The organism is Nocardia sp. AB354, assembly GCF_049538315.1.
Classification (GTDB): Bacteria; Actinomycetota; Actinomycetes; order Mycobacteriales; family Mycobacteriaceae; genus Nocardia; species Nocardia nova.
This window is the reverse complement of sequence record NZ_JBMVFU010000006.1, coordinates 56,375-171,717: the sequence shown is the minus strand read 5'-3', so window position 1 is coordinate 171,717 and position 115,343 is coordinate 56,375. Positions and strand designations below refer to the sequence as shown.

Here is a 115,343-nt window from a genome sequence, read left to right as displayed (position 1 = left end):
GACCGCATCGCCGGAACCCCGATCGCCTTCTCCGCGCTGATCACGGTGATCACGCTCGGATGCGGTTTCGCCATCCAGTCGGTGGCGCGGCGGATCGACCTGCCGGGTACCGCGCGGATCGCGGCACTGTCGCTGATCCTCACCACGGCAGGCATGGCCGCATCCGTCTACGCGGCGGCATCGCTACAGCTGTGGGCCGTCGTCGCGACCGCTGCCGTGCTCGGCTTCGGATTCGGCATCGGGATGGTCGCGGGACTGCAGGAGATCGAGCGGATCGCCCGGCCGGACGATCTGGCCGGGCTGACCGCGGTGTTCTATTCGGTGAGCTACCTCGGATTCGGTTCACCGGCGCTGCTGTCGCTGCTGCACAACGCCTTGCGCATCGGCTATCCGGTGATGTTCGCGGCCGGCGCGGTCATCGCCCTCGGATGTCTCGCGGTGGTACTCAACAACTATCGCGATCCGGAGAGCCCGAGCGCCGTCGAGCGACGAATCAGCCGATAAGCCGAGTCGGAAGGGCGTTGTCGGCCCCGCGCCACCTGTGGCGGCACGCCGTCAGTGCTGAACGTGCACGAGTCCCGCGCCCATGGATTGCGCTCCCGCTTCGTCCCCCACCACGGCAGTCGCCGCGAACAGCGCGCCACCGGCCGCGACCGCGACGGTGACCGCGACCCGCGTCAGCCGGCGGCGCAGCACGCGCGGCGGCTCGGGTGGCTCGGGCGCCTCGGCGACCTCGCTCTCCCGGATCGATTCGGCGGCGCGGCGCGCGAACACGGCCGCACCCTCGGCGATCGTGCGCTCCGGATCCGGGGCGACAATCACCGGCCGCGCCAGCGCCGCGGCCAGGACCGCGGCGACTTCGGGCGGACGGGCGGCGCCGCCGACGACGAGCACACAGTCGACATCGGCCATCGTGACGCGGGCTCGGCCGAGGCATTCGTACACCACATCGAGCGACTCGCGGATGTGCGCGGTGCGCAAAGCCGTGATCGCGGCGTCGGAGTCGGCGGCCGAGGAAGCACCGGCGCGCCAGTTGTCCTGCGCGGCCATCTTCGCACCGAAGGCGCGGCCACCGAAGGCGGTGGAGCGCAACGGTTCCCCGAACACCGGCCGGTCCGGAGTACCGGGGCCGATGCGCACCAGGGTGACGGTCAGCCCCGATCCGCCGAGGTCGTAGACCAGCGCCAGGCCCGGCAGCAGCGGACCGTGCGCCACCGACAGCCACGCCGCGGCCGCCACCGGTTCGGCCACCAGGGCGGCATGGGACAGTCCGATCGAATCGAGGGCCTCGCGCAGTTCGAGCACCCGCTCCTCGCCGTAACTCACCGGATGTGTCACCGCGACAGCGGTTTCCGGATTGCGGCCCTCGGCGGTGGCCACCACGTGGGCGGACACGTCCGCGACCACGGTGCGCGCGACGGTCGCCACCAGATCGGCCGCGGACAGCGACCGATGACGTACGCGCGCGGTCCGGCCAGGCCCGGTCAGATCGGCGAAGTCGGTCACGGCGCGGCCGTGGCGCGGAATCCGGCCGACCCGCGCGGTGCCGCTGCTGTCGAAAGTGAGTGTCGTGCGCCAGGTTCCCGGCGCGGTGCGCTGCTGCGACAGCGCGGATTTCGGGCCCGAGCCCCGCTTGCGCCGGCCGGTCGCCGCACGCCCACCGGATTCGCCGGCCGCGCTGCGCCCGCGGCCACGCGCGTTCTTCCCGCTCTCAGCAGTATCGATGGCGCACACCGTGTTGACCGTGCCGATACTCACTCCGAGCCCAACCGTCATCACAATTCCCCTCGATCGACGAGCGTACGTTCGCTGACATGTCTCGATCCGGCATCAGGCAACCACTGTGCTGAGAACTTGCCAAGCACCGGACAATCGGTTGTCCGCTCAACCGCCGCACTCCGCGACGATGCCGCCGATACCGCAGATATACCCCTTCACCTGCGGTAACAAATCAGGCAATTCATACGCGCAGTGGACATTTCGCGACACCGACCGACCGGTACGGGTTTGCCAGCAATCGTCCGAATATCCTCGGACACCGTATACCGGCGATCCGGCAACGGTGGCGCATCCGGCGAAACACCCACTCCCCCAACGCCGCACGAGCGCCCGGCTCCGCCGACAGGGAAGATCAGGCCGCGGGCAGTTCCGGGATGCGGGTGGCGCGGGCGAAGACGGTCTCACCCTCCGCCAACCGCAAAGCCTCCGCGTCACCGCGAGTGACCTGCGCGGTGAACAGGTCGCCGGTGGCCGCATTGCGCAATTCGAGGCGAACCTCGAAACCCAGTCGGACGACGCGCTCGACGGTCGCGCGGGTGACCCCCGCCGACTCCGCGGTGCCCTCGTGTTCGGCCAGGGCCATACCGGGATCGCGGCCGATGCGAATGTCGTGCGGGCGCACCAGATGTCCGTTCAACTTGGCCACCGCACCGAGGAAGGACATGACGAATTCGTTGGCGGGACGGTCATATACGTCTTCGGGCGTTCCGACCTGTTCGATGCGACCGGCATTCATCACCGCGATCCGGTCGGCGACGTCGAGCGCCTCCTCCTGATCGTGGGTGACCAGCACGGTGGTCACGTGCACTTCCTCGTGCAGGCGACGCAACCACGTGCGCAGGTCGTGACGCACCTTGGCGTCGAGGGCGCCGAAGGGTTCGTCGAGCAAGAGCACCTGCGGGTCGACGGCCAGCGCCCGGGCCAGCGCCATGCGCTGCCGCTGACCACCCGACAGTTGCGCCGGATAGCGATGCTGGAACCCGTCCAGGCCCACGATGCCGAGCAATTCGTCGACGCGCTTGCGGATTTCGTTCTTCGGGCGCTTGCGGATCTTCAACCCGAACGCCACGTTGTCGCGCACGGTCATATGTTTAAACGCCGCGTAGTGCTGGAAGACGAAGCCGATATCGCGCTTCTGCGGCGAGACCCGGGTGACGTCGCGGTCGGCGATGGTCACGATGCCCGAATCCAACGATTCCAAGCCGGCGATCGAACGCAGCAGCGTCGATTTCCCGGAACCGGAGGGCCCCAGCAGCGCGGTCAGCTCACCGGAGGGGATGTCCAGGCTGACGTTGTCGAGGGCGGCGAACGAACCATAGCGCTTGTTCGCGTCGGTGACGGTAATCATTTGGCAGTGCCCCGCTTGCGTTCGAGAAGGGTCATCAGGACGAGGGTGACGAGCGCCATGGCCATGAGCAGGGTCGCCGCGCAGTAGGCGCCGAAGGTGTTGTGGTCGTTGATATAACGACCGTGCACCAGCAGCGTCAGGGTCTGAGAAATGCCGGGCAGTCCGGACGACACCATGATCACGGCGCCGAATTCGCCGAGGGCGCGGGCGACGGTGAGCACGATGCCGTAGGTCAGGCCCCACCGAATGGCCGGCAGGGTGATACGCCAGAAGGTCTGCCACCGGCTGGCGCCCAGGGTCGCCGCGGCCTGCTCCTGATCGTCGCCGATCTCGTGCAGGACCGGGACGACCTCGCTGACCACGAAGGGCAGCGTGACGAAGAGCGTGGCGATCACCATGCCCGGCAGGCCGAAGATCACCCGGAAGCCGAAGCTGTCGAGGCCACCGAACCAGCCCCCGACACCCCACAGCATGATCAGCGATACGCCGACCACCACCGGCGAGACCGCGAACGGCAGATCCACCACACCCTGAATCAGAGTGCGCCCCCGGAAGTTTCCGCGCACCAGGGCGATGGCGGTGATGACTCCGAAGACCACATTGAGCGGCACCACGATCACGACGATCAACAGCGACAGATTGAACGCCGAGATCGCGGCGGGTGTGGTGATGGAATCGAGGAACGCACCGATCCCGTGCTCGAAGCTGCGCCAGAGAATGATCACCAGCGGAGCCACCAGCAACACGATCAGATACGCGAGCGCGATCACGCGCAGCGAAATCCGGGACGGGGCGGACAGTTTCATCGGCTCGCCTGTTCCTTGCGGGCGGTGCGTTCGGAGAAGATGCGCAGGATCAGCAGGGTGGCGAAGGAAATCGCCAGCAGCGCCACCGACACCGCCGCCGCGTTCACCGGACGGTCCACCTCGATCTGCTGCTGGATGTACTGCGACGCGACCTGAGTGCGGCGCGGAATGTTGCCGCCGATCAGGACCACCGACCCGTATTCGCCGATGGCGCGCGCGAAGGCGAGGCCACCGCCGGAGATGATGGCCGGCGCGAGCGACGGCAGCACCACGCGCCGGAAGATGGTCAGGTTGTTCGCGCCCAGTGAGGCCGCGGCCTGCTCGACCTCTTTATCCGCTTCGATCAGCACCGGCTGCACCGAGCGCACGACGAACGGCAGCGTCACGAATGCCAGCGCCACCACGAGTCCCGGCTGGGTGGCGTTGAGGTGGATACCGACCGGGCTCTGCGGCCCGTACAGCGACAGCAGCACGATGCTCGCCACGATCGTCGGAAGCGCGAACGGCAGATCGATCAGGGCGTTGACGAAGCTCTTGCCCGGGAAATCGTCGCGCACCAGCACCCACGCCACCACGGTGCCCATGACGACGTTGATCACGGCGACGACCACCGATACGAGAACCGTCACCCGCAACGCGTCCAGTGCCGCGGGCGCGGTGACCGCACCCCAGAAGCCGGACCACCCGTCGTCGAAGGAATGGACCGTCAACGCGGCCAGCGGCAGCAAGACGATGATGCTCAGCCACAGCACCGTGATCGCCAGACCGAGCGAGCCGGCCGATCCGGTGAGGCGCGACCGCCACGCCGGTCCGGCGGACCGCTGCCGGACGACGCCGGGACCGGTGGTGGTCCCGGCGTCGGTACTCCCGCCGGTGTCGGCCTTCGTACGGGTGTCAGTCACAGTTGCCCAGTATTCCGTGCGCTCCGAGCCACCGGCTTACTTGGTGGCTTTGTCGTAGAGCACCGCGACGCTGCCGGTGTCGGGGGTGAACAGATCCTTGTCGACCTGCTTCCACCCACCCAGATCGGCGATCGTCCACAGCTTCTGCGGCGCCGGGAAATCCTTGGTGTACTGCGCGGCGACCTGCGGATCGACCGGACGGAAACCGGCCTCCGCCCATGCCTTCTGGCCGGCCTGCGAATACAGGAAGTCCTTGAACGCCACGGCGGTGGTGGGATTCTTGGCGTTCTTCGTCACCGCCACCGGGTTCTCGATCTTGAAGGTGGTCGGCGGGATGACGTGCTCGATCGGATCCCCGCTGCGCTCGGAGAAGATCGCCTCGTTCTCGTAGCTGAGCAGTACGTCCCCGGTGCCCTGCAGGAAGGTCTCGGTCGCCTCCCGGCCCGACTTCGGCTGCACCTTGATGTGCTCCTTGGAGATCAGCTTGCCCAGGTAGTCCAGGCCCGCCTGCGGATTCTTGCCGCCGTCGCTCTCCGCGGCGTAGGGCGCCAGCAGGTTCCACTTGGCCGAGCCGGAGCTGAACGGATTCGGCGTCACCACCTCGACGCCGGGCTTCAGCAGATCGTTCCAGTCGTGGATGCCCTTCGGGTTGCCCTTGCGGACGGCGATCACGACGACCGAACCGAACGGCACCCCCTTGTTGGCGTCGGCATTCCAGGTCGAGTCGACCAGCCCGGCATCCACCAGCCGGGTGATGTCGGGTTCGACCGAGAAGCTGACGACGTCGGCCTGGGCTCCGTCCTTGACCTTGCGGGACTGGTCGCCCGAGGCGCCGTAGGACTGCTGGATCTGCGCGCCCTTGCCGGCCTCGGTCTTGTTGAATTCGCCGATCACCTTGTCGTAGCCCGGCTTGGCGACCGAGTAGGCGAACAGCGTCAACTGCCCGCCACCACTGTGGGCGTCGCCGCCGACGGTGTCGCTCGAGCCACCACTGCAGGCGGCGGTCAGTCCCACGGCCGCCAGCGCGGTGAGCGCGACGGCGATGCGTCCTCGGCGCACCGAGAACCAGGATCTGCTGGACGATCTGCGAGACATGGAACTGACCTTTCCTGCCGCCCGCCCCCGGCGCACACTGCTGCCGGGTCGGAAGTAACTGTGATTGAGCGGTAGATCTGCCCGGTGAATACCGGAGACAGGCGCGGGCGGCTGAGCCGCGAGAGGCGGAGACGCTGCGGAAAGATGTGCGCCGGTCCCGTGGAAAGGGCGCAGCGTGTCCGATCAGCTATCGACGACAGTGAATGTCCGCGACGACGAGACAGCCGACCGCGATCAACGCCAACTCATGGCGGACCTGCGGAACAACGCTCGATGACACGGGCAGACTCTAACAGAGCACCCGGAACCGCGCGAATCGGTCGAAGCGGAATCCGCCGAAGATCCCGATGTTCGAGAAAACCGCCCATGACCGGCGGGAAGTATTCATATTTCGGATTCCCGACCGCCACCGCGCCGACACCGCAACGACCACCGGGGCCCGGGCGAACCGTGGTGAAGACCACAGTCGCCCGGACCCCGGTGCGTGCGTTCCGGCACCAGCCGATCGGTGGCCGGTCTACTCCTCGTCGGCGGACTCGGGCGGGCTTTCGTAGAGGTCGAGCACCCACTCCTCGACGGCGGTGTCCTCACCGTCCTCGTCGGGCTCGTCGGCGCGCAGCCGGTTCTGCAGCCGCACGCCCAGGCCGAGCATTTGCGCGGCGCGCACCATCTCGATCGCCTCGTCGGCGGTGGTGTAGTGGGTCGCGATCAGTCGGGGGCCGTCCTCGATCTCCAGAAGCTGCTCGAGGTCGACGAATTCCTCATCGGTTGGCATGGGCTGCACAGTACCTGCAACCTCCGACAGCGGGGGATTATCGCGTCAGCAACCAGGCGACGACGATCAGCACGAGCAGTGCGATCAGCGCCAACTGGACCCGTGAGCGTGGCATCAGATCGCTTCCTTCGGCATCGGACCCGGAACATGCATCGAGGCGCCGGCCAGCACCGGTTCGGGCGGTGCGATGGTCGCCGCATCGGGCGCGATCTCGGAGGCCGCGTCGCCGGCGACGATGTCGGTCTCGGCGACGGCCGAGCGGTCGCGGCCGAGCAGCCGCAGCACGATCCGCAATCCACGATCGAGCAGGTAGGCGATCAGGAAACTGACCGGCACCGCCCCGACCAGAACCACGACGAACTGCGGGAGGAACGGTAATCCGGCCACCCACAACTCGAAGCCGTCCCACCAGCCCGCGACATGATGCACAACCACCAGCCTAGTAGGTCACGGGTGCGCCGGCCGCAGGGCATGCCGACCGGCTGTCGCGAGGTGCCGACAGTCCCGGCGAACGGGACCGGAATCCACCATGATGGCTGTATGGCGTCCTACGACGAACCGATCACCGAACAACCCCTCATCGAGACGCTCGACGACATGTCGCCGCCGCGCGATGCCCTGGCCGACGTCTCCGATGCCGAGATCTCGGCGAACTACCTGCCCATTTCGGCGGGCGTCGTGCACAAGTCGTCGTATCCGCCGATCGACGACTACGCCTTCCTCTCCGATTGCGAGACCTGCTGCCTCATCGCGCGCAACGGTGCGGTGGAGTGGATGTGCCTGCCGCGGCCGGATTCGCCCAGTGTGTTCGGCGCCATGCTGGACCGCAGCGCCGGACACTTCCGGCTCGGCCCCTACGGCGTGAACGTGCCCGCGGCGCGGCGCTATCTGCCCGGGGGCATGATCGTGGAGACGACCTGGCAGACCGACACCGGCTGGATCATCGTCCGCGATGCGCTGGTCCTGGGCCCCTGGCACAACACCGACCGGCGCAGCCGGACCTACCGCCGCACCCCGGAGGACTGGGACGCCGAGCACATCCTGCTGCGCACGGTGAAATGCGTCAGCGGCGTGGTCGAAGTGGAGATGAGCTGCGAACCGGCCTTCGACTATCACCGGGCGCCCGTGAATTGGGAATACACCGGCGAGGTCTACGAACGCGCCACCGCCACCGCGACCTGCGCCCACGACGAATTGCCCTGCGGCGAACTGGTTCTCACCACGGATATGCGCCTGGGGCTGGAGGGGCGCGAGGCCCGCGCCCGCACCCGCATGCGCGAGGGCGACGAATTGTTCGTGGCCCTGTCCTGGTCGCCGCTGCCGGCCCCGCGCACCTTCGCCGAAGCGGCGCAGAAGATGTGGCAGACCACCGAATGCTGGCGGCAGTGGATCACTCTAGGCAAGTTCCCGGATCATCCGTGGCGCGGCTATCTGCAGCGCAGCGCGCTCACGCTCAAGGGCCTGATCTACTCCCCGACCGGCGCCCTGATGGCGGCAGCCACCACCTCGCTGCCGGAAACGCCGGGCGGCGAACGCAACTGGGACTACCGCTACAGCTGGGTGCGCGACTCCACCTTCGCCCTGTGGGGCCTCTACACGCTGGGCCTCAACCGGGAGGCCGACGACTTCTTCGCCTTCCTGCACGATGTCGCGACCGCGAAAGACGGTGAGGCGCAACCGCTTCAGGTGATGTACGGCATCGGCGGGGAACGCGATCTGGACGAGTCCGAGATCCCGCACCTGCACGGTTACGACGGCGCCAAGCCGGTCCGCATCGGCAACGGCGCGTTCCAGCAACAGCAGCACGACATCTGGGGCACCATTCTGGATTCGGTTTATCTGCACGTGAAATCACGCCAGCAAGTCCCGGAAACGTTGTGGCCGATGTTGAAGCGGCAGGTCGAGGCGGCGATCGAGAACTGGCGCAAACCCGACCGCGGCATCTGGGAGGTGCGCGGCGAACCGCAGCATTTCACCTCGTCCAAAGTGATGTGCTGGGTCGCGCTGGACCGCGGCGCGAAACTCGCCGAATTGCACGGCGAGACCGACTACGCCGAGAAGTGGGCCGCGCTGGCCGAAGAGATCCGCGCCGATGTACTCACCCACGGGGTGAACGACAAGGGCGTCTTCACCCAGACCTACGGTGGCGACAGCCTCGACGCCTCACTGCTGCTGGTCGTACTCCTGCGCTTCCTGCCGCCGACCGATCCGCGGGTGCGCGCCACGGTCCTGGCCATCGCTTCCGATCTGACCCAGCACGGCTTGGTGCTGCGCTACCGCACCGACACCACCGACGACGGATTGTCCGGTGCGGAGGGCACATTCACCATCTGCTCGTTCTGGCTGGTATCGGCGCTGGTGGAGATCGGCGAGGTGCGCCGGGCGCGGCATCTGCTGGAACGGCTGCTCGGATACGCCAGCCCGCTCAAGCTCTACGCCGAGGAGATCGACCCCTACACCGGACGGCATCTCGGTAACTTCCCGCAGGCGTTCACCCACCTGGCATTGATCAACGCGGTGATGCATGTGATCCGGGCCGAACACTCCACCGGGGCCGGTGAATTCCATCCGGCTCATCCCGCGGGCTGACGAAGCAGCGGGTGGTCCGGTATGCCCCGGACCACCCGCCCCGAATGCGCACAGCACGAACGCTAAGGCACGTCGGCGTTTTCGCGGATCTCCCGCAATCGCACCATCGATCGCTCGATTTCGGTGAGACGCCGTTCACGACTCTCCGGCGAGTTGATCGCCGCCGCCTCCTCGGCCGCGCGCAGCGATTCGTCCACCGATCGCAGCGTCTGATCGGCCAGATCGGTGAAGTGGTCGCGCAACATGCGCTGCATGGCCCGCAGCCGATGCCGTGACTCCTTGCCGACCTGGAAGATCACATCGTCCATCAGGCGAGCCACCGCCACCTTGGCCTCGGACTGGCGGCGCTCACGGCGCAGCTTGCGGTCCTCCCACAGGGCGTTGATACCCAGCAGGGCGGCCGCCGCACCCGAATACCAGTTCACCAGCGGCATTTTCAGCAAACTGGTGAGCAACCCGACCATGAGCAGGCCACCGTAGGAGCCGCGCATCACGTTCAGCAGCGACGAGGTGAAGCTCACCTTCGCGGTATCCAGCGGCTCCAGCGACGACACCGGTTCGAGGACGTCGCCCGGATCCTCGAGCCGCAGATCGGGCAGCGGCACATCGCGCGAGTCGGCGGGGAACTTCGCGGTGACCTGCTCGGCCAGTTCCACCGCCCGATAGTGGGCGACGACGAAGTTCTCCTCGACCGCCTCGCAGATCCGGGAATCCAGATCGGCGCCGAATTCGTCCCAGCTGCGAGCCGGATCGCGCTTGGCGATCTCCGATTCGGCGTGGCGGACCAGTACGCGCAGCCGGTGCCGCAGATCGTGTTCGATATCGGCCATCAGTTCCGAACAGCCGTCGGCGAGGGTGACCTGCCAGTTGGCGCTGCGGTGGCGCAGATCGTCGGCCTCGGCCCGCGCGGTGCGCAGTTGATCGGTGATCGCGGTGTAGCGCTGCGGATCGCGCAGGGTTTCGGCCTCACTGCGCAGGGCCAGCCCCAGATGATCGGTGATGGTGCGGATGTCGCGCAGCGCCGCTTCCCGGGCGACGGCGTCGGCGCGGGCGAGGACGTATCCGCGCAGATGGTCGATCAGTTGCGGCACACCGGATTCGATATCGCGGCGGTGATCGTCACCGGCACGCAGATGCAGATCGGCGGAGATCGGGGCCACCGCGAAACCCAGGCCGGCGGCGTCGAGCAGCTCGCGATTGCGCTGCTGCACCCGGCTCCAGTGGCTGTAGCGATCGATTTTGTTCAGCACACAGACGACCGTCGGGCACACCTGCCGGATGCGCTGCAGCAGGGCGATCTGCTCGGGAGTGTATTCCGCCGCCGCGTCGCTGACGTAGAGCACGGCGTCGGCGGCGGCGATCAGCGACCAGGTAGTCGGCGCGTCGGCGGGTGCGCCGGGCGCGTCCATCACCACGAATCCCTCGGCCAGCAGCGGGCTCGGGTCGGTGAATTCGGCTCGGATCACGCCGGCCGCGCTCAGCGCCGGACCGGGGTTCAGCGGGTCGACGGGCTGGCGTTCGGTGCGGCCGCCGGGCAGCGAGCGCACCAGCGTGGCGGTCGCCTCCGGACCGTATTCGGCGATCACCGGAACGCTGACCGGACTGCCGGTCGCGCTCACCGCGCTGCCGACCAGGCCGTTGACCAGCGTGCTCATCCCGTTCTTGGGTTCGCCGACGACCACCAGCCGCACGCGCGGATCGGCCACCCGAGCCCGCGACATCCCCAGTCGTGCGGTGAGATCGGCCCGGCCCGCGGCGCGGGTCAGGTCGAGCAATTCGTCGAGCTGCGCGAGCAACGGGGCCATCTCGTCGGGGTGTTTGGCACCCGGCGACTCCACCGCCGTCACAGCGGAAGCACGTGGAAATCGACGACAGGGTGGTCCACCGGATGGTGCATCTCGGCAAAGGTGGTTTCGTGCAGACCGCCGGACAGTCCGGCGGCGGACACACTCGTCAGGCCGTGGCCGGGATCGGTCCACAGCGAGGTGTCGTACGAATCGTTTACGGCCGCAACAGGTTTCACCGGAACGTGCGCATTCGGCACGGGATCGATGGTGGTCGGCGGTTTGATCACGGTCGGCGGCTCCACGGGTGCGGTGTGCTGCGCGGTCGGCACGGTCGGTTCGTGTGTCGGGACGGTCTGGTCGTGGCTCGGCGGCGTCGCATGCTGGGTCGGTACCTGCTGGTTAGGAACCTGCTGCGTCGGTACGGAATCCGGATCGTGGGTCGGCACCTGGGAACCGCGTGACGGCACGGTCGGATCGTCGGCGTTGCCGGTGGCGGAGGTGTCCGCCCCCGAGGAGGTGCCCGGTGTATGCGTCGCGGTATGGCCCGGCGTCGACGCGTCCGCGCCGGCGGAGGTCGACGGCCCGGAGTCGCTGTCGGTATCCGACGGCGTCGTACCGGGAGTGCGGGTGGGATGGCCGGAATCGGTGTCGCGAGGCACCGTCACGGTCGGCGTGGGCCGGTCGACGGAATCGTGATCGGCCGAGGTACCCGGACGGGTGGTGGTGTGCTCGCCGCCGGGCGTGGTCCCCGGCGCGTGCGAGGTGCTCGGCGCGGTCGGCGTCTTCGTCGCATCGGCGTCGTGGGTCGTGGTGGTGCCGTGCGATGTGGTGGTCGGCGCGTGGGTGGTGGTCCGCCCGGCGCCCGATTCCGACGGATCATCGGCACCGCCCGGCAGTCCGGTGTCCGTACCGGCATGGCGGGGCCGATCGTCGAACAGCGCCGGAACGGCCACCGCGGGCGCGGTCAGCGGGGACGGTCCAGCATGCGTGGTGATCACGTTCGCGATCGGGTGGGTAGCGGCCTCGGGCTGAATCGTGGTCTGCAGTGGCGTCGCCGAGACCGGTTGGACGAGCGCGGGCGCCGGAGCGGGTGCGACCGGCGCCGGCGCGGCGACGACCGGTGCGGTCGAAACCGGTTGCGGCGCCGCGACATTCGTCACCGGCGCGGACGCTTGAGCGGTAGCGAACGGCGTCGAGCCGGGGGCGGCCGATGTGGCGATCGGCCCGGATTGCGGCGCGAACGCCGACGAGCCCGGCACCGCGGCGCCGGGTCCGTTCGCGGCGGCGCCGGCGGGTCCGTTCACCGCTGCGCCCGCAGGACCGTTCGCGGCCCCGGCATGCGTCGCCGCGGCCGTGGCCGCACCGGGGGGCGCCACCGCCGCACCCGGGGCCACACCGTCGGCCGCACTACCGGACGCGTGGGCGCTCGAGGTCGGGCCACCGAATTGGCCGGCCCAGCCGGAGGCGTCCGATGCGCTTGCGCCGGCGGGGATCTGGTGGGTGCCGCTGCCGAGCCACTGCCCGTAGTCGTCGAGCTGGTGCCCGACGTCGCCGACGGCGAAATCGACCTTGGTTTCGGTCGTCACCCAGATTCCGTCGAATCCGACGTGCGCGTCGATCTTCATCTCGGTGCCGACGAAGATGCCGGGATTACCGCCGTCACCGATGCCGTCGAAGGCACCGGGATGCGGATCCGACAGACCGTCGTGCGGATCCGACAGACCGCCGAACCCGCCGGGGCCGAACCCGTTCATCCCGGGCAGATGGAGTCCGTTGGTGCCGGGCAGGCCCAGTCCGTGCCCGGGCAGCGGTGCGGTCGGGTAGGGATCGGCGCCGGCCGTGTCGGCATCGGCCTGCCGCTGATCCACCGCGTCCTCGGCACCGGGCAGCCCGAAGGCCCCCGACGCGTGGGACTGACCCGGCAAACCGAAGCCTCCCGAGGTCTCCGATTCCGGCGCACCGGGCAGGCCGAAACCGGCCGGGGCACTGGCATGGTGCGTCCCGGGAATCGCAAAGCCTTGTCCCCCACCGAATCCCGGATTACTGAAACCACCGTGGCCCGAATGCGGATTGCCCGGGTGCGAGGGAGAACCGGGAATCGAGAAGGGCGGTGCGGTCGACTCGCCGTCGGGCGAGCCGGGCAGGCCGCCGATACCGGGCGCGGGCTGACCACCGTCGGCGAAGGGCAATTGCAGCCCCGGATAGGCATCCGTGCCGTGCTGTTCCGGCAGCGCCAGTCCCGGCGCGGGTGCGGCCGGGGCGTGCGACGCGGAGTTCCCGAGGGTCGGCGGAACGGAGTCCGGTGACGGATCCGGATAGGTCACCACCGGACTCGGCACATCGGGATGCGGATCGGCGGTGGACCAGCCGGTGATGTGGCTGTTGTGCGATTCGTTCTCCGGTGCGGGCGACCCGTTGGAGGCGATCAGCGCGCCGCCGGTGACGTACGCACCGGCCCGAGCCACCCGCGCGACACCGGTCGCGACGCGATATGCGGCATCGTTCGCATGATCGCCCGCGTCCGCATCATCGTCGAAGGGCAGCTCACGCGTCATACAAACTCCGCTCTCAGCGTTCGGCTGGCTAAACCGAACGGGGTGTTACCGAATTTGGGTCTTTTTACACCTTATTTCCGGAAAACTTGCCTGTCACATCCTTCAGGTTTCTTTCAGGCGGACAGATGACAGGCCACAGCGGTACTTTCTGAGCTTGCCACCGGCGGTCGTGACCGGAAAGCCCCAAGATCAACCGGCAGTCGACTCGGTCAACGGTCCAACTGATCTCACGGAACCTTGGAGACTACCTCTTCGGCTTGTCCGATGACGAATCGGTCGAGAGCGCGGCGACGAAGGCCTCCTGCGGAACGTCGACCCGGCCGATGGTCTTCATCCGCTTCTTGCCCTCCTTCTGCTTCTCGAGCAGCTTGCGCTTACGCGAAATGTCGCCGCCGTAGCACTTGGCCAGCACGTCCTTACGGATCGCGCGAATGTTCTCGCGGGCGATGACCTTCGAGCCGATGGCCGCCTGGATCGGCACCTCGAACTGCTGCCTCGGAATGAGCTCGCGCAGTTTGGTGGTCATCTTGTGGCCGTAGGCTTGGGCGGCGTCCTTGTGCACGATGGCCGAGAAGGCGTCCACGGCCTCGCCCTGCAACAGGATGTCGACCTTGACCAGCGCGGCCTCCTGCTCGCCCGCCTCCTCGTAGTCCAGCGAGGCGTAACCGCGCGTGCGCGACTTCAGCGAATCGAAGAAGTCGAAGATGATCTCCGCCATCGGCAGGGTGTACCGCATCTCCACGCGCGTCTCGGACAGATAGTCCATGCCGAGCAGTTCACCGCGGCGCGACTGGCACAGCTCCATGATGGTGCCGACGAACTCGCTCGGCGCGATGATCGTGCACTTGGTCACCGGTTCGAAGATCTGGCGCACCTTGCCCTCTGGCCAGAACGACGGGTTGGTGACGACCTGTTCGGTGCCGTCCTCCATGATCACGCGATAGATCACGTTGGGCGCGGTGGAGATGAGATCCAGGTTGAATTCGCGCTGCAACCGCTCCCGGGTGATCTCCATATGCAGCAGTCCGAGGAAGCCGCAGCGGAAACCGAAGCCGAGCGCGACCGAGGTCTCCGGCACGTAGGTGAGCGCGGCATCGTTGAGCTGCAGTTTGTCCAGCGCGTCACGCAGGTCCGGATAGTCCGAACCGTCGACCGGGTAGAGACCGGAGTAGACCATCGGACGCGGCTCGCGATAGCCGGTCAGCGCCTCGGTGGCGCCGTCGCGCGCGGTGGTGACGGTGTCACCGACCTTCGACTGCCGGACGTCCTTCACACCGGTGATGAGATAGCCCACCTCACCGACGCCGAGGCCCTGGGTGGGCTTGGGCTCGGGCGAGACGATGCCGATCTCCAGCAGTTCGTGGGTGGCGCCGGTGGACATCATCTTGATCTTCTGGCGCGGGGTGAGCTTGCCGTCCACCACACGCACGTAGGTGACGACACCGCGGTAGGTGTCGTAGACCGAGTCGAAGATCAGCGCGCGGGCCGGGGCATCGGCCTCGCCGACCGGCGGCGGGACCGTCTCGATCACCTTGTTGAGCAGTTCGGGCACGCCGACGCCGGTCTTGCCGGAAACGCGCAGCACGTCCTCCGGTTCGCAGCCGACGATATGGGCCAGCTCGGCGGCGTAACGGTCCGGATCGGCCGCGGGCAGGTCGATCTTGTTCAGCACCGGGATGACCTCGAGATCCTTGTCCAGTGCCAGATACAGGTTGGCCAGCGTCTGCGCCTCGATGCCCTGGGCCGCGTCGACCAGCAGGATCGCACCCTCACACGCCTCGAGTGCCCGCGAGACCTCGTAGGTGAAGTCGACGTGGCCGGGGGTGTCGATCAAGTGCAGGACGTAGTCGGTGCCATCGACGTTCCAGGGCAGCCGCACATTCTGGGCCTTGATGGTGATCCCGCGCTCGCGCTCGATATCCATCCGGTCCAGATACTGCGCACGCATCTGCCGTTCCTCGACCACCCCGGTCAACTGCAGCATGCGGTCGGCCAGCGTGGACTTGCCGTGGTCGATATGCGCGATGATGCAGAAGTTCCGGATCCGCGAGGGATCGGTGAACGTCGTGTCGGCAAACGTGCTGATGGGACACTCCTACCCGTGAACAAGTCGATAAGTCGCCATGCGGCAGTCTACGTGCGCATACCGCGTGGTCGTGCACGCACCGGCGGGCCGGCATCGGCGGCAACGGCGCAGTTCCCGGGGCCGGCGACCCGGATGTGAGCGGCGGCACACTCGATTCCCCGCCCGGCACAGGCGAATCCGGTAGGGATGAGCCGAGCGCGGTTCGCCGTTAAGCTCTGCCGATATGGCCAGCACATGGAGCTCTCTGGGCAAGCAGTTGGGGACCATTGCCAAGGAGCAGGGGCCCCGGATCGTCAAGAAGCAGGCGCCGAAACTCGTCGACCGGATGCAACGTTCCTCGATGTGGGACCGCGCTCTCGGCGGCCGCCGCAAGGACACGGTCGCGGTGCGGCCGGCGGCCTCGACTCCGGTGCCCACCCGGGAACGTGCCCGCCAGATCGTCTACTGCCCCCAGCTCGACGGCCGCGCCGATCCGGGCGAGATCGTGTGGACCTGGGTGCCGTACGAGGAGGATCCGGCCAACGGCAAGGACCGCCCCGTGCTGGTCGTGGGCCGGGAGCGCAAGACTCTGCTGGGGCTGATGCTCTCCTCGAATCCGGCACGCGGCGCCGAGCACAATTGGATCGGAATCGGTTCGGGCCCTTGGGATTACGAGGGGCGCGACAGCTGGGTCCGGCTGGACCGGGTGCTCGACGTGCCCGAAGCGGGCATCCGGCGTGAAGGGGCGATTCTCCCGCGGAAAACCTTCGATCACGTCGCGCACCGGCTGTGTGCGGAATACAACTGGGGTTGAGCAGGCCGGCCGAACCAGTGAATCCGGCCGCACGTGGCGCGACCGGATTCACCATCGGCGTCGCCGGATCAGTCGGCGAGATGCCGGGTGCGGCCGAACAGGGCGCTGTAGACCAGCGCGCCCAACAAGCCGCCGAGCAGCGGGAAGACTACGAAGACCCAGACCTGTGGCAGTGCCCCGTTCTGATACGGAGCGACCGCGAGACTGCGTGCCGGATTCGCCGAGGCGTTGTCGATCGGGATAGCGATCAGGTTGATCACCGCGAGAGTGATACCGATACCGAGCCCGGCCATCCCGACATGCGAGATCCGGTCGGTCGACGCCAAGACCACGAAAACCAGCAGCGCGGTCAGGATTACCTCGACGGTGACGGCCGCGGCCAAGCCGTAACCGTCCTGCGTGAGCGTTGCCATGGGGCCACGCACATGCACAGCCGACGGGCTGTGCGCACCCCAGCCGTTTGCGGCCAGACCGTCGGAGGCGCGGTTGTAGGACGGCAGATTCCTGGCGATGCCGAAGATCACCGCACCGGCGATGAACCCGCCGGCCAGTTGCGCGACCCAGTAGTAGACGGCGGTGAGCCAGCTGATCCTGCCCATCGCCAGCTGACCGATGGTCACCGCCGGATTGACGTGCGCTCCTGAGATCGGGCCGATCGCGTAGACCAGCAACGAGAGGCTGAAACCGAAGGCGAGCGCGATTCCGAGCACCCCCACCCGGCTTCCGGCGAAGACGGCCGTACCCACCCCGCCGAAGACCAGTACGAATGTGCCGATCACCTCGGCCACCAATTTTCGAGCCAACGGCACTTCACGCTGCTCGACTACATTTTCGAGCACTTCCTGAGCAGTCGGAGACATCTGCCACCTCCCTTTTCGAGCGTGTGCTTCGAGTCGGTACCACGTGGAGATTCAGGAAACTCGCTGAACGACCCGTACGGCCGTCCAAGTCGGACGCTACGGGACCGGATAACGGTGCACAATGACGGCGATTCGCATATCGGGAACAGACCGCGGATACTCGGACCGGATTGTGCGATGACCGGGCGCAGGCACGGCGATTTCGCTTCGCACCGCCTCAACTGGTAACCTCGATCGTCGGCGCGGCGCTACCCGTTTCGGTGTAGTGCGCCCAGAGACTTTTCACGAACATCTAGAGCACATCAACTGACGAGAAGGAATCAGAGGAACAGGCGTGGCCAACATCAAGTCCCAGATGAAGCGGATCCGCACCAACGAGGCGGCGCGGGTGCGCAACCAGTCGGTGAAGTCCGCGCTGCGCACCTCGATCCGCAAGTTCCGCGAGGCCGCCGCGGCGGGCGAGAAGGACAAGGCGCTCGAGCTGATGCGTTCGGCGAGCCGCAGCCTGGACAAGGCCGCCTCGAAGGGCGTCATCCACGCCAACCAGGCCGCCAACAAGAAGTCGGCCCTCTCGCTGGCCTTCAACAAGCTGGGCTGATTTCCCGGGTTCCGGCCGCGGCCGGAACCGACGCGGCTGATTTTGCCGCACAACAGCATTCGCAACGCCGCCGTGGCAGAGGATCTGCATCGCAGATGACCACGGCGGCTTTTGTCGTTGATTCGCGTCCGCTAGCGTGGTGCGGGTGTGGGGTGGGGAAATTCGCAGAAGCACGGGACTTTTCCTCGTGGTGGCGGCGGTGTCGAGCGCGCTGCTGACCGGGTGTGATCAATCGGTGCCGACCGCACGATCCGCCGCCGCGACGCGGTCGGCATCGGCCGCGCCGGGCACCGAGGCCGCCGGGATGCCCCGGGCAGCCACCGCCGGCGCGATCGATCACCTCGACTCCGCGAGCAATCCGGACTGGATGGGCGCACTGCCCGACAGCACCTCGCTCGGCGAGATGTCCGTTCCCGGCACCCACGACACCCTGTCGATCCACGGCGGTAAGGCCGGACCGGCCGTGGTCACCCAGGAGAAGTTCGATACCGGTTGCACCGAGCCGACCTGCGCCTCGCAACGAACCCTGAGCACCCAGCTCGAGGCCGGCATCCGGGCGCTCGATATCCGGGTCCGGCGCGACGAGGCCGGCAACCTCGGCGTACAGCACGGCAGCTTCTATCAGCAGGCCGGTCTCGACGACGTGCTGCGGGCGGGCGAACGATTCCTGAATCGGCATCCGCGCGAAACGCTCCTGATGCGGGTGAAGGCCGAATGCACGAACGAGGACAAGACGTTTCAGTGCGAGGACGCGGGTGGGCGACCGCCCGACCCACCGCTGCTGGATCGGTACCTGAACGCGCAGCCACGGGTGTGGCGACCGGCGGCGACCGGACCGGTCGCGCTTCCCCGGCTGGGTGAGGTGCGCGGCGCCATCGTCGTGATCCGGGCCGACGGAATCGACGACCGTGGTCTGCCGATCGACGCACAGGATCTGTGGGACAAACCCACGCGCGAGGACAAATGGGCGGCCGTCGCCGCCCACCTCGCGCAGGCCCCGGCCATCGGCGCCCACGCCCTGTCGATGGACTTCCTGTCGGCCTCCGGGGTGCCCGACCCGGCGAAATTTCCCCACCGCTACGCCGAATACGAGAATCAGCGCGCACTCGACTATCTCCGCTCCCGTCCCGGCACGGCGACCGGCGTCGTGATGACCGACTTCCCGGGGCCCGCACTGGTCGGCGAGATCATCGCGCACAACCACCGCTAGATCCGGACACATTGCACGAGCGCAGCGGCCGCGGCTCAGTGCGAGGCGGCGTGCAGATCCAAAATCGCGGCCAAGGCGTGTTCGAGCGCGTAATCCGTATCGGCCGCACCGCCTTTGACGTCGGCATTGAGGGCGGCCACCACGTGCAGGGCGTTGCCGATGGTGGCGGCGGTCCAGCCGCGCGCCTGGGTCTGTGCCTTCTTCACCTTCCAGGGCGGCATGCCGAGTTGCGAGGCCAGCGCGAACGGATCGCCACGTCCAGCGGATCCGACCCTCGCGATGGTGTGTACGGAATCGGCGAGCGCGTCGGCGAGTAGAACGGCGGGAACGCCACGGTCGGTCGCCCAGCGCAATGCCTCCATGGCCGCGGGGCGGTCACCGGCGACGGCAAGATCGGCGACCTCGAAGCCAGTGACCTCGGCACGACCGGAGTAGTACCGGCGCACCGCGTCGACATCCACCTTGCCGCCGGTATCGGCGGCCAGCTGGGAACAGGCCGCGGCCAGCTCTCGCAGATCCGATCCGATCGCCTCCACCACGGCCTGCACCACGTCACTCGAAACTCGCACGCCGGCGGTGCGAAATTCGTTGCGCACGAATTCGTTTCGCTCGTTCGCCTTACCGATCTTGGCGCAGTTGTGCACGTCGGCGCCCTGTTTCTGCAAAGCCGGCGCCAGCGTCTTGGCCCGGCCGCCGCCGGAATGCAGAACCACGAGCACAACTCCCTCGGGCAGATCACCGGCGGCCGCGGTGACCAGCGCCACCGCGTCCTTACCGGCCTCCGCGGCGGCCTCGAGCACGATCACCCGATCCTCGGCGAACAGCGAGGGGCTCAGCAGTTCGGCCAGTTCGGCGGCACTCGCATCCCCCGCCCGCAGCCGATCCACCGGCATCGCGCTTGGATCGTTGGTCGCGGCCCGCGCCTGCGCCACGATCGAGGCGACCGCCCGTTCGATGAGCAGTTCCTCCTCACCGAGTACCAGATGTAAGGCAGCCAGGTGATCGGTCACGGCACGATCCTACGGGTGGCCGGTGACAGGTTCACCGACCCGTCGCCGGGTCCGGGTGGCGGCGCCGGGCCCGCATGGGTGCGAGTGCGGCGCGAGCCGAGCCGGGCGAGCACGGCGACACCACAGCCGATGAGCGCTCCGGCCAGTGCCGCGCCCGTCGCGCCCGCGGGCATCGGCAGCGAAATCCCCAGCGCCGCACCGCGTTCGGCGACGAAGAGCAACCACCACAGCGGCGGCCCGGCCAGGTTCAGCACCACGATCGCCGCCGGTTGCCAGCAGCAGGACAGCGCGGCCGCGCCGACACCGAGCAGCGTGATCGGCGCGACGACGGGTTCGACCAGCACATTCGCCACGATCGCCACACCGCTGACATGGCCGGTGAGCGCGGTGATGATCGGCGTGGTGACCGCGAAGGCCGCCGCCGCGACACCGAACGCCTCGGCCACCAGCGGGGGCCAGCCGCGCTGTTCGAGCCACTCCGACCAGATCGGCGCCAGCAGGATCAGACCCGCGGTCGCCAGCACCGACAGGGCGAAGCCGAGGTCGACCGCCAGCTGGGGCGAGAACGCGATCAACACGATCACCGCGGCGCACAGCGCGGGGAGCGCCTGTTTCCGGCGTCCCGTCACCATTGCCAGCACCGCGATCGCGCCCATCACCGCCGCCCGCAATACCGACGGCGACGGGCGCGCCAGAATGACGAATCCGATGAGGGCCAGGCCGGCGAGTACCGCGCCCCAGCGCGGGTCGAGTGTCAGAGCGCGGGTCGCGAGCAGCACGGCGGCCAGGACGATCGACACATTGGTTCCGGACACGGCGACCAGATGGGTGAGATCGACCGCCCGGAAGTTTTCTCGCACGTGATCCGGCAGCCGGGAGATATCGCCGTCGATCAGCCCCGGCAGCACTCCGGCCGCATCCGGTGGCAGTGCACGCCGGGCCGCCTCGGACAGATTCTCCCGCACCGTCGCGGCCGCCGACTGCCACCACGGGCGCGGGCCGACGCGGCTCGGCGGACCCTGGGCCCGGAGTACGGCGACCGTCAGCTCCCGCCGCCACGGGCGATCGAGACGTGCCCGGAACGTGACGTGCTGCCCCGGCACCAGATCCGACCAGATCCGCTCCGGCATGATCACCGTCACCGCCGCATCGCCGTGCACCGATGTTGCGCCGTAACGGAATTCGCGCACCGTCGCGCGCATCGACCATTGCCGTCCACCGAAGGAACGGGCCGGGAGGGGTTTCGGATCCCCCGCCACCATCTCGGCCGTCACCACACTGCCCGCCGCCAGCCGCCCAAGGGGGTGCGCACTCACCCGATACGCGTCCCACGACGCCGCCACCCCGAACCCGGCGGACGCCAGCAACGCGGCCAGCACCACCCACCACACCGCTTGATGCGGCACCCGAAAACGGCTACGTGCCAAGAGGATTCCGAGACCGGCCGCCGAGATTGCGAGCCCGGCGCACACCCACACACCGGCTCGCCACCCCAGCGATATGCCCGCAATGGTCACGCCCCAGCACCCCAGCGCCGCGGGAAGCAGCCGCGCGTCCACTGCATCGCCACCGGGACCGGCCATCCCCCGTTCCGCACCGTCGCGGGCGGAGTCCGAGGCCCGCTCGGGCCGGACTCGACCGCCGCTCGATCCACCGCGGTTCACAGGGTGACCTGATCGCGGAGACGGTTGAGCTTGGCGGGACCGATGCCGGTGACTTCGCCGAGCTGGTCGATGCTGGTGAAGCGGCCGTGCTGAGTGCGCCAGCCGATGATGGCGGCGGCGGTGGTGGGGCCCACCCCGGTGAGAGAGTCGAGATCCTGTTCCGTCGCCGTGTTGAGGTTGACCTTGTGTCCCGGTGGCGCGACGGCGCCCGATGTCGAGGCCGGATGCGGTCCACCCGGAACGACCATGCTGCCGAGGCGCGGGCCGCTCGCGGGAGCGGGCGCGCCGACGACGATCTGGTCTCCGTCGGCGAGCCGCTGGGCGAGATTCAGTCCCGCGAGGTCCGCACCGTCTCGCGCGACGGCCACCGCGACAGCGTCGGCGACCCGTGTTCCCGGTGCGAGGTGCAACAGTCCCGGATGTTCGACCAGACCGATGACGCTGACCACCAGATCGCCGCCGGGAGCCGACGACGGCGTCGCCCGGCCGGGCAGATCGGACCGCACGGCCAGTCCGGGGCCGTCCACCGGTGCGGGGGCCATCGAGGTTTCGGCGGCGTCGGTGCGCACTGCCGGTAGCGGCGCCACGGGCGCTGCCACCGGATCGTCTCGATGCGCGGCGGCCGCCGCCACGATGACCGCCGCCACGCCGGCACCGGCCAGCACCCACACTCCTTTGCGCCCGGGATCCACGCGAACTCCCCGGAATCGCTCCGGAACCAGCCGCTGCCAGATCGTCACCGATCCCACCGGTTCGCTGAGCCACTGCGGAATTCGCGGACTCTCCGGCGCCTCGGAAAAGGTCACCGCCGCGCCGGTCGCCGCGGGACCTTTCTCCCCGTCCCGGCCGTCACCGTCGCGTCGGTCGAGGGCTCCCGCACTACCAGGACGCGCCGCGGCATCGTCGCGACTCTGCCGGATACGGCTCGGCGAATACGGCCGCCTCGGCCAAGTCCCGCCGTGTACGCCGGTCCGCCCACCGGCGGCGTACTCGTCCCGGCCGGCGTCCACACCCGGTCGCGTTGCGACCATGGTTCGGCCGTCGGAGCCGCTCACCGGTTCGGCGGGCGGACCCGGTTCGCTACCGCGCGAGCCGAAATCCCGGCTCCCAGAGGGACCGCCCGAGGGATCACGGCGCTGTTCGGGCGAGTCCGCGGGTGATCGGGCGAGGTCCCACAGCCCGTCGTGGGTCGGGTCATCCGGACCGGGGGCCAGGGTGCCGAGCGTTGCCGGCCTGGGTGATACGTCGTGCAGTCGCTGCCGCAGTAGGGTCCGATCCTCGTGTCGCGCCATGACGGTGACCGTATGTGCGCGGCGGGCCGTGACTCGGTGCGCGAACTGGGGTTTCGGAATGTCTGGGGACAGCGTCCGAGCTGTGGACAACCCCCCGTGCGGGGGCGGAACTCGTCGGCCGGCGGTGGTAGGCGCTCAGCCGCAGCCGCCGGGGACCACCAGGACGCCGACCGCACCGGTGCCCACGTGCACGCCGAGTGTCGGGCCGAATTCGGCGGTCACGAGCTCCCGCATACCGGGAATGAGTTCGCCGAGCTGTCCGGCGATCGTGGCCGCCGCCGCAGCGGCACCGAGATGCTGAACCGCCACCGCCGCTCCGTCGTCACCGGCCGCATCGACCGCTGCGGCAACGAGTTTCGCGAAGGCCTTGGATCGCGTCCGCGCCTTCTCCCGCAGCTCCAGTTTGCCGTCGACGATCTGCAGTATCGGCTTGGTCACCAGTTCGGTGCCGAAGAACATGGCCGCGGTGCTGAGCCGCCCGCCGCGACGCAGCTGCTCGGTCCGATTGACGACGATGAACGTGCGAGATCGCCCGGCGGCGGCGACCGCGGTGTCGTAGACGACATCCAGCGCCGCACCCGACTTCGCGCGACGGGCCGCGGCGAGTACGGGCAGCCCGGTGCCCAGGCCCGCGCTCAGCGAATCCACCAGTCGCACCCGGGCGGCGGCATCCATATCCTGCACGGCTTGGCGCCCGGCTTCCCACGTCGCCGAGAGCTGACGCGAAATATGCACGGCCACGACACCGTCACCCTCGCTGAGCTCCAGGGCGCGCTCATAGGCGGCGCGCAATTCACCCGGGGAGGCGGACGAGGTCGTCACCGTGGACGCGCCGTAGTCGATCTCGCATTCGTCGACACCCTCGGCGATCGCACGATCGTCGACCAGCACATGCAGCGGCACCACCACGATGCCCAATTCCGCTACCAGTTCGGCGGGAACGCTCGCCGCCGAATCCGTGACCACCACGACGGTCATCGGCTATCCGCACCGATTCATGCACCGGCCTCGACCGAACGCACCTCCGACAGCACCTTCACCATGGCCCGTGCCACCGCGGCATGTCCCTCCCAGCCCCAGTGGATCCCGTCCGGATTCGCCTCGCCCGAAAAAATGTCGTCGCGCACGGCTTCGCCCAGATCCACCAGCGGCACACCGGATTTCGCCGACCATTCTCGCAGCGCACGCACCGCGGGCGCACGCCCGGTGTGGACCCGGCCGTAGGCCTCGCAATCGTGCACCGAGGGCAGTACCGAGACCACCGGCAGATCCGGCCGCAACTGGGCCAGCGCATGCCGTGACTGTTCCAGGTAGTCGATGCTCACATGCGGCGGAAGTGCCACGGGGCGACCGAGTTTCGACAGCCGCGGTTGCAGCCACTGGTAGCCGGTACGCACCTGCCGGCGCAGCACCGGGGGGCGCAGATACCGGATCAATTCGCGCAGCGCCGTCGGTAGCGGCGACGGCAGCGTGTCCATCCCGCCCGTGGCCAGGACGACCGCTCCCGCGCGCGGCACCGCGGCCCACACGCGCGGATCGCCGATGAGTGCCCAATAGGCGTCGCGGCAGGTCCAGCCGATGCGCGCCACCAATTCGACGTCCCAATCGAGTTCCGCGGCAACCAGATTCGGCCAGATGCGCGGATGGTCGGCGGGCAGGCCGCCCTTCGGCCCGAAGTACGACAGCGAATCCGCGATCACGACCAGCACGGGCCGCGCCGAATCCTCGGGTGTGCCGGCCGCGTCGCCGATGCTCGGCCGCGCATCCGCGGAGACCGCGTCGTCGATTCCCGATACGGCGTCGACGGCCGCGCTCGACACGGTCCGCTCGCCGGGAGTTGCCGCGCCGGAACCGGTGTCGGACTTCCCGTGGGCATCGAGCGCCGCGTCGGCGTCATCGGCTACCGCCGCGTCGCCGGATACGGCGTGCGTAGTCGCCGCCTCGGTGGACGGCGTCGTCTCGGAACCGCCGGGCACGCTGTCTTCCCGCGCGTCCGCGGCCGGTTCCGCATTCTCCTCTGCCTCGGTGGGCACATCCGCGAGAACGGCCGGCGGACCGGTCGATCCGCCGTCGTCGTCCGCGTCGCCCGATTCGGAAGCCGCATCGGATTCCCCGGCCGGTTCCACCGGCGCGACAGGACCGCCGAACAGCGCGTCGGGCAGCCGCCGGACGGGCCCTTCGGAGGCCTTGCGCAACAGTTCGTCGGATACCTGCCGGACCGGTTCGTCCCGGTCGTCGGAGGAGCGTTCAGAGGACATCAGGAGCTACCTTCGCCGCCGCATTCCACACATCCAGCCGCCAACCCGGCTGCTCGATGCCCGGACCGTGGCTGCTCAGCTGCACCCAGCTGGTATTGGCCAATCCGCCCAGGATCGGCCATTTGTGCTCGGGCAGCTCCAGCAGCGCGGCGGTCAGGGCCGCGATCAGCCCGCCGTGCGCGACCAGGATGATGGTACGGCCGGGCCAGTCCGCACGCTCGGCGAACAGCTCGCGAACCACCGGCAGCGCCCGCGCGCCGACCTCGAGTTTGCTCTCCCCGCCCGGCGGGGTCACGGTGGGATCCAGCCGCCACGCCTTGCGCGCACCCGGATACCGCGCATCCACCTCGAGATGGTCGAGACCTTCCCAGTCGCCGAGGCTGGTCTCCCGCAGCCGCGCATCCCGCACGACCTCGAGTCCGCTGTGTTCGGCCAAGGCGAGTGCGGTGTCGTAGGCGCGGCGCAGATCCGAGGAGACGATCGCGACGGCGTCCTGGGAAACGAGATCGCGCGCAGCGTCTTTCGCCTGGCGCCGGCCCAATTCGCTGAGCTCGGTGTCGATCTGGCCCTGCATCCGGTCGGCGGCGTTCCATTCCGTCTGTCCGTGTCGCAGCAGGATCAGCCGGCGCACCCCCGGATACTTCGTCGCCCGCGAGCCGGCCGCCGCCGCAACACCTTCGGCCGCGTCGCTCCCACCGGATTCGATGCCGCGCTCCCCGGCCTCTTCGGGTTCACGCGCGGTGTCGCCTTCGGGCCTGCGGTTCACGCGGGGTCCCCGCTACCACTCGCCGGAGCCTGCGCGGGAGCCGCCAGACCCGGCACCTCGACCTGCGGGCAGTCCTTCCACAACCGTTCCAGCGCATAGAAATTGCGCTCGTCGCTGTGCTGGATGTGCACTACGACGTCGACGTAGTCCAGCAGCACCCAGCGACCTTCACGAGTGCCCTCGCGGCGGACCGGCTTGTGCCCGGCGAGACGCAACTTCTCCTCGACGTTGTCGACGATCGCGTTGACCTGACGCTCGTTCGGCGCGGAGGCGATGACGAAGCAGTCGGTGATCACCAGCTGATCGGAGACATCGAGGACGACGACGTCGGTCGCCAGCTTCTCGTCGGCGGCCCGCGCGGCGACCTGCGCCATCTCCACCGCCTGTGCCGATGCCGTCATTGGCTCACCTTCCCGTTCCCTCCCGGCACGTACAGGTGCCGTTTCGATATGTACTGCACGACGCCGTCGGGAACGAGGTACCACACCGGACGCCCCTCGGCGGCGCGGCGACGGCATTCGCTCGACGAGATCGCCAGGGCCGGGATCTCGATGACGGTGACCGCATCGGCCGGCTGATTTCGCAGATGTTCCTCGAGGTGGTCGACATTCAATTCGTACCCCGGACGGCTCACCCCGACGAACTTCGCCAGCTCGAACAGTTCCGCCCAATCCTGCCATGTCAGGATGCTGGCCAGCGCGTCCGCACCCGTGATGAAGTACAGATCGGCGTCCGGATGCTGATTCTGCAGGTCACGAAGGGTGTCGACGGTGTAGGTGGCCTTCTCCCGGTCGATGTCGGCGCGACTGACCGTGAACCGCGGATTGGATGCGGTGGCGATGACCGTCATCAGATAGCGGTCCTCCGCCGGAGAGACCTGCCGTGAGGATTTCTGCCACGGCTGCCCGGTGGGTACGAAGATCACTTCATCGAGGTCGAACCGGTTGGCGACCTCACTGGCGGCAACCAGATGCCCGTGATGGATCGGATCGAACGTACCGCCCATCACGCCCAGTTTGCGCCGGCCTGTGTTTTGCACGAATGCCGAGCTTACTGGGCGGGCCCGGGCGGGGGTGGGTCTCGTCGGTGATCGGGTGCTATGAGCTCATCGCGCCCACCGCGCCGACAGATACGCCCGCACCATCGCGGCCGGGTTGCGCGCCGCGCGCCGGGCCCGGGTCGCGGCCTCGATCAGGTCGCGGTGCAGTTCGTCCCACTGGGGCCGGCCGGCGACGGCGGCCGCACCCGCTGTGTAGGCCCGTGCCGCGGCACGGTGGCGGTGGCACTGTTCCAAGCAGCGTCCGAGCTGCTCGTACAGCACCGCGACTTCTTCCGGCGGATAGGGCAGCGCATCGCAGCCGAGGGCCTCGGCGTACAGGGTGGCCGCGCGGCGGTGGTGACCGCGGCGGTAGTGGACGCGGGCGGCGAGCAGCGTGTGATGGGCCACGTCGGCAGCGGAGATACCGGTCCAGCTCGCGGCCGCGGCGGCCGCCGCGGCCGCCAGGTCGTGCTCACGGCCCGGCTGGTTGGCGACCGCGGTCACCACCAGCGAGTACAGCCGCGCGCGTTGTTCACCGGAGAGAACGCCCGTGCCACAGTGCAGAGCCTGCAACAACATTCGTTCGGCGATGGCAGGGCTGGTGCCGAGCAGGGCGGTCGCGGCCTCGGTCAGTTCCCGTGCCCGCAGCCGGAGATCTCCCGGCGCCGGTTCGTCCGATGCGGGTGCCGGGCATTCGGACGCAGCCGGCACGGAGCCGGATCGCTCACGATCGGGAGGCCCGCCATCGGGAAACTCGGCGGGCTCGGCATCCCGATCGTGGGGATCTCGTTGCGCCGCAGGGGCGCTCGGCTGGTCGACGGGGATTTCGTCGGCGAACTCCCCCGATGGGCACGGCACGCGCGAATGATCGACGGCCCGCCTTGGAAAGCGCTTAACAGCCGCTGATGGTTCCGGGCAAACGGCTCGCTATCCCTCCTCGCGACCTAGACCGGAAGCAGCCTGCTCACCACACCGGTCAGCTGGCGCGCCGACCGGCATTCGTGCATCTCGACGACCTCGGCGTAGCGGTTGGCCGCCGAATCGCCGGTGCCCCACATCTTTTCGGCCTCCGGATTCAGCCAGTGCGCGTGCTTGGCCACCTGGACGAGTTCCCGCAGCGTATTCAGCGCCGGATCGCGATAGTTGGTGCGGGCGTCGCCGAGGATCAGCAGGGAGGTACGGCTGGTCACCACATCCGGCCAGTCCTCGGCGAAACCGCGCAGCGCCGCACCGTAATCCGAATGCCCCTCGAATCCGACCACCTTCGTCTCGGTGAAGATGCGCCGGGTCACCTGATCCAGCGGTGTGACCTGATCGAAGATGTGGGTCACCTCGTCCACCTGGTCGACGAAGGCGAAGATCCGCACCCGCGAGAACTGCTCACGCAGCGAATCCACCAGCAGCATGGTGAAACTGGAGAATCCGGCGACCGACCCCGAGATATCGCACAGCAGCACCAGATCCGGGCGACCGGGCCGGGGCTTCCGGGTCTGCAGCGTGATCGGCACCCCACCGGTCGACATGGATTTGCGCAGCGTCTTGCGCAGGTCGATCTCGCCGCGCCGGGACCGTCTGCGCCGGGCGGCGAGCCGGGAGGCCAGCACCCGGGCCAGCCGCTGCGAACCGCGCCGCAGTTCGGCCAGTTCGTTCTCCGAGATCCGCAGGAAGTCGGCATCCTCGGCCTGGCGCCGAACACCGTAGGTCGCCACCCGCTCGCGGCCCAGCCGCTCGGCTACGCGCCGCCGGGTCTCGGCCTCGACCGTGCCGCGAAACGCCTTGACCCGTTCCCGGGCGGCGCGGCGGGCGACCTCGGTGTCGAACTCCGAATTGTTCTGCCCGGCGGCCAATCCCGCGAGGATCTTGCTGATCAGCACCTCGGGCTGCACATCCTTCAGCGTTTGATACGCCGAGAACGACGGCCCGTTCGCCGACTGGTACTGCCCCATCTGCTCGACCATCTGCGCGGCCAGATTCTGCAGCTGCCGGGTCTGGTCCCCGGTCGGCTCGGCGGCCAGCATCTCGGCCAGCATGCGCCGCAATTCGAACAGGTCGATTTCACCGTCGTCGCGCCGCGGGAGCTCGATGTCCTCGGCGCCCGCGCGCTCCCCCAGTGCGGCGGGGAACCACAGCTCGAACAAGCCGTCGAAGGTGGCGCGCTGGGTGGGCCGGCGCAGCAGCGCACAGGCCAGGCCCTCGCGCAGCATCTCGCGATCCATCAGATCGACCACGGTGAGCACTCGGCCGGCGTCTACCGTTTCCGACGGGCCGACCGGAATTCCCCTGGCGCGCAAGGCTTCCACGAAGCCGACCACATGCCCGGACAGTCCGTGCGGCGCGGTCTCGCCGGGTTGCGGAGCACCCTGCGCCGCGGTCGCGGACCCACCCCGCAGCGCCGCGGACATCAGCGCGCGGGGGGTGGTGCGCTTACCGGACACGGCTCAGGCCAATTTCAGCTCGGCCAGGGCGCGCTGATGGTCGCTCTGGTGTTTGAGCACCACGCCGAGCGTCGCGCGCACGGTCTTGTCGTCGAGATCCTTCAGTCCCAGCGCGAGCAGCGTGCGGGCCCAGTCGATGGATTCGGCGACCGACGGCAACTTCTTCAACTGCATCCCGCGCAGCACGTGCACCACGCGAACAAGTTGTGCGGCCACCGCCGGTTTCAGCTCCGGCACCCGGCTCGCGAGGATGCGGCGCTCGAGTTCCTCGTCCGGGAAGTCGATGTGCAGGTAGAGGCAGCGGCGCTTCAGCGCCTCCGACAGTTCGCGGGTCGCGTTGGAGGTGAGCACCACGAACGGGCGGCGGGTCGCGGTGATCGTGCCGAGTTCGGGGACGGTGACGGCGAAGTCGCTCAGCACCTCCAGCATCAGGCCCTCGATCTCGACATCGGCCTTGTCCGCCTCGTCGATCAGCAGCACGGTGGGGTCGGTGCGCCGGATAGCGGTCAGCAGCGGGCGCTGCAGCAGGAATTCCTCGCTGAACACATCGGCTTTGGTGTCGGCCCAGGCGTTCCCCGAATCCGACCCACCGGAGGTCGCGGACTGGATGCGCAGAATCTGCTTGGCGTGGTTCCACTCGTAGAGGGCCCGCGCCTCGTCGATCCCCTCGTAGCACTGCAGGCGGACCAGTTCGGCATCGGCGACCTGGGCCACCGCGCGCGACAGTTCGGTCTTACCGACGCCGGCGGGTCCCTCGATCAGCAGCGGCTTGGCGAGCCGGTCGGCCAGGAACACCGAGGTGGCGGTGGCCTTGTCGGCAAGGTAGCCGGTGGTGGCCAGACGGTCGATCACATCGTCGACCGAGGCGAAAATCGGCTCGTGCACGGTCGTCTGCACAGTTGGGCCCTCCTTCGGGAACAGCGCAGCCCACTGCAGGTATGCACCGTAAAGTCCAGCTGCTCACGACGGTACACACCCGCGGGCCGGGTTCGATACTGCGGTGCCGGCGAGACCACAGGCCCGACCGGCACCGACGGTCACGGCCGGGGACGGGTTCAGCTCGGCCGAATCTGGCCGTCGCCCCACACGATCCACTTGGTGGAGGTCAGCTCCGGCAGCGCCATCGGACCGCGGGCGTGCAGCTTCTGAGTGGAGATGCCGATCTCCGCGCCGAATCCGAACTGCTCGCCGTCGGTGAAGGCGGTGGAGGCGTTGACCATCACCGCGGCCGCGTCCACCCGGGCGGTGAACTCGCGGGCTGCCTTCAGATCGGCGGTCACGATGGCCTCGGTGTGGCCGGTACCCCACTCGTTGATGTGGTCGACCGCGGCGTCGAGACCGTCGACGACCTTGAGCGCGATATCCAGCGACAGATATTCGTCGGCCCAATCCTCCTCCGTCGCGGGAACCAGGCCGGGCAGATCGCCGTGGATGGTGACCTGAGCCCGTTCCAGCGCGTCGATCAGGCGCGGGACCGCGGTCTCGGCGATCGCGCGGTCGATGAGCACCGTCTCGGCGGTATTGCAGACGCTGGGCCGGCGGGTCTTGGAGTTCAGCAGAATCGATTCCGCCATCTCGAGATCGGCGGCGGCGTGCACGTAGACGTGGCAGTTGCCGGTGCCGGTTTCGATGGTGGGGACCCGCGCGTCGCGCACCACCGCGTTGATCAGCCCGGCGCCGCCGCGCGGGATGACCACATCCACCAGGCCGCGGGCCTGAATCAAATGAGTGACGCTCGAGCGATCCTCACTCGGCAGCAGTTGGACCGCGTCGGCCGGAAGCCCCTGGGCGACAAGGGCTTCGCGCATGACCTCGACCAGGGCGGCATTCGATCGGGCCGCCGAGGACGAGCCGCGCAGCAGGGCCGCGTTACCGGATTTCGACGCCAGGCCGAAGGCGTCGACGGTGACGTTCGGGCGGGCCTCGTAGACCATGCCGACCACGCCCAGCGGCACGCGCACCTGCCGGATCTCCAGGCCGTTGGCCAGCGTCGAACCGCGCAGCACCTCGCCGACCGGATCCGGCAGGCCGGCGACCTGACGCAACCCGGAGGCGATGCCGTCGATGCGCGGCTCGGTCAGCCGCAGGCGATCCAGCAGCGAGGCCGCGGTGCCGCCCGCCTCCGCGATCGCGATGTCTTCGGCATTGGCGGCCAGGACGGCATCCTTCGCCGCGAGCAGCGCATCCGCCGCGGCGTGCAGGGCCGCATCCTTCTGCGCGGTCGTCAGCTGTGCCAGCGTCCGCGACGCCACCCGAGCCCGCCGCGCCGCCTCGCGCACCGCCTCGCGCACGGTATCCACTTCGCCGACAGTTCCAGCAGTCATGGTGAACAGCCTACTGACCGGGACGCGGACGCCGCCGCCGGATAACCACCGAACGCCCGCTGTGCGTCGGTGCCCGCCGCTACCGTGTCCTCATGGTCGCCACCATCCGGTTGTCGTCGGGTTCGGGTCGCTGGGTTCTGCTGGCCACGGTGCTGGGCTCGGGAATGGCGATGCTGGACGCGACCGTGGTCAATGTGGCCCTCCCCCGCATCGGCGAGGAATTCGGCGCCTCGATGGCGGGTCTGCAGTGGACGGTCAACGCCTACACGCTCACGCTGGCCGGGCTGATTCTGCTCGGCGGCTCACTGGGCGACCGATTCGGACGGCGGCGGATCTTCGTCGTCGGCGTGGTGTGGTTCGCGCTGGCCTCGGCGATCTGCGGTGCGGCCCAGGATATTCCGATGCTCATCGCCGCCCGCGCGCTGCAGGGCGTGGGCGGCGCGCTGCTGACGCCCGGCTCACTGGCGATCATCCAGGCCTCTTTCGCGAAATCGGATCGCGCCCGCGCGGTGGGCGCGTGGTCCGGCCTCGGCGGAGTCGCCGGCGCGATCGGCCCCTTCCTGGGCGGATGGCTGGTCGGCGCGGCCGGATGGCGCTGGGTGTTCCTGCTGAACATTCCGCTGGCCGCGGTGGTGGTGCTGGTCGCGGTGCGGCATGTGCCGGAGACCTACGGTTCCGGCACGTCCGACGGCTCGGCGACCACCCGCCCGGCTCCCGAATCCGGCGGCCGGGCACACGAGGGCTTCGATGTGCTGGGGGCGTTCCTCGCGGCACTGTGCCTGGCAGGCATCACCTACGCACTGACCATGGCACCCGAACACGGGAGCAGCCGGGCGGCCGTGGTGGCGACGGCGGTGATCGGCGTGCTCGCCGGAGTGGCCTTCGTCGTCGTCGAGCGGCGGCGCTCGGCGGGGCACGACGCGCCCGGACACCACGGGCCGCCGCCGATGCTGCCGGTCGAGATCTTCGCCTCGCGGCAGTTCAGCGCGATCAACGCGGTCACCTTCGTGATGTACGGCGCGATGGGCGTGGTGTTCTTCCTGCTGGTGCTGACCCTGCAGGTGGTGGCCGGTTTCAGTCCGATGGCGGCCGGGACCGCGATGCTGCCCGCCACCGTGCTGATGCTGTTGTTCTCGGCCCGCTCGGGCGATCTGGCTCAGCGCATCGGACCGCGCATCCCGATCACCGCGGGTGTGCTGCTGGCCGCCGCCGGAATGTTGCTGATGATGCGGATCGGCACCGAAGCCTCCTACGTCACCGATGTGCTGCCCGCCGCCCTGGTGTTCGGCCTCGGACTCACCCTGGCCGTCGCACCGCTGACCGCGACCGTGCTGGCGACAGCCGACGAACAGCACGCGGGGGTGGCCAGCGGCGTCAACAATGCCGTTGCCCGAGCGGCCGGATTGCTTGCGGTGGCGGCTGTCCCGCCGCTCACCGGACTCACCGGTGCCGCCTACACCGACCCCGCCGCCTTCGAGCGCGGGTTCCACCAGGCCATGCTCATCTGCGCGATCGTGATGGCCGCGGCCGCGGCACTGACCGTGCTCACCGTCCGCGACGACGCGCTCGAGAGCGCTGGTCCCGAGGCTGCGCCGCAATGCAAGGTCAACTGCCCGGTCGCGGGGCCGCCCCTGGAGCCCCGGCATGCCGAATCCACGTCCGGCCCGGTCGAGAGCCAGGAGTGAGCCGCACGCACAGAACAGCCTGTGTCCGAACACTCTTCGCGGCCGCGTTGTCGCCGATTCCCGCGGATGATTCGATGGTGTCATGGCAGATATCGACAGGGTGGTGTCGGCGGAGCGTGAGGTCGCCGCGCCGGCCGGGCACATCTTCGAATTCATCGCCGATCCGGCGCAGCAGCCGCGATGGGACGGGAACGACAATCTCGACCGGGCGGAGATCGGGCAGCGCGTGCGGAGCGTGGGTGATGTCTTCGCGATGACACTCACCAACGGGAGTGTGCGCGAGAACCACGTGGTGGAATTCGAGGAGGGACGCCGGATCGCCTGGCTGCCCGCGGAATCCGGGCAGCGGCCGCCGGGACATCTGTGGCGCTGGGAGCTCGAACCCGTCGACGAGAGCCGGACCCTGGTGCGGCACACCTACGACTGGACGCTGCTGACCGACGAGGTCCGGCTGCCCAGGGCCCGGGCGACGACCTCGGACAAACTACTCGGGTCGCTCGACCGGCTGGCCGCGGTGGCGACGGCGGCCGACCACGCCTGACGGCGGCGACGTTCGAGCCCGCACCCGTCGCGGCGGGTTACGGTGCGTGCATGGCACGGATCGCAGTGGTCGGCAGTATCAACATGGATCTGGTGACCCGCACGCCGCGACGGCCGCGGCCCGGTGAGACCGTCCTCGGCACCGCCTTCGATACGGTGCCCGGCGGAAAGGGCGCGAACCAGGCGATCGCCGCTCGGCGTGCGGGCGCGGCGGTCGATTTCGTCGGCGCGGTCGGAACCGACGTCTTCGGCGTCGAATTGCGAAAAGTGCTCGAGGACAACGAGATCGGGACCGCCGGACTGCGCACCGTCGAGGGGGCCAGCGGGACCGCGACCATCGTGGTCGACGACGCCGGCGAGAATACGATCATCGTCGTCGGCGGAGCCAATGCGGAGCTGTCCGGGCTCACCGACGGTGATCGCGCCCTCGTCGCCGAGGCGGATATTCTGCTGTGCCAGCTGGAAATTCCGGTGGAGACCGTGCTCGGCGCCGCCCGCTGCGCACGTGAGCACGGCACTCTCGTTCTGCTCAATCCGTCCCCCGCGCGGTCACTGCCACCACAGCTGTGGGAGGCGGTCGACATCGCGGTGGTCAACGAGGGCGAAGCGGCGCAATTGGATTCGGAACTCCGCGCGGTCCCGCATGTGCTGACCACCCGCGGCGGCGAGGGCGCGCGCTATCGCGGCCCCGAGGGCGAGCTCTCTCATCCGGGCGTGCGGGTCGAGGTGGTCGACACCACCGGCGCCGGGGACACGTTCACCGGCGCATTGGCCGCACACTGGCACGAGGGCCCCGCGACCGCTCTGGCGTGGGCCTGCACCGCCGGCGCCCTGGCCACCACCGTCGTCGGCGCCACGGCGGCGATCCCCACCGCGGCGGCGATAGAGCGGGCACTCACTTCGCGGTGTGGCGAGCGATGAGTTCGGACATCTGGGCGCCCACCCGTTCCAGCGGTGCCATCGAACGTGTCGCCAGGGACAGGATCACCGCCCCCTCGAGCGCCGCGACCACCGTGGTGGCCAGCGATATCGCGAGATCCGGTGCGACGTCCTCGGTTTCGAGGCGTTCGGCGAGGATGGTCTCCCATTCGGTGAAGGTCGCACCGGCGGCGTCGGCCGCTTCGGGCGCTTCCGACCGGCCCAGCGCGGCCGCGACGATCGGGCAGCCGGCGGTGAAGTCACTGGCCGCGAGTTTCTCGCGCCAGAGGGCCGGGAAGGCGGCGACACACGACGCCGCGTCGGCCCCGGCGGTGATCGTGCGCAGCAGCGCGCTGTAGGTGGCACCGGCCGCGCGGGTCGCCTCCGCGATCAGTTCCGATTTACCACCGGGGAAGTTGAGGTACACCGAGCGGCGCGAGATGCCGCTGTGGTCGAGCAGCTGCGCGATGCCGGTGCCGGCCACACCGTTGCTGCGCATCAGATCCACGGCGCTGTCGATGAGCCGGTCGCGGGCTCCCATGATGCGACCCCTTTCCTCGTGCACCCTGCACGGTCCAGCCTACCTTTGCCCTAGACCGATCGGTGTACTACTCTGCCGACTATACCGATCGGTATACCTCATTTCCGATCCGCGCCCTGGAGGATAGGCATGACCGGACTGCACGACCCACTCCCCCTGCCCTGTGGCCAGGTACTGCCCAACCGGATCATGAAATCGGCGCTCAGCGAGGGGCTCGGCACCGCGGCACATGCTCCCGACGACCGGCTGGTCCGGCTGTATCGCCGTTGGGGAGCGGGCGGCTACGGCCTGATCATCACCGGCAATGTGATGATCGACCGCACCCAGCTCGGCGAGCCGGGCAATGTGGTTATCGACGACGATCGCGATCTCGCCGCGCTGACGCGCTGGGCGAAGGCCGCCAAGGACGGCGGCACCCCGATCTGGATGCAGCTGAATCATCCTGGCCGCCAAGCCAATCCGCTGGCCACCCGGCAACGGCCGGTGGCGCCCTCGGCGATCGCGTCGGGAGTGCCGGGCCTGCCCACGCCGCGAGCGCTCACCGAGGCCGAGATCCACGATCTGATCCGGCGCTTCGCCGACGCGGCGCGGATCGCGGAATCGGCAGGCTTCGACGGGGTGCAGATTCACGGCGCCCACGGCTATCTGGTGTCGCAGTTCCTGTCCCCGCTGGCCAATCAGCGCACCGACGACTGGGGCGGTGACGGACAGCGCCGCGCCCGCTTTCTGCTCGAGGTGGTCGGCGCGATTCGCGCGGCGGTCCAGCCGGGCTTCGCGGTGGCCGTCAAGCTGAATTCGGCGGATTTCCAGCGCGGTGGTTTCACCGAGGAGGAATCGCGGGAGGTGGTCCGGCAGTTGGCCCGGCAGCCGCTGGATCTGATCGAAATCAGCGGCGGCAGTTACGAATCCCCGGCGATGATGGGCCGGTCCCGCAGCGCGGCGGCGAGTACCCGAGCGCGGGAGGCCTACTTCCTGGAGTACGCGGAGACCGTGCGGCAGGTCGCGGCCGCGGTGCCGCTGGCGGTCACCGGCGGATTCCGCAGCCGGACGGCGATGGGCGGTGCGGTCGACTCCGGCGCCTGCGATGTGGTCGGACTCGGCCGCCCCACCACGGTGTACCCGGCCGCTGCCGCCGACCTGCTCCCCGGCGGGACCGAAATCCTCCGCCCGCCGTCGATTTCGCTCGGCCTGCGCGGCCGGATCGCGCGCAGCGGTACGTTGCGCGCGGTCGACGGCGCCCTGGATCTGCAATGGCACACCGATCAGCTGCATCGCCTCGGCGCCGGGCTGGATCCGGATCCGGCCCGGTCACCGTGGTCGACCGCGATAACCATGCTGCGCCGCAACGGACTCGACGCTTTCCGATCCCGGCGCACGACAGCCGGCACCGATCGGAAGTCGACGAAGTTCCGGATCGAACGCGCCGTCGGCCGCTATCTGGTCAACCCCGGATTCGCCGCGCTGGACCGGGTGGGTGTGCGGTCCACTTTCGCGACCGAACTGGAGACCATCGGCCGCAAATCCGGCCAGCCGCGCCGGGTCCCGGTATCGGTGCTGTTCGACGACGACGGCGCGTGGATCATCTGCCAGCACGGCATGCGGTCGGGCTGGGGCAACAATGTGCGCGCCGATCCTTCGGTGCGCCTGCGGCACAACGGAACCTGGCGCGCGGCCACGGCGGAGTTGCGCCCGGACGACGACGTGGTCGCCCGGGCCCGCGCCTTCGCCCCGCACCCGGCGCTCGCACCGCTGACCGCCGCCGGTTTCGCCGCGTTGCAGACCGATCCGATCTCGGTGCGGGTCACGTTCACCCACGTGCAGGAACCAGACCTGTAACTACTGTGTTCGCCGGTTCGCCTCACCGCGCGCCGGCCGCCACACGGTGGTGACGGCCGCTCAGCCGCGCGCCCATTCGTGGCCCCAGTAGCTGTCGGCCGTCATCTCCTCCGCGACGTAGTCCTCGCCCACGAGCATTCCCTCGCAACCGAATTCGAGATCCCAGCCGCCCGGGGTGCGGACGTAGAAGGAGATCATCTTGTCGTTGGTGTGGCGGCCGAGTGTCGAGGACAGGTGATAGCCCGCCTTGGTCACCCGGTCGAGAACCCGGCCGACATCGTCGAGCGCGTCCACCTCGACCATCACGTGCACGATCCCCGGACCGTCGCCACGGCCGCCCGGAATCAGCGCCAGGCTGTGGTGGCGGGGATTGACACCCATGAACCGGATCCAGATCGGATGTTCGGGGGGACCCACCCGGAACGAACCGCGGGAGGCGAAGTCCAGTACCTCGGTGTAGAACTGCCGCGCGGCCTCGATATCGGGCACCGGCAGGACGACGTGGCCGAGACCGAGATCGCCGGAGACGAAACGGTTTCCGTACTTTCCGACCACCGGGCTGTGATCGAGCAGAGGTCCGTGGAAGACCTCGACGGTGAATCCGGCCGGATCGGTGAAGCTGATCGCCTCCTCGACGTGACGCGCGGCGGATTCGGCCAGGGTGAGTTCGGTGACCTCGACACCGGCCGCGGTGAGCGTTTCGCGCACCAGCGTCAGCGAGCGCCGGTCGGCGACCTGCCAGCCGACGGCGATCACCTCGTCACGATCGCCCGGTACCAACTCCAGGCGGTAGGTGTGCTCGTCGGTGCGCAGATAGACCGACTCCGGATTCGGGCCCGACCCTTCGGCGAATCCGATGATGTCGAAGGCGAATTCACGCCACGCGGCGATATCGGCGATCCGCGCTCGGACATAACCGAGCGAGCTGACGGCGGCCATTTTCTCTCCTCGAAGAATGGGGTTCAGGAATAGCTGATCGAAACGTCGTCGGTGGCCGGTACCGCCTGACAGGCGAGCACGTAGCCCTCGGCGAGATCCTCCTCTTCGAGAACCTCGTTGCGGCGCATGGACACCTCGCCGGACACCACCCGGCACACACACGCGCTGCACGCGCCCTCGCGGCACGAATACGGCGCCTCGACCCCCGCTGCCAGCAGGGTATCCAACAGGACCTGGCGTCGCGGCCACGCCATCCGGTGATGCTCGCCGTCGAGCTCGACCTCGACGTTCGCCGAGTCGGCGGGGTCGGCGTCGTCGCTCGCGGGGGGTGCGCCCTCGAACGGATTGCCGGTCAGGGAAACGAACTTCTCCATGTGCACGCGCCGCCGGTCGGCGCCGTGCGCGGCCATCGCGGCGGCGACGGCGTCCATGAACGGCCCCGGACCGCAGACGAACGTCTCGCGATCGGCCCAGTGCCGCACCAGCGCGGACAATTGCGGCACACTCGGCAGGCCCTGCACCGATTCCAGCCAGTGCAGCACCTGCAGCCGATCCGGATGGGCCCCCGCGAGTTCCGCGAGTTCCGCGGCGAAGATGACCGACGATTCGTCGCGATTGGCGTACACGAGGGTGCAGTGGCCGCTGCCCTGCGCGAGCACCGATTTCAGGATCGACAACACCGGGGTGATGCCGCTGCCACCGGCGAACAGCAGCAGATCGGTGTCCAGCGAGGCCGGGGTGAACAGTCCGGCGGGCGGCAGCACCTGCAGGGTGTCACCGGCGACGGCGTTGTCGCACAACCAGTTCGACGCATATCCGGCCGCCGTGCGTTTGACGGTGACCTTCAGCGGCCCACCCTCGTGCGGTGCGCTCGACAGCGAGTAGCACCGGCTCACCGAACCGGTCAGCTCACTGGGGATGCGCACAGTGAGGAATTGCCCGGGCCGATAGCCGAACCGCTCGGCGTGTTCGGGCTGCGGCGCCAATTCGAGTGACACCGCGTCCGCGGTTTCGCGCACCACACGGACGATCTCGACGACGACCGGATCGGCCGGCGACCCGGCGGCCGCCACGACGCCGTCCGCGGATTCGCCGCCGGTTGCCGAATCGCGCGGGCCGGCGTCCTCGCGCGACGTGCGCGGCTCACGCACGTCGAGTTCGATCGCGGTATCCATCGAGCACCACCACATCCATTCCTGTGCCGTTCATCCAGCTTCCTGCCCCGTCATGCCACCGTTCCGGCCGCGGGTGCGCACATCGACATCACGGGTACTCACGCTCAACTGGCCCGACTGCACCGCCGCGTCGATGCTCTCGCGCAGGGCGGTGCAGGTGTGCGCATGCGTGCCCGGCTGCGACAGTTCGGTGCACGCGTGCATCGCCGACCGGCTCCACTGCACGCTCGTATGCTGCGGGCTGAACTTCTCCACCAGCACGCACGTTCCGCAGGATCGGCACGAAACCTCGTCCATCGCGATAACTCTCAGCCCGCCACGGCCTGTTCGGCCCGCTTGGCGAGGTTCTCGGCGACCTCGGCCTCCCAGGCGGTGACCGCGCGGGTGGTGTCGACCTCGAATTCGAAGCGCGCGGTCATCTCCTCCGAGATGTCGGCGACGTCGGTGTAGAACTGCTCGTACCATCGGCGCAGCTGATAGACCGGTCCGTCCTCCTCGCACAGCAGCGGATTGTTGATGCGCGACTTGCGCTTCCAGATCGCCGCGTCCTGTTCGAAACCCTTGCCGAGACCGCCGACGAAGGAGGCCGCGATCTGCTCGGCCCGCTCCGGCGAGACGCCCTGCGGCTTCTTCGCGATGGCCCCGTACTGCAGCACGAACCGGTTCTCGGTGATCGGGTAATGGCAGTTGATCAGGTAGCCCTCGACCGAGAGATCCGCGCTGTCGCTGCGCAGGTAGTCGATCATGTAGGAGGGCCCGTAGTAGGACGCCTCCGAATGCAGAGTGTTCTTGCCGCCCAACGCCTTCGCCGTCTCGCCCATCATGTCCTCGCGCGAGATGGAGGTCATGTACTGACTGGCGATGTGGCCCTCGAAGACGTTCTTGAAGAACGTCGGGAAGCCGTAGTGCACGTAGAAGAAGTGCGCCATGTCGACCACGTTGTCGACCACTTCCCGGCAGTTGGCCTCGACGATCATCGAGTTCCAGGTCCAGTCGGTCCATTCGTCGTCGAAGGCGGCGTCGATGCGCGGGATGGTGATGTCCGCGGGCGGCTGCTTGCCCTCCGGATCGTTCCAGACGAACAGCTGCTTGTTCTGCTCCAGCGTCGGCCACGCCTTGGTGCGCGCCAGCGGAGGCACCCGGCGCGCGTACGGGATTCCGGTGCATTTGCCCTTCCCGTTCCACCGCCAGTCGTGGAACGGGCAGGCCAGCGAATCGCCTTTGACGGTGCCGTCGGCGAGATTGCCGCCCATATGCGGGCAGTAGGCGTTGAGGACGTTGAGCGTGCCGTCCTCGCCGGCGAACACGACCAGTTCGGTGCCGAAGGCGGCGACGGTGTGCGGCGCGCCGTCGCGGAAGGAGTCCGCCAGGCCCAGGCAGTGCCAACCGCGGGCGAACCGGGTCGGCGGTGCGCCGGCGTCGATGACCCGCACTTCGCTGTCGCTGTTCATGATTCCTCCGTCTCGAATGCGATCGGCCTCGATTGCGATCGGCCTCGACTACCCGCCGGCCGAACCCGCCCCGGGTGATGACTCGATGCTCGCCATCGGGACGGGGGCCCGGCACGCGTAGTCCCACTGGCCGGGAGATCCGCTCCGGCCATCGGCAGTGACGGGACGCCTCGGCGGTGCGGGCGGGTACGCACCGGGCTCGTCACCACCGGCATGCCCGCGGACCCGCGTCAGTGCCCGTGCAGACGTTCGAACGAGGAGCGGTAGAACAGCAGCGGCGCCTGTTCGGAATGTTCGGCGAGTGCGGTGACTCGCGCGATCACGATGGTGTGGTCGCCGCCGTCCACCTCGCGATCCAGTTCGCAATCGATACTGGCCAGCGCACCGCTCAGCCGCGGCGACCCGTTTCCGGAGACCTCCCAGTCCACGCCGGCGAATTTGTCGGTGCCGCTGCGGGACAGCGCACGGCAGAGGTCGGCCTGATCGTGGGCGAGGATGTTCACGCAGAATCGCCCTACCTCGCGGATGCGCGGCCACGACGTCGAGGTCCGCGCGGGGAAGAAGCAGACCCGGGGCGGATCCACGGACAGCGACGAGAACGACTGGCAGCTGAACCCGATCGGCTGGTCGCCGGACAGGGCGGTGATCACCGTGACCCCCGAGCAGAACCTGCTCAGCACGGATTTGAAGGTCGCCTCCGAGATCTCGTCCACCTGTACTACCGGCTCCACGGCCACTCCTTGTTTCGGACAGACATATAGCTGTAAGTCATGACACCAGGTCGGCCCCGGGGCCCGTCAACGGCCAGGTCCGGTGAACGGGAGAGATTTCGGTAGCACTTACGTAGTTCCACCGATTCGCGATCGGTGTGGTGGCAGCCACTGTGATAGGTGACACAAATGCCGAAACCGAACATGCCTAGTCGAAATACTTCTAGTCTGCATATGAGCCAACGGAGGTACATATGACCGTCACCGTGCTGCCCTCCGCGGAACGCACCACCACGGCCGCGCGTCACGCGACGACGGGCGCCAGGGCTCATCGCGCCGGTGCGCCGATTCCGGTGTCGATGATCGAGCGAATGACGTTGATCCTGGACGCCTTCGACGCGAACACCCCGACTCTGACACTGCTGGAACTGGTCGAGCGGACCGGACTTCCGCGCTCGACGGTCCACCGCATCCTGGATCAGATGATCCGGCTGCGCTGGCTGGCGCATTCCGCCGGCGGCTACCGCCTCGGCATGCGCACGCTCGAACTGGGCGGACTCACCGCGGACCACAACGAGATTCGCGATGCGGTGAGTCCGCTGCTGCACGAACTGTCGCAGCGCACGGGCATGGTGGGCCACCTGGCGGTGCTCGACGGTCGCGAGGTCGTCTACCTGGACAAGGCCGGCGGCCGGTTCGCCGCGGCGCTGCCGACCCGGCTCGGGGGCCGGATGCCCGCGCACGCAACGGCTTTGGGCAAGTCGATGCTGGCGGCGCTGGAACCCACCATCGCCGAGGCCGCCTTCCGCGGCCGGCTGCCCCGGCTCACTCCGCGCACCCTGGCCGAGCCCGACGCGCTGCATCGCGAACTCGGGCAGATCCGGTTGCGCCAAGGCGTGGCGATCGACCGCGAGGAGGCCATGGTCGGCATCGCCTGTGTGGCCGCGCCGCTGCGTGGCCGCGGCGCCCCACCGGCCGCACTCTCGCTCTCGGGACGAGCCGAGGCGATGAGTTACGACCGGCTGGCCCGGGTGGTCCTCGAGGTCGTGCACGAGGCCGGGCGAGCGCTGTTCCCGCACCGCACCCGCTGGCGCTGATTTCGGATCCGCATATGACTGGGCGGTATAGTTCGGCGATGACATCTGGCACCGATCTGCCGACCACTTCGTGGGCCGTGCTCGGGATGCTTTCGCATGCGGACGAATTGTCCGGCTACGACCTGAAGAAGTGGGCGGACTGGAGTTTGCAGTTCTTCTACTGGAGCCCGTCGTTCAGCCAGATCTACGCCGAACTCAAACGCCTCGAGAAGCACGGGTACGTCACTTCGCGCACCGTGACCTCCGAGGACGGTGTGCGCGGCAAGCGGATGTACGCGATCACCACGAGCGGCCGGGATGCCGTGGCGCACTGGGTCAATCATTCACCGGTGGAGGCGCCGGTGCTGAAACACAGTGTGCTGCTACGGGCCTGGCTCGGTCATCTGGCCGAACCGGAGCGGCTGCGCGAAATCCTCACCGCGCATATCGATTACGCGGAGAAGATGCGCCGCCGCGCCGCCGCCGACGCCGAGGGGTCCGACGCCAACCCGGATTGGGCCTTTCCCAGTGCCGTGTTGCGGTGGTGCATCCGCCACTACGAGGCGGAGCGCCAACTGGCCGAGGATCTGCTCGACGACCTGGAGGCGTTGAACAAGCGCGGGCGGCTGCCCCGCAATCGCGAGGCGCCGCTCGCACCGCCGAAGTCGAAGTCTCGTCCCCGATAGCTCCACCGCGGGACACGCCGTACCTACCGGGTCCGTCGCTACACTCGCCGGATCCGGGCCAGCCAGGCGGCGGTATCCACGGTCCCGTTCTCGGCGACGTTCAGCCCGGCGACCTGATCGGCGACCACCGGGGTGACCCGGCCACGATAGGACGTGGGCCGCAGATCCTCCAATTCCCAACCGGCACCGAAGGATTCACGCAGCATCCGATCGCTGATGCGGGGCCCGAAGCCGGGGTCGGCGTCGGACAGCGCCAGGACGTGCACCAGACCGCCCGGAGCGCACAGGGTGTGCAGCGACCGGACGTAGGCGGCGCGGGTACCGGGATCCTCGCGGAAGATGTGGAACAGGGCGCTGTCGACGATCGTGTCGAAGACGCCGAGTTCGGCGGCCGCGGCGGGATCGGCGCCGACCCGGACGGCGTCGGCTACCCGGAAACGCGCCGTGGGCACCCCCTTCGCGGCGGCGTTGCGCCGCGCGTACTCGACGGCGCTCGGCGACAGGTCGAGACCCAGCACGTCGTAGCCCAGGGCGGTGAGGGCGATGGTGTGCTCCCCCGCACCCGTTCCGACATCGAGCACCCGCCCCCGGATCAACCCCTCGCGTTCCACCTCCACGATCGCCGGCTGCGGCTCACCGATCACCCAGGGAGCGGTGTCGTCGTCGTAGACGGTGTTCCAGAACTCTGCGGCCTGTGTCATGACCCCAGCGTGCATCCTCAACCGCACTCGAGGTCAACGCCGACGCCGGGTTCCGGAAAATCGACGTCCCCAGAATCTCACTGAGCGGAACCCTTCCTAGCGGGAGGCCGTTCGGAATATTTCTATTAGGCATACAGGAGGTGCACGATGACCGGTGAACTCGATTCCATCCAGAACGCACTCGACGCCCTGGCCGCCGGCCGGCCCGTCGTGGTGGTCGACGACGAGGATCGGGAGAACGAAGGTGATCTCGTACTGGCCGCGGAATTCGCGACCGCGCAGACCATCGGATTCCTGATCCGCCACACCAGCGGCGTGCTGTGCGTGCCGATGCCCGGCGCCGATCTCGACCGGCTCTCGCTCCCCCCGATGACGGCGGTCAACGAGGATCCCAAGGGCACCGCCTACACCGTATCGGTCGATGCGGCCGCGGGCGTCAGCACGGGTATCTCGGCGGCCGACCGCGCCCACACCATGCGGCTGCTGGCCGATCCGCGCACCACCCCCGCCGACCTCACCCGGCCCGGGCACGTCTTCCCGCTGCGGGCGCATCCGCGCGGCGTGCTGGGCCGCGCCGGGCACACCGAGGCGACCGTCGACCTGTTGCGCGCGGCCGGGTTACGGCCCGCGGGCGTGATCGCGGAGGTCGTCAACGACGACGGATCGATGGCCCGGCTGCCGCAGCTGCTGACCTTCGCGCGCGAGCACGAGCTGCCGATCATCTCCATCGCCGACCTCGTCGAGTACCGAAAGCACCGCGAGCACACCGTCACCCGGCTCGCGCAGACCCGGCTGCCCACCCGCTACGGCGATTTTCAGGTCTTCGGCTACCGCGACGCCGACTCCGGCACGCAACCGGTCGAACATCTCGCCCTGGTCTTCGGCGATCCGTCCGGAACCGACGTCCTGGCCCGGCTGCACTCGGAATGCCTGACCGGCGACGCGTTCGGCTCGCTGCGCTGCGATTGCGGTGAACAGCTCGACGCCGCCCTGCGCGCGGTGGCTGCCGAGGGACGCGGTGTCGTGGTGTATCTGCGGGGCCAGGAGGGCCGCGGCATCGGCCTGCTGAACAAGTTGCGCGCCTACGAACTGCAGGACGCGGGCGCCGACACCGTGGACGCGAACCTGCGTCTCGGCCTGCCGATCGATGCCCGCCGCTACGGCGCGGGCGCGCAGATCCTGAGCGATCTGGGTGTCGAATCGGTGCAATTGCTCAGCAACAATCCGGACAAGCAGGCGGGCCTGCAAGCACACGGCATCGCGGTGACGCACCGGATTCCGCTGCAGACCGACCCGACCGAACACAACGTCCGCTACCTGCGCACCAAACGCGAGCGCATGCGCCACCAGCTGGCCGGGCTCGACGTCGCCTCCGCCGCGGCGAACTGACATATCTTGTGCCGCAACGGTTGTCGCCGAGATCAGAGCCGATGTTCGGCGAGCCAGCGCCGGCCGCGCGCCGCTGAGGCCCGTGACAGCCAGGCGTCCTGGACGATTTCGCGCAGTTCGTCGAGGTCGAGTTCACCGATGTGGGCCCCGCGCAGCAGCACCGACAGATGCCCGTCGAAATGAGCGGTGGTGAAGAACGGCGAATCCGGATCCTGAACGAGCGCACGCTTGTCCGACTCCGACGGCACCCAGAAGACGATCACGTCCGGGTACCGTTCGCCGGTGTCCGGATCGACGGCGTCCGGGCGCGGGGTGCGGAAGAAGATGAACGACTTGCCACCGACCTGGAAGACCGGATTGCCGCTGGACCCGCGCACCACGGTGACGTGCGGCATCGCCAGGGCGAGTGCTTCCACGTCCTCGATCCGCGCCCGGCGTGCTACCGTCGCTCAGTCCGCCAGCTGGGTGAGCAACTTGCGGGTGCGCTCGGCGGCCTGGCCGCCGACGAAGGGCGCGGCCACGAATTCCGTGGCACCGGCGGCGAACACCTTCTCGATGCGGGCGGCGACCTGCTCCTCGGTGCCGATGATCGCCAGATCGGCCGGCCCCTCGGCGCCCTCGCGATCCATCATGGCCCGATACGAGGGCAGCGAACCGTAGGCGGCGAAGACGGTCGCGGCCTTCTCCCGGCCGCGATCGATATCGTCGGTGACCAGCACCGGCAGCGAGCAGACCACCCGCGGCGCGGGCCGGCCGGCCTCGGCGGCAGCCGCGGTGATGGTCGGTGCGATGTGGTCGGCGATGGTCGCGGGGCCGGTCATCCACAGAACGGTGCCGTCGGTGCGGCGCGCGGCCAATTTCAGCATCTGGGTTCCCATCGCGGCCACGAGCACCGGGATCCGGCCGGTCTCCCCCGCGGTCAGGCCGAGGTTCGCGCTCAGGGTCTCGCCCTGGTACGACACCGGTTGTCCCTCGAGCAGCGGCCCGAGAATCGACAGGTACTCCTTCATGTGCCGGGCCGGGCGGCCGAAGTCGTAGCCGAACATGTTCTCGATGACGATCTGATGCGACAGCCCGATCCCCAGGGTGAGCCGTCCGCGACCGACGGCGAGCGCGGTGGTGGCGGCCTGCTGGGCCAGGGCGCCCGGGTGCCGCGGATAGGTCGGCACCACGGCCGTGCCGAGTTCGATATTCGGTACCTTGCTGCCGGCGACGGCGAGCGCGGTCAGCGCGTCGAGACCGAAGATGTGCGACAGCCACGCCGATTCGAAACCCTCGTCGGCCACCTGCTGCAGTTCGTCGGTCAGGCGCACGAGCGCATCCGGTCCGGTCTGTTCGCTGAGCATGATGCCGATCCGCACTGCGGGCCTCCTGGGGACGAGGGGTCTGTGGGTCCGCGGCCCCGACGGACCGCGGGTCGAATATCGGTTCGCCGTCTCAGCCTATTCCCGTTTCCGCCGTCCGCGGGCACGTGGGACCGACATCGCCGATGTGGTCCGCACGCGTTTCGATCACGATAGGGTTGGCGATCATGGCGCGGCGTGTCACCGGGAATCTTCCCGCCGAGGTCACCAGTTTCGTCGGCCGCCGCGACGAACTGGCCACCGCGAAACGGCTGCTGCCCGCGACCCGGGTGCTGACTCTGCTCGGCCCGGGCGGCGTGGGCAAGACGCGGCTGTCGCGACAGGTCGGCGCGGCGATGGCGCGCGCCTTCCCGGACGGGGTGTGGCTGGTCGAACTGGCCGATGTGCACGATCCCGATCTGGTCACCCTCAGCGTCGCCGAGGCGTTGGATCTGCGCGACGACACCACGGCGCCGCTGGACCGGCTCACCGAATTCCTCGCCAGCAAACGACTCCTGCTGATCCTGGACAACTGCGAACATCTCATCGACGCGTGCGCGACCCTGGTCTCCCATCTCGTCGCCGCCACCCCCGAGGTGCGGGTGCTGGCCACCAGCCGCGAGGTGCTGGGCATACCCGGTGAGCAGGTGATGCCGATTCCGCCGCTGTCGGTCGCCGACGTCGACAGCGATGCGATGCGGCTGCTGGTGGAGCGGGCGACCGCCGCGAATCCGGATTTCACCTTCACCCCCGCCAACCGCGACACCCTCGCCGCGATCTGCCAGCGCCTCGACGGCATCCCGCTGGCGCTGGAACTGGCGGCATTGCGGTTCCGGGTATTCACGCCCGAGCAGATTCGCGACCGGCTCGACGACACCATGGACCTGCTCAGCGCCGGACCACGCACCGCACCGCAGCGTCAGCAGACCATCGAGGGTGCGATCCGCTGGAGCTACGAACTGTGCACACCCGCGGAACAGCAGCTGTGGCAACAGTTGTCGGTCTTCGCCGGCGGTTTCGACATCGAGGCCGCCGAGGCCGTATGTCAGCTACCACCGGGGCCACAGGGACTGCTCGACGCGCTGACCGGTCTGGTCGACAAGTCGGTGCTGCGATTGCGCTACGACGCTGCCGCGCCGCGCTATTCGATGCTGGAACCGATCCGGCAGTTCGGCCAGGACCGCCTCGTCGCGCACGGTGACGAGCGCCGGGTGCGGGCCCGCCACCGCGACCACTACCGCGGGCTGGCCCTGCGCGGGCAGACCGCGTACTGGAGTTCCGACGATCTGGCGTGGTTCCGCGAATTGGCGCGCGAACACGCCAATCTGCGCTCGGCCCTGCAATTCTCGATGCTCGACGCACCGCAGCTGGCGATGGAGACCGCGACCGTGCTGCGCCCGTTCTGGGAGCACTACCGGTTCCTCTCCGAGGGGTATCGGTGGCTGACCGACGCCCTGGCCCGGAATCCGGAACCGAGCTGGGAACGAGCGCGCGCACTGTCGTCGGCGGCCTCGTTGGCGGCACTGCTGTCGGATCGGGAGTCGGCGGCGCGGCTGGCGAGCGAATGCGTCACCGTCGCCACCGATCTGGGCGCCTCCGACATCCTCGCCGAGGCGGAACTGGACGCGGCACTGATCGATTTCACCGACGCCGATACCGCGGGTGCGCTGCGCCGCTCCGAGGAGGCGATCCGGCTGGCCCGCGCCACCGAGCATCACGCCACCGAAATGGACAGTCTCGCTTTCGGTTTCATGTGCGCGACCCTGCTGGAGGAGCCCCGATCGACCGAGATGGCCCACGAATTCCAGGTGCTCACCCAGCGCTACGGCCCGCATATGCTGGGTGGGCTGGCGTTGTGGACGCTCGGCATCGATCAGTGGCGGCTCGGCGATCAGGACGCCGCCGACGACTACCTCGGACGCGCGATCGAGGAATTCGCGCTGTTCGACCGATGCGTATGGCTGGCTTCGGGTTTCGACGGCATGGCATGGTCGGCCGCCGCCCGTGGCGATATGGAACGGTCGGCGCGGCTGATGGGCGCGGCCGAGACGCTGCAGCGCAGTACGGTGCGCCTGGCCCATACGATCACCAGCGCGGTGGGTGAAAAGGTGCGCGACGAGGTGCGGAACGCGCTGGGCGACAGCGGTTTCCGCGCCGCCTATGACGCGGGGGCCGCGATGACACTACCGGCGGCGATCGATTTCGCCCTGGGCCGCGGGCCCGCCGCCGAGGAACCACCGGCCCCGCCCGCGCGCCCCACGCCCGTCGACACCGCGGCACTGTCGCTGCTCACCCGCAGGGAGAAGGATGTGGCCCGGCTCGTCGCCGCCGGGCACAGCAACAAACGCATCGCGGCCGATCTGGTGATCTCGGTGCGCACGGCCGAGACCCATGTCGAGCACATCCTGACCAAACTCGGCTTCACCTCACGGACCCAGATCGCGGGGTGGGCGCGCGATCACGGGTTGTAGCCCCGGCGCACGACGTGCGGCCGGCGCGGCCCGGAGACGACCGTGGCCGCCGCACCCTCGTGGGGTGCGGCGGCCACCGCAGCGTCAGCGCGAAAGGATCAGCGCGCGTTCACAATCCGTTCCGCAGGAAATCGATCACGGCGCGTCCGAACGGCCCATCGAATTGCCGAGCAGGTGCGCGGTGTCGATGCCGAGTTCGTCCAGCAGGCCCAGGACCGCGTCGACGGCGATCCGCAGATAGTTGCGGTCGTAGGTTTCGGGCCGTTCACTGGCGCCGAATCCCGGCTGATCCAGCACCAGGCAGCGGAAGTGCGGAGCCAGCGCCTCGAGATCGGCGCCGAAGTTGGCCCAGCCCGAGACACCGGCGCCGGAACCGTGCAACAGCACCAGCGGCGCACCGGAACCCGCCTCGTGATACCGCAGTTTCACGCCGTCGACGGTGACCCAGCGGGTGGTGTCCTCGGCAGTGAAACCCATCAGACCATCCGCTCCGTGACCTCGACACCCATCTCACCCTGACCGTACATCGCCAGCGCTCGCTCGACATCGTTGATCACGTGCGCGTTGCCGGCGTGGGCGTCGCGCCAGTTGCGTTCGATCACATTGGGTTTGCGGATCGAGTGGCCGCCGGAGTTCTCGAACAGCAGATCGATCGCGTAGATCGCGCGTTCGGTGCCGCGCACCTGATCGCGCCGGGTGCGCAACCGCAGCTCGTACGGAATCTCCTCGCCCGCTTCGGCATAGCGTAGCTGCTCGGTGATATTGCGTTCCTGCTGCAGGATGGCCGCGTCGATCTCCGAAGCGGCACGTGCGATCCGCACCTGGGCGAACGGATCCTCGGCCACCTTCTGCCCGCCGTAGGACAGCCGGACCCGCTCGCGCTGACGCCGCAGATGCGACTCGTAGGCGCCCTGCGCGGCGCCGATGATCGGCGCGGTGATGGTGTTGGAGAACACGCTGGCGAACGAAATCCGGTACAGCGCAGCGGTGTTCACCTCCTGCCCGGGGCCGACGAGCGCGGACTGATCGGCGGCGCTGTACGCGCGATACGCCGGGATGAAGGCCTTCTCGACGATGATGTCGTTACTTCCGGTGCCCGACAGGCCCGATACATGCCAGACGTCCTCGATGCGGTAGTCGGTGCGCGGCACCAGCACCGTCAGGTAATCGGCTCCGCCCTGATCGTTCGGCACCACCGCGCCCAGGAACGCCCAGTCGGCGTGATCGCAACCGGAGGAGAAACTCCACCGGCCACTCATCTCGAAGCCGCCGTCGACCGGAGTCAGCTTGCCGGTGGGCGCATACGACGAGGAGACCAGCGTGTCGGGATCCGCACCCCACACATCCTGCTGGGCGCGCGGGTCGAACAACGCCAGCTGCCAGGGATGCGCACCCAGCACCGAGGCCACCCACGCGCTCGACGGGCAGACGGTCGCGATCGCGCGAATCACCTCGTAGAAGGCGACCGGCGACTCCTCCGCACCGCCGAAGCGGCTCGGCTGCAACATCCGGAACACGCCCGCCTCGGTCAGCTCGCGGATCGTCTCGGCAGGCACCCGCCGCTCCTGCTCGGCCGTCACCGCCCGTTCCCCGATCGCCGGGAGCAGGTCCCGCACCCGATCGAGCACCTTGTTCGCCATTGCCGGTGTTCCTCCCTGCCTCTGCGCTGTCACGCACTGGGTCGATGCCTCGACGGTAGGGGCGGGCTGGAGTGGCGGGCCTGAGAAGTCCCGATCATCGGAATGCAGGAGCCGAGACCCCGCCGGAGCGAAGCGAAAGCCGAAACCCAACTCCACTCAGCGAAACGCCGCGCCCGCTGACCGGGACTTCGCGCGGGCACCCTGCAATCCACTCGTCATGGTGTGTGAACGGCGTCACGTTCGTGGGTGGCGCACGCGAGGAGGAAGAGTCGATGCGGGTCCTGATCACCGGAGTCACCACACCCACCGGTCGCGCGGTGGCGCGCATGCTGGCGGCCGCCGGGCACGACGTCGCCGGAGCGGACCGGGTTCGGCACCGGTATGTGGATCCGCGGATCGAGGTGCATATCGCCGATCCCGGCAGAGCCGGCGCCTACCGCGGCATCGTGGACGGCTGCGACGTGGTGCTGGACGTTTCGGACGGACCGGTCGCGGCGGTTGCCGCCGCGGCGCGGGAGGCGGGTGCCCGGCTGGTTGTGCTCGCCTCGCCCGGGCGGGAGAGCCTGGCGCGCACAGCCATTGCGGCCACCGGCGCGCGGGCGCTGCTGGTTCGTCCCGCCTTGGTGGCCGGTCGGCGCACCACCGAGGGAAGCCGCGCGGTGGTCCGGACACTGCTGAACGCGAGCGGCTCTCAGCGGATTCCGCTGGTGCACACCGACGACGTGGAACGCTTCCTCGTACTGGCTGCGATTTCCGATCGCATCGGCGCGGTGGACCTCGTTGCGCCCGAGCTTGTTTCCGGTTCACAGGCGCGGACGATGCTGCGGGAAGCCGGTCTGCGGATTCCGCCTCGCGTCCCGGGCACCGGCGGAGTTCGCCTGCGGGATCTCGACCCCGCTGCGGCACAGCATGATTGGGACTTCTGTTACGGCTGGACCGGCACCGAAGTGGTCGAGGACATGGCGCGTGGCCTGGTCGGCCGCCGCGCGCACGGCACCGGCTTCCGTGCCCGCCGCGGCGCGATCCCGCTGACCGACTATGTGATTCCCGCCCGCGCGAAAACTTCCGACGGGCATCCGCTGGAGGTGGCCGCGCCGCAGGGGCTGGAGGGCGAATTCGACGATCGCGTCGACCCGCGTATTCCCGTGCACACCGCCACCAACACCTCCGAGGCGCTGCCCGGCCCGATGAGCCCACTCACCATCGACCTGCAGGCGGGGGCCATCCGGCTCGCCAATGCCGCGATGGGTCACATGATCGCCCTCGAGGGCATCGCCCTCGAGCATTGGACCAGCCGCGTCACCTCGGTGCTCGGCCACCACATCTTCATCAACGCCTCGATCGGCGTCCTCGCCGCGGACAATATGCCGGGCTGGGACGAGGACAGCATCCGCCGCGACGTGTACGGCGCGATCCCGCCCGAGGTCCCGTTGCAGCCCCAGGGCCGTCCGCCGATGCCGACCGGACTGGGCAGCAGCTGGGGGACGGCCAAGGCCACCGGCCGGGTGCTGGCGACGGCACTGCGCTTCGGTACCACCACCGAAACGATCAACGCCGCCTCACACCGGGAGGCACTGTCCCGCAACGACATCGAGAAGCTGACCGACGCGCAGCTGCATGCGCGGGCACTGCTGTGGCGGGATCGGCTCAACCAGTCGTGGGCGGCGGCCTCCATCGGCGTCATGCTGGTCGGCGCCGCGACCGCCATGCACGCACGCGGCAAAGACGATCCGGACGTTCCGATCGACGTGAACCGCCTCGAATCGGCGCGACCGATGCTGGCGGTGGAACGGCTGGCCGCGGTCTGCCGCGCGGAACCCGCCGTGCACGAGGCCGCCCGGGCGGGCGACGTCGCCCTGGCCCGCAGCCGCTCGCCGCGCTTCGCGCAGGCCTTGGACGCCGAGCTGGCGGTAGTCGGCCATCGCGGGCCGGGCGAATGCGAATTCCTCAACCCGACCTTCGGCGACCGCCCCGAGTTGCTGGTCACCGCCGCGGCCCGGGCCGCGCAACTCCCGGCGCCGAAGCGCGACGCGGTCGCCGAGCCGACCGCCCGCACCGCGCGGATGGCCGTCGGCGCCACGGTCTCGCGGGAACGTGTCCGCGATGCGGTGGTGCGGTATACGAACTGCCTGCGCATGGCGGCCCGTGAGCTGGCTGCGCGCCTGGTCGACCGGCACGAACTCAACAATGTCGACGACGCCTGGTTCCTCACGCTCGACGAATTGCTTTGGGCCCCGGCGAATCTGAAGGATCGCGTGGCACGCCGACGCGAAGAGCGGGTGCGGCTGCAGGCGGTGCGGATGCCGGATCTGGTGGTCGGCCGCTGGGAACCGCAGCCGGTCTCGGGTGCGCTCGCCGTCGGCGAGAGCCTCACCGGCACCGGAGTGAGCGCCGGTGTCGTGGAGGGCACGGTGAAACTGGTGCTGAGCTCCGACGACGACATCGAGCCCGGCGACATCCTGGTCGCCTCTGTCACCGATACCGGCCATACCGCGATGTTCGCCTACGCCGCCGCGGTGGTCACCGATATCGGCGGCTCGGCCTCGCATGCGGCCATCGTGGCCCGCGAGTTCGGCATTCCGTGCGTGGTGGACACCAAGACCGCCAGCACGGGTCTGTCCGACGGTCAGCGGGTTCGGGTCGACGGCGCCGCCGGAACCGTGACGCTACTGGCCGACGCCGACGCCTGAGGCTCGCCGAAACGACGCCGCGCGAACGAATCCCGCGGCTCAGGACGTGGTCCGTCGTCGATCCGGCGGACCTCGAGGAAAGGAACACCACCCGTGCCGATTTCGCATGTCCTGCGGGGGTCGGTGGCCGGTTTGGCCGCCGCGCTCATCGCCGTCCTCCCCGCCGCGACCACCCCGGCGTTCGCCGCGCCGCCACTGGTCCACACCGCGCCGGCCACCTCGGATCAGCAACAGTCCCTGGGCATTTCCGCACCCAACGCCCGCGATATCGGTGGCTATCCGACGCAGCACGGAGGCGGGAAGATTCGGTTCGGCCTGGTCTACCGCTCCGACGCGCTCAACCGGCTGACTCCGGCGGATCAGCAGAAGCTGGCCTCGCTGCAGATCGGCAAGGCCATCGACTTCCGCAGCCCGAACGAGATGAAGGCCGCCCCGGATCAGCTGCCGTCGTCGATCCCCTACAGCGCGCAGTCGGTCTGGGATCCGAACAACGATTTCTATCTCATGGTGTCGAGCATCATCGCCGGCGGACCGCAGGTGCAGCAGGACAAGCTCGGCGACGGGAAGGCCGCGCAGATCATGCGCGACTACTACCGCTGGCTGGTCACCGACGGTTCGGCCCGGGCGCAGTTCGCTTCGGCGCTGAAGGAGATCGCGAACTCCCCGAATGCGGTGCTCTACCATTGCACCTCCGGTAAGGACCGCACCGGCTGGATGACCGCGATCCTGATGTCGGCGCTGGATGTGCCCAAGGGCCAGATCTACAAGGACTACCTGGCGTCCAACGACTATCTGGCCGCGAGCAACAAGGCACAGATGGATGCGCTGGTGCAGCGGGGTCTGGTCACCGATCCGTCGCTGTTCGAACCGATTCTGGGTGTCCAGGCCGATTATCTGGACGCCTCCTTCGACCAGGTCCAGCAGTCCTACGGCTCCTTCGATCGGTTCCTGTCCGACGGCTTGGGCGTGGACTCGGCGACGGTCGACGCCCTGAAGGCCAAGTTGCTGGACAAGCCGGGCCGCTGAGCCCACCCGCACCCGACCACCGGCACGCCGCGCTCACCGTCGAGCGCGGCGTGCCGCCGAGGAGAGGCAGACCATGCCGGTTCACGCGGTGACGCCACGATCGTCGACCGAGATCACCCGCTACGACCTGGACACCGACGTGCTGGTCGTCGGATACGGATGCGCCGGTGCCGCAGCGGCATTCGAAGCCGCGCGCACGGGAGCGCGGGTCCTGGTGCTCGATCGCGCGGGCGGTCCGGGCGGCTCGTCGGCGATGTCGGGCGGTGAGATCTACCTCGGCGGGGGCACCCCGATCCAAATCGCCTGCGGCTTCGACGACACCCCGGCCGATATGGCCGCCTACCTGACCGCCGCCCTCGGCCCCGGCGCCGACACCGCGAAGATCGCCGACTACTGCGAGCACAGTGTCGAGCATTTCCACTGGCTGGTCGACCGCGGCGTGCCGTTCGCACCGTCGCTCTGGGATGCCCCGGCGTGGGTGCCGCCCACCGACGACGGCCTGATGTGGCTCGGCGAGAACAGCTGGCCCTTCACCGAGATCGCCCGTCCCGCCCCGCGCGGGCATCGGCCCACCGCCAACGACTTCGGCGGTCGCCTGCTGATGCAATGCCTCAGCGCGGCGACCGAATCGGCCGGTGTGACATCCCTTTTCGACACCGCCGCCACCGCGCTGATTCTCGCCGGCGACGGCACGGTCACCGGCGTGGTCGCCCGGCAGTACGGCCGCGAACTGACGATTCGAGTCCGGCGCGGATGTGTCCTCACCACCGGCGGATTCGTCGACAACGACGAGATGCTCGCCGCGCACGCCCCGCTGCTGCTCGGCCATACCAAGGTCAGCGCCGGTACCGACGACGGCAGCGGCATCCGCATGGCGCAGGCCGCGGGTGCGGCGGTGCGGCACATGTCGACGGGGCAGGTGGGGATTTCCCTGATTCCCGGACTGGCAGCGCGCGGAATCGTGGTGAACGACAAGGGACAGCGCTTCGTCAACGAGGACACCTATCCGGGCCGCATCGGCCAGGCGGCGCTGTTCACGCAGGGTATGCGGGTGTGGGTGGTGGTCGACGAGGAAGCATTCGAGGCCGTGCCGGAAGAACAACGCTGGGGTGTGCAGCCGACCCATCTGGCCGAAACCGCCGACGAACTCGGCGCCGCGATGGATCTGCCGCCAGGCGCATTGGCGGCCACACTGTGCCGCTACAACGAATTCGCCGCCGCCGGAACGGATCCCGACCAGCACAAGGCGGCGCGGTGGTTACGTCCGCTGCGCGCCCCGCTGGCGGCCATCGATGTGCGCGCCGGCATTCGCCCGCCCGCCGAAGCCGGCGACCGCCGCGGCACCGGCGCCTCGGTGTTCACGCTCGGCGGTTTGCACACCGACAGGCACGGCCGGGTCCTGGATATCGATGGCGCCGTCATGCCCGGACTGTTCGCCGCCGGCCGCGCGGCGGTCAATCTGCACGGGCAGGGATATATCAGCGGGACGTCGCTCGGTGACGGGACGTTCTTCGGCCGCCGCGCGGGAATTGCCGCGGCGCAGGGTTAGTCACGATCATCGGACCCCTGCGCCGCCGGCGCACCGGTCTACGCCTGTTGCGCCGCCACGACCACCTCGTGCCGATTGCTCCGGTGCGACCGACGGTATTCGCTCGGTGACACACCCACCTCACGCCCGAAGTGGGCGCGCAGATTCGCGGCACTGCCCAGGCCACAGCGCTCGGCCACCACGTCGACGGCGAGGTCGGTGGTTTCCAGCAATTCTCGCGCTCGGATGATGCGCTGGGTGAGCAGCCAGCGCAGCGGGGTCGTGCCCAGTTCGGCATGAAATCGCCGGGCCAGGGTGCGCTCGCTGAGTCCGCTGTGCCGGGCCAGGTCACCGACGGTCAGTACGGTGTCGAGCCGGGTGAGCGCCCACTGCAGGGTCGCGGCCACGCCCGGATCGGCCGCGTCGACCGGCACCGGATTCCGCAGATACTGCGCCTGCCCGCCCGCGCGGTGCGGCGGCACCACCAGTCCGCGCGCGGCGGCATTGGCGACGCGGGAGCCGAGGTCCTTGCGGATCAGGTGGATACACAGATCCATCCCGGCCATGGTTCCCGCGCTGGTGAGAATCTGCCCGTCGTCGATGTAGAGCACGCTCGCGTCGACATCGAGGTGCGGATACCGTTCCAGCAGGGCCGGGACATGCTTCCAGTGTGTGGTCATGCGACGCCCGTCGAGCAGACCGGCCGCCGCGAGAACGAAAGCGCCCGAACACAATGCGGCGATGCGCGCTCCCGCCTCGTAGGCCGCGCGCACGGCCGCCACCAATTCGGCGGGTGGCTCCGCGCACACGTTCGGGGTGGCAGGGACGACCACGGTGTCGGCCGCGATCAGATCGTCGTAGTCGTAATCGGTCAGCGTGACGAACGGATCGCGCAGCGTCGCATGCCGGGTGCCGCGGGGGCCGCACATGCGCAGTCGATACCACTGCTCGGCGTCGACCCCGGGCGGCGGTTCGAAGAACACCTGGTACGGGATCGCGACCTCGAACACCGGCTGACCCGGCGCCACCGCGACCGCCACTGTTCCGGCGTGCCCGGATTCGCGCATCACCTCGGCAGTCATGTCGGAAATCTAGCGCATGTTGGCGAATCTGCCACTCGATCCGATGGTTCTTCGACTGAATAGTTGCATACATGACAATTACGGCCAATGTTCGCGCGGATACGCCGATCACCCGATCGCCGCGGCGGTGGCGGATTCTTGCGGTGGCGAGCGTCGCGCAATTTCTCGCGATTCTCGACCTCTTCGCAGTCACCGTCGCCTTCCCGACCCTGCAGACCTCCTTCGCCGGCGCCTCTCCGAACACCGTGTCGTGGGTGCTCAACGCCTACACGATCGTGATGGCCGCACTGCTGGTCCCCGCGGGCCGTCTGGCCGACGACACCGGCCGCCGACGTGGATTCCTCATCGGGATGACACTTTTCGGCGTGGCCTCGATCGGCTGCGCGGTCGCGCCGACACTGGTGGTGTTGATCGCCGCGCGGGTCGTGCAGGCCGCGGCGGCGGCGCTGCTGGTTCCGACCGGCCTCGGACTCGTGTTGCCCTCCTTCGACGTTCGTGAACATCCGACGGTGATGGGGATCTGGACCGCGATCGCCGCGGCGGGCGCCAGTAGCGGCCCGGTGATCGGCGGTCTGCTGCTCGAATGGGGGTGGCGGTGGATCTTCTGGCTGAACGTGCCGATCACGATGGCGGCGCTCGCTGTCGGATGGCGGGTACTGCCCGACATCCGGGCGCGGGTGCGGCGCCGGCTCGACCTGCTCGGCGCCGCACTGATTCTCGGCGCCACCGCGGCACTGACCACCGTCTTCGTCCAGGCGGCGGCGTGGGGCTACGGGTCGGCGGCCACGGTCGCGACACTGGCCGGAGCGGTCGCACTCGCGGCGGTCTTCACCTACCACGTGCGACACCATCCCGATCCGGTGGTGAGCCCTGCTGTGTTGCGGCACAGCATGTTTCGCATCGCCACCCTCGGCGTGTTCTGCTACTACCTGGCCTTCGCGGCCCTCTTGCTCTCGGGCACCCTGTATCTCAACGCTCAGTGGCACTACTCCGAACTGGGAGCCAGCCTGGGGATCGCACCGATTCCGATCAGCTGCCTGCTGGTGTCACCACTGTCCGGCCGCCTCGTCGCTCGCATCGGCGCCCGTGCCTCCGCCGCGCTGGGTGGGCTCGCCATCGCGGCGGGCGCGGGGTGGTGGATCGCTCTGAGCGGTTGCGGCGCTTCGTATCCGCTGGTCTTCCTGCCGGGAGCCGTGCTCGCGGGCGTCAGTACGGCCCTGTTGCAACCGCCGCTGTTCGGCGCCTCGTCGTTGCTGCCGCCGGATCAACTGTCCCTGGGGTCGGGCACGTTGATGATGGCGCGCCAGACCGCGTCGGCACTCGGCGTCGCCGTGCTGACCGCGATCCTCACCCGCACCGCGGGCTACGACCTCGCCGATTTCCGCGCCGGCTGGCTCTATATGGCGGCGATGGGATTGCTGGCCGCGGCAGCGGGGTGGGCGTTCCGTCCGCGCACATGACCGGATCCGACAGTGATCCGTCGTTGCGATCGCCACGGGGCAACCCAGAGGATGGGAGGCATGTCATCGAAGCATCGTGTGGTTATCGCGGCCTTTCCGGACGTGGATCTGCTCGACGTCACCGGACCGGCGGAGGTGTTCGCACTAGCCAATCGGGAGAGCGGCGGTAGCGCCGACTACGAGGTGTTACTGGCCGGGCCGGAGGTAGGTGTGGTGCGCACCTCGGCCGGCATCCGGCTGGTCACCGATCTGGCCTTCGACGACATCGACTCGGGCGTGGACACTCTCATCGTGCCGGGCGCGGTGGATCCGGCGCCGTCCGGCCCGATCGCCCGCGTCGACGACGAGGTGGTTCGCTGGCTGCGCGAGGTCGCGCCGCGCACCGGCCGGATCGCCTCGGTCTGTGTGGGTGCGCATCTGCTGGCGGCCGCCGGACTGCTGGACGGGAAGACGGCCACCACCCATTGGTCGACGGCCGGACAGCTGGCCGCGGACCATCCGGCGGTCGTGGTGGATCCGGATCCGATCTTCGTGCACTCGGGCCGGGTGTGGACCGGCGCCGGAATCAGTGCCTGCCTGGATCTCGCCATGGCGCTGGTCGCCGACGACCACGGCGAGGACCTGGCGTTGTCGGTGGCCCGCCAACTCGTCGTCTACCTGCGCCGGCAGGGCGGCCAGAGTCAGTTCAGCGTGCCGCTGAGCCGTCCGGCGCCGGCCCGCCGCGATATCGAACAACTGCGTACCTACATCGCGGAAAATCTCGACGCCGATCTGTCCGCCGCCGCACTGGCGAGCCGAATGTGCCTGAGCGAGCGGCATTTCGCGCGGGTATTCCGGCAGGAGATGGGGCTCACCGTGGCCGCCTACGTCGAAGCCGCGCGCGTAGAGTCGGCCCGGCGGTTGCTGGAAACCAGCGACTTCCCGCTATCGCGCGTAGCCCGGTCCGCCGGACTGGGTTCGGTGGAGACCCTGCACCGGGCGTTCCTGCGACGGCTGGGCACCAACCCCGGCGCGTACCGCCGGCGGTTCCGCACCTCCGCCTGACTCCCCTGCGACGACCGGACCGGGCCCCGCCCGGCCCGGCGCTACGTCCTGCCCGAAAAGGCCTGTCCTCCAAGGAAAGAAGGTAGTCATGACCGCCGTCGCGACTGACATCATGGACCGATGGCGATCGGAACCGTGAAATTCTTCCGTCCGGAGAAGGGCTGGGGCGCGATCGCCGCGGCGGAACTCCCGGACGGCTGCGACGCCTGGGTGCACTTCAGCGCGATCGAGGGCGAGGGCTTTCGAGAGCTGGCCGCGGGCGATCGCGTGGAATTCGACTACGAGTCCGCACAGCAGGACAGCTTTCGATACCGGGCCACACGGGTGCGGCGCATCGACATGGACGGTCAACGCAGGTCAGCGGAGGGTTAGCCTGGGTTCAGACCCGGCCAGCCGTAGTGCGGGCGACCGGTGGCGGCGCCGGCGCGGGCCATCGGCGGGGTGGGTGCGGGGACGGCCGGGGTCCGGGCGCCGAGTTGCCGGCGCATCTCGTCCATGTCGAGCCAGCGGATCTGCTGGATGACCTCTTCCAGTTGGGCGGCGGTCCGGAAGCCCGGATCGGAGTAGACGAGCAGGCCCTCGCGGAAGGCGACGAGGGTCGGCAGGCTGCTGATCTGGGCCGCGGCGGTGAGGGCCTGCTCCGCCTCGGTGTCGACGGTGGCGTGCACGATCTCCGGGTGCGCGGCCGCGGATTCGGCGAAGATCGGGGCGAAGCGGGTACACCAGCCGCACCAGGAGGCCCAGAAGTCGACGAGCACGATCGCATGGCTCGCGATCACCTGCTCGAAGTTCTGCTGGGTCAACGGTTGGGTGGGCATGGGTTCCTCCCGGCGTCGGCCATCGTCGATTCCGGATTCTCCCATGGATCGCCGGTCACAGCAGGGTTCGAGCCGGCGGCTCATCGAGCGCTGTCGGACGGCGGCCCGGCTGAGTATCGTGGAGTCATGGGTATGGGCGACCACCCGCAACGAACACCGCTCTACGGCGTGGTGCTGCTGTTGGGCGTTCTGTTCCTGGGTATCTGGGTGCACGAGCTGCCGTATGTCGGCCTGCAGGTCCTGGCCTACATCCTGCTCATCATGATTGCCGCACCCGCCTTCGTGATGACCTTCCGCGACTATTCGCGGTGAGGGCCTTCACCACCCGGTGACCAGAGCGGCTCGCAACATCGTCAGCTCCTCGGCCGTCAGCCCGTGCTCGCGCAGCCAGCGGGCGGCACCCCCGTGGTCGCGGCGCAGGTCGTCGAGGAACCGCAGCATCACGGCCGCTTCGACAGCCAGGATCCCGGTGCTCGTCGGCGGCAGCCCGGCATAGGAGTTCAGCGCGTCGAGCCGGTTGCGGACCCGCGTCATCCGTTCGTTGGTGAGGGCGTAGTCCGCGGCGATCACCTCCGGCGCCACCCCGACCGCATCGAGCAGTACCGCCGCCAATACTCCGGTGCGGTCCTTACCTGCCGCGCAATGGAATACGACCGCCTGCCGGTCGGCATCGGCGACCAGCCGCGCCGCGGCGACGATCTCCTCCGGACTGCCGGCGAGCAGCTGTCCGTACAGCTGCGCCAGATCCACGCGGGTCTTGTCCGGCACCAGATCCCGTGCGGCGAGCGAGGATTGCGCCGATTTGCGGACCGGCAGGTTCACCTTCGCGATCGGCGCGGTGGCCAGGAGGCCGTAGCCTTCCCGCTCCACCTCGTCGGGTAGCCGCAGGTCGATCAGGGTGCGCATCCCGACCGAGACCAGGAGCAACGCCACATCCGCCTCGGTCGCCTGCTGCAGGGTGCTCGACCGCAGCGCCACGCCGAATCGCGTCGTACCGCCGCCGACCGGCAGCCCGCCGAGATCGCGGACGTTGTCGATTTCCTCGAAGTCGACCCAGCGCCGGGTCGCGCCGAATTCCCGGGCGATCGGATTACTCGGCACGGCCGGCCGCCGCTTCGTCGGCACGGCTGAGTCCGCACAACCCGATCAGATCTTCGTGCAGTTCGAACCACACGGTGTGATAGCTGTCCATGATCGGCCGCGCCACCCAGGCGTGGTCACCGTCGGCGATCCGCTCGACGGCCGTCTCCAGCCGCTCGCGGTACCGGGCCAGCCGCGGCGCGATCGATCCCAGCCGCTCGGCCAGCGGCCGCACCCGGGTGTGCAGGTCGGTGAGCCGGTCCAGCACCGCCGCATCGTATTCGGCGTCGCCGTGGTCGTTGGGGGTGGCCGCGTCCTTCATCTGCCATGCGGTCACGATCTGCTTCAGCTCGGCGTTGAGCACGCAGAAGTCCTCGTAGGCGGCGGTCATGGCGGCGGTGTCGACCCCGCCGCGTTCGGCGGTCAGCAACTCGGCCAGGCGATTTCGCCCATCGGGTGTCAACCGCACACCTGCGGGCGTGTCGGCGCACAAACCGCCGGCCACCAGATCCGAGCAGCGCGCGCTCACCTCGTCCGCGTCGCCGCCCAGGCTCGCGGCCACCGCGCCACCACGCACCCGGCCCTTCACCCCGATCAGCCGCAGCAGTTCCAGTTCACTCACGGTTCGGACAACAGCTTCTGCCACAACGACTTCCGCGTCACGGGCGAGCGTCCCCGCGAGTTCCTCGGGTGCCACATTCGCCCATTCAGCGAGCCTGCGCACATCGTGGAGGACCGCGCCGTCCACATCTCCACCGGCGACCTCGCCCGCCCACACCACGCCGGCGCCGCCGTCGACGGTGACAGTGCGCCCCGCGAGCGCGTCCACGACACCCGGGCCGCATCCGACGACACACGGCCGCCCGAGTTCCCGGCTCACCAGTGCCGCATGCGAGGTGGTACCACCCAGTTCGGTGACCACCGCACGGGCCGCGATCATGCCGGGCAGATCATCGGGACTGGTCGTCGGCCGGACGAGGACGACGTTCTCCCCCGCCGCCGCACGCGCCTCGGCCTCGTCGGGATCGGTGACCGCGACACCGAAAGCCAAACCGGGACAGGCCGATTCGCCGCGAGCCAGCGCTTCGCCCACATCGGCCGCCGCGGTCGCGGGCTGCAGGACGACGCGAATCTGGTCGGCCCCGACCCGCTGCAGTGCCTCCTCCGGGGTGATCAGCCCTTCCTCCGCCATCGCGACCGCGGCCCGCACCGCCGCCCGCGCCGAACGCTTCGCCGGACGCGACTGCAGCATCCACAGCGTGCCCGATTCCACGGTGAATTCGATGTCCTGGATATCGCGCCCGTCGCGTTCGAGCAGGTCCGCGGCGGCGATCAGCCGGTCGTGCACCTGTGGCTGGGTGGCGGCGAGGTCGCTCAGCGGCCGCGGCGTGGTGCGGCCGGACACCACATCCTCGCCCTGCCCACCGACCAGCCATTCCCCGTAGGCCGGCCCGTCGCCGGTGTTCGGGTTGCGGCTGAACAGCACGCCCGTGCCGGACGCGTCGTCGAGGTTGCCGAACACCATCGCCTGCACGGTGACCGCCGTGCCGAGGTCGTCGGACACGCCGCGGTTGCGTCGATACGCCTTGGCGCGCATCGAATCCCACGACCGGAACACCGCGGTGATCGCCGCGCGCAGCTGTTCCCACGGGTCCGCCGGCACCACACCCTCGGGCGTCTGCAGCACCGTCTCGCGATATTGCGCCCGGAAGCGCCGATGCGTGTCGGCGGCATAGCCGGCGCTGCCGGTCGCCGCGGCGAGCGCCTGTTCGACGCCGTCGTTGATGCCGAGGTTGAGAACGGTGTCCATCATGCCGGGCATGCTCACGGCCGCGCCCGAGCGCACGGATACCAGTAGCGGTCGGCGGATCGAGCCGAAGGTGCGGCCGGTGCCGTGTTCGAGCATGGCGACGCCGTCGCAGACCGCCCGCCAGATGTCGTCGGCGATCGCGCCCCGCTCGGTGAAATCACGCCACGCGTCGGTGGTGAGCACGAATGCCGGGGGCACCGGCAGCCCGAGCCCGCTCATGTGGTTGATACTCCAGGCCTTGCCGCCTATCCGGTCCCGCGACAACGGGCAGTTGCCGTCCAGTCCGACGACGGTCTCGGATCGTTGGGCCAGCTCCGCACCCGCGGTCATGTCACTCCTTCGGTCCATCCATCGAGGCATCGAACCCCCTGCCGCCCCGGTCATCCTTCGAGAGTGCCGCCGACCGGCTCGGGCCAGTAGCGATGGTCCCGCTCAGCGGATGCCGGACCCGCCGGTGCGCGCGCGATACCACTGACCGGGACTCGTGGTGTGCGAATGGTCTGCGCGGCACCTGCCTGCGGCACCATGGGCCGTGGACCGCCCGACCGGCGGCCGGCGAGGTGTGTTCGACAGGGTATATCCGGACAGCGATGGTGTGCGAAGAGATGACGGCGGAGCCGGAATTTCCGACAGCGTGGACGACGATCCCGGCTCTGGTATCCGAACAGGCACGCCGGAACGGGTCGACCGTCGCGATCGTCGAGGGCCGAACCCGCCTCACCTACGCCGAACTCCATGCCGAGGCGTCGCGGGTGACCCGTGCGGCGATGGCCTGCGGCGTGGCCGCCGGGGATCGCGTCGCGATCTGGGCGCCCAACCGTGCGCGCTGGATCGTGACGGCACTGGGCCTGCTCGGCGCGGGGGCCACCCTGGTCCCGATCGGCACCCGGCTGCGCGGACCGGAAGCGGCGGACATTCTGCGCCGCACCCGATGCCGTGGGCTGTTCACGGTGCGCGGATTTCTGGGAATCGACTATCCGAGCCTGCTCACGGATCAGGGCGTTCTGCCGGACCTGGATTTCACGGTCCTGCTGTCCGACACGCGCACGACGGACAGCACCGGCGCCGCGACCGAGATCGCCTACTCCCGCCGCACAGCGGCGGATCGACAGACAGCCGACGATGTGCTCGCATCCGCCGGAGCATCGGGGTCGCGTCAGGACTGGGCCGGAACCGGTGCCCAGTCGTCCCCGGCCGGGCGCCGGTCGGGCAGCGCACCGACCGGCTGGCCGGAGTTCCTGGCCGGAGCCGAGCGAATCCCGTTGTCGGACGCGCGGTCCCGCACCGACGCGGTATCTGCGGAAGCACTCTCCGACATTCTGTTCACCTCCGGCACGACCGGCACGCCCAAGGGAGTCCTGACGACCCATCGGCAAACCCTGGCCGTGCTGGATCGGTGGGCGAGCGCGGTCACCTTGCGCCACGGTGATCGCTGCCTGCTGGTCAATCCGTTCTCGCACACCTTCGGATACAAGGCGGGCATCGTCGCCTGCCTGTTGCGGGCGGCCACCATGTTTCCGGTGGCGGTGTTCGATCCACGATCCGCGGCGGATCTCATGACAGCCGAGCGAATCACCGTACTCGCCGGCCCGCCGACGGTGTTCACCGATCTGCTCGCCGTGGAGCGGTCCTACCCGGAGCTGCGACTGGCCGGCACCGGCGGCACGGCGATCCCGGCGGAGCTGATCGCCCGGATGCGCGCCGACCTTGGCGCCGATCAGGTGTTCACCGCCTACGGTCTCACCGAATCCGTCGGCGTGGTCGCGGTCTGCCCGCCCGGCACGGATATCGAGCGCACCGCCCACACCGTGGGTAAAGCTCTGCCGGGCAGCGAAATTCGCATCCTGGGTACCGATGGTCGCGAGGTGCCGGTCGGTACGCCGGGCCGGATCGTGGTGCGCGGCCCGAATGTGATGGACGGATATCTCGACGACGCGGACGCCACTGCCGCCGCGGTCGATCCGCGGGGCTGGCTGCATACCGGTGACGTCGGCGCTCTCGACTCCGACGGTTATCTGCGGGTCACCGATCGGCTCGAGGATATGTTCATCGTCGGCGGTTTCAACGTCTCTCCGGCCGAGGTCGAACAGACGTTGCGCGGCTTTCCGGGGATCGCCGAGGTCGCGGTCGTCGGCGTACCCGACGAGCGCCTCGGAGAGGTCGGCGCCGCCTTCGTGGTGCCCGCCGGGACGGCGCCGTTCGACGCGGACGATCTGCTCGCGTGGTGTCGCACCCGGTTGGCCGGATACAAGATTCCGCGCACGGTGCGGATCCTCGACCGGTTGCCTCGCACTCCCGCGGGAAAGGTGCACAAGCGCCGATTACGTTGCGCGCAATGATGTTCGCGGCCGGGCCGGTGATCGCCGGCCCGGCCGCGAGTGGGCTACTTGCCGACTTCGTTGCGCATCTGCGCGGTGAGGATCTTCTGATATCCGGAACCGAAGATCCGCGGCAGCAGGTCGATCATCCGGGCGTCGTTGCCGATCAGCACCTTCGCCTTGTCCTTGCGAATGCCGTCGACGATCGCCTTGGCGGCCTGCTCCGGACTGGTCTTGGCGAGCCGGTCGAAGTTGGCGGCCAGCGCATCGCGGTCCCGGGTGGCGCCCGCGCGCGCCTTCCACGCGATCTCGGTCCGAATCATGCCGGGATGGACACAGCTCACCGCGACGTTGTGCCCGGCGATCTTCATCTCCTGGCGCAACGCGTCGGTGAAGCCCCGGATCGCGAACTTCGTCGCGTTGTAGGCACCCTGGGTCGGGCACGCGGCCAGGCCGAACATACTCGACACATTGACGATCGCGCCGTCACCGGACGCGATCACGTGCGGAAGAAAGGCTTTCGTCCCGTAGGCCACGCCCCAGAAGTTGATGTTGACGATCCATTCGAAATCGTCCCAGCTGACCTCTTCGGTGCTGGCGGTCAGCGACACACCCGCGTTGTTGACCACGATGTTCACCCCACCGAAATCGCCGGCCACCTGGTCGGCGTGGGCGTACACCGCGGCCCGGTCGGTGACGTCGAGACGGTAGGCGCGAGCGTGTGCGCCCTTCTTCTCACACAGTGCGGCGGTCTCGGCGACATTGTCGATATTGCGGCCGGACAGGGCCAGGCGAGCGCCGTGGCCGGCCAGCTCCAATGCCACCGCACGGCCGATGCCGGCTCCGGCGCCGGTGATCACGGCGGTCTTACCTGCGAAATTCTTCACCGCGGAAATCCTTTGTGTCAGTGGGAGGTGAATCCGCCGTCGGCGACGAATTCCGAACCGGTGCTGTAACCGGACTCGTCGGAAATGAGGAACAGCACGAGATTCGCCAATTCCTCGGGGGTGCCGGGACGCGCCAGCGGCTGATCGTGGAACATCGAATTCGACCGCGCCGAATCGGTGGTCATTTCGGTCATCACCACACCCGGATGCACCGAGTTGACGCGAATTCCCATAGGGCCGAACTCTTGTGCCGCGGTTTTGGTCATGCCGCGCACCGCCCATTTGGAGGCGGTGTAACCGAGGATGTTGGAGAAGCCGATGATCCCGCCGACCGAGGAGATGTTCACGATCGACCCGCCACCGGCCCGCCGCATCGATCCGACAACGGCCTTCATACCCAGGAAGACACCGACCTGATTGACGTCGATCACCTTGCGGTAGTCGGCTTCGGCGAGGGTTTCGATCGGATCCACATGCACGATGCCGGCATTGTTGACCAGGCCCGCGACGGGCCCGAACGCCGCTTCCGCCTGCGCGACAACGTCGTTCCACGCGGCTTCGTCGGTCACGTCGTGGGCGAGGAACAGCGCCGCATCGCCCAGCCGTGCGGCGGTCTGCTTGCCCTCCTCCGCCAGCACATCGGTGATCACGACGGAGGCGCCTTCGGAAACGAGCCGCTGCGCGAACGCCGCGCCCATTCCCCGTGCCCCGCCGGTGACGATGACCGTTTTACCGTCGATCCTGCCCATGGTCACTCCTGTCCCGTGCGTGCGGCGGCCCTGCGGCCGTTGGTCGCCCGCTTCGACGCCGATGCGGCGGCCGCGGTCTGCGGTTCCCGCGCGTCGGCGAGATGGTTGGCGGCGATGTACCCGAAGACCATGGCGGGCCCGATCGTCGCGCCCGCGCCCGCGTAGTCGTTACCCATGACCGACGCCGAATTGTTGCCCGCGGCATACAAACCCGCGATCGGCGCGTTCTGTTCGTCGAGCACGCGGGCATATTCGTCGGTGCACAGCCCGCCCTTGGTGCCCAGGTCACCGGGCACCATTTCCACGGCGTAGAACGGCCCTCGCTCGAGCGGGGCCAGACAGGGATTCGGCTGCACGGTGGGATCGCCGTAATACCGGTCGTAGGCGGAATCGCCGCGACCGTAATCTTCGTCGCGCCCGCTGCGGGCGAAACCGTTGAAGCGCTGCACCGTGGCGGCCAACGTCGTCGCGGGAACGCCGATCTTGTTCGCCAGTTGCTCGAGCGTATCGGCCTGGGTGATGATTCCGGCGTCGAGATACTTCTGCGGAATCGGGCGCTTCGGGAAATTGCCCAGGAACAGATACCGGTCCCGGAAGGTCTGATCCATGATGAAGTACGCCGGGATGTGGTCCACCCCTGCGGCCTGCTGCTCGTACATGGTGTGCACGACATTCACATACGGCGCCGACTCGTTGACGAACCGTTGCCCGGCGTGATTGACCATGATGCCGCCGGGTTGCGCGCGTTCGGCCAGGCAGAAGAACGGCGGCCCCTCGGGGTTGCGCACCGAGGGCCCCCACCACGCGTCGTCCATGAGATCGACCGCGCCGCCCGCCTTCTGGCCCGCGACGATGCCCTCGCCGACGTTCTCGGTGGCGCCGACCGTCCAGTCGGTGGACTGCGGCCCGGAGATGTACTGCTTGCGCATCTCCAGGTTGTGTTCGAAACCGCCCGCCGCCAGCACCACGCCGCGACGCGCCTTGATCAGCACCGGAACGCCCTGGTGTTCGGCGCGCACCCCGACCACCGCGCCGGCCTCGGTGACCAGCTCGGTCAGCGGGGTGTTCAGCCACACCGGCACCCCGGCGTCGCGCAGTGACAGCCACAGCCGCGCGGCCAGGGCCTTGCCCAGGCTCAGCGGCAGCCGGCCGCGCAGCTTGTTCGCCACGGCCTGCGCCCCCACCTTCATCGCGGTGCGCTTACCCGCCCAGGTACGGGCGATCATGTTCAGATCGTGGAAGTCGCTGACGGTGAAGGCGATTCCCTTCGGCCCCGACATGGTGGGCTGGTTGATCTTGTGCAGATCACCACCGAGCAGCCGGCCGTCGATCGGAGCCGGTTCGATGCTGCGTCCCTGAGCCAGCCCGCCCGGGAATTCGGGGTGGTAGTCGGAGTAGCCGCGGTCGTAGACGAACTGCCAGTACTTGCTGCGCGCCCCGATGTAGCGCATCATCTCCGGCCCGTGATCGAGGAAGGCACGCTGCTTTTCCTCCGGAACGCGTTCGCCCACAACGGCTTTCAGATATGTCCGAGCCAGTTCGGGACTGTCCGGCACACCCGCGGCCTGCAACACCGGATTGTTCGGGATCCAGATACCGCCACCGGAGCGCGCGGTGGATCCGCCGAAGCTGCGGCTCTTCTCGATCAGCGTCACCGACAGCCCGCGATAGGCGGCGGTCAATGCCGCGGTCATACCGGCCGCGCCCGAGCCGACGACCACCACGTCGAAATCGAATTCCTGTGTCATCCGTCCTTCTTCCCCGTCGTTGCATTCGACGCTATGGCCGCTCGGCCGCGCCGACACGACGCGGTCCCGACCAGCGGGACTTCGGGCTGACCAGTGCGGGTCCGGAAAGGATTATTTCGATTAGGCATACTCGCGACGACAGGGAGCACGCGGATGAAGTTCTCGATGATCTTCGAAGCCCAGATGACCGATCCGACCGCCGAGCACGAGGCGCGGGTGCTGCGCGACTGTGTGGAGCAAGCCGTGCTGGCCGACGAGATGGGCTTCGACACCGTCTGGGCCGTCGAGCACCACGGGCTCAAGTGGTACGCGCATATGAGCGCCCCCGAGATCTTCCTGACCTGGGTGGCGGCCAAGACACAGCGCATCCGGATCGGCCACGGCGTGGTGTGCATGCCCTTCAACTTCAACCATCCGGTGCGCGCGGCCGAGCGTGCGGCGATGCTGGACGTGCTCTCCGGCGGCCGGCTGAATCTGGGCGCCGGGCGCGGTGCGACACCGGTCGAGACCTCCATGTGCGGGGTGGACCCGGCACGCACCTATGCCGAGGTCGAGGAGTCGCTGCGGATGATCGGCACCGCGTGGCAAGAACCCGAAGGCGACTTCGAGTATCACGGCGACCTGCTCGACATCGAGCCGCACGCGCTGCTGCCGCGTCCGGTGCAGCGTCCGCATCCGCCGCTGTTCATGGCATGCACCAAGAAAGACACCCTGAAGCTGGCCGCCGACTACGGAATCGGCGCTCTGGTACTGGGTTTCGCGGGTGTGGCGGAAATCGCGGAACTGCGCCGCACCTACGACGAGGCGATCGCGGCCCGCACCGGTGAGCGGTTCGTCTCGACGGTGACCAACGACCACTTCGCCGCCCTGTGCCCCACCATCGTGCTCGACGACCGGGAGCGGGCGCAGCAGATCGGCGCGCGCGGCCAGCGGTTCTTCGCGCAGTCGATCAAGCACTACTACGGCGCGGGCCCGGTGCCGGACGAGGCCGTCGATCCCACCGTGGACGAGGTGGCGCGGATCAAGGAGGCCGCCGACGAACACGTCGCCTACCTGCACGAGGCCAAGATTCCGGTGAAGGCGGGGTCGACCTCGGTGTTCAACGCCGACCACGCATACGGCAGCCCGGAGGACGCGATCGCCTACGTCGAACGCCTGCGCGATGCCGGCGCCGACGAGATCCTGTGCCTGATCCAGATGGGCACGGTGCCTCAGGAGGCATGCCTCGAGACGATCCGGCACTGGGGCGAAAAGGTCATCCCGCACTTCCGGAATCAGTGAACCCGTCACAGCCGAACCACGCGCCGATCTCGCTCATCGAGACTGCCGCGAGCCGAGTACGCCGCATGCGGCGCAGGATCTCGGCATATTTTCGAGGAGGAGAAGTCGAATGGTCGATCTCACAGGCAAAGTCGCGTTGATCACCGGCGCGGCACGCGGGCAGGGCGCGGCGGAGGCACGCCTGTTCGTCGAACGCGGTGCGCGGGTCGTGCTCACCGACGTTCTCGACGCCGACGGAAAGCAGTTGGCCGACGAGCTCGGCGAGGCGGCGCGCTTCGTCCGCCACGACGTCACCTCCGCCGACGATTGGAATGCCGCTGTCGCCGTGGCTCTTTCGGAATTCGGTGCGCTGAACGTGCTGGTGAACAACGCCGCGATCTACACCGCGAAACCGCTCACCGACACCACGCCGGAAGAGCTCGAGAAGATTCTCCAGGTCAATCTGGTGGGCGCGTTCCGAGGCATCCGGTCGGTCGTGGGGCCGATGTCCGGGGCGGGCGGGTCGATCGTGAACATCTCGTCGCAGGCCGGGCTCGAGGGGCTGATGGGCCACTCCGCGTACGGCAGCTCCAAATGGGGGCTGCGCGGTCTCACCAAGACCGCGGCACTCGAACTGGGGCCCAAGGGAATTCGCGTCAACTCCGTCCACCCCGGCCCGATCGCGACCCCGATGGTCCCGTATCTGACCACCGGTCCGGGCAGCTTCCCGACCCTGCCGCTGCAGCGCACCGGCGTGCCGGAGGAGGTCGCGGAGCTGGTCGCCTTCCTCGCCTCGGACGCATCGTCGTATGTCACCGGCGCGGAAGTCACCGTCGACGGCGGACTCGCCGCCGGAAAGTTCATGCCTCCGGAGCCGCAGGAGGCACCGTGAGCAAGCCGAACGCTTACGCGGCGACGGGCGGTAGCCCATGCCGATGACGCCGCATACACGCGCGGTGGTCGATGCGGCGACCGCCGCGTTTCCCAAGCTCGGGACCGAAGTCCTCGACGCGGTCCAGGCCCGGCGACAGCTCGCGTCCCGCCCCGCGGCGCCGGTTGTGCCGATTCCGGTTGCGACGGTGCGGGATTCGACCGTGCCGGGCCCTGGTGAGGTCGACATCCCGGTGCGGGTGTACACCCCGCGGGGTGGCGCCGAGCCGCTGCCGGTCGTGCTGTTCTGCCATGGTGGTGGCTTCGTGATCTGCAGTCTCGACAGCCACGATCAGTTCTGCCGGACGATGGCGAACGAGACCGGCGCACTGGTGGTTTCGGTGGATTACCGGCAAGCCCCGGAACATCGGTTCCCGGCCGCCGCACAGGACGCGTTCGCCGTGCTGTGCTGGATCGGCGCGGCCATCGCGCAATACGGCGGCGACCCCACCCGGATCGCCGTGGCCGGGGACAGCGCGGGCGGCAATCTGGCGGCGGTCGCGGCCCTGATGGCGCGCGATCTGGGCGGCCCGGAGGTGGCAGCGCAGCTGCTGATGTATCCGATGCTGGACCCGACGCGCGCCGGCGCGTCGTACCGGGACAACGCACAGGGCTATTTCGTCACCGACGATCATCTGCGCTGGTACTGGGAGCAGTACCTCGGCGATGCCGACGGCACCGACCCGTACGCGGCGCCCCTGCTGGCGGATCCGGCCGGGCTGCCGCCGGCGCATATCGCCACCGCGGAGTACGACCCACTGCGCGACGAGGGCGAGGCCTACGGCGCACACCTGGCCGCGGCCGGTGTCCCGGTCGAGGTGCACCGCTACGAGGGCATGTTCCACGGCTTCATGACCATGGGCGATGTGCTGCCCGACACCGCCACCGCGAACGAACGCGCCTTCGCGGCACTGCGCCGGGCGTTCGCGCTGCGCGCAGGGAGCACGCCGTGACCGTCCAGCGGAGGTTCCGGCCGATGGGCTGACGCGCGGTCGCCCGCGGCGGGCAACCGATCGAATATTCGAGTGCGTCCTCGCCCCGAGATCCCTACCGTGAACAGGGAGAGTTCGTTCACGAAAGGATCGGATCATGTTTCCCGTCGAGCTGCGCGGCACCAAGGCGCAGACGCTCATGTGGGCCCACGAGCACGAGGTCGAGCCGGCCGCGCTGCAGCAGCTGCGCACCCTCGCCCAACTGGAATGGGTCTACGGCGTCCGCGTGATGCCCGACGTGCATCTCGGTAAGGGAGCCACGGTCGGGTCCGTCATCGCCATGAAGGACGCCGTCGCCCCGGCCGCAGTCGGCGTCGACATCGGCTGCGGGATGGAAGCGGTCGCGACCTCGCTGACCGCCTCCGATCTGCCGGACGATCTGCATTCGCTGCGTTCGCGCATCGAGGCGGCCGTTCCGGTCGGATTCAACGCGCACAAGGAGCCGGTGAAGGTCACCCGCCTGCAGATGGACGTGCACGGCCGCCGGGCGACCGGCGCCACGCTGCGGGCCGGATGGTCCGCGTTCTGGAGCCGGTTCGGCGATCTCGACCCGGCGGTGCAGCAGCGAGAGTCCAAGGCGCACAAGCAGATGGGCACTCTCGGCGGCGGCAACCACTTCATCGAGGTCTGCCTCGACACCGAACAGCGCGTGTGGATTCTGCTGCACTCCGGAAGCCGCAATATCGGCAAGGAACTGGCGGAGCGGCATATCGCCGTGGCACGCACCCTGCCGCAGAACCGGGACCTGCCGGATCGCGATCTGGCGGTATTCCTTTCCGGCACACCGGAAATGGATGCCTACCGGCGCGACCTCACCTGGGCGCAGGAGTACGCGGCGCGCAATCGGGCGGTGATGCTCGACCTGGTGTGTGGTGCGGTGCGTGCCGAATTCGATTCGCTGGCGGTACGTTTCGACGAGCCCATCTCCTGCCACCACAACTACGTGTCGGAAGAGATCATCGACGGCATGCCGATGCTGGTGACCCGCAAGGGCGCGGTGCGGGCCGGGGCCGGTGACCTCGCTCTGATCCCCGGATCCATGGGTACCCGCTCGTATGTGGTGCGGGGCAAGGGAAATCCCGCCTCGTTCCAGTCCGCATCGCACGGTGCGGGCCGCCGCATGAGCCGCAATGCGGCCAAACGGCAGTTCACCGTCGCGGATCTGATCGCGCAGACCGACGGCGTGGAGTCGCGCAAGGACGCCGGGGTGATCGACGAGATCCCCGCGGCCTACAAGGACATCGACACCGTGATCGCGGCGCAGAGCGATCTGGTCGACGTGGTCGCGACGCTGCGTCAGGTGCTGTGCGTGAAGGGCTGAATGCGGACTCGTTCCGGCATGCCTGGTCGGCATGCCGGAACGACCGGAGTCATTTGCGCAGCACTCCGACCATGCCCGCGCCCAGCAGCATCATGCCCGAGATGAGGGCGAAGCCGTAGGTCACCCAGGAGTGCAGCGCCACCTGCATCGTGGCGTCGGTGAAGGGGAGGTCGCCGATCAGGCGGAAGGTGTCGTCCGGGTACAGCAGATGCAGCACACCGGGGAAGATCCCCCACACCAGACTGGCCACGATCGTGCCGACCGGCGAGAAGGCTGCCATCGCGGCGACGAACAACAAGAGCAGGGAACCGCCGAAGATCTCCAGCGCCGCGGTCCAGCGATCGGTCACCGCACCGACGATGACCCAGTACCGGATATCGGCTCCCCCCTTGGCGGCGAACGCGATTCCGATGGGCGTCACGATCAGCCCGAACAACACGCCCGAGAGGGTCCGGCTGGTGACACCGCGGCTTTGGAACTGCGCCCCCGGTGGGGCCCAATCCGCAGGTGATTCGAACTTCTTGGCCATCGCCCGTTCCTCCCGCATTCCCGCGCATGCCAGTGGACCTCGCAGTCCGATCGCCCTCATTGTCCTGCCTCGCGGCCGAAAATGCCCGACGCCGGGCGGAAAACGTTCGTGGCGTGGCGGTCCCGGGTTGCCGATGGTTAGCATCGGCTATGCCCTCGACATCCGGATCTGCCCGACCGCCCGAAATTCCCGGAGTGCGCCGCAGTTTCATCGAGGCCCGCGGCGTGCGATTCCACGTCACCGAGGCCGGTGTGCCCGACGGCCGGCCGGTGCTGCTGCTGCACGGATGGCCTCAGCACCACTACGCCTATCGGCATCTGCTCGCCGACCCTCCCGCCGGGCTGCGCCTCATCGCCCCGGATCTGCCGGGGTACGGATGGTCCGGACCACCTCCGCATCGCTGGGCCAAGGAGGACGTCGCCTCCGATCTGCTGGCGCTGGTGGACGAGCTCGAACTGTCCCGGCTGCTGCTCGCCGGTCACGACTGGGGCGGGTTCGTCGGATTCCTGATGGTGCTGCGGGAGCCGGAGCGGTTCGAGGGCTATCTGCCGCTCAATATCGCGCACCCGTGGATCACCGCCAAGACCTTCGCGCCGCATGCGTGGCGCTACCTGATGTACCAGCCGCTCGTGGCCACATTCGGCGTGCCGTTGCAGCGGTACACGCCGTTCGTCGATCGCCTGTTGCGGCTCGACGCCGAGGCCCGGCGCACGTTCACCCCGGAACTCGCCCGGATCTACGGCGAGCGGTTCCGCGATCCGGCGGTGGCCCGCGCGGCCACCGACACCTACCGCACCTTCTGGTTGCGGGAACTTCCCGCCGCCCGCCATCCGGAACGCCGCCGCGCGACGATCCCGATCCGGGCGCTGTTCGGCACCGGCGACGCGGCCATCCACCCGGCGCTGGCGGCCGCGGAGACCGCGCGGGCCGACGACTACACCGTCGAATATGTCCACGGCTGCGGGCATTTCATCCCGGAGGAGCGACCGGACCTCGTCCGGGACCGGCTGCTGGCGCTGGCCGCCGAAACCGGTTAGATACCGCCGTGACCGGGCGGTCCTCTGCCAGGCCGGCCGGTTCTCGGACCGAGTTTCCGGGCACGGGGTGCGGCTGTAGCCGGATGGTGGCCAGGTGTCGGAGGGGTCGGGCACGATGGAGCGCGTGACTACCACCGAGCTGCGCGAATCCTCCGAATCCCTGCTGCGCGAGCTGGCCGGGCCCGAGGCGCGGCTGCGCGAGGATCAGTGGACGGCCATCGAAGCGCTGGTCGTCCAGCGGCGGCGGGCGCTCGTCGTCCAGCGCACCGGCTGGGGCAAATCGGCGGTGTACTTCATCGCCGCGCGGTTGCTGCGGTCGCAGGGGCGCGGGCCGACGGTGATCGTGTCACCGCTGCTGGCGTTGATGCGCAACCAGGTCGCCGCCGCGCGCCGGGCGGGCGTGATCGCGGAGACGATCAACTCCGGCAACGTCACCGAATGGGACGAGATCCACCAGCGGGTCGCCGCCGGTGAGGTCGATGTGCTGCTCGTCAGTCCGGAACGGTTGAACAATCCCGATTTCCGCGATTCGGTGCTGCCCAAACTGGCCGCCGACGCCGGCCTGGTCGTGGTCGACGAGGCGCACTGCATCTCCGACTGGGGCCACGATTTCCGCCCCGACTACCGCCGCATCCGCTCCCTGATCGCCGACCTCGGCGAGGACATCCCGGTGCTGGCGACCACCGCGACCGCCAACGACCGCGTGGTCACCGACGTCGCCACGCAGATCGGCACCGACACCCTGGTGTTGCGCGGCACCCTGGACCGGGAGTCGCTGCATCTGTCCGTCGTGCGGATCGACGACGCCGTCCAGCGCACCACCTGGCTCAGCCGGCAACTGGGCGAGCTACCCGGCTCCGGAATCATCTACACCCTCACCGTCGCGGCCGCCCACGACTTGGCCGACGTCCTCGCCGACCACGGCTACCCCGTCGCGGCCTACACCGGCCGCACCGAACCCGGGGAACGCGAAACCCTCGAACAGGCCCTGCTGGACAACGACGTCAAGGCGCTGGTCGCCACGTCGGCGCTCGGCATGGGCTTCGACAAACCCGACCTCGGTTTCGTGGTCCACGTCGGCGCCCCCTCGTCCCCCATTGCCTACTACCAGCAGGTCGGCCGCGCCGGACGCGGACTGGTCGCGGGCGGCCCCGCCAACCGCGCCGAGGTCATCCTGTTGCCCGGTCCCGAGGACCGGCGGATCTGGAATTACTTTGCCTCCGTGGCCTTTCCGCGGGAGCAGGTGGTGCGGTCGGTACTGGCCGCGCTGGACTACGAACGGCCCCTGTCCACGGTGGCCCTCGAACCGCTGGTGGAACTGAGCCGGTCGCGGTTGGAGATGGTGCTCAAGGTGCTGGATGTGGACGGCGCCGTGCGGCGGGTGCGCGGCGGCTGGCTGGCCACCGGGCAACCGTGGACCTACGACACCGAGCGCTACGAGCGTCTCGACCGGGCGCGCGAAGCGGAACAGAACGCCATGCTCGAGTATCAGAGCACCACCGAGTGCCGGATGAACTTCCTGCGCCGCCAACTCGACGATCCGGGCCTCGCCCAGGACGCGCCCGGGTGTGGTCGCTGCGACAACTGCACCGGTCGCCGTTTCGACGTCTCGGTCGACGCCGCCGAGGTGGCCACCATCCGCGCCCGGCTGGACCGGCCCGGAATCGATCTGCTCCCCCGCAAGCAATGGCCGACCGGGCTGTCGAAGCTGGGAGTTCCGTTGTCCGGCAAAATTTCCGACGGCCCCGAGGTGGGCCGGGTCCTGGGCCGGCTCAGCGATCTGGGGTGGGGCCAGCGCCTGCGAACGCTGCTCGACGCCCCCGACGGCCCCGCGCCCGACCACATCGTCGACGCCTGCATCGCCGTTCTGCGCGAATGGAATTGGACGCAGCGCCCCGGAGCGGTGATGGCACTGCAATCGGCGACGCATCCCGCACTGGCCGCCGACCTGGCCGCCCGCCTGGCGCGCATCGGCCGTCTCACCGACCTCGGGGTCCTGCACACCCGGCCCGACCGGCCACCGGTGTCGGCGGCCAACTCCGCCCACCGCGTCGCAGCCCTGTTCGACTCGTGGGACACCCCCGACCTCACCGGGCTCGACACTCCCGTCCTGCTGGTCGACACCCACACCGACACCGGCTGGACCCTCACCCTCGCGGCCCGCACCCTCCGCCACGCCGGCGCCCCCGCCGTCCTCCCCTTCGCCCTGGCGACCCCGACGTGAGGCCCGCACGCGGCGCGTACAGTGCCCGGCGATCGATCACCCACTATCGTCGATCCGGTGACCAGTAAGTCGACGCCGGCGGTGGAGTTGACGGTCGGCGAGCATACGGTGCGGGTGTCGAATCCCGATCGGGTGTACTTCCCGGAACTCGGGGCGACGAAACTCGATCTGGTGCAGTACTACCTGAGCGTCGGCGACGGGATCGTCAACGCCCTGCGGGACCGGCCGTGCATGCTGCACCGCTTCCCGAAGGGATTGCCGGGCGGGAAGGTACATCAGAAGCGGCTGCCGGCGGGGGCGCCGGACTGGATTCCGACCGTGCGCGTGCACTTTCCGCGCTACAACCGGTATGCGGACGAACTGTGCGTGCGGGAACTGGCGGACGTGATCTGGGCGGTGCAGATGTCGACGGTGGAGTTCCATCCGTGGAACTCGCGCCGCTTCGACACCGAGAAGCCGGACGAATGGCGCATCGATCTGGATCCGATGCCGGATTGCCCGTGGTCGCGGGTTCAGCGCGTCGCGGAGGTCGCGCACGAGGTTCTCGACGAGCTGGGCGCGGTCGGCTGGCCCAAAACCTCCGGCGGACACGGCCTGCACATCTACGTGCGCATCGCCCCCGAGCACGGCTTCCAGCAGGTGCGCCGCGCCGCGCTGGCCTTCGCGCAGGAGGTGGAGCGCCGCGCCCCCGATGATGTGACCACGACGTGGTGGCGCCGCGACCGCGATCCGGCACTGCTGTTCGTCGACTACAACCAGAACGCCCGCGATCACACCATCGCCGCCGCCTACTCGGTGCGCGGGAATGCGGCCGCGACCGTCTCGACCCCGGTGCGGTGGAACGAGATTCCCGATATCGAACCGAACGACTTCACGATCAACACCGTCCCCGCCCGCTACGCCGAAGTCGGCGATCTGCACGCGGGCATCGACGACGCGGTCTTCGACCTGAATACGCTGCTGGAATGGGCGGACCGCGACCGGGTCGAGGTGGACCTCGACGAGGACGAAGGAGCACACGAGGCATGACGGGCGCACCCCGCATCGCACTGGCACCGATCACCGACGACCTTGTGGCACAGGCGATCACCGGCGCGGGAGCACAACTCGCGGAGCTGGGTGAGGCCAGGGCGCTGGTGTGGGACGGCGGTCCGAACGGATTCCCCGACCTGCCCGCATCGATCGAATGGGTGCAGTTGTACTCCGCCGGGGTCGAGGAGTTCTTCGCCGCCGGCATCTTCGAACGCTGCCCGAATGTGGTGTTCACCTCGGCCGCGGGCGCCTTCGCGAAAAGTGTTGCCGAGGGCACGATGGCGCTGCTGCTCGCCGGTGTGCGGTATCTGCCGGAACATATCCGCGCCCACAGCTGGCGGCAGGGCGAGTTCTTTCCCCATATCGGGACCCTGCGCGGGGCGACCGTCGCGGTGGTCGGCGCGGGCGGTATCGGTCGCGAGGTCATCGCCATGCTGGAGCCGTTCGGGGCCCGGGTGATCGCCGTCAGCCGCTCCGGCCGGCCGATCGAGGCTCCCAATGTGGCGGACACGATTCCGGCGGAGCGGCTTTCGGAGGTGTGGGCTCGCGCCGATCACGTGGTCGTCGCCGCCCCCGCCACCGACGGCACCCGGCACCTGATCGGCAAAGACGAACTCGCTCAGCTGAAACCGCATTCGTGGGTGGTCAATGTCGCCCGCGGCTCGCTCATCGACACCGAGGCTCTGGTCGCCGCACTGCGGCAGGGCGCCATCGGCGGCGCGGGCCTGGATGTGACCGATCCCGAACCGCTCCCCGATGGCCATCCGCTCTGGGACCTCCCGAATGTGATCATCACCCCGCACGATTCCAACCCGCCGCAGCTGCGGACGGCCGCGTTCGCCGAACACGTCGCCGAGAACGTCCGCCGCTTCGCGCAAGGGCGTGAGCTCATCGCCCGGATCGATCCGGCCGCCGGCTACTGATCACCGCCGATGGCTACCGCAGGGGGATGTCGACCCCGTGCTCCTCGGCCGGGCGCGGACCGAATATCCGGCGTTCGGCCTCGGTGATGGGCACGTCGTTGATGCTCGCCTCCCGGCGTGCCATCAACCCCTGGTCGGTAAATTCCCACAGCTCGTTGCCGTAGCTGCGCCACCACTGACCGGTACGATCGTGCCATTCGTACTGGAACCGGACGGCCATGCGGTTTCCGCGGAAGCCCCACAGGCTCTTGCGCAGCGCGTAGTCGAGTTCGCGTTCCCATTTCGCGGTCAGGAATTCGACGATCTGCTCTCGGCCGGTGATGAATTGGTCCCGGTTCCGCCAGGCCGAGTCGGGGGTGTACGCGAGCGCGACCCGCTGCGGGTCGCGGGTGTTCCACGCATCCTCGGCCGCCTGCACCTTCTGTACGGCGGTTTCCAGCGTGAACGGCGGATAGGGCGGGCGTGTTTCGGACATCGGATTCCTGCCTTTCAACGGAGAACGTTCATTCTCCACCGATGCGTTACAGTAGGGAACGTACGTTCTCGATGTCAAGGGAGTCCGGTCCATGCCCGCCGCGCTCAGCGCCGAACGCAATGCCTCCGACCGCACGGCGCTGCTCGACGCCGCCGAGCGGTTGATGTACGCGCACGGCGTGCAGGCGGTGGGCATGGACCGGATCCGCGAAGCGTCCGGCCTGTCGCTGAAGCGGATCTACTCCATGTTCCCCACCAAGGAGGACCTCGTCGTGGCGATGCTGCGCCGCCGCGACGAGCGGTGGCGACAGGCGCTGGCCGAGCATGTCGAACGGTACGAGGACCCCACGCGGCGAGTGCTCGCGATCTTCGAGTGGCTTCGGGAGTGGTTCGGCGAGAACGGGTTTCGCGGCTGCGCGTGGATCAATATCCACGGTGAGCTCGGCGCCGACTCCCCGGCCGTCCTGGCGGAAGTGCGCTCGCACAAGGCGGCGTTTCGCACCATGATCGCCGAATGGGTGGACGCGACCGGGACCGACGCGGCCGACGCGATCTACCTGCTCGCCGAGGGGGCCATCGTCACCGCGGGCATCACCGGCGACCCCGAGATCGCGTCGGTAGCGGAATCCTCGGCCGCTCGGACACTTTCGGCCGCACCGCCCGGCGAACCGAACGAACGACGGGCGCGCCGGGGCTGAGTTCAGCTCCAGCCATTCGGCGTCCCTCGTTCCGACTCGCAGCCGCGCCCTTACGATCGCCCGCTTGCCGCCTCGGCCCCCGCCTCCGCGGCCGCCGCCACCCAGGCTGCGATGTCGGCGACCACAGCCTCGTCGACATGTTGTGGTGCTTCGTAATCCGACGGCGTGGACGCACCGGTTCCCGCGAAGAACATGTGGTCATCGGATTCGTAGACGCGAATGTCCACGTCGCCTCGGCCGTCGAAAGCCTGCCGCCATCCGGCCAGATCGTCGGCGACGGTGACCTGATAATCGCGTCCGCCCTGAGCGATGAACATGGGCTTGTGCACCGCGAGCGCGGTGGCGACCGGGTCGTATTCGCGCAGGTCCAGCCAGGTACCGACCGCCAGCCCCAGGGGCAACTCACCGGCCGGAGTGGATCCGGACAGATCCGCGCGTTCCACTCGTTCGGCCTGGACGAGAAGTTCCTCGGGATCCGGCAGCACCGCTCGCGCGGACTCCGGCGCGACCGTCCACAGATACCGGGCGACGCGCACGGCCGCGCGCTGCATCGGCTGGGTATCGGCGGCCAGCAGGATCACACCGGCGATCGCCGGTTCGGCCGCCGCGACGCGCGGCGCATATCTGCCACCCATGCTGTGCCCGAGGACGAATATCCGGCACGGATCGACGTCGGCACGCGCCCGCAGGGCCCGCACGGCCGCGACCGCCGGCGGCACGTAGTCGGCGGTCGGAGTGATGTCCGCCCAGTTCCCACCGCGCGCTGCTTCGAGATGACTCGGCTTGTCGAAGCGCAGCACGACAAGCCCCCCGGTCGCCAGGCCCCAGGCGATGTCCTTCATCGTCTTGTTCGCGCCTGCCGTACCGTCTCGATCGAAAGGTCCACCGCCACTGAGCAATACGACCGCGGGATGCCGCGTGGCGGTTCGACGCGGAACGCTCACCGTGCCCGGGACCGGACCGACCGCGGTCTCGAGGGCGATCTCCTCCTCGTCGAACGCCGCCGAGTCGGCGTAGTGCGGCGGTTGCCACGGCGGCACATCGTGCGCGATGCGCAGGCCGCTCAGTTTCCCGCGCACGACCGACATGAGGATCGTCGCCTCCCGGTCCGGGACCGGCACCGCCACTACGCCGTCGCGAACCTCCGCGGCACCGGGCGTCGCACCCGGCCCGATCTCCCGATGCCAAGCGGCGGTGAGGTTTTCCAGCGACAGCAGTGCGCGCAGCGGAGTCCCGAAATGCTCGTAGGCCTCGCCGAATCGGCCCGCGCACAGCATCCGGACCACGGCCTCACCCACTGCGGCGTCGTTGCAGTTCATCGGGTCCTCCCTTACACCGCAGATCGCGGCGCTATTGTTCTCAACTTTGAGAAAGGTAGCAAGAATGAGAATATTTGCCAATGGGACCGATCGAACTGCTGGCACATCCGGTGCGCCTGCGCATCGTGCACGCGATGTCCGGCGGCCATACGCTGACCACCGCGCAGTTGTGCGCGCGCCTTCCCGACGTCTCGAAGGCCACGGTCTATCGCCACGTGGATCTCCTGACCGGCGGCGGGATTCTCGAGGTGACCGAGGAGCGGCGGGTGCGCGGGGCGGTGGAGCGGCATTACCGGCTGCGCCGCGAGCGGGCCGTCATCGACGCCGACGCGGTGGCCGCCGCGAGTCGTGACGAGCATCGCGCCGTCTTCACCACCGCGATGACCACCCTGCTCGCGGAGTTCGACGCCTATCTCGATCGCGAGAACGCCGATCCCGCAACCGACTCCGTCGGGTACCGCCAGCATGCCCTGTGGCTCGACCCGGACGAGCTGGCGGACCTCATCGCCGATTTGCGTGCCGCGATCGTTCCGCGCCTGCACAACGAGCCGGCCGACGGCCGGACACAATATTTGTTGAGCCCCATACTTTTTCCGATCGGCCACCCGCACACCGAGAGCCGGAACGGGGTCGGCACCACCGAGTGAGACGCAGCGGACACCGCATTGGGTGCCATGCCCGGGCCACTCCCCGATCCGCGCGCACTGCCCGAAATCGCCCCCGATGAGGGCCCTGATCCGACCAACACCGACGCCGGAGCCCCCGCAGTCAGCTTCATCCCGACCACAAGCGCCGACAACACCTGACCGAGGAGAGCCTGCCGCGACGCGCAGTCTCCACCGTCCCCCGCGGTACGGTGGCCGCGTTTCCGTTTTACGCCGTAGGCTGCGGAGCGCGACCCTGTCCGCCTATCGGAGGAGTTGTGCATGGTGTTCGGGTTACCGAAATTGCCGCCGCTGCCGGTGGTGCGGGCCGTCGAGACCGTTCGCTACGCGCTCGGCGAAGCCTATCGGCGGTTGGCGCCGGCGCCGCTGTCGTTGATGGAGTTGCTGGCGGCGGGGTGGCTGGCGCAGGCGATTCACGCGGCGGCGGCACTGGGGATCGCCGATGAGCTGGCGCGGGGACCGCTCACCGGCGCCGAGCTGGCGCGGCGTGTGGGAGCGGACGAGGACGCGCTGCGCCGGCTGTTGCGGCTGCTCATCAGTCACGGCATCTTCGCTCAGCGGCGCGACGGACGGTACGGGCTCACCGCGCCCGCTCGTGCGCTGTGCAGCGACTCCCCGGAATCGCTGCGTGATGCCGCACTGTTCTTCGGCTCGGCCACGCACCGGGCGCATTGGACACATGTGGTCGATGCGGTGCGGACCGGCAAGCCGGTGGGGCCACAGCTGGACGGGGCGCCCTTCTTCGAATACATCCGCACCGACCGTCGATTCGGTGATCTGTTCGACCGCGCGATGACCAGCATCGGATCGCTCACCACGGAATCCTTGTTCGCCGCTTACGATTTCGGGCGCTTTGCGACGATCGTGGACGTCGGCGGCGGACGCGGCGCGATGCTCTCCGAGATCCTCTCGCGCGCACCCGGCACCCGGGGCATCCTGTTCGACCTGCCCGATGTGGTGGCCGGTGCGGCGGAGCGGTTCGCGGCCGCCGGATTCGACGGGCGAGCCCAGGTGGCGCCGGGGTCCTTTTTCGAATCGGTTCCCGCGGGCGCGGACGCGTATCTGCTCAAACACGTGATTCACGATTGGCCCGATGCGCGCGCCGAGCAGATCCTGCGCACCGTACGCGCCGCGATGGCCCCGGCCGCCCGGCTGATCATCGTGGAAATCGTTCTCCCCCAGGACAATCGGCCGCATCCGGGCAAGTACACCGACCTGGAGATGTTGATCAACAGCGGCGGCCGCGAGCGCAGCGCCGGTGACTACCGCGCTCTGCTCGCGCGCTGCGGTTTCGAGCTGACCCGCATCACCGAGACGGTGTCACCGGAATCCGTGATCGAGGCGCGACCGATATAAGGGCCGCCCGCGCTATCGCGGACCGCGCGGCCGCCGGCGCGGATACGGGCGGACATTGCCGACATGCTGCTCGACCAGTTCGCCCCACCAATTGGCGAGGGAGCCGACCAGAAACCATGCGGCCCGTATTCGTTCGTCGTCGACCGTCTCGGCGTCGCGCAGCAGGACCGTGGCGCGCACCTGCGCGGCGGCGAGTCCGTCGACGGCCGCGCCGAGGGACCGCGCATGCGCCGGGGCGCCGGTGCGGTCGCTGACCCAGCGGTCGATGTGGACGACGATTTCCCTTCTACGGCAGTCGATCTCCGCTGCGCGCACCGGGGAGCGACGGCGGACGAGGTGGAGTTCGGCCAGTTGGCGGGCGGCCCGGGTGACCGGATGGTCGTCGGCCTGGTCGCCGATATGGCCGCAGCAGGCGGCGAGTAGTTCGTGTCCGTCGGGTATTCCGGGGTGCAGTTCGGCGGCCGTGCCCGGGGCGCCCGTCCCCACGGCGCCCCGGTCCACCGCGGCGGCGCACCGGCCGCGCAGCCCACCCGGGCCGGTCCGCGCGGCCCGGCCGTACGGCTGCGGGGCGGCGGACATCGGATACCTCCGGAAGGGTCGTGGTTGCACCCGACGCCACGAACGAGACACCGGACCGCGAGCCCGACGCGGCAAGGGCAAACCGCGCCGGATCCGGTGTGCCGCACGATGCGAAGGGGGCAATCCTGCGGCGCCGGGTGCTACTTCCAAGCGTGCGCGCTCGCGGCGGCCCGGTCACTGCCCTTTCAGTGGCCTTCCGATGCCCCTGGGCCGTGAACCCCTGTCCGCCATGGGAACTATCGCCAGGTCACGGCCGTGACGATGAGAATCAGATACAACACCAGTACGAATACCACAGCCGGGATGACGGGATACGCGCGGGTGGCCGCATCCGACTCCCCGCCCGATTCACCGGACGACGCCGGACCGGCTCGGACAGGTTCGGGCGGCGACGGCGAGACCGATTTCCTGGTGAGGAACGAGCCTGCCGCCAGGGCCGGAAGTAGCAACAGTCCCACCGGTATCCACAGCAGCAGCGCCCACGGCAGCGGATGGTCCCACGGTCGGCTGAGCAACACATCGGCGCCGACCGCGAGGGCCGCGAAACCCACGGTCGCGACGACGCTCCCCCGCACTCCCAGCACATTCGAGTAGTACCACTGCCCCGGCCTGACGTCGGCCACCGTCTTGCGCGCGAATTCGAAGTGCAGGAACGCGCCCGCGAAGATCAGTGCGACCCAGGCTGTCCGCCAACCGCTTTCGACCTGCCCGGTATCGATCGCCGAGCGCACGAGGTAGGCGATGATCCACAACTGCACCGGGTAGGTCACGGCCAGGTTCAGCAGCAGGTCGCCGCGTATCCGCGCCGACACGCTTTCCAGCGCCCACAGCGCGAGGCCGTACCCCATCGCGGCGACGACGAGGGCCGCGGACCACCACGACAGCAGCGACGACACCACTGTCAGCGCCACCGCGATCACCCCGATCGCGATCCACAGTTCGCCGACACCTACCGCCCCCGTGACCAGCGGCCGCTCCGGATTGTGCACGCGGTCGTAGTCGAGGTCCTTGATCTCGTCCACCATGCGCAGATACAGCAGCAGGAGCGCGACGACGACGACGCGCACCGCCGTCGCCCATCCCGGGCGCCATGCGGAGTCCGGATGCGACACCACGGCCGCGGTGCTCTCCACAGCGGCGACGAACAGGACCGCGTAGAGCAGATGATGCGTTTCGTAGCGTGCGACGGTGAACCGCGCGATCCGCACTAGGGCCGATCCGGACACTCGAGATCGGTTCGCGGACACTTCCTGCTCCGACCGGCCGGCGGGCGCGGCGGAACCGCTCAGCATTCCGCCTCGTCGGTGTCGTAACGCAGGCCGATGCGCGCGGCCACCCCACCGCATTGGTGGATTTCGCAATCGATCTGTCCCGGAACGGAATCCGAGGCGCCCGCCACACATTCGGCGCGGTGGTCCAGTTCCACGAACCGCTCGAAGGAACTGGAGACCCCGATCAGCCGGCCCGGCTCCGACACCGCCATCGCGGTGACCGTCTGACGTGCCGCCTCGAGCAGCACACTGCCGGGCACGTGATCCACCGGGTGGTCGAACAGGATCGGATGCCCGGTGTCGATCACCAGCTCGGCGCCCGCCGCCGCGCCCACCCGTCGCAGCGGGCCGATCACCACATTGCGCGCGTTGGCCCGGCCTACGTCGGTCGCCGCGGCCGACTGCCCGGGTGGCAGCGCGGCGCCGATGTCGCCGAGCCCCAGTGCGGTGCGCAAACCGCCGCGCAGCGCCTCCCAGCGCGACGGCGACACCCAGGTGAAGGATCCGTCCACGATCATCAGCGGCACTCCCCCGCATTCGATGTCGAGCACCATATCCACACCCTGCAGCACCTCGCCGCGCCGATGGCGGCGCGAAATCTGCACCGACATCACAAGATCCGCGGGCGCGGGCCCGATCGCCCAGTTGTCGCTCTCGGCGACCGCGCCGTTGAAGGTGCGCACGACGAAGCCGAAATCCTGTGGAACGCCGAAGTATTCGTGCGTGAGAGCGATCGCCGCCTGGCGGGCCGCCTCCATCACCAGCAGGGGGTCGTAGGTGCCGTCCCACGGTGCCAGGTGGTCGCCGTAGAAGGCGTGCATGCGGGGTAGCTGGGCGCCGACCACGAATTCGTCGGACCGCGCGGCGTGCAGGGAGGTGACGAAGACTTCCGATACCGCGCAGCGGTGGGCGAGATGGCGGGAGATGGTGTGCACATGGCTCGCGGTCGGGATGGTCGCGGTGTCGATCGTCATGGTCGTGCCTCCAACCAGTCGTGTGCGGATACCGGGGGCAGGGTCTGGCGCCGCCCGCCGTTGCGCATGGGAAGTACCTGGGAGCCGAGGACGATGGCCGACCACGGATCGATCGCACGGCCCGTGGCCCAGGCGCGCCGCAACAGCAGCGCACAGTCCTCGTCCCGATCGGGATCGAAGTCCGCCGGAACGTCGCCGAGGTCGGCGAGCAGACGCGCGGTGGCGGCGGAACGCGTGAAAACCCGTGCGGGAGTGCGGGAGTACAGCTTCGCGGCGCAGGCGGCGGCTTCGGCACCGCGGTCCTCCCCGGTCCCGATCTCACGCAGCACCCGCGCGCGGGTGTCGGTGTCGAAGTAGATCGCGAACTCTCGCAGCACATCGGCCGGATCGTCCGGCGAATGCACCAGATTCAGCAGATAGCTGTATCTGCCCAGAACATAACGTAATTCGCCCGGCTGCCGCTTGCCCGGATCGGTCGGTCCCTTGGCCGCCGTGAGCCGCACCGAGGTCGGCAGCGTCTCCGGTTCGCCGGAGACGACGAGGACCAGCGCATCGGAAATCTCGGTCAGCAGATCGGCCAGTCGCCGCCGCTCCGGCGAGGCGATATTCCACGCGAAGTACCACAGCGCGCGCACCAGATGCCGGTCGACCGCGCAGATGCGGGCCGCCACGACGCGGAAGTCGTTGTCCCGCAACCACTGCAGGGTCGGCTCGACCGCCCGGGCCACGATCGCGTCCGGTTTCAGCAGCAGCAGTGAGTATCGGCGGGAGAATTCGGCCGCGTCGAGTCCGGCCGCACCGAGGTGGTCGACGGTCTCCTGGACGTAGGTGTCCTCGGCATAGGCGGCCGCCTTGTCCGGCAGCGGTGTCGACGCCGCCAGCAGTTGCGCCAGGTTCATCGGCTGCCTCCCGTCTTCGCGCCCGAGGTGAAGCGCGCCAGCACCTCCGGTACCGAGGGCAGCGGATCGCCGAGGTAGCCGCTTTCCAGGCAGTGGTCCAGGAGCACTCGCAGATACGGCTTGCCGGTCGCGGGACAATCCCGTCCGAGCAGGGCGTACGTCGCGGTGGTGTCGAACAGCGGGCGGCGGGCGAAGTAGCTCGTATAGAGCGCGCCGATGCGCTGGAAGTATTCACGTTCCAGCGGTTCCAGGTCGTCCACCGAGAAGGTGGCTTCGGGAACGAAGGTCGCGACGTGGAAGGACGGATATTCGGCGAGGACGTCCGAAATATCGCGCAGCGACAGCGCATCGGCGCCGACGGCGTGAAAAGTCTGTCCCACAGCGGATTCGAAGTCGGTGGCGGCGGCGGTGATCACATCGGCGACGAAGTCGACCGGGGCGAGTGCGATCGTGGCGTCGTAGCGGCCGGGCAGCGAGCGCAGTTTGCCCTCGACGATCAACTTCACCACCGTGTAGAGGTTCTTGTAGTCACGGATCACGCCGGTGCCGGCGGCGCCGGTGACGACACCGGGGCGCACGACCGCCCAGCGCAGTCCCGGTGTGCAACGCACCTGACGTTCGGCACGGAACTTACTGTCCTCGTAGCCGTTTCCGAACGCTTGCCCGACGTCGAGTTCCGCCTCGGCGACGACACCGGTCCGCATCCCGCAGACATAGGCGGTGCTCACGTACACCAGCGGCACGTCCCAGCGCAGCGCCAGCTCGATCGCGTGCGCGGTGCCGCGCACGTTCAGTTCCTCGTAGTCGCCGGCGGTGGCATCGAAAGCGGTGGTCGCGGCGGCGTGCACGATCATGCCGACGCGGGAACCGAGTTCGGCGGCGTCGTGCCGGGACAGGCCGAACCCCAGCCGCCGGATATCGCCGCGCACCGTCTCGATGCCGTCCAGCTGCGAACCGTCGTTGCCGACGATCCGCGAAGTGCTGTGCAGCACACCGACAACGGGCCGTCCCGCCGCACCGAGGCGCGCCACCACCTCGGCGCCGACCAGGCCGCCCGCGCCGGTCACCAGTACGGCGTCGTGGCCGGTCACAATCCCACCCCCTCGATCAGGGTCACCACGTCCCCGATGCGGCGCACGCCGGCCAGCTGTTCGGGGCGGTAGCGCGGTAGGCCGAAGGCCTGTTCGAGGACCAGCGTCAGCTCCATCAAGCGCAGCGAGTCGAAGCCGAGATCCTCGATCAGCCGCAACCGGTCACCCGGTTCGGCGGGCGGAGCCGGCGCCATCGCGACGACGAGTCGGCGAACCCGTTCCGCCACTGGGCTGTCCACATTCGTCATCACTGTCCTCTGTCGTGCTGGTGGGGTTGCTCCCCGCCCGAGCCGAGCAGGTCGCGGGCCTCGTCGAGGGGCAGTTCGGTGTCGAGGTAGGCGGCCGGGCGCAGCCAGTCGTAGCTGATGTCGAGGGTGCGGCGCCATTGCTCCCGCGAATCGAACGACGCCGGGAACTGCGTGCCACCGGCGATCTCTCGCACGGCCGCGGCGAGTTCGTCCAGCACGGCCAGCTCGTCCAGGCCGCTCGCACCCGATCCGAAGACCGCGGAGAAGCGCAGCGCCGACGCGCGGTCGACCAGCTCCCGCAGCGATCCCACGTCCGGCACCAGCGCGGTCAGCGTCGGACCGGGCGCGACGTCCGCGGGTAGCGGGTGAATACCGTAGGTGGACAGCACCATTCGCACACACATGGCGATCGCGCGATGCGCCGCGATATCGGCAACCGCACCCTGGCCCGCCTTGACCGCGCCCATCAGATCCTCGCGCGCGTTCTCCAGGACCACGTTCGACCAGACCACCTCCATCGCACAGGCGACGAAGCGCCGGGCCGGCAGCGGTGACAGGGTCGCGATATCCCCGTCCGCGCCGCCGCCGGCGAGTCCGAGCGCGGGCATCCGCGTGGACGGAATCGGCGTGACGGGGCGTAGCGGTTTGCACATGGCGAGCGCGGGACGCAGTATCTCGCCGCCGCGCAGAGCCAGTCCGACGAAGCCCAGGCGGACGAATTCGGCGAGTTCGGTCCCGATCGGCGACCGGCGCAGGATGTCGGCGACCGATTTGCGGGCGACGACGGCACGCCAGGCCGCGGCACCGCGAGCCGAGAGCGCGAAGACATCGGTGTCGTCGCGCAGGACATGGATCCGGTCCCCGATAGGCCAGGTGGTCACGCCGTCGATCCGGGCCAGCAGAATCCGGTCGGGATCATCGGCGACGTCCGCGATGCCGAATCGCCGAGCCAGTGCGAGCAGCTCGTCGAGTGTCGCGGTGTCCGGAAGACCACGGTAGGCGTCGATCAGCTCGGCGGCGCCCGGATCGACCGAGGCTATTCGATCGAGCTGTCGCGGAAGCCATTTCGTCTCGATATAGGTTTCCCCGCGCGTCGCGCCCCACGATTTGACGGCTTGGAGCAGGCCGTCGCGGGCCCACCCGTCGACTTCCGCGTCGGCGCCCATCGCGTGCAACGCGACCGCGAACCACAGCGCGTGCCGGCTGCGCCGAGCCCACCAGTCGGACACGGTCGCCGCGAAGGTGCCGGCGGGCAGCAGCGCCGACAACCCGTCCAGATCCACGGCCGCGCTCGACCGCACCACCGTCGCGTTCCGGAACCGCTGACACCGGTTCAGCACGTCCTCGTCGAGGTCACCGGCGCCGTCCGCGCCGGCCACCCGCGTGAGTTGCGCCCGCAGTTGCGCCTCGGACCGGGTGCGGATCTCGATGCGACGGCCGTCGGCGAACACCACGGTCGGTAGCGTCGGCATCTCCTCGGCACCGGGTGCCACGATCAGGAAGTCGATATCGGAACCCTCGTTGCCGAACCCCTCCGCCAGCGACCCCTCGAACAGGGCGGCGGAATTCGGCGGGATCGAGACCGTTTCCAGTGCGGCGGCCAGCAGCCGCTCGACACGATCGAGCGGCAGCGCGGGCTCGGTGGACAGACCCGCCGTGGTGGTGTCGGTGGCGGGATGTTCGGTGGCGCCCGCCAAACGCCCCTCGATATACAGCTGCCACATGTGGCGGCGGCGCGGTTTGCCGCTCGAGGTGCGGCGGATGAAGCCGCGCGGTCCGGTGACGACGCCCACGGTGCCCGCGGGCCCCAGTTCGCCACGCACCACGGTCCGGGCTCGGGCAATCCACTCCCCCGGCGCGGTTTCGGCGAACAGCACGATGCCGGGTGTGGCGCCGCCGGTCAGCGAGACCGCCGCGAGCTTGCCCTTGGTGATACCGGTTTCGCGGGCCACCCGCGATTCGATGTCCTCCATGAACACCGAACGTCCCCGGACCTTCAGGCTCGTGCCCATCCGGCCCAGCACGAAAACCTCGTCGTGATACCGGAATCCGGCATCGCCGGTGTAGAGCCGGCCGTCGGTGATGCGTGTTGCGCCGCCGGCGCCGTCGGTATAGCCGAGTGCGACCGAATCGCCGATCACCACCATCTCCCCGAGCACCCCGTCGGGCAGTTCGCGGCCGTCCTCGTCCACGACCACGACGGTGGATTCGGGAGTGGAGAAGCCGAGGCCGGTGATCCAGCCCGGGCCGCTCACCCACCGATCGTCGGCGAGTGCGACCTCCGCGACGACTCGGACCCGCTCACCGGGCCGCAGGGTCGCCGTATCGAGGCGCAAGGCCGTCAGCGGCCGGTCACGCGCCGAGGAGGTGACCATCAGCGTGGCCTCGGCCAGACCGTAGGCGAGGGTGTAGGCCTGGGCGGAAAAGCCGCGCGCGCCGGTGAGTTCGGCGAACGACCGCAGATCCTCGACTTCGACCGGTTCGGAACCGACCGCGAGGGTCCGCCATCCGGACAGGTCCAGATCGGCGATGTCGTCCGGGGCAACGCGGTGTGCGACATAGCCGAGGGCGAACGACGGCGACGGCGAATGCTGGGCGCGCGCCATCGCCCGCAGCCAGCGCGCGGGATCGCGCACGAACTGATCGGGCCGCATCAGATACAGGTCCCCCTGATTGGCGACCGTGGTGAGGAATGCGCCCACGAGGCCCATATCGTGGTAGAGCGGCAGCCAGGAGACCATCGCCTCGCCGGGCCGCCAGTCGATCAGCCGGCTGATCATCCGGATGTTGTTGGCCAGGTTGTGCCACGACACGCGCACCCCGCGCGGGGTTCCGGTCGACCCGGAGGTGAATTGCAGCAGTGCCGTCTCGGCCACGGGCGCGAGCGTCCGTTCGGCGGGCGTCCCGGTTTCGGCCACGACGACCGGTTCGTCGGCGCGCCCGGCCGCGGTCATCGCCTGCCGGACCAGCGCTTCCAGCTCCACCGAGGTGACGACCACGCGGGGCGCGGCTTGGTCGAGTATCGCCGCGACATGCGCGACGTACTGCTCCACATCGGCGAACATCGGAGGCGCGATGGGCGTGAACACCCCGCCGCAGGCCCAGACGGCGTAAAACGCGGCGACACAGGGGAATCCGGTCGGCATGACGACGCAGACGCCGGCCTCGTCATCGCCCACGAGCCCCCGTTCGCGCAGCCGGCCCGCGACCGACCAGGTCAGCTCGGCGAGCTCCGCGTAGCTGCGGAACTGCCAGCCGTCCGCTTCGTCGGCGAGGTGGATGCCGGTGGCGGTGGCGGGATTCACCAGCCAGCCGCGCACCAATTCCTGGTCGTCGCCGGTCGTCGGCAGTTCACTGGGCATCGCTTGCCTCCCCTTCATCGAGCACGGTGACGGTTCCGCTGCTGCCGTCGACCCGCAACGGCATACCGGTACGAACGGATCTGGTGACGCCCGGAATCTGCACCACCGTCGGCACACCGAGCTCGCGCGCGACGATGGCGACATGGGTGAGCGGGCTGCCGCGCTCGACGACCAGTGCGGTCGCCGACGGCAACACCGCCACCCAGCCCGGGTCGGTTCGATAGGTGACGAGCACACCGCCCGCCACATCGCGCGGTTCGTCGACCACCACCGCCGGTCCCGTCCCGATACCGCCCCCCGACGGCGTCCCGGTGAAGACCGCGCCCGCGGTCGCCGCCGGAGTGTCGGTGATCGGCACCCAGCCGACCGCCGCGAGTTCGGCCGGACCGAAACCACCGCCATGGGTGACGAAGCGGGCCGGCGCGACCAGGCGCGCGTCGGCGGCGCGCTGCTGTTTGCGGGCGGCGACCACCGCGCGCAGACCGGCCGTCTCGCCGCCCTCGTAGCAGCTGCGCAGTTGCGGCAGCGTCAGGTAGAACACATCGGAGAATTCGTCGATAATATTGCGCCGCACCAGGTCTCGTCCCATGATTCGGATTGTTCGCTTGACCATGCCGAAGGCGCGGGTACGGCAGAAGCGCAGACTCTCCCGATGCGCGGCACAGCGAGCCACCTTGCGCCGCAAGCGTTCATAGATCGCACGGCGCCAACCACGCAGGTGCGCATCGAGATATCGTTGCGCGTCGTCGGCGGCGCGGTCCTGCTGTTCCGGTAGCGCCGCCAGCACCATGACGAACAGGCCCGACGGATCCTCCCGCAGATCCGGCGTCTCGAGCTTCAGTTCGTCGAGGCTGCGATAGCCGTAGCGGTCGATGTATTCGTCGACGCGCGACCGGAATTCGTCGTGGCCCGCCGTCACCAGCGCGTCGTACGCACCTTCCGGGGCAGTGCTTTCCAGTAGTTTGCGCAGTTCGGCGTTCTCGCGGACGGTGGCGGCGAGGGCGGACATGGCGCGGGCCGGCTCGGCGGATTCGACGTCGGCCCCGGGCCCCGCGACGGCGTAGAGGAACCACTCCGGCGCCTTCGGCAGGAATAGCCGGGTGAGCACATACAGCAGGCCGGTGAGGGTCAGCAGCATCGCGTCCAGAACCATCATCGGACCCCAGCGGTGCACCAGCTCCCGATCGAGTTCGCGATAGCGGGCGTAGGCCTGGGCGCCGGTGTCGGCGCTGTCGTCATGGGATTCGAAATCGTCGTAGACGCGGTAGAAATCGTCGAGGAACCGCCGCATCATGGCGTCGATCCCGGCGATGCGGCGCAGATAGATCGCGGTGGTGCGCGTCCGGGACAGCACTCGCCGCACCGGATTGCCGAAAGTGAACGGGCGCAGCGTCTTCGCGATGTCGTCGGGCAGTGGTTCGGCCACGCCGAGCGCGGCCTCGAGGACACGGCGGTTGAGCGGATAGCCGGGCGCGATGCCGACCATCCGGTACCAGTGCAGCAGGTTGTAGTAGACGCGGCCGTGGAAGTAGCCGAGCAGCACCGGAGTCCAGCTGTCGGTCTGCGCTACCTGCGCCCGCGGCACGCCCAGGGATTCGGCGTATCCGCGATACACCCGGCCGTAGATATCGGCCGCGGTGGTGAAGGTGAGCGGTGAGGTGATCCCGCTGAAACTCTCGATGATGTTGGAGTTGTCCCAGATTCGCAGGTCGCCGTCCGGCACCGCCTCCCCGGCGCCGCGCAACGAATCTCCGACCGCGGTGGTCACCGGGCGTGCCTGCAGCACCCAGAGCCGGCCTTCCGCATCGAAGGCCCATTCGACGTCCTGCGGGTCGCCGGTCGCGCTCTCGATCCGACGGCCGACCTCGATCAGCCGGGTCACCTGATCCGGGGTGAGCGCCGGGCGTGAACGCAGCGCGGGATCGACCTCCACCGCGATGCAGCCCTGGTCGCCGTCGGGTCGGTAGCGAGTCGCCTTCTCTCCCACGGTCGTATCGATGACTTCGCCCGAAAACTTGTCCGCGACATAGGTATCGGCGTCCACCGCGCCGGAGACCAGCCCTTCGCCCAGTCCGTATACCGCACTGATCAGCATCCGGTCCGTAGCGCCGGTGCTCGGATCGCAGGTGAACAGCACACCGCTGGCCTCCGCCGCGATCAGGCGTTGCACGATGACCGCCGGCATCTCCGGAAGCGCCAGTCCGTGTGCGAAACAGTAGGTGATCACCCGCGGCGACAACGCCGAGGCCCAGCAGGCCGTCACCACCGAGGCGATCGCCTCGGCGCCGGAGACGTTCAGGAACGAATCGAATTGCCCGGCAAATGAATACGTGGTTCCGTCCTCCACCGCCGCAGACGACCGGACCGCCACCGGACCACGGCCGAGACGCCGCCACACCTCGTCCATCGCGCCGACGAGAGCATCCGGAGGTGTGGCGGTCATGATGCTCGCGCGCAGCCGGGCGCCGCGGATCAGCGCCTCGTCGAGGTCGGTGGCGACCACGAAATCCGCTGCCGCCGCGACGATCTCGGACGGCATGTGCTCGAACAGCGACGGCTCGACGACCAGCCAATCCGGCACCGGCAACGCCGCATCGCGCAACCGACGCAGCCCGGCCGCCTTCCCGCCCGCCTCCGCGGCTTCGGCAAGGCTCGCTTCGGATTCGTGCACCAGGTCTCCTGTCATCGCGGACCGTGCGCCTGCCCAGCGGTCGCTCGCAGAGTTCGTAACGATATATCTGAAGTGTCGACGTTTCGGAATACCGGTGATCACGTATCCGGCATGCCGCGATGCACAGGCGGTCACCACGGCGTTGTCTCGATATACCGGCCGCGCTCACCGGTGTTAACCGAATTCCGAACAAGATCGGCTGGCCGCCCGCCGGGTGCGCGGCTACGCTACGTTGAGGCTCGTGACGATCGGTGGAGGGTGTAATTCGGCGTGAGTTGGACATTCACACCGGACGAGTTCGCGCACATCTGGCGCGAGACCGACCTCGATCGCCATCCCTTCCCGCTTCGCATTCTCGAGTCACCCCGCACCGAGGACGAGGCGGCCACCTTGCGCAAGACCCTCGAGGTACGGCTGCCGCTCGGCGCGGACCCCGACCTGTCCGCCTGTCTGCGCATCCTCGCCGCGCCGCACACCCGCGTGGTCGCGATCGGGGGCGCGCACAGCGCGGGAACCGAAATCCGGGCGGTGGCGGCGGCGATCTACGACCACGCCGTACTCGCGATCCAGGAACCGGGACGCACACCCGGATTCGGCGGGTCCATCCGCTTGTCGATCGGTCACACCGCCAAACTGGGCGCCCGCATCGCCGCCCTGCTGCCCGAGTGCCCGGCCGGAGGCGAACCCGCGCGCTCGGCGCCGAGCGAAGCGGTGCGCGACGACGACTGCCCACGGCCGACCTCGCCGCCGGCGCCGCGCATACGCCGCCTGCTGCTGAAACCGCATACCGCCGAGGGACATATCCGCATCGAATCCGGATTGGACCGGGCCACACCACCCCCACCGCTGTACTACACCTGGATCGACGTCGCCGACGACGGGCGCTATCTCATCAAGGCGGGCGACGAAGTCCACATCGTGCCCGCGAGCCGGCAGCAGATCGGCGCTCATCTGCAAAAACGCATTCCGCGATGACTGTGGCATGCACGGATTCGGGCAACTCGGGCTGACCGGACATCGCCGGAACCAGTAAGCTGGGTCGACCTGCAGCCTCACCGGGAAGCCGCCTCGGCCATCCCTCATCGGGCTGTGTGATTACAGTCCAATGGGGAGCCCTACGTGGTAATGCTCCGCTGCCGCCTCCGGGCGTTCCCCATTAGGCTGATCGGACCGACCGATCTCAGGGGTGCGCATGACGATCGAGACCAGCCAGGCCGATATCACCCGTTTCCTGCAGGCCGCGCGTGGGGGAACCGTCACCTTCGATCCTGCGGCCGCGCGTGGGTGCGCGGAGATCTATCAGCAGCAGGCCGACCGGCTTCGGGAACTACAGCAGCGCCTCGATTCGGTGTCGCAGCTCAGCGGCTTCGGAGGCTTCTTCTCCGCGCAGCAGCTGCAGGCCGGCTTCGGCCGTAAGGCGCGCGATGCGGCCGAACTGCTCGACCAGTACATTGCCGCCGCCTACCGCATGAAAGAGGCCTTCCTGACCAGCGCCGGGCTCTACGAGGAGGCCGATTCCGCGCATGCGGCCGCGCTGCGGGCGATCTCCTCCGGACTGTCGCGATGAGCGCCGAATTCCGTTACGGGCCGGCCGCTTCGCACACCGACCCCCAATACATCAGCGCCATGGAACATTTCGAGTCGATGACGCATGAGCAGATCCACACCGGTACCGAGAAGATCGAGGCCGGTGAGATTCTGCGGGCCTCGCTGATCTGGTTGGAGGCGGCCGCCACGCTGACCGGATCCATGCCCGCCACCCGATCGCAGGCCGAACGAATCATGGATCACGCCGGATGGCAGGGCCCGGCCGCCGAGGCCGCCGCCGCGAGCGCGCACAGCTTCGCCGCCTCCGTCGACGAGTTGGCCGCTGTCTTCGGTGAGGTCGGTGCTCGGCTCGGGGCGGTCGCCGGAGCCGCGGAAGCGGTCAAAATGGCGGTACCGCCGCCGGGCGATTCCGGACCGGTGGGCGCCATCGCCCGGGTGCTCGAGGCCGCGCATGTGATCGATGCGCGCATCGCCCAGGAGGTCATGCGTCAAGAGGCGATTCTGACGATGAACATGATCTACAAACCGGCCTACTCCGCCGCGGGCACCGCGGTCCCGGCCCTGCCCGAACCCCCGGCACAAGCCGACCCCGGCGGACCGCGCCCCAGCGCTCCCGCGCGCCCGGACGGCGACCGGCCGCAATCACACCAAAGCCCCACCGCCCCACTGCCTTCCGAGCCGGAGCCCTCGACACCCGATCAGGCACCGGACTCGGCCACTGCCCCCGGCACACCCACGCCGCACTCGCCGGCTGCACCCGCACCCGCCCCCACGCCCGCACCCGAGAGCCCAGCTCCCGCACCTTCGCAGACGCAACCCGCGCCCGCGCCCGGCGACCCGGCACCGAGTCCCTCGGCGCCGCCGCCCGCCGCACCGACACACGATCCGGGCCCGGCGCCGACCCCGGCGCCCCCGACCTCCTCCGCTCCTACCTCGCCCGACCCGACGCAGGCGCCCGCACCGTCCGGTCCGGACAGTTCGGTGCCGCCGGGTCCACCGCCGCCCGATCCGAATACCGCGCCGCCGGCCACCACCGCACCGGCTCCCCCGCCACCCTCCGACACCCCCGCACCGCACTCACCCGACCCGTCGGCATCCACCCCGCCACCCCAATCCCCCACGCCCGCACCACCTCCGGCCCCCGGCCCATCCGACCCGTCGGCGCCTCCGCTCACCGACCAGGAAGGTCAGCCAGGTATCACCGGCCCCATCCCCAACACCGATACACCGACGACTCCCGACCAACCCGGGGTATCGCCGCCGGGCTGATCGGTATTCGGGGGCGTGAGAGTTCGACAGTCCAGCTATGTCCGGACACATCACCCAGCGCCCAACCCAGGTGAGCCGGCCGACGCCGCGGAACAGGAGTAGCAGCTCCCGTCGAGGACGTTGTCGTCGGCGCACACACGTAGCCCTCATCCCCAACGCCGACACATCGGCGACTCCCGACCACCGGTGTATCCCCGGGGCCGATCGATAGTCGGTCGCGCGAGATTCGGCAGTCGCCGCCGGGCCGGGCGGAACGCGCCCCGCCCGGTCCGGGCACGGCTGTTGATCAGCGTGGCGCGGCGGTAGGAACTCCGTCGAGAATGTTGTCGCCGACCGACACGGCGGCATCGATCGCGACGTTTCGACAGCCTTCTCATCGAACGGCTCGGCGGCGGAGCCGGAACGTACAGAGGCCGAGTGGCTTTCGCGCTGCGGGTACGACTCTCGATCCGGAGCCGAGATGCCTACAGCTTCACCAGATCGTCGGCGTGAATGACGGGGCGCTGCATACCTTCCGGCAGTTCGGAGGTGGAGTGGCCGGCCATGGCTTGCAGTTCGGTGCTGTCGTATTCGACGACGCCGCGCGCTACGGTGCGGCCGTCGGGAGCGAGCAGGTCGACCACATCACCGCCGTAGAAGCGGCCCTTGACGCCGGTGATGCCGGCGGCGAGGAGCGACCGGCGCGAATGCGCGACGGCCCTGACGGCGCCGGCGTCGAGGTGGATGGCGCCGCGGCTGTCGGCGGCGTGCCGGACCCAGAACTTGCGGGCCGACAACCGGACCGGACGCGCGGCGAAGGCCGTGCCCACCGAGGCGTCGCGCAGTGCCAGCGCAGCATCGGAGGCGGCGGCCAACAGGACGGGCACGCCGGCGTCGGCGGCGAGGCGGGCGGCCGAGAGCTTCGACGCCATACCGCCGGTGCCGAGTGCGCCACCGCTACCGGCGATCACACCGTCGAGGTCGGCGCTGTTGCGCACCTCGGGAATGAATGTCGCGGCGCCCTTGCGGGGGTCGCCGTCGTAGAGTCCGTCCACATCCGACAGCAGAACCAGCGCATCCGCACCGACCAGATGCGCCACCAGCGCGGCCAGCCGGTCGTTGTCACCGAAGCGGATCTCCTCGGTGGCGATGGTGTCGTTCTCGTTGACCACCGCGACCGCGTGCAGGGCACGCAAACGGTCGAGGGTGCGCTGCGCGTTGCGGTGGTGTTCGCGCCGGGCGAAGTCACCCGCGGTGAGCAACACCTGCCCCACCACCCGGTCGAATCGGGCGAACGAGGTGCCCCAGGCGTGGGCCAGCGCCAGCTGGCCGACGCTCGCCGCGGCCTGCTTCGTCGCGAGATCCCTTGGGCGGGCGGCCAATCCGAGCGGGGCTATGCCGGCGCCGATCGCACCGGAGGAGACCACCACCACATCCGATCCGGCGCGCATACGGGCCTCGATCGCCTCGGCGAGCTTGTCCAGGCGCGCGTTGTCGAGTCCGCCCTCGAGGCTGGTCAGCGCCGACGAGCCGATCTTGACCACCACGCTGCGCGCGGTCCGGATCGACTGCCTAGTAGTTACCGCTCCCTTATCGTAATCCACCTGTGTCACAACAACACTCACTCACTTGACGCGCCACCACCGTGACGCACGACGACTACCGGACCGGCACGCCCGCACACACCGGCGAAACCGGCGTGGCGGGCGATCACGGTTGGTCCTCGTCCTCCGAGACCAGGCCGCGGCGCACCCGGGAGGCATGCTTGCGCTCGGCGGCGGAGATGCGGTCGGTCTGGTCCAGGCGGGGGTCGGTCCCGCGCCCGGTCATCACCATATCGACGCCGGCCGAGATCTGCGGCTCCCACTCGAAGCTCACATCGCCGATGGTGACCTCGGCGCCGGGCACCGCACCCTGGCGAACCAGCTCGTCCTCGACGCCCAGGCGCGCGAGCCGGTCAGCCAGGTAGCCGACGGCCTCGTCGTTGTCGAACTGCGTTTGGCGCACCCATCTTTCGGGGCGCTCACCGCGGACGATGAAGCCGCCCTCGACCTCCGGATCGGGTTCGACGGTGAAGCCGGTCTCCCCGGCCACCACCGGCCGGATCACCGGACGCTTCGGCGCCGCCTTCGGATGCGCCTCGCGATACTCGCGGACCATATCGGCCAGCGCGAAGGTCAACGGCCGCAAACCTTCCCGGCTCACCGCGGAAATCGTGAACACCGGCCAGCCGCGCTCGGTGAACTCGGACGTCACCATCTCGGCCAATTCGGCGGCGTCGGGGATATCGGCCTTGTTGAGGATGACCACGCGCGGCCGATCGGCCAGATCGCCCAGGCCGGCGTCGGCCTGCAGGGCGGGGCGATAGGCGGCCAGTTCGGCCTCGAGCGCGTCGACGTCGGAGATCGGGTCGCGGCCGGGTTCCAGTGTGGCGCAATCGACTACGTGAGCCAGCACCGCGCATCGCTCGAGATGCCGCAGGAAGTCCAGCCCCAGGCCGCGTCCGTCGCTGGCGCCGGGGATCAGGCCCGGCACATCGGCGACGGTGAAGGTGGTGTCCCCGCTGGACACCACGCCGAGATTCGGCACCAGCGTCGTGAAGGGGTAATCGGCGATTTTGGGCTTGGCCGCCGAGAGCACCGAAACGAGCGAAGACTTTCCGGCCGAGGGGAACCCGACCAGGCCGACATCGGCCACGGATTTCAGTTCGAGAACGAGATCGCGCTCCTCGCCCTCCTCACCCAGCAGGGCGAAGCCGGGCGCCTTGCGGGCGCGCGACACCAGCGCCGCATTGCCGAGCCCCCCGCGGCCACCGCGCGCCGCCACGAACCGGGTGCCCGCGCCGACCAGATCGGCCACGACCTCCCCGTCGTCGTCGATGACGACCGTGCCGTCGGGCACCTTCAGCAGCAGCTCCGAACCCTGTTTGCCGTCGCGGTTACCGCCCTCGCCGGGTTTGCCGTTGCCGGCTTTGGCGTGCGGGTGGAAGTGGAAGTCCAGCAGCGTGTGCACGTTCGGGTCGACTTCGAGAATCACGTCCCCGCCGTTGCCGCCGTTGCCACCGTCGGGTCCGCCGAGCGGCTTGTACTTCTCCCGATGCACCGAGGCACAGCCGTGGCCGCCCTTACCGGCGCGGACGTGCAGTACCACACGATCGATGAATTTGGACATGCCAGCTGGACCTCTGTGTTTCGGTGGACGGTGGTGGTGAGCCTCCCGGAACGGCGAACGGGCCAGGGTTTATCTGCTAAACCCTGGCCCGCTTCGAAGAATGTGTGGAGAAGGCTCCGGCGCGGCTCAGGCCTGCACCGGCTCCGGTACCACGATGTTGACGGTCTTGCGGCCCCGCTTGGTGCCGAACTGGACCGCGCCCGCCTCGAGGGCGAACAGCGTGTCGTCGCCGCCGCGGCCGACGTTGACGCCGGGGTGGAAGTGGGTTCCGCGCTGGCGAACCAGGATCTCTCCGGCCTTGACGGCCTGGCCGCCGAAGCGCTTCACGCCGAGTCGCTTGGAGTTGGAATCGCGACCGTTGCGAGAGCTGGACGCACCCTTCTTATGTGCCATGGCTGAAAACTCCTCGATTCGAAACCGGGTGGTTCCGCTAGGTCGAAATTACTTGATGCCGGTGACCTTCAGGACCGTCAGCTTCTGACGGTGGCCCTGACGCTTGTGGTAGCCGGTCTTGTTCTTGAACTTGTGGATCCGGATCTTCGGGCCCTTGGTCTGCTCGACCACCTCGGCGGACACCGAAACCTTGGCCAGCTTGTCGGCATCGGTAGTCAGCTCGGCGCCGTCAACCACCAGCACCGGCGACAGCGATACGGCCGTGCCCGGTTCACCCTCGATTTTCTCGACCTTCACCAGGTCACCGACCGCGACCTTGTACTGCTTTCCGCCGGTCTTGACGATCGCGTACGTTGCCATCGGTCGGCTGCCCTCTTTCCTCAACTAGTGCTCGGCACTCTGCTCACACGGCCGCCTGCCGGTGGACACCGGAAACCGCCGTACGACTGGTCTGATAGTCACCGCCGCCTCGGTACTTCTTCCGCACCGGAGGGCTCGTTTTCGAGCCGGATCTCATGACAGCGCAGCGTTTTCTCAACACAACACGGTGCTGTCACCGGGCAGCGACTGTCCAAGATTACAGGACTGCCACCCCACGCACCAAACCGGGTCGCCACCACTCCGAACGCGATCCGCGGCGGCGCCCCGCCCGCCGTGCGGGCGGGGCCTGTGCTGCGTGTTCTCCGGTTCGACGCCCCGGATCAGTTCGGCGATTCCGGCGCGCCCGCGGCTCGCCCGGCGGCCCGGCGACGGGTCCGCTGCCGCGGGGTCACCTCGGCCGGAGCCAGCTCGTCGAGCGAGAACTTCGGCGCGCTGTCCTGATCGGCGTCGGTCAGGACGAAGACCGCGCCCCGGCTGTCGGTCGACGGAGCCGACGCGGTGCGAGCCACCCGGCGGCGGCCGCGACGGACACCTGCCTCCGGAGCCTGCTCGTCCGGCTTCTTCTCGACCGACGCCTTCTCGACCGGCTTCGTCTCCGCCGGAGCTAAAGTGGACGTGGGCTCGGCCGGCGCCAACTGTGCTCCGATTCGGCCGGTCACCGCGGGCACCCGTTCGGCAGCGGGCTCCTGTGCGGGCCGCTCGGACTCCGCGACCGGCTCGGAGCCGTCTCGACCGCCGGCGACCACGGATTCGGCTGCTTCCGCGGGCACGGGTTCCGCCCGGACGGCTTCGGCTTCAGCGGATTCGGTGACCTCCGCCGCTGCCGCCCTCGCACGTCCCCGGCGCGAATCCCGCGAGCCCTTGGCCTGCGGGCTCGGTTCCGCCTTCGCCTCGACCGGCGCGGCGGCCTCGGGCACCTCGTCGTCGGTGTGATGCGCGGCCATCGCGAGCGCGACCGGATGAGCGCGCTTGACGGCCGCCTCCTCCTCAGGATGCGAATCCGCGGTCTCGGGCGCGGCGGTGCTCGCCTGCTTGGTCTCCTTGTCGCGGTCCTTGTCCTTGCGGCGGCGACGGCCTTCGCGGCGGCCGGCCCCTTCCTCGGCGGGCGCGGTCTCGACCGGGTAGTTGTGCACGATGATGCCGCGGCCGTGGCAGTGCTCACAGGTGGTGGAGAACGCCTCGACCAGTCCGGTGCCCAGCTTCTTGCGGGTCATCTGGACCAGGCCGAGTGAGGTGACCTCCGACACCTGATGGCGAGTACGGTCGCGTCCGAGCGCCTCGGTGAGGCGACGCAGCACCAGATCGCGGTTGGATTCCAGCACCATGTCGATGAAGTCGACGACGATCATGCCGCCGATATCGCGCAACCGCATCTGGCGCACGATCTCCTCGGCGGCCTCCAGGTTGTTGCGGGTGACCGTTTCTTCCAGGTTGCTGCCGCCGGAACCGGTGAACTTGCCGGTGTTGACGTCGATCACGGTCATCGCCTCGGTGCGGTCGATGACCAGGGTGCCGCCGGACGGCAGCCACACCTTGCGGTCGAGGGCCTTCGCCAGCTGCTCGTCGATGCGCAGGCTGCCGAAGACGTCCACGCCGTTGTTCTCGTAGCGCTCGACCCGGGCCAGCATGTCCGGTGCGACGGTGCGGACGTAGTTCTCGACGGTCGTCCACGCCCGGTCACCCTCGATGACCAGCTTGGAGAAGTCCTCGTTGAACAGGTCGCGGACCACCTTGACCAGCAGGTCCGGCTCTTCGTACAGGGTCTTCGGCGCGCCCGACCCGTTCTCGGCCTGCTTCTCGATGGTCTTCCAGGTGGCCTGCAGCCGCTCGACGTCGCGGGCCAGCTCGGTCTCGCTCACACCTTCGGACGCGGTGCGGATGATCACTCCGGCGTCCTGCGGGACGATATCGCGCAGGATCTCCTTGAGCCGCTTGCGCTCGGTGTCGGGCAGTTTGCGGCTGATACCGGTCGAGGTCCCGCCCGGAACGTAGACCAGGAAGCGACCGGCCAGGCTGATCTGCGTGGTCAGCCGGGCGCCCTTGTGCCCCACCGGATCCTTGCTGACCTGCACCAGGACGGTGTCGCCGGGTTTGAGAGCCTGCTCGATCTTGCGTTCCTTGCCGCCGAGCCCGGCGGCCTCCCAGTTCACCTCACCGGCGTAGAGCACGCCGTTGCGGCCGCGGCCGATATCGACGAACGCCGCCTCCATGCTGGGCAGCACGTTCTGCACCTTGCCCAGGTAGACGTTGCCGACCATGGACGCCGTGCCGGTGTTGGTAACGAAATGCTCGACCAGGACGTTGTCCTCGAGCACCGCCACCTGGGTGGTCGCGCCGACATGCGAGTGTTCACCGGCCGGGAACGACTTCTCGCGTACCACCATGACCCGGTCGACCGCCTCGCGACGGGCCAGGAATTCCGATTCGGTGAGGATCGGCGGGCGGCGGCGACCGGCCTCGCGACCGTCGCGACGACGCTGCCGCTTGGCCTCCAGCCGGGTCGACCCGCTGATGCCCTGCACCTCGTCGACCGCGCGGCGCTTGTTGCGCGGTTCCCGCTCGTGCACGACGGTGTTCGGCGGATCGTCGTCGGCAGGCTCGGATTCGTTGTCCTCACCGGCCTTGCGACGACGGCGACGACGGCGACGGCGGGTGGAACCCTCCGGCGTCGAACCCGACTCGTCGTCGCTCTCCTCGCCGGTCTGCTCGGCGGCCGCTTCCTCGGCGGATTCGTCGGAGTCGGCGTGCGACTCGGCGTCCTCGTCGTCGGATTCGTCGTCGGACTCGTGATCGGCGTGCTGTTCGCCCCGGCCCCGGCCGCGACCGCGACGGCCACGGCGGCGACGACGCGAGCGACCGCCGTCCTCCTGCTCGTCACGCGACTGCTCGTCGTCCCAGTCGCCGCCGGCTTCGGTCTCGGGCTCGGCTGCCGCGACGGACTCGGGCTCCGCCGGAGTTTCCTCCGGCTCGGTGTCGGTGACCTTTTCGCCGGCTTTCTCGGCGGCCTTTTCAGCGGCTTTCTCGGCCGCCTTTTCGGCGGCCTTGGCCTCGCGTTCGGCGCGCCGGCGGCGGCGCATTTCCTCGGCCGCCGCGGCATCCGGCGGCAGGAACAGCGGCGCGGCCGCGATACTCGCCGGCTCGAAGACGACCGGCTCCTCGGGCTGCGCGACGGGCTGCTGGAACGGGCTGGTGAACAGCGAAGTGTGGGGTGCCGATTCGGGCTCGGCGGTGGTCGCCGGCGACTCGGATGTCACTGCGGAGTTCGCCGTGCCGGCGGCCTCGGCGACGCCCGCGGCCTGCACGGTATCGGCGACCTCGGTTTCGGCGACCGCGGTGGATGCGCCGGACTCGCTCGGCACGGGCTCGCCGGCCGTATCCGGCGCGGTGGCGGTCTGCGCGGTATCGGCCGCGGCGGTGGACGTGGTCGCCGGAGACGCACTCTCGGCGGGCGCCGGAGCAGGCGTATCGGCCTGTTCGGTCGCGGGCTCGGCCACCGGTTGCTCGGCGCCGGCCTGTGGGGGAACGAGCGCGTCGCGCACGGATTCGGCGACGGTCCGGTCCAGGCTGGATTGGGCACTGCGGGCTTCCGCACCCAGTTCGGTCAGGTGGGCAAGGATGCGCTTGCTGGTGGTTCCCAAAAGTTTCGCCAGCGCGTGCACCCGGATACGTTCGGGCAACTGCGCTGCCTCCCCTACCCCGGCCACCTCGGTCGAGGTGGATTCACCATTGCTCTGCGATGTTCCTTGCGGCTCTTGATCGGCCACGAAATCTCCTCGGGCCCCCGGGCGCGTCCCACTCGTACGAGAGTGACGCGGCCGACGCGGGGGCGCTGTCCGTTCGCCTCACGCCTGTGGCGCAAGGTCTGATGGTCTCGCCCCGCGTGCCCGGTTATCACCTGTCGTACGTCGTTCGGGCTAACTGGTCACGCGGCGCCTGGCTGTTGGCTTTCACACCTGAACTCGAGCGCTCATCCAGCGTGCCGCCGAACAGCGAGTCTTGTAACCGTCCGGGGCAGCGATGATCGGCGTCGAGCCGCGGTGCCATTCGGTTGCGTTCGCCACCTGCCCCGATAGGTAGGCGTCGATCACATCCGCTTCCAGTATCCCACACAGCGACCCACTGGTACGCCATCGGAGCGCGACCGCCCCGTTTCCGTGGCCCGACCGGCGGCTCTTTCCTACACCTGAGGAGGTCTTTCCCGACCGACGTCGATCACCGGCTGGAGTGTCGCCGCGACCCGCGAGCAAACCGGCTCACCCGGCCCGGAGCGAGTCCTCCGAGCGACCGTTCGCGGCCGGCTCGCCGTCGGATGCCCGAACGGCGAGCCCAGAGGCCGCGAACCCGCCGGTGCGAATCGGAGCCTGAAAGACAGAGCTAGAACCAGAGTGCGATCTCGCGCTTCGCGGATTCGGGCGAGTCGGAGCCGTGCACGAGGTTGAACTGGGTTTCCAGGGCGTAGTCGCCGCGGATGCTGCCGGGAACGGCCTTCTCGACCGGGTCGGTGCCGCCGGCGAGCTGGCGGAAGGCGGCGATGGCGCGCGGGCCTTCGAGGATGGCAGCGACGACCGGTCCGGAGGTGATGAATTCGATCAGCGAGCCGTAGAACGGCTTGTCGGCGTGTTCGGCGTAGTGGGCGGCGGCAAGTTCTTCGGAAACCTGCTCGAGCTTGAGGGCCGCGATCTTCAGGCCTTTGCGTTCGATGCGGGTGATGATCTCACCAACCAGGCCTCGGGCCACGCCGTCCGGCTTGATGAGTACCAACGTCTGCTCAGTCACGGCGCCACTCTAACCGGCGCTGCCACGGGATTCCGAACCGAGCCCTCAGGACGAGCCCTGCATCCGCTGGCTGGGCAGTAAACCCTGGTCCATGCGGCGTTTGACGTCGGAGCGCAGGACCAGAATGAACGCCCACACGGCCGCGAACACGACGCCGATGATGCCGATCGACAGATGGATGAATCCGCCGGCCAGCACCAGCACCTGCAGGCCGAGATTGAACGGCACGGCCCACGAGCGGCGCTGCATCCCGGAGCCGACGAACATCAATACGGCCAGGCCGACCAGGTAGGTCACCGACCACCAGCTCAGCCCGCCGCCGACGGCCCCGACCACCGGCAGTGCCAGCAGCACGGTGATGGCCTCGAGTACCAGCGCACCGGCCATCACACCGCGGAAACCCTTCCACGGGTCGGTCGCGGGCGCGGGTACACCCGGCTTCGGTGCGCCGGCCTCGCCGCGCACATCGTCCTCGCTACCCACGTTGCCTCCTCCGCGCCGCACCGCCGATGCCCTCGACACCAGCTTCCCACTGCACCCTGCGTCCACGTTCCGCCGGGCCTGCCTGGTGACGCAAGCTGCCCCACCGCTTCACGCGGTATCCGATGCCGCGTTCCGCCGGGCCTGCGTGGTGACGCAAGCTGCCGCCTCCGGCCCACCGCTTCACGCGGGGTCCTTCCCGAACAGCGAGCGCGCCGCACCCGCGGTGACCACCGAGCCGGTGACCACGATGCCCGCGCCGGATACCGGTTCGCCGGCGTCGCCGGCTTCCTCGGCGATGGCGATCGCGGTTTCCACCGCATCGGCGAGGCTGTTCGCGGTGACGACTCGCTCATCACCGAAACGCTGGACGGCCAGGTCGGCGAGTTCGTCGACGCCGAGCGCCCGCGGTGAACCGTTGGTGGTGACAACGATCTCGTCCAGCACCGGCTCCAGCGCGGCGAGAATGCCGGCCGCATCCTTGTCCGAGAGCACCGCGACCACGCCCACCAACTTACGGAAGTCGAATTCCTCGGTGAGGGTCGCGGCCAGCGCCCGCGCACCGGCGGGATTGTGCGCGGCGTCGATGAAGATGGTCGGCGCGCTGCGCATCCGTTCCATCCGGCCCGGACTGGCCGCCGCCGCGAATCCGGCGCGCACCGCGTCGATGTCGAGTTGTTTCTGCGCGCCGGCGCCGAAGAACGCCTCGACCGCGGCGAGCGCCAGCGCCGCGTTGTGCGCCTGGTGTTCGCCGTGCAGCGGCAGGAAGATCTCGTCGTAGACGCCGCCGAGCCCCTGGATCTCCAGTACCTGACCGCCGATCGCGACGCGGCGCGACAGCACCCGGAACTCGGACCCGGCGCGGGCCACCGCGGCATCGGCCTCGACCGCGCGCCGCAGCAGCACCTCCATCGCCTCGGGATCCTGTTCGGCGATGATGGCCACGGTGTCGCGCGGAATCAGCAGATCCTGCGGCGACTTCTTGATGATCCCGGCCTTCTCACCGGCGATCGAGGCCAGATCCGGCCCCAGATAGTCGGTGTGGTCCAGGCCGATCGGCGTGATCACCGCGACCTGCCCGTCGATGACGTTGGTCGCGTCCCAGGTGCCGCCCATCCCGGTCTCGACGACCGCGACATCGACCGGCGCCTCGGCGAACGCCGCGTACGCCATCGCGACGAGGACCTCGAATTTGCTCATCCGCGGTCCCGGTCCGTCGCCGAGGGCTCCGTCGGTCGATCGCGCGTCGATCATCTCGACGTAGGGCAGCAGTTCCCGATAGATCTCGACGTAGCGGGCCGGGCTGATCGGCGCGTTGTCGATGGCGATTCGTTCGGTCGCCAGTTGCAGATGCGGGCTGGTGAACCGCCCGGTGCGCCGGTGCAGCGCGGTGAGCAGCGCGTCGACCATCCGGGTGACCGAGGTCTTGCCGTTGGTGCCCGCGATGTGGATGGCGGGATAGCTCTGCTGCGGGGAGCCGAGCAGGTCCATCAGGGTCGCGATCCGGGTCAGCGACGGCTCGATCTTGGTTTCACCCCAGCGCTGGTCGAGTTCGGCCTCGACCAGCGCCATTTCGGCGAGGTCCACCGGCGAGGGACCGGTGCGCAGCCGGTCCGCACCGCCGGCGAGCGGTTCGCGGTCGAATCCTTCGCCGCCGCTCACTTCTTCGCCGCCGGCTCCGTGATCTGCGCCAGCCGCGCCCCGATCCGGTCCACCTCGGATTCGGCGACCTCGCGACGGGTGCGGATCTTGGCGACCACCTCGTCGGGCGCCTTGGCCAGGAAGGCCTCGTTGCCGAGTTTGGCGCTGGTGGCGGCGAGGTCCTTCTGCGCGGCCGCGAGATCCTTCTCCAGCCGGCGGCGTTCGGCGTCGAGGTCAACCGAACCGGAGGTGTCCAGTTCGACGGTGACGGTGGCGCCGGACAGGCGCACCTCCACCGCGGCGGTCGCGGAGAAGTCGGCGTCCGGAGCGGTGAGCCGGGCCAGGCTGGCGATCTCCGCGTGCAGCCCGGTCAGGTCGGCGGTATCGATGCCGATCAGTTTCGCGGCGACCTTCTGCTTGTCGGTCAGGCCCTGATCGCTGCGGAACCGGCGGATCTCGGTGACCAGCTTCTGCAGATCCGCGATGCGCTGCGCCGCAACGGTATCGGTGGCGACACCCGAGGACTGCGGCCACGCGGCGATCACCAGCGAGTCGTCCTCGCCGGCCTCGGTGAGGGCCTGCCACAGCGTTTCGGTGACGAACGGGATGGCCGGGTGCAGCAGGCGCAGCACCGAATCCAGCACGTTGCCGAGAACGACGCGCGTGCTCGCGGCCCGTTCCTCCGACTCGGCGAACTGCACCTTGGCCAATTCCAGGTACCAGTCACACAGTTCGTCCCAGGCGAAGTGGTACAGCGCCTCACAGGCCTTGCCGAATTCGTAGCGGTCGAAGGCCGCGTCCACCTCGACGCGCACCTCGTCCAGCCGGTCGAGGATCCAGCGGTCGGTGTCGGTGAGGGTGGCGCGTTCGGGCAGTTCGCCCGGCGCGGCCCCGTTCATGAGCGCGAACTTGCTGGCGTTGAACAGCTTCGTGATGAAGTTGCGCGAGGCCTGCACGTGCGGCGGACCGACCGACAGGTCGCTACCCGGCTGGGCGCCCCGGGCCAGGGTGAAACGTGTTGCGTCCGCGCCGAATTCGTCGATCCACAGCAGCGGGTCGACACCGATGCCCTTGGACTTGGAGTATTTGCGGCCGAATTCGTCGCGGATGAGGCCGTGCAGGAAGACGTCGTCGAACGGAACCTGCTGCCGTCCGGGATCCTTACCGGCGGCGATGACCGGATCGTCGGAGACGAACATGCCGAACATCATCATCCGAGCCACCCAGAAGAACAGGATGTCGTAGCCGGTGACCAGCACGCTGGTGGGATAGAACTTCGCCAGTTCCGGGGTGGCGTCCGGCCAGCCCATCGTGGAGAAGGGCCACAGGCCGGAGGAGAACCAGGTGTCGAGAACATCCGGGTCCTGCACCCAGCCCTCGGGCGCCTGCTCGTCGGGGCCGACACACGCGATCTCGCCCTCGGGGCCGTACCAGATCGGGATGCGGTGGCCCCACCACAGCTGCCGTGAGATGCACCAGTCGTGCATGTTGTCGACCCACTCGAACCAGCGCGGTTCCTGGCTCGCCGGGTAGATCTTCACCGCGCCGTTGCGCACGGCGTCACCGGCGGCCTTGGCCAGCGATTCGACCTTCACCCACCACTGCATCGACAGGCGCGGTTCGATCGGTTCGCCGGAGCGCTCGGAGTGTCCGACGCTGTGCACGTACGGACGCTTCTCGGCGACGATGCGCCCTTCGTCGGCCAGCCGCTCGCGAATCTTGACGCGCGCCTCGAACCGGTCCATCCCGTCGAATTCGGTTCCGGTGTCGGCGATCTTGCCGGTCTTGTCCATGATGGTCGGCATCGGCAGGTTGTGCCGCAGGCCGATCTCGAAGTCGTTGGGGTCGTGCGCGGGGGTGATCTTCACTGCGCCGGAGCCGAATTCGGGGTCGACGTAGTCGTCGGCGACGATCGGGATCTGGCGACCGGTGATCGGGTGGTAGACGGTGGTGCCGATCAGCGCCCGGTATCGCTCGTCGTCCGGATGCACCGCGACCGCGGTATCGCCGAGCATGGTCTCCACCCGGGTGGTGGCCACGATGACGTGCGGTTCGTCGTCGTTCAGCGAGCCGTAGCGCAGCGAGACGAGCTCACCCTCGACGTCCTCGTATTTCACCTCGACGTCGGAGATGGCGGTCTCGAGCGAGGGCGACCAGTTCACCAAGCGCTCGGCGCGGTAGATCAGCCCGGCGTCGTAGAGTCGCTTGAAGATGGTCTGCACTGCGCGGGACAGGCCGTCGTCCATGGTGAAGCGGTCGCGGCTCCAGTCGATGCCGTCGCCGAGGCGGCGCATCTGGCCCTGGATGGCGCCGCCGGATTCGCGCTTCCAATCCCAGACCTTGTCGACGAACAGTTCGCGGCCGAAGTCTTCCTTGGTCTTGCCGTCGACGGCGAGCTGCTTCTCGACCACGGTCTGGGTGGCGATACCGGCGTGGTCCATACCGGGCAGCCACAGCACCTCATAGCCCTGCATCCGCTTGCGGCGGGTGAGCAGGTCCATCAGGGTGTGGTCGAAGGCGTGGCCCATGTGCAGGTTGCCGGTGACGTTCGGCGGCGGCAGCACGATCGAATAGGGCGGCTTGTCGCTCGCCGGGTCGGCGGTGAAGTAACCGGCCGCTACCCAGCGCTCGTACAGGTCGGCCTCTACATCGCTGGGGTTCCAGCTCTTGGGGAGGGCGTCGGCACGATTTCGCGAGTTATCAGGGGCTGCGCTGGTCACCGTGCGATTCTACGGAGTTGAGCAGGAGCACTCGACAGGGCCCTGCACACGGCACCGGAGAAAGATGTAGGGCGGGGGTTTCGGCGGATGAGGGACACCGAAAACCCCGCCCACGTCTTCGAGACTACCGCCCGGATCGGCGCAATACACCAATCCATATGCAATTCTCAGCTTTTGCCCGAATCCGTTGTGCAGGTGCAGGTTTGCCACTCAGCATGCTCGCAGATTCGCCGCCGGGATGCGGAGGCCGCGCCCCGCCTGCGCGCGGCGGGTCACGGCACGAGTATCGCCAGCGCTCCGGGTTCGGCGCGGAAGGTAGCCGGTAGCAGTCCCGCCGGGTCGCCGTCGGCGGTCGCCGGTACCGCGGCGGTGAGGGTGATGGTCCGGGCCCGATAGTGCCCGACCGCCGGATGATCGACGCGCTTGCCGGCGGCCAGCGCCGGGAGCAGACGGACCATCTGCAGCCGCGACATGGCGCCGACCACGGTCAGGTCGAGCAGGCCGTCGTCGACGATCGCGTCGGGGCAGATGAGCATGCCCCCGCCGTAGGTCCGGGTGTTGCCGACCGCCACCATCACGGCCTCGGTCTCGAAGACGCGATCACCGGCCGAACCCGGCTCGCCGGACAGTTCGATACGGTAGGGCACCCCGAGTTGCCCGAGCAGTTCCGGCACGGCGGCGAAGGAGTACCGCAGCGAGCCCTTCGGCCGGCGCATGCTGTTGGCGCGCAAGGTCACTCGCGCGTCGAAGCCGGTGCCGGCGACGGTGGCGAATCGCATGGGCCGATGCGCGATCGCGGGTTCGATGCCGGCCGCCCACCCCTGAGCGTGCTCGGGGTCGGGCCGGGATTCGATCGCGCCGAGGTCGATGGTGCGCACGGAACCGCCGAGCACGATATCGGCCGCGGCGCGCGGATCGTCGTCGGGCACGCCCAGCTCCCGGGCCAGGTCGTTTCCGGTCCCACCGGGCAGCAGCCCCAGCGGCACCCCGGTCGAGGCGATGGCCTGCAGCGTGACGCAGACCAGTCCGTCACCGCCCGCGCAGACGACTGCGTCGGGACACTCGGGGCCCCGCACCGAATCCCGGATCAGGCGAACGGTTTCCGCGGCGTCGGCACCGCGGATCTCGCGTACCCGCACACCGCGTTCGGCGAAGCGGGCGGCGGCCGCGGCGGCCGCGGCCAGTCCCCGGCCGTGGCCGGAGTGCGGGTTGGTCACCAGCGCGACCGATCGGATGGCGGTCATGGAATCAGCTTGCCCGGGTTGAGGATTCCCGCCGGGTCGACGGCGTCCTTGACCGCGCGCAGGATGCGCGCGCCCAGGTCGCCGATCTCGGCCGACATCCACGGCCGGTGGTCGGCGCCGACGGCGTGGTGGTGGGTGATGGTGCCACCGTTTCCGGCGATGGCGTCACCGACGGCGCGTTTGGCCAGCGCCCACTGCGCCAGCGGATCATCGGCCTGTTTGGCGACGACGGTGAAATACAGCGAGGCGCCGGTCGGGTAGGTATGCGAGATATGGCACATCACCATCGCGGGAGTGCCCTGTGCTCCGAGCGATTCGGTGAGTGCGGCGGTGACCGCTGCCTTGAGCCGCTCGACATTCGACCAGCTGGTCGCCGTCTCGAGCGTTTCGCACAGCACGCCGATGTCGAGCAGCGCATCGCGCAGATACGGCGCGGCGAAACGGCCGTGTTCCCATTCCCGCGCCGGCTGTTCACCGAGTGCGGTGCCGCCGGCCGCGGCGAGCAGTGCCGAGGCCTCGGCACTCCGCGCGGCCACATGGGCCGCGGTGCCCTCGAACGTGGTGACGGCCAGGCAGCCACCGACCGACGCCCCGCCGATATCACCGGAACGGGCCAGATTGAGCCCGGTCTCGGCCTCGTCGGACAGGCGCAGCACGGTCGGCGCCGCGCCGTTCTGTACCACGGTGCGCAGCGCGGCGGCGCCGGTGACGAAGTCCGGGAACGACCACGCCTGATAGGCGGTGGTCTCCGGAATCGGATGCACCCGCAGCGTCACCTCGGTAATGACACCGAGCGTGCCCTCGGATCCGGCGAACAACTCGCGCAGATCGGGTCCGGCGGCCGAGGCGGGCGCACGACCGAGATCGACTGTGCCCGTGGGTGTTGCGACCTTCAGGCGCATGATCATGTCGTCGAAGCGGCCGTAGCCGGCCGAGGCCTGGCCCGAGGATCGGGTGGCCGCGAAGCCGCCGATGCTCGCGTATTCGAAGCTCTGCGGGAAATGCCCGAGCGACAGGCCGTGGCCGGCGAGCAGCTTCTCCGCCTGCGGTCCGGTCAGCCCGGCACCCAGGGTCGCGGTACCGCTCACCGGGTCGACGTCGGACAGTCCGTCGAGGCGCCGCAGATCCAGCGCGATCACGGTGGCGAAGCGACCCCGCGCGGGTTCCACCCCGCCCACCACACTGGTGCCGCCGCCGAAGGGGACGACCGCGACGGCCTGCTCGGCGCAGTAGGCCAGAACGGCCAGCACCTGGTCGTGGTCGGCGGGAAAGACGACGGCGTCGGGTGCGTCCTGCGGCGCTTCGGCGCGGCGGCGCAGCAGGTCGGGGGTGCTCTTGCCGCCCGCGTGCAACAACCGGTCGCGGTGGTCGGTCGACACTCGATCCGCACCGACCACCGCCGACAGCCCCGCTCGATGCGCGGCCGTCAAGCCGGATTCCCGCAGCGGCACGTCGCCCTCATCACGACGGGCCACCGGGTCCCCGGACACTCCGAACACCTGCGCCACCAGGGTCCGGATCCGGTCCGGAAGCGGCGCATGCGCCGAGGCGATGCCCCAGGCATCCCAGACCATACTCGGGCGATCGGACGACTCGCCCGGCGTCGAGTTTTCCGGTTGTACTGCCGATGTGTCCTGTCGCGTGTCGACCATGCGTTACAGTCTGACATAGACTGTCAAGCAGTAACGAACATGAACGTAGTTGACGAATACGGATCGATTGGTGAGTTGTTGATGGAGCCCAACGAATCCCCCGGCCCCGACAGCGAAGTGCCGGCCATCGACCTGGCGATCCTGGAGGCGGGACGCGCCTGTGTCGAGGAGTTCGGTGTACGCCGGACCACGCTGAGTGAAGTCGCCCGGCGCGCCGGCGTCAGTCGACCCACGGTGTACCGGCGCTGGCCCGACACCCGGTCGCTGATCGCCGAGCTGCTGGTCCGAGAGCTCAGCGAGATCGTGGCGGCGAGCATTCCCACCGAAGGTCCGGCCCGCGCGCGCCTGGTGGAGGGCATCGTCTCGGGCGCGGCCGAGATTCGCTCGAACCCGTTGTTCGCCAAGATCTTCCGCATCGACACCGACCTGATGCTGACCTACGTGTTCGGCCGGCTCGGCCGCAACCAGCGGCAATTGATCCAGGTGTTCTCGACCGCTGTGCGCGAGGGACAACGCGACGGTTCCATCCGCGCCGGCGATCCCGACCACCTGGCCACCATGCTGCTGCTGATCGGCCAGTCCACCGTGCAGTCGGCGAGCACGGTCAGCCATCTGCTCGACGACGCCGGGCTCGATGTCGAGCTCGCCCGCGTCGTCGACCGGTACCTGCGTCCCGATACCGACTAGTCCCGAAAACAGAGAGCGAGACAGCGCATGCTCGACGAGAGCGCATCGACGGCGGGCCACGGGCTCGGCGACACCGCGGGAGATTCGGCACTCAACGCCGCCCGCCGCGGCCGTGAACTGCAGGCGCTCGGCGATGCGGACCGCATCGACGTCCTGGTCGTCGGCGGCGGTGTCACCGGTGCGGGGGTGGCGTTGGACGCGGCCGCTCGCGGCTTGCGAACCGTCCTGGTGGAGG

The 115,343-nt window shown here is 69.0% G+C and carries 101 protein-coding genes (2 of these 101 running past the window's edge); 37 read left to right on the top strand and 64 right to left on the bottom strand.

Annotated features, from left to right (window positions below):
- Nucleotides 1–504, top strand: partial view of an MFS transporter gene (locus tag ACPCUW_RS11180; protein ID WP_423424635.1) — the 3' portion only. Its footprint begins 762 nt before the window's first position; the window shows 504 of its 1,266 coding nt (coding positions 763–1,266); its start codon lies off the left edge, out of view; its stop codon occupies nucleotides 502–504.
- A 51-nt stretch (nucleotides 505–555) separates the two neighbouring features.
- On the opposite strand, the gene ACPCUW_RS11175 is transcribed toward ACPCUW_RS11180, so the two are convergent.
- The 8 genes from ACPCUW_RS11175 to ACPCUW_RS11140 all read right to left on the bottom strand — a co-directional run bounded on the left by ACPCUW_RS11175 (nucleotide 556) and on the right by ACPCUW_RS11140 (nucleotide 7,134).
- Nucleotides 556–1,776: an Hsp70 family protein gene (locus tag ACPCUW_RS11175; RefSeq protein WP_423424633.1), complete on the bottom strand. Its 1,221-nt coding sequence runs from the start codon at nucleotides 1,774–1,776 to the stop codon at nucleotides 556–558.
- Nucleotides 1,777–2,131: 355 nt separating this feature from the next.
- Complete coding sequence (locus ACPCUW_RS11170) at nucleotides 2,132–3,127, bottom strand: sulfate/molybdate ABC transporter ATP-binding protein (RefSeq protein WP_030512833.1); 996 nt, start codon at nucleotides 3,125–3,127, stop codon at nucleotides 2,132–2,134.
- Nucleotides 3,124–3,933 carry a sulfate ABC transporter permease subunit CysW gene (cysW, locus tag ACPCUW_RS11165; RefSeq protein ID WP_063019400.1) on the bottom strand — a complete coding sequence of 270 codons (810 nt, stop codon included), beginning with the start codon at nucleotides 3,931–3,933 and terminating at the stop codon, nucleotides 3,124–3,126. The genes ACPCUW_RS11170 and cysW overlap by 4 nt, the downstream gene beginning before the upstream one ends.
- Complete coding sequence (gene cysT, locus ACPCUW_RS11160; RefSeq protein ID WP_423424806.1) at nucleotides 3,930–4,697, bottom strand: sulfate ABC transporter permease subunit CysT; 768 nt, start codon at nucleotides 4,695–4,697, stop codon at nucleotides 3,930–3,932. The genes cysW and cysT overlap by 4 nt, the downstream gene beginning before the upstream one ends.
- 174 nt (nucleotides 4,698–4,871) lie before the next feature.
- Entirely contained in the window at nucleotides 4,872–5,930 is a 1,059-nt protein-coding gene (locus ACPCUW_RS11155) for a sulfate ABC transporter substrate-binding protein (RefSeq protein ID WP_063019398.1), read from the bottom strand.
- Nucleotides 5,931–6,117: 187 nt separating this feature from the next.
- Nucleotides 6,118–6,210: an Ms4533A family Cys-rich leader peptide gene (locus ACPCUW_RS11150; RefSeq protein ID WP_310400397.1), complete on the bottom strand. Its 93-nt coding sequence runs from the start codon at nucleotides 6,208–6,210 to the stop codon at nucleotides 6,118–6,120.
- A gap of 237 nt (nucleotides 6,211–6,447) precedes the next feature.
- Nucleotides 6,448–6,705, bottom strand: coding sequence for a hypothetical protein (locus ACPCUW_RS11145; RefSeq protein ID WP_051755080.1), 258 nt, complete (start codon nucleotides 6,703–6,705; stop codon nucleotides 6,448–6,450).
- Nucleotides 6,706–6,819: 114 nt separating this feature from the next.
- On the bottom strand, nucleotides 6,820–7,134 hold the full coding sequence (locus ACPCUW_RS11140; RefSeq protein ID WP_051755078.1) for a hypothetical protein: 315 nt from the start codon (nucleotides 7,132–7,134) through the stop codon (nucleotides 6,820–6,822).
- Between the two features lie 111 nt (nucleotides 7,135–7,245).
- On the opposite strand from ACPCUW_RS11140, the gene ACPCUW_RS11135 reads away from it, so the two are divergent.
- A complete protein-coding gene (locus ACPCUW_RS11135) occupies nucleotides 7,246–9,294 on the top strand; it encodes a glycoside hydrolase family 15 protein (protein ID WP_423424629.1) in 2,049 nt (682 codons plus the stop codon).
- A 62-nt stretch (nucleotides 9,295–9,356) separates the two neighbouring features.
- Here the strand turns inward: ACPCUW_RS11135 and ACPCUW_RS11130 are convergent, their stop codons facing one another.
- From ACPCUW_RS11130 to lepA, 3 genes are all read right to left on the bottom strand, one after another.
- Entirely contained in the window at nucleotides 9,357–11,141 is a 1,785-nt protein-coding gene (locus ACPCUW_RS11130; RefSeq protein ID WP_305778979.1) for a hypothetical protein, read from the bottom strand.
- Complete coding sequence (locus tag ACPCUW_RS11125) at nucleotides 11,138–13,636, bottom strand: hypothetical protein (RefSeq protein ID WP_423424627.1); 2,499 nt, start codon at nucleotides 13,634–13,636, stop codon at nucleotides 11,138–11,140. Before ACPCUW_RS11125 ends, ACPCUW_RS11130 begins: the two co-directional genes overlap by 4 nt.
- A gap of 244 nt (nucleotides 13,637–13,880) precedes the next feature.
- Nucleotides 13,881–15,722, bottom strand: a complete 1,842-nt coding sequence (gene lepA / locus ACPCUW_RS11120; protein WP_082857134.1) for a translation elongation factor 4 — start codon at nucleotides 15,720–15,722, stop codon at nucleotides 13,881–13,883.
- Between the two features lie 223 nt (nucleotides 15,723–15,945).
- On the opposite strand from lepA, the gene ACPCUW_RS11115 reads away from it, so the two are divergent.
- Complete coding sequence (locus ACPCUW_RS11115; RefSeq protein WP_030512824.1) at nucleotides 15,946–16,515, top strand: type II toxin-antitoxin system PemK/MazF family toxin; 570 nt, start codon at nucleotides 15,946–15,948, stop codon at nucleotides 16,513–16,515.
- Nucleotides 16,516–16,583: 68 nt separating this feature from the next.
- Here the strand turns inward: ACPCUW_RS11115 and ACPCUW_RS11110 are convergent, their stop codons facing one another.
- On the bottom strand, nucleotides 16,584–17,375 hold the full coding sequence (locus ACPCUW_RS11110) for an aquaporin (RefSeq protein ID WP_305778981.1): 792 nt from the start codon (nucleotides 17,373–17,375) through the stop codon (nucleotides 16,584–16,586).
- Between the two features lie 334 nt (nucleotides 17,376–17,709).
- Here ACPCUW_RS11110 and rpsT point away from each other — a divergent pair, with 334 nt between their 5' ends.
- Both rpsT and ACPCUW_RS11100 read left to right on the top strand, forming a co-directional pair.
- The gene (rpsT, locus tag ACPCUW_RS11105) at nucleotides 17,710–17,973 is read left to right on the top strand and encodes a 30S ribosomal protein S20 (protein ID WP_039777096.1); all 264 of its coding nucleotides are present in this window, start codon (nucleotides 17,710–17,712) and stop codon (nucleotides 17,971–17,973) included.
- Between the two features lie 235 nt (nucleotides 17,974–18,208).
- Complete coding sequence (locus tag ACPCUW_RS11100; protein ID WP_423424625.1) at nucleotides 18,209–19,183, top strand: phosphatidylinositol-specific phospholipase C domain-containing protein; 975 nt, start codon at nucleotides 18,209–18,211, stop codon at nucleotides 19,181–19,183.
- Between the two features lie 35 nt (nucleotides 19,184–19,218).
- Here the strand turns inward: ACPCUW_RS11100 and holA are convergent, their stop codons facing one another.
- The 12 genes from holA to ACPCUW_RS11040 form a co-directional block, all read right to left on the bottom strand.
- Nucleotides 19,219–20,193 carry a DNA polymerase III subunit delta gene (gene holA / locus ACPCUW_RS11095; protein WP_423424623.1) on the bottom strand — a complete coding sequence of 325 codons (975 nt, stop codon included), beginning with the start codon at nucleotides 20,191–20,193 and terminating at the stop codon, nucleotides 19,219–19,221.
- Nucleotides 20,190–21,776 (bottom strand): ComEC/Rec2 family competence protein, encoded by a 1,587-nt coding sequence (locus ACPCUW_RS11090; protein WP_423424622.1) that lies wholly within the window; start codon nucleotides 21,774–21,776, stop codon nucleotides 20,190–20,192. The genes holA and ACPCUW_RS11090 overlap by 4 nt, the downstream gene beginning before the upstream one ends.
- A 77-nt stretch (nucleotides 21,777–21,853) precedes the next feature.
- Nucleotides 21,854–23,149 carry a helix-hairpin-helix domain-containing protein gene (locus tag ACPCUW_RS11085; protein WP_423424620.1) on the bottom strand — a complete coding sequence of 432 codons (1,296 nt, stop codon included), beginning with the start codon at nucleotides 23,147–23,149 and terminating at the stop codon, nucleotides 21,854–21,856.
- Nucleotides 23,150–23,284: 135 nt separating this feature from the next.
- Complete coding sequence (locus ACPCUW_RS11080; RefSeq protein WP_030512817.1) at nucleotides 23,285–24,127, bottom strand: DegV family protein; 843 nt, start codon at nucleotides 24,125–24,127, stop codon at nucleotides 23,285–23,287.
- Nucleotides 24,128–24,144: 17 nt separating this feature from the next.
- Nucleotides 24,145–24,900, bottom strand: a complete 756-nt coding sequence (octT, locus tag ACPCUW_RS11075; protein ID WP_063015532.1) for a diglucosylglycerate octanoyltransferase — start codon at nucleotides 24,898–24,900, stop codon at nucleotides 24,145–24,147.
- Between the two features lie 496 nt (nucleotides 24,901–25,396).
- Nucleotides 25,397–26,038: a histidine phosphatase family protein gene (locus tag ACPCUW_RS11070; protein WP_063015533.1), complete on the bottom strand. Its 642-nt coding sequence runs from the start codon at nucleotides 26,036–26,038 to the stop codon at nucleotides 25,397–25,399.
- Between the two features lie 131 nt (nucleotides 26,039–26,169).
- Entirely contained in the window at nucleotides 26,170–26,574 is a 405-nt protein-coding gene (rsfS, locus tag ACPCUW_RS11065; RefSeq protein ID WP_030512814.1) for a ribosome silencing factor, read from the bottom strand.
- Nucleotides 26,571–27,212, bottom strand: coding sequence for a nicotinate-nucleotide adenylyltransferase (nadD, locus tag ACPCUW_RS11060; protein ID WP_030512813.1), 642 nt, complete (start codon nucleotides 27,210–27,212; stop codon nucleotides 26,571–26,573). Before nadD ends, rsfS begins: the two co-directional genes overlap by 4 nt.
- A 66-nt stretch (nucleotides 27,213–27,278) precedes the next feature.
- On the bottom strand, nucleotides 27,279–27,923 hold the full coding sequence (locus tag ACPCUW_RS11055) for a hypothetical protein (protein WP_423424618.1): 645 nt from the start codon (nucleotides 27,921–27,923) through the stop codon (nucleotides 27,279–27,281).
- Between the two features lie 233 nt (nucleotides 27,924–28,156).
- Nucleotides 28,157–29,614 (bottom strand): vWA domain-containing protein, encoded by a 1,458-nt coding sequence (locus tag ACPCUW_RS11050; RefSeq protein WP_423424804.1) that lies wholly within the window; start codon nucleotides 29,612–29,614, stop codon nucleotides 28,157–28,159.
- Nucleotides 29,615–29,650: 36 nt separating this feature from the next.
- On the bottom strand, nucleotides 29,651–30,544 hold the full coding sequence (locus ACPCUW_RS11045) for an AAA family ATPase (RefSeq protein ID WP_030512810.1): 894 nt from the start codon (nucleotides 30,542–30,544) through the stop codon (nucleotides 29,651–29,653).
- Nucleotides 30,545–30,702: 158 nt separating this feature from the next.
- Nucleotides 30,703–31,971 carry a glutamate-5-semialdehyde dehydrogenase gene (locus ACPCUW_RS11040; protein ID WP_423424617.1) on the bottom strand — a complete coding sequence of 423 codons (1,269 nt, stop codon included), beginning with the start codon at nucleotides 31,969–31,971 and terminating at the stop codon, nucleotides 30,703–30,705.
- A gap of 92 nt (nucleotides 31,972–32,063) precedes the next feature.
- On the opposite strand from ACPCUW_RS11040, the gene ACPCUW_RS11035 reads away from it, so the two are divergent.
- The 3 genes from ACPCUW_RS11035 to ACPCUW_RS11025 all read left to right on the top strand — a co-directional run bounded on the left by ACPCUW_RS11035 (nucleotide 32,064) and on the right by ACPCUW_RS11025 (nucleotide 35,117).
- Complete coding sequence (locus ACPCUW_RS11035; protein ID WP_423424616.1) at nucleotides 32,064–33,656, top strand: MFS transporter; 1,593 nt, start codon at nucleotides 32,064–32,066, stop codon at nucleotides 33,654–33,656.
- 82 nt (nucleotides 33,657–33,738) lie between these two features.
- Nucleotides 33,739–34,197 (top strand): SRPBCC family protein, encoded by a 459-nt coding sequence (locus ACPCUW_RS11030; protein ID WP_423424615.1) that lies wholly within the window; start codon nucleotides 33,739–33,741, stop codon nucleotides 34,195–34,197.
- A 50-nt stretch (nucleotides 34,198–34,247) separates the two neighbouring features.
- Nucleotides 34,248–35,117, top strand: coding sequence for a ribokinase (locus ACPCUW_RS11025; protein WP_064910704.1), 870 nt, complete (start codon nucleotides 34,248–34,250; stop codon nucleotides 35,115–35,117).
- Here the strand turns inward: ACPCUW_RS11025 and ACPCUW_RS11020 are convergent.
- Complete coding sequence (locus ACPCUW_RS11020; protein ID WP_423424613.1) at nucleotides 35,092–35,655, bottom strand: TetR/AcrR family transcriptional regulator; 564 nt, start codon at nucleotides 35,653–35,655, stop codon at nucleotides 35,092–35,094. The genes ACPCUW_RS11025 and ACPCUW_RS11020 overlap by 26 nt on opposite strands.
- 129 nt (nucleotides 35,656–35,784) lie before the next feature.
- Here ACPCUW_RS11020 and ACPCUW_RS11015 point away from each other — a divergent pair, with 129 nt between their 5' ends.
- Complete coding sequence (locus tag ACPCUW_RS11015) at nucleotides 35,785–37,491, top strand: nitroreductase family deazaflavin-dependent oxidoreductase (protein ID WP_423424611.1); 1,707 nt, start codon at nucleotides 35,785–35,787, stop codon at nucleotides 37,489–37,491.
- Nucleotides 37,492–37,551: 60 nt separating this feature from the next.
- Here ACPCUW_RS11015 and ACPCUW_RS11010 read toward each other — a convergent pair whose 3' ends face one another.
- The 5 genes from ACPCUW_RS11010 to ACPCUW_RS10990 all read right to left on the bottom strand — a co-directional run bounded on the left by ACPCUW_RS11010 (nucleotide 37,552) and on the right by ACPCUW_RS10990 (nucleotide 41,787).
- Entirely contained in the window at nucleotides 37,552–38,430 is an 879-nt protein-coding gene (locus ACPCUW_RS11010) for a VOC family protein (RefSeq protein ID WP_423424609.1), read from the bottom strand.
- A 23-nt stretch (nucleotides 38,431–38,453) separates the two neighbouring features.
- On the bottom strand, nucleotides 38,454–39,605 hold the full coding sequence (locus ACPCUW_RS11005; protein ID WP_423424608.1) for a 2Fe-2S iron-sulfur cluster-binding protein: 1,152 nt from the start codon (nucleotides 39,603–39,605) through the stop codon (nucleotides 38,454–38,456).
- 30 nt (nucleotides 39,606–39,635) lie between these two features.
- Nucleotides 39,636–39,866, bottom strand: a complete 231-nt coding sequence (locus ACPCUW_RS11000) for a hypothetical protein (RefSeq protein ID WP_423424607.1) — start codon at nucleotides 39,864–39,866, stop codon at nucleotides 39,636–39,638.
- 47 nt (nucleotides 39,867–39,913) lie between these two features.
- A complete protein-coding gene (locus ACPCUW_RS10995) occupies nucleotides 39,914–41,056 on the bottom strand; it encodes a Rieske 2Fe-2S domain-containing protein (RefSeq protein WP_305778993.1) in 1,143 nt (380 codons plus the stop codon).
- Nucleotides 41,057–41,286: 230 nt separating this feature from the next.
- The gene (locus ACPCUW_RS10990; protein WP_423424605.1) at nucleotides 41,287–41,787 is read right to left on the bottom strand and encodes a flavin reductase family protein; all 501 of its coding nucleotides are present in this window, start codon (nucleotides 41,785–41,787) and stop codon (nucleotides 41,287–41,289) included.
- Between the two features lie 233 nt (nucleotides 41,788–42,020).
- Here ACPCUW_RS10990 and ACPCUW_RS10985 point away from each other — a divergent pair, with 233 nt between their 5' ends.
- Together ACPCUW_RS10985 and ACPCUW_RS10980 are read left to right on the top strand one after the other, a co-directional pair.
- A complete protein-coding gene (locus tag ACPCUW_RS10985; RefSeq protein WP_063015510.1) occupies nucleotides 42,021–42,863 on the top strand; it encodes an IclR family transcriptional regulator in 843 nt (280 codons plus the stop codon).
- 38 nt (nucleotides 42,864–42,901) lie between these two features.
- Entirely contained in the window at nucleotides 42,902–43,528 is a 627-nt protein-coding gene (locus tag ACPCUW_RS10980; RefSeq protein ID WP_063015509.1) for a PadR family transcriptional regulator, read from the top strand.
- Between the two features lie 38 nt (nucleotides 43,529–43,566).
- Here the strand turns inward: ACPCUW_RS10980 and ACPCUW_RS10975 are convergent, their stop codons facing one another.
- The gene (locus ACPCUW_RS10975; protein ID WP_305778995.1) at nucleotides 43,567–44,229 is read right to left on the bottom strand and encodes a class I SAM-dependent methyltransferase; all 663 of its coding nucleotides are present in this window, start codon (nucleotides 44,227–44,229) and stop codon (nucleotides 43,567–43,569) included.
- 147 nt (nucleotides 44,230–44,376) lie between these two features.
- On the opposite strand from ACPCUW_RS10975, the gene ACPCUW_RS10970 reads away from it, so the two are divergent.
- Complete coding sequence (locus ACPCUW_RS10970) at nucleotides 44,377–45,618, top strand: bifunctional 3,4-dihydroxy-2-butanone-4-phosphate synthase/GTP cyclohydrolase II (RefSeq protein ID WP_305778996.1); 1,242 nt, start codon at nucleotides 44,377–44,379, stop codon at nucleotides 45,616–45,618.
- A 32-nt stretch (nucleotides 45,619–45,650) separates the two neighbouring features.
- On the opposite strand, the gene ACPCUW_RS10965 is transcribed toward ACPCUW_RS10970, so the two are convergent.
- Nucleotides 45,651–46,013 (bottom strand): MmcQ/YjbR family DNA-binding protein, encoded by a 363-nt coding sequence (locus ACPCUW_RS10965; protein WP_063025557.1) that lies wholly within the window; start codon nucleotides 46,011–46,013, stop codon nucleotides 45,651–45,653.
- 54 nt (nucleotides 46,014–46,067) lie between these two features.
- Nucleotides 46,068–46,979 carry a TIGR03564 family F420-dependent LLM class oxidoreductase gene (locus tag ACPCUW_RS10960; protein ID WP_063015506.1) on the bottom strand — a complete coding sequence of 304 codons (912 nt, stop codon included), beginning with the start codon at nucleotides 46,977–46,979 and terminating at the stop codon, nucleotides 46,068–46,070.
- 170 nt (nucleotides 46,980–47,149) lie between these two features.
- Here ACPCUW_RS10960 and ACPCUW_RS10955 point away from each other — a divergent pair, with 170 nt between their 5' ends.
- On the top strand, nucleotides 47,150–49,432 hold the full coding sequence (locus ACPCUW_RS10955) for a LuxR C-terminal-related transcriptional regulator (protein ID WP_423424603.1): 2,283 nt from the start codon (nucleotides 47,150–47,152) through the stop codon (nucleotides 49,430–49,432).
- Nucleotides 49,433–49,567: 135 nt separating this feature from the next.
- Here ACPCUW_RS10955 and ACPCUW_RS10950 read toward each other — a convergent pair whose 3' ends face one another.
- Both ACPCUW_RS10950 and hsaA read right to left on the bottom strand, forming a co-directional pair.
- A complete protein-coding gene (locus tag ACPCUW_RS10950) occupies nucleotides 49,568–49,909 on the bottom strand; it encodes an alpha/beta fold hydrolase (RefSeq protein ID WP_305778998.1) in 342 nt (113 codons plus the stop codon).
- Complete coding sequence (hsaA, locus tag ACPCUW_RS10945) at nucleotides 49,909–51,072, bottom strand: 3-hydroxy-9,10-secoandrosta-1,3,5(10)-triene-9,17-dione monooxygenase oxygenase subunit (RefSeq protein ID WP_305778999.1); 1,164 nt, start codon at nucleotides 51,070–51,072, stop codon at nucleotides 49,909–49,911. The genes ACPCUW_RS10950 and hsaA overlap by 1 nt, the downstream gene beginning before the upstream one ends.
- 272 nt (nucleotides 51,073–51,344) lie before the next feature.
- Here hsaA and ACPCUW_RS10940 point away from each other — a divergent pair, with 272 nt between their 5' ends.
- The 3 genes from ACPCUW_RS10940 to ACPCUW_RS10930 all read left to right on the top strand — a co-directional run bounded on the left by ACPCUW_RS10940 (nucleotide 51,345) and on the right by ACPCUW_RS10930 (nucleotide 56,337).
- On the top strand, nucleotides 51,345–53,762 hold the full coding sequence (locus ACPCUW_RS10940; protein WP_423424602.1) for a PEP-utilizing enzyme: 2,418 nt from the start codon (nucleotides 51,345–51,347) through the stop codon (nucleotides 53,760–53,762).
- 93 nt (nucleotides 53,763–53,855) lie between these two features.
- Nucleotides 53,856–54,788, top strand: a complete 933-nt coding sequence (locus ACPCUW_RS10935; protein WP_423424600.1) for a tyrosine-protein phosphatase — start codon at nucleotides 53,856–53,858, stop codon at nucleotides 54,786–54,788.
- Nucleotides 54,789–54,861: 73 nt separating this feature from the next.
- Nucleotides 54,862–56,337: an FAD-dependent oxidoreductase gene (locus ACPCUW_RS10930; RefSeq protein ID WP_423424599.1), complete on the top strand. Its 1,476-nt coding sequence runs from the start codon at nucleotides 54,862–54,864 to the stop codon at nucleotides 56,335–56,337.
- A gap of 38 nt (nucleotides 56,338–56,375) precedes the next feature.
- Here ACPCUW_RS10930 and ACPCUW_RS10925 read toward each other — a convergent pair whose 3' ends face one another.
- Complete coding sequence (locus ACPCUW_RS10925; RefSeq protein WP_305779003.1) at nucleotides 56,376–57,398, bottom strand: GlxA family transcriptional regulator; 1,023 nt, start codon at nucleotides 57,396–57,398, stop codon at nucleotides 56,376–56,378.
- Nucleotides 57,399–57,469: 71 nt separating this feature from the next.
- Between ACPCUW_RS10925 and ACPCUW_RS10920 the strand changes: the two genes are divergently transcribed.
- The 3 genes from ACPCUW_RS10920 (at nucleotide 57,470) to ACPCUW_RS10910 (ending at nucleotide 60,274) form a co-directional block, all read left to right on the top strand.
- Nucleotides 57,470–58,858 carry an MFS transporter gene (locus ACPCUW_RS10920; protein WP_423424597.1) on the top strand — a complete coding sequence of 463 codons (1,389 nt, stop codon included), beginning with the start codon at nucleotides 57,470–57,472 and terminating at the stop codon, nucleotides 58,856–58,858.
- A gap of 60 nt (nucleotides 58,859–58,918) precedes the next feature.
- Nucleotides 58,919–59,902, top strand: coding sequence for a GlxA family transcriptional regulator (locus ACPCUW_RS10915; protein ID WP_423424595.1), 984 nt, complete (start codon nucleotides 58,919–58,921; stop codon nucleotides 59,900–59,902).
- Between the two features lie 120 nt (nucleotides 59,903–60,022).
- On the top strand, nucleotides 60,023–60,274 hold the full coding sequence (locus ACPCUW_RS10910; RefSeq protein ID WP_305779006.1) for a cold-shock protein: 252 nt from the start codon (nucleotides 60,023–60,025) through the stop codon (nucleotides 60,272–60,274).
- On the opposite strand, the gene ACPCUW_RS10905 is transcribed toward ACPCUW_RS10910, so the two are convergent.
- On the bottom strand, nucleotides 60,271–60,720 hold the full coding sequence (locus ACPCUW_RS10905) for a thioredoxin family protein (RefSeq protein ID WP_423424594.1): 450 nt from the start codon (nucleotides 60,718–60,720) through the stop codon (nucleotides 60,271–60,273). The genes ACPCUW_RS10910 and ACPCUW_RS10905 overlap by 4 nt on opposite strands.
- Nucleotides 60,721–60,846: 126 nt before the next feature.
- Here ACPCUW_RS10905 and ACPCUW_RS10900 point away from each other — a divergent pair, with 126 nt between their 5' ends.
- A complete protein-coding gene (locus ACPCUW_RS10900) occupies nucleotides 60,847–61,032 on the top strand; it encodes a hypothetical protein (protein WP_063015500.1) in 186 nt (61 codons plus the stop codon).
- Nucleotides 61,033–61,038: 6 nt separating this feature from the next.
- On the opposite strand, the gene ACPCUW_RS10895 is transcribed toward ACPCUW_RS10900, so the two are convergent.
- Together ACPCUW_RS10895 and ACPCUW_RS10890 are read right to left on the bottom strand one after the other, a co-directional pair.
- Complete coding sequence (locus ACPCUW_RS10895; RefSeq protein WP_423424592.1) at nucleotides 61,039–61,845, bottom strand: tyrosine-protein phosphatase; 807 nt, start codon at nucleotides 61,843–61,845, stop codon at nucleotides 61,039–61,041.
- The gene (locus tag ACPCUW_RS10890; RefSeq protein WP_423424590.1) at nucleotides 61,811–63,940 is read right to left on the bottom strand and encodes a pyruvate, phosphate dikinase; all 2,130 of its coding nucleotides are present in this window, start codon (nucleotides 63,938–63,940) and stop codon (nucleotides 61,811–61,813) included. Before ACPCUW_RS10890 ends, ACPCUW_RS10895 begins: the two co-directional genes overlap by 35 nt.
- A gap of 275 nt (nucleotides 63,941–64,215) precedes the next feature.
- On the opposite strand from ACPCUW_RS10890, the gene ACPCUW_RS10885 reads away from it, so the two are divergent.
- Nucleotides 64,216–65,949: an AMP-binding protein gene (locus tag ACPCUW_RS10885; RefSeq protein ID WP_423424589.1), complete on the top strand. Its 1,734-nt coding sequence runs from the start codon at nucleotides 64,216–64,218 to the stop codon at nucleotides 65,947–65,949.
- A gap of 44 nt (nucleotides 65,950–65,993) precedes the next feature.
- On the opposite strand, the gene ACPCUW_RS10880 is transcribed toward ACPCUW_RS10885, so the two are convergent.
- Genes ACPCUW_RS10880 through kstD form a run of 3 tightly spaced genes read right to left on the bottom strand, consistent with a single transcriptional unit; the run spans nucleotide 65,994 to nucleotide 69,312 of the window.
- The gene (locus ACPCUW_RS10880) at nucleotides 65,994–66,815 is read right to left on the bottom strand and encodes an SDR family NAD(P)-dependent oxidoreductase (RefSeq protein WP_305779010.1); all 822 of its coding nucleotides are present in this window, start codon (nucleotides 66,813–66,815) and stop codon (nucleotides 65,994–65,996) included.
- A 17-nt stretch (nucleotides 66,816–66,832) separates the two neighbouring features.
- Nucleotides 66,833–67,564: a glucose 1-dehydrogenase gene (locus ACPCUW_RS10875; protein WP_423424587.1), complete on the bottom strand. Its 732-nt coding sequence runs from the start codon at nucleotides 67,562–67,564 to the stop codon at nucleotides 66,833–66,835.
- Nucleotides 67,565–67,566: 2 nt separating this feature from the next.
- Complete coding sequence (kstD, locus tag ACPCUW_RS10870) at nucleotides 67,567–69,312, bottom strand: 3-oxosteroid 1-dehydrogenase (protein WP_423424586.1); 1,746 nt, start codon at nucleotides 69,310–69,312, stop codon at nucleotides 67,567–67,569.
- Between the two features lie 153 nt (nucleotides 69,313–69,465).
- On the opposite strand from kstD, the gene ACPCUW_RS10865 reads away from it, so the two are divergent.
- The 4 genes from ACPCUW_RS10865 (at nucleotide 69,466) to ACPCUW_RS10850 (ending at nucleotide 73,815) form a co-directional block, all read left to right on the top strand.
- Entirely contained in the window at nucleotides 69,466–70,593 is a 1,128-nt protein-coding gene (locus ACPCUW_RS10865) for an LLM class flavin-dependent oxidoreductase (protein WP_423424585.1), read from the top strand.
- A gap of 109 nt (nucleotides 70,594–70,702) precedes the next feature.
- Nucleotides 70,703–71,464, top strand: coding sequence for a glucose 1-dehydrogenase (locus ACPCUW_RS10860; RefSeq protein ID WP_063015492.1), 762 nt, complete (start codon nucleotides 70,703–70,705; stop codon nucleotides 71,462–71,464).
- A gap of 43 nt (nucleotides 71,465–71,507) precedes the next feature.
- Nucleotides 71,508–72,455 (top strand): alpha/beta hydrolase, encoded by a 948-nt coding sequence (locus ACPCUW_RS10855; RefSeq protein WP_423424583.1) that lies wholly within the window; start codon nucleotides 71,508–71,510, stop codon nucleotides 72,453–72,455.
- Nucleotides 72,456–72,591: 136 nt separating this feature from the next.
- Complete coding sequence (locus ACPCUW_RS10850) at nucleotides 72,592–73,815, top strand: RtcB family protein (protein ID WP_423424581.1); 1,224 nt, start codon at nucleotides 72,592–72,594, stop codon at nucleotides 73,813–73,815.
- Between the two features lie 49 nt (nucleotides 73,816–73,864).
- On the opposite strand, the gene ACPCUW_RS10845 is transcribed toward ACPCUW_RS10850, so the two are convergent.
- A complete protein-coding gene (locus tag ACPCUW_RS10845; protein WP_030512770.1) occupies nucleotides 73,865–74,344 on the bottom strand; it encodes a hypothetical protein in 480 nt (159 codons plus the stop codon).
- A gap of 149 nt (nucleotides 74,345–74,493) precedes the next feature.
- On the opposite strand from ACPCUW_RS10845, the gene ACPCUW_RS10840 reads away from it, so the two are divergent.
- From ACPCUW_RS10840 to ACPCUW_RS10825, 4 genes are all read left to right on the top strand, one after another.
- A complete protein-coding gene (locus ACPCUW_RS10840) occupies nucleotides 74,494–75,381 on the top strand; it encodes an alpha/beta fold hydrolase (protein ID WP_423424580.1) in 888 nt (295 codons plus the stop codon).
- A 115-nt stretch (nucleotides 75,382–75,496) separates the two neighbouring features.
- Nucleotides 75,497–77,605: a RecQ family ATP-dependent DNA helicase gene (locus ACPCUW_RS10835; protein ID WP_423424578.1), complete on the top strand. Its 2,109-nt coding sequence runs from the start codon at nucleotides 75,497–75,499 to the stop codon at nucleotides 77,603–77,605.
- A gap of 57 nt (nucleotides 77,606–77,662) precedes the next feature.
- Entirely contained in the window at nucleotides 77,663–78,634 is a 972-nt protein-coding gene (gene ligD, locus ACPCUW_RS10830; RefSeq protein WP_063015487.1) for a non-homologous end-joining DNA ligase, read from the top strand.
- Nucleotides 78,631–79,560, top strand: a complete 930-nt coding sequence (locus ACPCUW_RS10825; protein WP_064909414.1) for a D-isomer specific 2-hydroxyacid dehydrogenase family protein — start codon at nucleotides 78,631–78,633, stop codon at nucleotides 79,558–79,560. Before ligD ends, ACPCUW_RS10825 begins: the two co-directional genes overlap by 4 nt.
- A gap of 13 nt (nucleotides 79,561–79,573) precedes the next feature.
- Here the strand turns inward: ACPCUW_RS10825 and ACPCUW_RS10820 are convergent, their stop codons facing one another.
- Nucleotides 79,574–80,035, bottom strand: coding sequence for a nuclear transport factor 2 family protein (locus ACPCUW_RS10820; protein WP_305779014.1), 462 nt, complete (start codon nucleotides 80,033–80,035; stop codon nucleotides 79,574–79,576).
- Nucleotides 80,036–80,126: 91 nt separating this feature from the next.
- Between ACPCUW_RS10820 and ACPCUW_RS10815 the strand changes: the two genes are divergently transcribed.
- Nucleotides 80,127–80,732, top strand: coding sequence for a TetR/AcrR family transcriptional regulator (locus ACPCUW_RS10815; RefSeq protein WP_305779015.1), 606 nt, complete (start codon nucleotides 80,127–80,129; stop codon nucleotides 80,730–80,732).
- A gap of 50 nt (nucleotides 80,733–80,782) precedes the next feature.
- Here ACPCUW_RS10815 and ACPCUW_RS10810 read toward each other — a convergent pair whose 3' ends face one another.
- A complete protein-coding gene (locus tag ACPCUW_RS10810) occupies nucleotides 80,783–82,051 on the bottom strand; it encodes an alpha/beta hydrolase family protein (RefSeq protein WP_423424575.1) in 1,269 nt (422 codons plus the stop codon).
- A gap of 80 nt (nucleotides 82,052–82,131) precedes the next feature.
- Here ACPCUW_RS10810 and ACPCUW_RS10805 point away from each other — a divergent pair, with 80 nt between their 5' ends.
- Nucleotides 82,132–82,698 carry a helix-turn-helix domain-containing protein gene (locus ACPCUW_RS10805; RefSeq protein ID WP_423424573.1) on the top strand — a complete coding sequence of 189 codons (567 nt, stop codon included), beginning with the start codon at nucleotides 82,132–82,134 and terminating at the stop codon, nucleotides 82,696–82,698.
- A gap of 279 nt (nucleotides 82,699–82,977) precedes the next feature.
- A complete protein-coding gene (locus ACPCUW_RS10800; RefSeq protein WP_423424571.1) occupies nucleotides 82,978–84,072 on the top strand; it encodes a methyltransferase in 1,095 nt (364 codons plus the stop codon).
- 12 nt (nucleotides 84,073–84,084) lie between these two features.
- Here the strand turns inward: ACPCUW_RS10800 and ACPCUW_RS10795 are convergent, their stop codons facing one another.
- The 8 genes from ACPCUW_RS10795 to ACPCUW_RS10760 form a co-directional block, all read right to left on the bottom strand.
- Entirely contained in the window at nucleotides 84,085–84,651 is a 567-nt protein-coding gene (locus tag ACPCUW_RS10795; protein ID WP_082976287.1) for a hypothetical protein, read from the bottom strand.
- 236 nt (nucleotides 84,652–84,887) lie between these two features.
- The gene (locus ACPCUW_RS10790; RefSeq protein WP_423424569.1) at nucleotides 84,888–85,859 is read right to left on the bottom strand and encodes a hypothetical protein; all 972 of its coding nucleotides are present in this window, start codon (nucleotides 85,857–85,859) and stop codon (nucleotides 84,888–84,890) included.
- A gap of 77 nt (nucleotides 85,860–85,936) precedes the next feature.
- Complete coding sequence (locus tag ACPCUW_RS10785; RefSeq protein WP_423424567.1) at nucleotides 85,937–86,896, bottom strand: ScbA/BarX family gamma-butyrolactone biosynthesis protein; 960 nt, start codon at nucleotides 86,894–86,896, stop codon at nucleotides 85,937–85,939.
- Nucleotides 86,893–87,795: a nucleoside-diphosphate kinase gene (locus ACPCUW_RS10780; protein WP_423424565.1), complete on the bottom strand. Its 903-nt coding sequence runs from the start codon at nucleotides 87,793–87,795 to the stop codon at nucleotides 86,893–86,895. The genes ACPCUW_RS10785 and ACPCUW_RS10780 overlap by 4 nt, the downstream gene beginning before the upstream one ends.
- The gene (locus ACPCUW_RS10775; protein ID WP_423424564.1) at nucleotides 87,792–88,886 is read right to left on the bottom strand and encodes an SDR family oxidoreductase; all 1,095 of its coding nucleotides are present in this window, start codon (nucleotides 88,884–88,886) and stop codon (nucleotides 87,792–87,794) included. Before ACPCUW_RS10775 ends, ACPCUW_RS10780 begins: the two co-directional genes overlap by 4 nt.
- On the bottom strand, nucleotides 88,883–89,134 hold the full coding sequence (locus ACPCUW_RS10770) for an acyl carrier protein (protein WP_104393788.1): 252 nt from the start codon (nucleotides 89,132–89,134) through the stop codon (nucleotides 88,883–88,885). Before ACPCUW_RS10770 ends, ACPCUW_RS10775 begins: the two co-directional genes overlap by 4 nt.
- Nucleotides 89,134–92,496, bottom strand: coding sequence for an AMP-binding protein (locus ACPCUW_RS10765; RefSeq protein ID WP_423424563.1), 3,363 nt, complete (start codon nucleotides 92,494–92,496; stop codon nucleotides 89,134–89,136). The genes ACPCUW_RS10770 and ACPCUW_RS10765 overlap by 1 nt, the downstream gene beginning before the upstream one ends.
- Complete coding sequence (locus ACPCUW_RS10760; RefSeq protein WP_423424562.1) at nucleotides 92,486–95,167, bottom strand: phosphoenolpyruvate synthase; 2,682 nt, start codon at nucleotides 95,165–95,167, stop codon at nucleotides 92,486–92,488. Before ACPCUW_RS10760 ends, ACPCUW_RS10765 begins: the two co-directional genes overlap by 11 nt.
- Before the next feature lie 270 nt (nucleotides 95,168–95,437).
- On the opposite strand from ACPCUW_RS10760, the gene ACPCUW_RS10755 reads away from it, so the two are divergent.
- The 3 genes from ACPCUW_RS10755 to ACPCUW_RS10745 all read left to right on the top strand — a co-directional run bounded on the left by ACPCUW_RS10755 (nucleotide 95,438) and on the right by ACPCUW_RS10745 (nucleotide 97,984).
- On the top strand, nucleotides 95,438–96,142 hold the full coding sequence (locus tag ACPCUW_RS10755) for an ESX secretion-associated protein EspG (protein ID WP_063017692.1): 705 nt from the start codon (nucleotides 95,438–95,440) through the stop codon (nucleotides 96,140–96,142).
- Between the two features lie 217 nt (nucleotides 96,143–96,359).
- Entirely contained in the window at nucleotides 96,360–96,734 is a 375-nt protein-coding gene (locus ACPCUW_RS10750) for a hypothetical protein (RefSeq protein WP_030512751.1), read from the top strand.
- On the top strand, nucleotides 96,731–97,984 hold the full coding sequence (locus ACPCUW_RS10745; protein ID WP_423424560.1) for a hypothetical protein: 1,254 nt from the start codon (nucleotides 96,731–96,733) through the stop codon (nucleotides 97,982–97,984). Before ACPCUW_RS10750 ends, ACPCUW_RS10745 begins: the two co-directional genes overlap by 4 nt.
- Nucleotides 97,985–98,448: 464 nt before the next feature.
- On the opposite strand, the gene proB is transcribed toward ACPCUW_RS10745, so the two are convergent.
- The 11 genes from proB to ACPCUW_RS10690 form a co-directional block, all read right to left on the bottom strand.
- Nucleotides 98,449–99,567, bottom strand: coding sequence for a glutamate 5-kinase (gene proB / locus ACPCUW_RS10740; protein ID WP_063017715.1), 1,119 nt, complete (start codon nucleotides 99,565–99,567; stop codon nucleotides 98,449–98,451).
- Between the two features lie 106 nt (nucleotides 99,568–99,673).
- Entirely contained in the window at nucleotides 99,674–101,134 is a 1,461-nt protein-coding gene (obgE, locus tag ACPCUW_RS10735) for a GTPase ObgE (protein ID WP_104394116.1), read from the bottom strand.
- A gap of 126 nt (nucleotides 101,135–101,260) precedes the next feature.
- On the bottom strand, nucleotides 101,261–101,527 hold the full coding sequence (gene rpmA / locus ACPCUW_RS10730) for a 50S ribosomal protein L27 (RefSeq protein ID WP_030512747.1): 267 nt from the start codon (nucleotides 101,525–101,527) through the stop codon (nucleotides 101,261–101,263).
- A 48-nt stretch (nucleotides 101,528–101,575) separates the two neighbouring features.
- The gene (gene rplU, locus ACPCUW_RS10725; RefSeq protein ID WP_030512746.1) at nucleotides 101,576–101,887 is read right to left on the bottom strand and encodes a 50S ribosomal protein L21; all 312 of its coding nucleotides are present in this window, start codon (nucleotides 101,885–101,887) and stop codon (nucleotides 101,576–101,578) included.
- A gap of 341 nt (nucleotides 101,888–102,228) precedes the next feature.
- Complete coding sequence (locus ACPCUW_RS10720) at nucleotides 102,229–105,585, bottom strand: translation initiation factor IF-2 N-terminal domain-containing protein (RefSeq protein WP_423424802.1); 3,357 nt, start codon at nucleotides 105,583–105,585, stop codon at nucleotides 102,229–102,231.
- A 697-nt stretch (nucleotides 105,586–106,282) separates the two neighbouring features.
- Nucleotides 106,283–106,684, bottom strand: coding sequence for a nucleoside-diphosphate kinase (gene ndk, locus ACPCUW_RS10715; RefSeq protein ID WP_030512744.1), 402 nt, complete (start codon nucleotides 106,682–106,684; stop codon nucleotides 106,283–106,285).
- A 45-nt stretch (nucleotides 106,685–106,729) separates the two neighbouring features.
- The gene (locus ACPCUW_RS10710) at nucleotides 106,730–107,071 is read right to left on the bottom strand and encodes a DUF4233 domain-containing protein (RefSeq protein WP_082857361.1); all 342 of its coding nucleotides are present in this window, start codon (nucleotides 107,069–107,071) and stop codon (nucleotides 106,730–106,732) included.
- A gap of 276 nt (nucleotides 107,072–107,347) precedes the next feature.
- Nucleotides 107,348–108,772 carry a bifunctional tetrahydrofolate synthase/dihydrofolate synthase gene (gene folC, locus ACPCUW_RS10705; RefSeq protein WP_411157384.1) on the bottom strand — a complete coding sequence of 475 codons (1,425 nt, stop codon included), beginning with the start codon at nucleotides 108,770–108,772 and terminating at the stop codon, nucleotides 107,348–107,350.
- Nucleotides 108,773–108,822: 50 nt separating this feature from the next.
- Complete coding sequence (locus tag ACPCUW_RS10700; protein WP_423424557.1) at nucleotides 108,823–111,525, bottom strand: valine--tRNA ligase; 2,703 nt, start codon at nucleotides 111,523–111,525, stop codon at nucleotides 108,823–108,825.
- 272 nt (nucleotides 111,526–111,797) lie between these two features.
- Nucleotides 111,798–112,769, bottom strand: a complete 972-nt coding sequence (locus ACPCUW_RS10695; RefSeq protein ID WP_064907492.1) for a diacylglycerol kinase family protein — start codon at nucleotides 112,767–112,769, stop codon at nucleotides 111,798–111,800.
- Entirely contained in the window at nucleotides 112,766–114,343 is a 1,578-nt protein-coding gene (locus ACPCUW_RS10690) for an FAD-binding oxidoreductase (protein WP_064927158.1), read from the bottom strand. Before ACPCUW_RS10690 ends, ACPCUW_RS10695 begins: the two co-directional genes overlap by 4 nt.
- A gap of 117 nt (nucleotides 114,344–114,460) precedes the next feature.
- On the opposite strand from ACPCUW_RS10690, the gene ACPCUW_RS10685 reads away from it, so the two are divergent.
- Entirely contained in the window at nucleotides 114,461–115,108 is a 648-nt protein-coding gene (locus ACPCUW_RS10685) for a TetR/AcrR family transcriptional regulator (RefSeq protein WP_227462926.1), read from the top strand.
- Between the two features lie 27 nt (nucleotides 115,109–115,135).
- Nucleotides 115,136–115,343 carry the beginning of a glycerol-3-phosphate dehydrogenase/oxidase gene (locus ACPCUW_RS10680; RefSeq protein ID WP_423424554.1) on the top strand. Its footprint extends 1,373 nt past the window's final position, so only the first 208 of its 1,581 coding nucleotides appear in the window; its start codon is at nucleotides 115,136–115,138; its stop codon lies off the right edge, out of view.

Coding starts and splice junctions, on each gene's coding strand:
- ACPCUW_RS10780 (WP_423424565.1), bottom strand. CDS start 87,795: ATGAACCTGGCGCAACTGCTGGCGGCGTCGACACCGCTGCCGGACAAG.
- ACPCUW_RS10840 (WP_423424580.1), top strand. CDS start 74,494: ATGCCCTCGACATCCGGATCTGCCCGACCGCCCGAAATTCCCGGAGTG.
- ACPCUW_RS10695 (WP_064907492.1), bottom strand. CDS start 112,769: ATGACCGCCATCCGATCGGTCGCGCTGGTGACCAACCCGCACTCCGGC.
- ACPCUW_RS11035 (WP_423424616.1), top strand. CDS start 32,064: ATGGTCGCCACCATCCGGTTGTCGTCGGGTTCGGGTCGCTGGGTTCTG.
- ACPCUW_RS10845 (WP_030512770.1), bottom strand. CDS start 74,344: ATGGCCAAGAAGTTCGAATCACCTGCGGATTGGGCCCCACCGGGGGCG.
- obgE (WP_104394116.1), bottom strand. CDS start 101,134: ATGTCCAAATTCATCGATCGTGTGGTACTGCACGTCCGCGCCGGTAAG.
- rplU (WP_030512746.1), bottom strand. CDS start 101,887: ATGGCAACGTACGCGATCGTCAAGACCGGCGGAAAGCAGTACAAGGTC.
- ACPCUW_RS11115 (WP_030512824.1), top strand. CDS start 15,946: ATGGCCAGCACATGGAGCTCTCTGGGCAAGCAGTTGGGGACCATTGCC.
- kstD (WP_423424586.1), bottom strand. CDS start 69,312: ATGACACAGGAATTCGATTTCGACGTGGTGGTCGTCGGCTCGGGCGCG.
- ACPCUW_RS10805 (WP_423424573.1), top strand. CDS start 82,132: ATGGGACCGATCGAACTGCTGGCACATCCGGTGCGCCTGCGCATCGTG.
- ACPCUW_RS10875 (WP_423424587.1), bottom strand. CDS start 67,564: ATGGGCAGGATCGACGGTAAAACGGTCATCGTCACCGGCGGGGCACGG.
- ACPCUW_RS11090 (WP_423424622.1), bottom strand. CDS start 21,776: ATGGCCGGTCCCGGTGGCGATGCAGTGGACGCGCGGCTGCTTCCCGCG.
- ACPCUW_RS10690 (WP_064927158.1), bottom strand. CDS start 114,343: ATGGTCTGGGATGCCTGGGGCATCGCCTCGGCGCATGCGCCGCTTCCG.
- ACPCUW_RS10940 (WP_423424602.1), top strand. CDS start 51,345: ATGCGGGTCCTGATCACCGGAGTCACCACACCCACCGGTCGCGCGGTG.
- ACPCUW_RS10885 (WP_423424589.1), top strand. CDS start 64,216: ATGACGGCGGAGCCGGAATTTCCGACAGCGTGGACGACGATCCCGGCT.
- ACPCUW_RS10820 (WP_305779014.1), bottom strand. CDS start 80,035: ATGTCCGAAACACGCCCGCCCTATCCGCCGTTCACGCTGGAAACCGCC.
- ACPCUW_RS10825 (WP_064909414.1), top strand. CDS start 78,631: ATGACGGGCGCACCCCGCATCGCACTGGCACCGATCACCGACGACCTT.
- ACPCUW_RS10785 (WP_423424567.1), bottom strand. CDS start 86,896: ATGACGATCGACACCGCGACCATCCCGACCGCGAGCCATGTGCACACC.
- ACPCUW_RS11170 (WP_030512833.1), bottom strand. CDS start 3,127: ATGATTACCGTCACCGACGCGAACAAGCGCTATGGTTCGTTCGCCGCC.
- ACPCUW_RS11175 (WP_423424633.1), bottom strand. CDS start 1,776: ATGACGGTTGGGCTCGGAGTGAGTATCGGCACGGTCAACACGGTGTGC.
- ACPCUW_RS10980 (WP_063015509.1), top strand. CDS start 42,902: ATGACATCTGGCACCGATCTGCCGACCACTTCGTGGGCCGTGCTCGGG.
- ACPCUW_RS11155 (WP_063019398.1), bottom strand. CDS start 5,930: ATGTCTCGCAGATCGTCCAGCAGATCCTGGTTCTCGGTGCGCCGAGGA.
- ACPCUW_RS10970 (WP_305778996.1), top strand. CDS start 44,377: ATGACCGGTGAACTCGATTCCATCCAGAACGCACTCGACGCCCTGGCC.
- ACPCUW_RS10975 (WP_305778995.1), bottom strand. CDS start 44,229: ATGACACAGGCCGCAGAGTTCTGGAACACCGTCTACGACGACGACACC.
- ACPCUW_RS11005 (WP_423424608.1), bottom strand. CDS start 39,605: ATGGATACCGCGATCGAACTCGACGTGCGTGAGCCGCGCACGTCGCGC.
- rpmA (WP_030512747.1), bottom strand. CDS start 101,527: ATGGCACATAAGAAGGGTGCGTCCAGCTCTCGCAACGGTCGCGATTCC.
- ACPCUW_RS11085 (WP_423424620.1), bottom strand. CDS start 23,149: ATGGCGCGACACGAGGATCGGACCCTACTGCGGCAGCGACTGCACGAC.
- ACPCUW_RS11135 (WP_423424629.1), top strand. CDS start 7,246: ATGGCGTCCTACGACGAACCGATCACCGAACAACCCCTCATCGAGACG.
- ACPCUW_RS10910 (WP_305779006.1), top strand. CDS start 60,023: ATGGCGATCGGAACCGTGAAATTCTTCCGTCCGGAGAAGGGCTGGGGC.
- ACPCUW_RS10815 (WP_305779015.1), top strand. CDS start 80,127: ATGCCCGCCGCGCTCAGCGCCGAACGCAATGCCTCCGACCGCACGGCG.
- ACPCUW_RS10955 (WP_423424603.1), top strand. CDS start 47,150: ATGGCGCGGCGTGTCACCGGGAATCTTCCCGCCGAGGTCACCAGTTTC.
- ACPCUW_RS11030 (WP_423424615.1), top strand. CDS start 33,739: ATGGCAGATATCGACAGGGTGGTGTCGGCGGAGCGTGAGGTCGCCGCG.
- ACPCUW_RS11015 (WP_423424611.1), top strand. CDS start 35,785: ATGACCGGACTGCACGACCCACTCCCCCTGCCCTGTGGCCAGGTACTG.
- ACPCUW_RS10950 (WP_305778998.1), bottom strand. CDS start 49,909: ATGGGTTTCACTGCCGAGGACACCACCCGCTGGGTCACCGTCGACGGC.
- ACPCUW_RS11050 (WP_423424804.1), bottom strand. CDS start 29,614: ATGTCCGCGGCGCTGCGGGGTGGGTCCGCGACCGCGGCGCAGGGTGCT.
- ACPCUW_RS10810 (WP_423424575.1), bottom strand. CDS start 82,051: ATGAACTGCAACGACGCCGCAGTGGGTGAGGCCGTGGTCCGGATGCTG.
- ACPCUW_RS10765 (WP_423424563.1), bottom strand. CDS start 92,496: ATGCCCAGTGAACTGCCGACGACCGGCGACGACCAGGAATTGGTGCGC.
- ACPCUW_RS11145 (WP_051755080.1), bottom strand. CDS start 6,705: ATGCCAACCGATGAGGAATTCGTCGACCTCGAGCAGCTTCTGGAGATC.
- cysW (WP_063019400.1), bottom strand. CDS start 3,933: ATGAAACTGTCCGCCCCGTCCCGGATTTCGCTGCGCGTGATCGCGCTC.
- ACPCUW_RS10855 (WP_423424583.1), top strand. CDS start 71,508: ATGACGCCGCATACACGCGCGGTGGTCGATGCGGCGACCGCCGCGTTT.
- ACPCUW_RS11080 (WP_030512817.1), bottom strand. CDS start 24,127: ATGACCGTCGTGGTGGTCACGGATTCGGCGGCGAGCGTTCCCGCCGAA.
- ACPCUW_RS11010 (WP_423424609.1), bottom strand. CDS start 38,430: ATGGCCGCCGTCAGCTCGCTCGGTTATGTCCGAGCGCGGATCGCCGAT.
- ACPCUW_RS10905 (WP_423424594.1), bottom strand. CDS start 60,720: ATGCCCACCCAACCGTTGACCCAGCAGAACTTCGAGCAGGTGATCGCG.
- ACPCUW_RS10985 (WP_063015510.1), top strand. CDS start 42,021: ATGACCGTCACCGTGCTGCCCTCCGCGGAACGCACCACCACGGCCGCG.
- ACPCUW_RS10915 (WP_423424595.1), top strand. CDS start 58,919: ATGTCATCGAAGCATCGTGTGGTTATCGCGGCCTTTCCGGACGTGGAT.
- ACPCUW_RS10835 (WP_423424578.1), top strand. CDS start 75,497: ATGGAGCGCGTGACTACCACCGAGCTGCGCGAATCCTCCGAATCCCTG.
- ACPCUW_RS11020 (WP_423424613.1), bottom strand. CDS start 35,655: ATGGGAGCCCGCGACCGGCTCATCGACAGCGCCGTGGATCTGATGCGC.
- hsaA (WP_305778999.1), bottom strand. CDS start 51,072: ATGGCGAACAAGGTGCTCGATCGGGTGCGGGACCTGCTCCCGGCGATC.
- ACPCUW_RS10745 (WP_423424560.1), top strand. CDS start 96,731: ATGAGCGCCGAATTCCGTTACGGGCCGGCCGCTTCGCACACCGACCCC.
- rsfS (WP_030512814.1), bottom strand. CDS start 26,574: ATGACGGCATCGGCACAGGCGGTGGAGATGGCGCAGGTCGCCGCGCGG.
- ACPCUW_RS10900 (WP_063015500.1), top strand. CDS start 60,847: ATGGGTATGGGCGACCACCCGCAACGAACACCGCTCTACGGCGTGGTG.
- ACPCUW_RS10860 (WP_063015492.1), top strand. CDS start 70,703: ATGGTCGATCTCACAGGCAAAGTCGCGTTGATCACCGGCGCGGCACGC.
- ACPCUW_RS10795 (WP_082976287.1), bottom strand. CDS start 84,651: ATGTCCGCCGCCCCGCAGCCGTACGGCCGGGCCGCGCGGACCGGCCCG.
- ACPCUW_RS10925 (WP_305779003.1), bottom strand. CDS start 57,398: ATGACTGCCGAGGTGATGCGCGAATCCGGGCACGCCGGAACAGTGGCG.
- ACPCUW_RS10890 (WP_423424590.1), bottom strand. CDS start 63,940: ATGACCGCGGGTGCGGAGCTGGCCCAACGATCCGAGACCGTCGTCGGA.
- ACPCUW_RS10965 (WP_063025557.1), bottom strand. CDS start 46,013: ATGCCGCACGTCACCGTGGTGCGCGGGTCCAGCGGCAATCCGGTCTTC.
- ACPCUW_RS10865 (WP_423424585.1), top strand. CDS start 69,466: ATGAAGTTCTCGATGATCTTCGAAGCCCAGATGACCGATCCGACCGCC.
- ACPCUW_RS10770 (WP_104393788.1), bottom strand. CDS start 89,134: ATGACGAATGTGGACAGCCCAGTGGCGGAACGGGTTCGCCGACTCGTC.
- ACPCUW_RS11125 (WP_423424627.1), bottom strand. CDS start 13,636: ATGACGCGTGAGCTGCCCTTCGACGATGATGCGGACGCGGGCGATCAT.
- ACPCUW_RS11025 (WP_064910704.1), top strand. CDS start 34,248: ATGGCACGGATCGCAGTGGTCGGCAGTATCAACATGGATCTGGTGACC.
- ACPCUW_RS10930 (WP_423424599.1), top strand. CDS start 54,862: ATGCCGGTTCACGCGGTGACGCCACGATCGTCGACCGAGATCACCCGC.
- ACPCUW_RS10685 (WP_227462926.1), top strand. CDS start 114,461: ATGAACGTAGTTGACGAATACGGATCGATTGGTGAGTTGTTGATGGAG.
- ACPCUW_RS10750 (WP_030512751.1), top strand. CDS start 96,360: ATGACGATCGAGACCAGCCAGGCCGATATCACCCGTTTCCTGCAGGCC.
- ACPCUW_RS10800 (WP_423424571.1), top strand. CDS start 82,978: ATGGTGTTCGGGTTACCGAAATTGCCGCCGCTGCCGGTGGTGCGGGCC.
- ACPCUW_RS10920 (WP_423424597.1), top strand. CDS start 57,470: ATGACAATTACGGCCAATGTTCGCGCGGATACGCCGATCACCCGATCG.
- ACPCUW_RS10850 (WP_423424581.1), top strand. CDS start 72,592: ATGTTTCCCGTCGAGCTGCGCGGCACCAAGGCGCAGACGCTCATGTGG.
- ACPCUW_RS10995 (WP_305778993.1), bottom strand. CDS start 41,056: ATGAACAGCGACAGCGAAGTGCGGGTCATCGACGCCGGCGCACCGCCG.
- ACPCUW_RS10710 (WP_082857361.1), bottom strand. CDS start 107,071: ATGGCCGGTGCGCTGGTACTCGAGGCCATCACCGTGCTGCTGGCACTG.
- ACPCUW_RS11040 (WP_423424617.1), bottom strand. CDS start 31,971: ATGACTGCTGGAACTGTCGGCGAAGTGGATACCGTGCGCGAGGCGGTG.
- ACPCUW_RS11110 (WP_305778981.1), bottom strand. CDS start 17,375: ATGTCTCCGACTGCTCAGGAAGTGCTCGAAAATGTAGTCGAGCAGCGT.